General features: G+C 45.2%; 102 protein-coding genes, 6 tRNA genes, 3 rRNA genes, 1 pseudogene and 1 riboswitch (2 of these 113 only partly in view). Of the genes and pseudogenes, 64 read left to right on the forward strand and 48 right to left on the reverse strand.

Annotated elements, in window-relative coordinates:
• Positions 1-199 carry the final stretch of an acetaldehyde dehydrogenase ExaC gene (exaC, locus tag OCU90_RS25295; RefSeq protein ID WP_016785531.1) on the forward strand. It extends 1,322 nt beyond the left edge of the window, so 199 of the gene's 1,521 nt are visible here — the last part of the coding sequence; its start codon lies off the left edge, out of view; its stop codon occupies positions 197-199.
• Between the two features lie 142 nt (positions 200-341).
• Here the strand turns inward: exaC and OCU90_RS25300 are convergent, their stop codons facing one another.
• The 5 genes from OCU90_RS25300 to OCU90_RS25320 form a co-directional block, all read right to left on the reverse strand.
• The gene (locus OCU90_RS25300; RefSeq protein WP_061021391.1) at positions 342-1,079 is read right to left on the reverse strand and encodes an NUDIX domain-containing protein; all 738 of its coding nucleotides are present in this window, start codon (positions 1,077-1,079) and stop codon (positions 342-344) included.
• Between the two features lie 261 nt (positions 1,080-1,340).
• On the reverse strand, positions 1,341-1,742 hold the full coding sequence (locus tag OCU90_RS25305; protein ID WP_017083094.1) for a hypothetical protein: 402 nt from the start codon (positions 1,740-1,742) through the stop codon (positions 1,341-1,343).
• 145 nt (positions 1,743-1,887) lie between these two features.
• Positions 1,888-2,220: a DMT family transporter gene (locus tag OCU90_RS25310; RefSeq protein WP_009846216.1), complete on the reverse strand. Its 333-nt coding sequence runs from the start codon at positions 2,218-2,220 to the stop codon at positions 1,888-1,890.
• Positions 2,221-2,378: 158 nt separating this feature from the next.
• Positions 2,379-3,218, reverse strand: a complete 840-nt coding sequence (gene fghA, locus OCU90_RS25315; protein ID WP_017083095.1) for an S-formylglutathione hydrolase — start codon at positions 3,216-3,218, stop codon at positions 2,379-2,381.
• Positions 3,219-3,375: 157 nt separating this feature from the next.
• A complete protein-coding gene (locus OCU90_RS25320; protein ID WP_012601124.1) occupies positions 3,376-4,524 on the reverse strand; it encodes an S-(hydroxymethyl)glutathione dehydrogenase/class III alcohol dehydrogenase in 1,149 nt (382 codons plus the stop codon).
• Positions 4,525-4,846: 322 nt separating this feature from the next.
• Here OCU90_RS25320 and OCU90_RS25325 point away from each other — a divergent pair, with 322 nt between their 5' ends.
• The 3 genes from OCU90_RS25325 (at position 4,847) to OCU90_RS26150 (ending at position 8,473) form a co-directional block, all read left to right on the forward strand.
• Entirely contained in the window at positions 4,847-5,191 is a 345-nt protein-coding gene (locus OCU90_RS25325) for a DMT family transporter (RefSeq protein ID WP_061021497.1), read from the forward strand.
• Between the two features lie 454 nt (positions 5,192-5,645).
• Entirely contained in the window at positions 5,646-6,434 is a 789-nt protein-coding gene (locus tag OCU90_RS26145; protein ID WP_276307594.1) for a tetratricopeptide repeat protein, read from the forward strand.
• A 5-nt stretch (positions 6,435-6,439) separates the two neighbouring features.
• A complete protein-coding gene (locus OCU90_RS26150) occupies positions 6,440-8,473 on the forward strand; it encodes an SEL1-like repeat protein (RefSeq protein ID WP_276307595.1) in 2,034 nt (677 codons plus the stop codon).
• 339 nt (positions 8,474-8,812) lie between these two features.
• Here the strand turns inward: OCU90_RS26150 and mpaA are convergent, their stop codons facing one another.
• Positions 8,813-9,520, reverse strand: coding sequence for a murein tripeptide amidase MpaA (gene mpaA / locus OCU90_RS25360; protein ID WP_081089943.1), 708 nt, complete (start codon positions 9,518-9,520; stop codon positions 8,813-8,815).
• A 174-nt stretch (positions 9,521-9,694) separates the two neighbouring features.
• Between mpaA and OCU90_RS25365 the strand changes: the two genes are divergently transcribed.
• The 11 genes from OCU90_RS25365 (at position 9,695) to OCU90_RS25415 (ending at position 21,914) form a co-directional block, all read left to right on the forward strand.
• Complete coding sequence (locus OCU90_RS25365) at positions 9,695-11,320, forward strand: ABC transporter substrate-binding protein (RefSeq protein ID WP_061021394.1); 1,626 nt, start codon at positions 9,695-9,697, stop codon at positions 11,318-11,320.
• 431 nt (positions 11,321-11,751) lie between these two features.
• Positions 11,752-12,801 carry an ethylbenzene dehydrogenase-related protein gene (locus OCU90_RS25370; protein WP_061021397.1) on the forward strand — a complete coding sequence of 350 codons (1,050 nt, stop codon included), beginning with the start codon at positions 11,752-11,754 and terminating at the stop codon, positions 12,799-12,801.
• A 238-nt stretch (positions 12,802-13,039) separates the two neighbouring features.
• The gene (locus OCU90_RS25375; RefSeq protein WP_240513372.1) at positions 13,040-13,480 is read left to right on the forward strand and encodes a cytochrome C; all 441 of its coding nucleotides are present in this window, start codon (positions 13,040-13,042) and stop codon (positions 13,478-13,480) included.
• A 15-nt stretch (positions 13,481-13,495) separates the two neighbouring features.
• Complete coding sequence (locus tag OCU90_RS25380; RefSeq protein ID WP_061021401.1) at positions 13,496-13,906, forward strand: cytochrome c3 family protein; 411 nt, start codon at positions 13,496-13,498, stop codon at positions 13,904-13,906.
• 344 nt (positions 13,907-14,250) lie between these two features.
• The gene (locus tag OCU90_RS25385) at positions 14,251-15,135 is read left to right on the forward strand and encodes a LysR substrate-binding domain-containing protein (RefSeq protein WP_061021402.1); all 885 of its coding nucleotides are present in this window, start codon (positions 14,251-14,253) and stop codon (positions 15,133-15,135) included.
• Between the two features lie 102 nt (positions 15,136-15,237).
• Positions 15,238-16,122: a carbohydrate ABC transporter permease gene (locus OCU90_RS25390; protein ID WP_017074494.1), complete on the forward strand. Its 885-nt coding sequence runs from the start codon at positions 15,238-15,240 to the stop codon at positions 16,120-16,122.
• Between the two features lie 23 nt (positions 16,123-16,145).
• Positions 16,146-17,093 carry a carbohydrate ABC transporter permease gene (locus tag OCU90_RS25395; protein ID WP_061021404.1) on the forward strand — a complete coding sequence of 316 codons (948 nt, stop codon included), beginning with the start codon at positions 16,146-16,148 and terminating at the stop codon, positions 17,091-17,093.
• 6 nt (positions 17,094-17,099) lie between these two features.
• A complete protein-coding gene (locus OCU90_RS25400; RefSeq protein ID WP_061021407.1) occupies positions 17,100-18,380 on the forward strand; it encodes an extracellular solute-binding protein in 1,281 nt (426 codons plus the stop codon).
• A 104-nt stretch (positions 18,381-18,484) separates the two neighbouring features.
• Entirely contained in the window at positions 18,485-19,996 is a 1,512-nt protein-coding gene (locus OCU90_RS25405; RefSeq protein WP_061021416.1) for a CehA/McbA family metallohydrolase, read from the forward strand.
• Positions 19,986-20,720, forward strand: a complete 735-nt coding sequence (locus OCU90_RS25410; RefSeq protein WP_061021419.1) for an HAD family hydrolase — start codon at positions 19,986-19,988, stop codon at positions 20,718-20,720. The genes OCU90_RS25405 and OCU90_RS25410 overlap by 11 nt, the downstream gene beginning before the upstream one ends.
• 57 nt (positions 20,721-20,777) lie before the next feature.
• A complete protein-coding gene (locus OCU90_RS25415; RefSeq protein ID WP_061021421.1) occupies positions 20,778-21,914 on the forward strand; it encodes an ABC transporter ATP-binding protein in 1,137 nt (378 codons plus the stop codon).
• Between the two features lie 131 nt (positions 21,915-22,045).
• Here OCU90_RS25415 and OCU90_RS25420 read toward each other — a convergent pair whose 3' ends face one another.
• From OCU90_RS25420 to OCU90_RS25435, 4 genes are all read right to left on the reverse strand, one after another.
• A complete protein-coding gene (locus tag OCU90_RS25420) occupies positions 22,046-23,458 on the reverse strand; it encodes a fructose-specific PTS transporter subunit EIIC (RefSeq protein ID WP_061021423.1) in 1,413 nt (470 codons plus the stop codon).
• Between the two features lie 12 nt (positions 23,459-23,470).
• Positions 23,471-23,911, reverse strand: a complete 441-nt coding sequence (locus OCU90_RS25425) for a PTS sugar transporter subunit IIA (RefSeq protein ID WP_061021424.1) — start codon at positions 23,909-23,911, stop codon at positions 23,471-23,473.
• 283 nt (positions 23,912-24,194) lie between these two features.
• A complete protein-coding gene (gene manA / locus OCU90_RS25430; protein WP_061021429.1) occupies positions 24,195-25,412 on the reverse strand; it encodes a mannose-6-phosphate isomerase, class I in 1,218 nt (405 codons plus the stop codon).
• A 90-nt stretch (positions 25,413-25,502) separates the two neighbouring features.
• A complete protein-coding gene (locus OCU90_RS25435; RefSeq protein ID WP_061021432.1) occupies positions 25,503-27,407 on the reverse strand; it encodes a PTS fructose transporter subunit IIABC in 1,905 nt (634 codons plus the stop codon).
• Positions 27,408-27,785: 378 nt separating this feature from the next.
• Between OCU90_RS25435 and OCU90_RS25440 the strand changes: the two genes are divergently transcribed.
• Entirely contained in the window at positions 27,786-28,625 is an 840-nt protein-coding gene (locus OCU90_RS25440) for a helix-turn-helix transcriptional regulator (protein WP_061021433.1), read from the forward strand.
• A 64-nt stretch (positions 28,626-28,689) separates the two neighbouring features.
• On the opposite strand, the gene OCU90_RS25445 is transcribed toward OCU90_RS25440, so the two are convergent.
• On the reverse strand, positions 28,690-29,463 hold the full coding sequence (locus OCU90_RS25445) for a PTS sugar transporter subunit IIA (RefSeq protein WP_054541501.1): 774 nt from the start codon (positions 29,461-29,463) through the stop codon (positions 28,690-28,692).
• A 7-nt stretch (positions 29,464-29,470) separates the two neighbouring features.
• Positions 29,471-29,773, reverse strand: coding sequence for a PTS fructose transporter subunit IIB (locus OCU90_RS25450; protein WP_017069788.1), 303 nt, complete (start codon positions 29,771-29,773; stop codon positions 29,471-29,473).
• A gap of 328 nt (positions 29,774-30,101) precedes the next feature.
• Here OCU90_RS25450 and OCU90_RS25455 point away from each other — a divergent pair, with 328 nt between their 5' ends.
• Positions 30,102-31,967, forward strand: a complete 1,866-nt coding sequence (locus OCU90_RS25455; RefSeq protein ID WP_061021436.1) for a fructose-specific PTS transporter subunit EIIC — start codon at positions 30,102-30,104, stop codon at positions 31,965-31,967.
• Positions 31,968-32,093: 126 nt separating this feature from the next.
• Here OCU90_RS25455 and OCU90_RS25460 read toward each other — a convergent pair whose 3' ends face one another.
• Positions 32,094-32,678 carry a TetR/AcrR family transcriptional regulator gene (locus OCU90_RS25460; RefSeq protein WP_061021437.1) on the reverse strand — a complete coding sequence of 195 codons (585 nt, stop codon included), beginning with the start codon at positions 32,676-32,678 and terminating at the stop codon, positions 32,094-32,096.
• A gap of 154 nt (positions 32,679-32,832) precedes the next feature.
• Positions 32,833-33,006: a hypothetical protein gene (locus tag OCU90_RS25465; RefSeq protein WP_099426118.1), complete on the reverse strand. Its 174-nt coding sequence runs from the start codon at positions 33,004-33,006 to the stop codon at positions 32,833-32,835.
• Positions 33,007-33,526: 520 nt separating this feature from the next.
• Here OCU90_RS25465 and OCU90_RS25470 point away from each other — a divergent pair.
• The gene (locus OCU90_RS25470; protein WP_054541504.1) at positions 33,527-35,506 is read left to right on the forward strand and encodes a methyl-accepting chemotaxis protein; all 1,980 of its coding nucleotides are present in this window, start codon (positions 33,527-33,529) and stop codon (positions 35,504-35,506) included.
• A gap of 92 nt (positions 35,507-35,598) precedes the next feature.
• On the opposite strand, the gene OCU90_RS25475 is transcribed toward OCU90_RS25470, so the two are convergent.
• The 4 genes from OCU90_RS25475 to OCU90_RS25490 all read right to left on the reverse strand — a co-directional run bounded on the left by OCU90_RS25475 (position 35,599) and on the right by OCU90_RS25490 (position 38,936).
• On the reverse strand, positions 35,599-36,378 hold the full coding sequence (locus tag OCU90_RS25475) for a 2OG-Fe(II) oxygenase family protein (RefSeq protein WP_081089944.1): 780 nt from the start codon (positions 36,376-36,378) through the stop codon (positions 35,599-35,601).
• 15 nt (positions 36,379-36,393) lie between these two features.
• Positions 36,394-37,734: an aldehyde dehydrogenase family protein gene (locus OCU90_RS25480; RefSeq protein WP_061021500.1), complete on the reverse strand. Its 1,341-nt coding sequence runs from the start codon at positions 37,732-37,734 to the stop codon at positions 36,394-36,396.
• Between the two features lie 185 nt (positions 37,735-37,919).
• Positions 37,920-38,228 (reverse strand): ArsR/SmtB family transcription factor, encoded by a 309-nt coding sequence (locus OCU90_RS25485; RefSeq protein ID WP_004732945.1) that lies wholly within the window; start codon positions 38,226-38,228, stop codon positions 37,920-37,922.
• A gap of 285 nt (positions 38,229-38,513) precedes the next feature.
• Positions 38,514-38,936: an organic hydroperoxide resistance protein gene (locus OCU90_RS25490; RefSeq protein ID WP_012601111.1), complete on the reverse strand. Its 423-nt coding sequence runs from the start codon at positions 38,934-38,936 to the stop codon at positions 38,514-38,516.
• A 128-nt stretch (positions 38,937-39,064) separates the two neighbouring features.
• Here OCU90_RS25490 and OCU90_RS25495 point away from each other — a divergent pair, with 128 nt between their 5' ends.
• Positions 39,065-39,502 (forward strand): MarR family winged helix-turn-helix transcriptional regulator, encoded by a 438-nt coding sequence (locus OCU90_RS25495; RefSeq protein WP_017087077.1) that lies wholly within the window; start codon positions 39,065-39,067, stop codon positions 39,500-39,502.
• Between the two features lie 193 nt (positions 39,503-39,695).
• Here OCU90_RS25495 and OCU90_RS25500 read toward each other — a convergent pair whose 3' ends face one another.
• From OCU90_RS25500 to OCU90_RS25530, 7 genes and pseudogenes are all read right to left on the reverse strand, one after another.
• Complete coding sequence (locus tag OCU90_RS25500) at positions 39,696-40,439, reverse strand: GntR family transcriptional regulator (protein ID WP_017103508.1); 744 nt, start codon at positions 40,437-40,439, stop codon at positions 39,696-39,698.
• 120 nt (positions 40,440-40,559) lie between these two features.
• A pseudogene (locus OCU90_RS25505) lies at positions 40,560-41,848 on the reverse strand (L-lactate MFS transporter).
• A gap of 91 nt (positions 41,849-41,939) precedes the next feature.
• On the reverse strand, positions 41,940-42,893 hold the full coding sequence (locus tag OCU90_RS25510) for a PfkB family carbohydrate kinase (RefSeq protein ID WP_061021441.1): 954 nt from the start codon (positions 42,891-42,893) through the stop codon (positions 41,940-41,942).
• A complete protein-coding gene (locus tag OCU90_RS25515) occupies positions 42,883-43,905 on the reverse strand; it encodes an ADP-ribosylglycohydrolase family protein (RefSeq protein WP_061021443.1) in 1,023 nt (340 codons plus the stop codon). Before OCU90_RS25515 ends, OCU90_RS25510 begins: the two co-directional genes overlap by 11 nt.
• Before the next feature lie 87 nt (positions 43,906-43,992).
• A complete protein-coding gene (locus tag OCU90_RS25520) occupies positions 43,993-45,291 on the reverse strand; it encodes a nucleoside permease (protein WP_054541512.1) in 1,299 nt (432 codons plus the stop codon).
• Between the two features lie 341 nt (positions 45,292-45,632).
• The gene (locus OCU90_RS25525) at positions 45,633-46,796 is read right to left on the reverse strand and encodes an amino acid permease (protein WP_061021445.1); all 1,164 of its coding nucleotides are present in this window, start codon (positions 46,794-46,796) and stop codon (positions 45,633-45,635) included.
• A 365-nt stretch (positions 46,797-47,161) separates the two neighbouring features.
• Entirely contained in the window at positions 47,162-48,127 is a 966-nt protein-coding gene (locus tag OCU90_RS25530) for a LysR substrate-binding domain-containing protein (protein ID WP_081089945.1), read from the reverse strand.
• Positions 48,128-48,151: 24 nt separating this feature from the next.
• Here OCU90_RS25530 and OCU90_RS25535 point away from each other — a divergent pair, with 24 nt between their 5' ends.
• The 4 genes from OCU90_RS25535 (at position 48,152) to OCU90_RS25550 (ending at position 52,018) form a co-directional block, all read left to right on the forward strand.
• Complete coding sequence (locus tag OCU90_RS25535) at positions 48,152-49,279, forward strand: MFS transporter (RefSeq protein WP_240513373.1); 1,128 nt, start codon at positions 48,152-48,154, stop codon at positions 49,277-49,279.
• Positions 49,280-49,426: 147 nt separating this feature from the next.
• Positions 49,427-50,662: a MerR family transcriptional regulator gene (locus tag OCU90_RS25540; protein WP_061021450.1), complete on the forward strand. Its 1,236-nt coding sequence runs from the start codon at positions 49,427-49,429 to the stop codon at positions 50,660-50,662.
• Entirely contained in the window at positions 50,663-51,232 is a 570-nt protein-coding gene (locus OCU90_RS25545) for a GNAT family N-acetyltransferase (protein WP_061021452.1), read from the forward strand. It abuts the gene before it with no gap.
• Between the two features lie 237 nt (positions 51,233-51,469).
• On the forward strand, positions 51,470-52,018 hold the full coding sequence (locus tag OCU90_RS25550) for a carboxymuconolactone decarboxylase family protein (protein WP_061021455.1): 549 nt from the start codon (positions 51,470-51,472) through the stop codon (positions 52,016-52,018).
• Between the two features lie 94 nt (positions 52,019-52,112).
• Here OCU90_RS25550 and OCU90_RS25555 read toward each other — a convergent pair whose 3' ends face one another.
• The 4 genes from OCU90_RS25555 to OCU90_RS25570 all read right to left on the reverse strand — a co-directional run bounded on the left by OCU90_RS25555 (position 52,113) and on the right by OCU90_RS25570 (position 57,478).
• Entirely contained in the window at positions 52,113-53,288 is a 1,176-nt protein-coding gene (locus OCU90_RS25555; RefSeq protein WP_061021458.1) for a MalY/PatB family protein, read from the reverse strand.
• A 12-nt stretch (positions 53,289-53,300) separates the two neighbouring features.
• Positions 53,301-54,782 carry a Na+/H+ antiporter NhaC gene (gene nhaC / locus OCU90_RS25560; protein ID WP_061021460.1) on the reverse strand — a complete coding sequence of 494 codons (1,482 nt, stop codon included), beginning with the start codon at positions 54,780-54,782 and terminating at the stop codon, positions 53,301-53,303.
• A 145-nt stretch (positions 54,783-54,927) separates the two neighbouring features.
• Entirely contained in the window at positions 54,928-55,932 is a 1,005-nt protein-coding gene (locus tag OCU90_RS25565) for a LacI family DNA-binding transcriptional regulator (RefSeq protein ID WP_054541520.1), read from the reverse strand.
• 118 nt (positions 55,933-56,050) lie between these two features.
• Positions 56,051-57,478 carry an aminotransferase-like domain-containing protein gene (locus OCU90_RS25570; protein ID WP_061021461.1) on the reverse strand — a complete coding sequence of 476 codons (1,428 nt, stop codon included), beginning with the start codon at positions 57,476-57,478 and terminating at the stop codon, positions 56,051-56,053.
• A 124-nt stretch (positions 57,479-57,602) separates the two neighbouring features.
• On the opposite strand from OCU90_RS25570, the gene OCU90_RS25575 reads away from it, so the two are divergent.
• Positions 57,603-58,502: a DMT family transporter gene (locus tag OCU90_RS25575; protein WP_061021463.1), complete on the forward strand. Its 900-nt coding sequence runs from the start codon at positions 57,603-57,605 to the stop codon at positions 58,500-58,502.
• Positions 58,503-58,608: 106 nt separating this feature from the next.
• Here the strand turns inward: OCU90_RS25575 and OCU90_RS25580 are convergent, their stop codons facing one another.
• A complete protein-coding gene (locus OCU90_RS25580; RefSeq protein WP_010432976.1) occupies positions 58,609-59,034 on the reverse strand; it encodes a DUF3010 family protein in 426 nt (141 codons plus the stop codon).
• Between the two features lie 261 nt (positions 59,035-59,295).
• Here OCU90_RS25580 and OCU90_RS25585 point away from each other — a divergent pair, with 261 nt between their 5' ends.
• Positions 59,296-60,933: a methyl-accepting chemotaxis protein gene (locus OCU90_RS25585; protein WP_061021467.1), complete on the forward strand. Its 1,638-nt coding sequence runs from the start codon at positions 59,296-59,298 to the stop codon at positions 60,931-60,933.
• Positions 60,934-61,109: 176 nt separating this feature from the next.
• Here OCU90_RS25585 and OCU90_RS25590 read toward each other — a convergent pair whose 3' ends face one another.
• Positions 61,110-61,457: a DUF3316 domain-containing protein gene (locus OCU90_RS25590; protein ID WP_017076504.1), complete on the reverse strand. Its 348-nt coding sequence runs from the start codon at positions 61,455-61,457 to the stop codon at positions 61,110-61,112.
• Between the two features lie 262 nt (positions 61,458-61,719).
• Between OCU90_RS25590 and OCU90_RS25595 the strand changes: the two genes are divergently transcribed.
• Together OCU90_RS25595 and OCU90_RS25600 are read left to right on the forward strand one after the other, a co-directional pair.
• Positions 61,720-62,589 carry a LysR family transcriptional regulator gene (locus OCU90_RS25595; RefSeq protein ID WP_017076903.1) on the forward strand — a complete coding sequence of 290 codons (870 nt, stop codon included), beginning with the start codon at positions 61,720-61,722 and terminating at the stop codon, positions 62,587-62,589.
• A gap of 4 nt (positions 62,590-62,593) precedes the next feature.
• Positions 62,594-63,271, forward strand: a complete 678-nt coding sequence (locus tag OCU90_RS25600; RefSeq protein ID WP_061021469.1) for an endonuclease III domain-containing protein — start codon at positions 62,594-62,596, stop codon at positions 63,269-63,271.
• A gap of 194 nt (positions 63,272-63,465) precedes the next feature.
• Here the strand turns inward: OCU90_RS25600 and OCU90_RS25605 are convergent, their stop codons facing one another.
• Positions 63,466-65,127, reverse strand: coding sequence for a methyl-accepting chemotaxis protein (locus OCU90_RS25605; RefSeq protein ID WP_017088291.1), 1,662 nt, complete (start codon positions 65,125-65,127; stop codon positions 63,466-63,468).
• 275 nt (positions 65,128-65,402) lie between these two features.
• Between OCU90_RS25605 and OCU90_RS25610 the strand changes: the two genes are divergently transcribed.
• The 12 genes from OCU90_RS25610 to phnE (OCU90_RS25665) all read left to right on the forward strand — a co-directional run bounded on the left by OCU90_RS25610 (position 65,403) and on the right by phnE (OCU90_RS25665) (position 79,065).
• Positions 65,403-65,915 carry an RNA methyltransferase gene (locus OCU90_RS25610; protein WP_017076901.1) on the forward strand — a complete coding sequence of 171 codons (513 nt, stop codon included), beginning with the start codon at positions 65,403-65,405 and terminating at the stop codon, positions 65,913-65,915.
• A gap of 110 nt (positions 65,916-66,025) precedes the next feature.
• The gene (locus tag OCU90_RS25615) at positions 66,026-66,862 is read left to right on the forward strand and encodes an SGNH/GDSL hydrolase family protein (protein ID WP_099426119.1); all 837 of its coding nucleotides are present in this window, start codon (positions 66,026-66,028) and stop codon (positions 66,860-66,862) included.
• A 55-nt stretch (positions 66,863-66,917) separates the two neighbouring features.
• Entirely contained in the window at positions 66,918-67,823 is a 906-nt protein-coding gene (locus OCU90_RS25620) for a LysR family transcriptional regulator (RefSeq protein ID WP_061021473.1), read from the forward strand.
• Positions 67,824-67,914: 91 nt separating this feature from the next.
• Positions 67,915-68,922, forward strand: a complete 1,008-nt coding sequence (dgcN, locus tag OCU90_RS25625; RefSeq protein ID WP_061021475.1) for an N-acetyltransferase DgcN — start codon at positions 67,915-67,917, stop codon at positions 68,920-68,922.
• A gap of 57 nt (positions 68,923-68,979) precedes the next feature.
• The gene (gene dgcA, locus OCU90_RS25630) at positions 68,980-69,966 is read left to right on the forward strand and encodes an N-acetyl-D-Glu racemase DgcA (protein WP_061021478.1); all 987 of its coding nucleotides are present in this window, start codon (positions 68,980-68,982) and stop codon (positions 69,964-69,966) included.
• 381 nt (positions 69,967-70,347) lie between these two features.
• Positions 70,348-72,321, forward strand: coding sequence for an ATP-binding protein (locus OCU90_RS25635; RefSeq protein ID WP_061021479.1), 1,974 nt, complete (start codon positions 70,348-70,350; stop codon positions 72,319-72,321).
• Complete coding sequence (locus OCU90_RS25640) at positions 72,318-73,670, forward strand: sigma-54-dependent transcriptional regulator (protein WP_004732986.1); 1,353 nt, start codon at positions 72,318-72,320, stop codon at positions 73,668-73,670. The genes OCU90_RS25635 and OCU90_RS25640 overlap by 4 nt, the downstream gene beginning before the upstream one ends.
• A gap of 318 nt (positions 73,671-73,988) precedes the next feature.
• Entirely contained in the window at positions 73,989-75,209 is a 1,221-nt protein-coding gene (locus OCU90_RS25645) for a glycerophosphodiester phosphodiesterase family protein (protein ID WP_061021481.1), read from the forward strand.
• 300 nt (positions 75,210-75,509) lie between these two features.
• The gene (gene phnD, locus OCU90_RS25650; RefSeq protein WP_004732989.1) at positions 75,510-76,550 is read left to right on the forward strand and encodes a phosphate/phosphite/phosphonate ABC transporter substrate-binding protein; all 1,041 of its coding nucleotides are present in this window, start codon (positions 75,510-75,512) and stop codon (positions 76,548-76,550) included.
• Between the two features lie 129 nt (positions 76,551-76,679).
• Positions 76,680-77,450, forward strand: a complete 771-nt coding sequence (gene phnC, locus OCU90_RS25655; RefSeq protein WP_004732991.1) for a phosphonate ABC transporter ATP-binding protein — start codon at positions 76,680-76,682, stop codon at positions 77,448-77,450.
• Entirely contained in the window at positions 77,438-78,262 is an 825-nt protein-coding gene (gene phnE / locus OCU90_RS25660) for a phosphonate ABC transporter, permease protein PhnE (RefSeq protein ID WP_054541529.1), read from the forward strand. Before phnC ends, phnE (OCU90_RS25660) begins: the two co-directional genes overlap by 13 nt.
• Positions 78,262-79,065, forward strand: a complete 804-nt coding sequence (phnE, locus tag OCU90_RS25665; protein WP_004732994.1) for a phosphonate ABC transporter, permease protein PhnE — start codon at positions 78,262-78,264, stop codon at positions 79,063-79,065. Before phnE (OCU90_RS25660) ends, phnE (OCU90_RS25665) begins: the two co-directional genes overlap by 1 nt.
• Before the next feature lie 183 nt (positions 79,066-79,248).
• Here the strand turns inward: phnE (OCU90_RS25665) and OCU90_RS25670 are convergent, their stop codons facing one another.
• From OCU90_RS25670 to hpf, 3 genes are all read right to left on the reverse strand, one after another.
• Entirely contained in the window at positions 79,249-80,028 is a 780-nt protein-coding gene (locus tag OCU90_RS25670) for an HAD-IIB family hydrolase (protein ID WP_061021483.1), read from the reverse strand.
• Between the two features lie 109 nt (positions 80,029-80,137).
• Positions 80,138-80,293, reverse strand: a complete 156-nt coding sequence (locus tag OCU90_RS25675) for a DUF3012 domain-containing protein (RefSeq protein ID WP_017076890.1) — start codon at positions 80,291-80,293, stop codon at positions 80,138-80,140.
• Between the two features lie 278 nt (positions 80,294-80,571).
• On the reverse strand, positions 80,572-80,928 hold the full coding sequence (gene hpf / locus OCU90_RS25680; RefSeq protein WP_004733000.1) for a ribosome hibernation-promoting factor, HPF/YfiA family: 357 nt from the start codon (positions 80,926-80,928) through the stop codon (positions 80,572-80,574).
• Between the two features lie 420 nt (positions 80,929-81,348).
• On the opposite strand from hpf, the gene OCU90_RS25685 reads away from it, so the two are divergent.
• From OCU90_RS25685 to OCU90_RS25695, 3 genes are all read left to right on the forward strand, one after another.
• Positions 81,349-81,933 carry a hypothetical protein gene (locus OCU90_RS25685; protein ID WP_004733002.1) on the forward strand — a complete coding sequence of 195 codons (585 nt, stop codon included), beginning with the start codon at positions 81,349-81,351 and terminating at the stop codon, positions 81,931-81,933.
• A gap of 411 nt (positions 81,934-82,344) precedes the next feature.
• Positions 82,345-83,775: a YfcC family protein gene (locus OCU90_RS25690; protein ID WP_004733003.1), complete on the forward strand. Its 1,431-nt coding sequence runs from the start codon at positions 82,345-82,347 to the stop codon at positions 83,773-83,775.
• 221 nt (positions 83,776-83,996) lie between these two features.
• Positions 83,997-85,237, forward strand: a protein-coding gene (locus OCU90_RS25695; protein ID WP_372114074.1) for an IS3 family transposase whose coding sequence is annotated in 2 segments (ribosomal slippage) — positions 83,997-84,369 and positions 84,369-85,237 — 1,242 coding nt in all. Because the reading frame shifts where the segments join, the coding sequence is not laid out codon by codon here.
• 5 nt (positions 85,238-85,242) lie between these two features.
• On the opposite strand, the gene glgC is transcribed toward OCU90_RS25695, so the two are convergent.
• A complete protein-coding gene (gene glgC, locus OCU90_RS25700; protein WP_061025927.1) occupies positions 85,243-86,430 on the reverse strand; it encodes a glucose-1-phosphate adenylyltransferase in 1,188 nt (395 codons plus the stop codon).
• Between the two features lie 399 nt (positions 86,431-86,829).
• On the opposite strand from glgC, the gene ompW reads away from it, so the two are divergent.
• Positions 86,830-87,471: an outer membrane protein OmpW gene (ompW, locus tag OCU90_RS25705; protein WP_061025929.1), complete on the forward strand. Its 642-nt coding sequence runs from the start codon at positions 86,830-86,832 to the stop codon at positions 87,469-87,471.
• A 202-nt stretch (positions 87,472-87,673) separates the two neighbouring features.
• Positions 87,674-89,491 carry a choice-of-anchor I family protein gene (locus tag OCU90_RS25710; protein ID WP_061025931.1) on the forward strand — a complete coding sequence of 606 codons (1,818 nt, stop codon included), beginning with the start codon at positions 87,674-87,676 and terminating at the stop codon, positions 89,489-89,491.
• A gap of 106 nt (positions 89,492-89,597) precedes the next feature.
• Here OCU90_RS25710 and OCU90_RS25715 read toward each other — a convergent pair whose 3' ends face one another.
• On the reverse strand, positions 89,598-90,317 hold the full coding sequence (locus OCU90_RS25715) for an SDR family oxidoreductase (protein WP_008216572.1): 720 nt from the start codon (positions 90,315-90,317) through the stop codon (positions 89,598-89,600).
• A gap of 210 nt (positions 90,318-90,527) precedes the next feature.
• Here OCU90_RS25715 and OCU90_RS25720 point away from each other — a divergent pair, with 210 nt between their 5' ends.
• On the forward strand, positions 90,528-91,433 hold the full coding sequence (locus tag OCU90_RS25720; RefSeq protein WP_061025933.1) for a LysR family transcriptional regulator: 906 nt from the start codon (positions 90,528-90,530) through the stop codon (positions 91,431-91,433).
• Between the two features lie 69 nt (positions 91,434-91,502).
• Here the strand turns inward: OCU90_RS25720 and OCU90_RS25725 are convergent, their stop codons facing one another.
• Complete coding sequence (locus OCU90_RS25725) at positions 91,503-91,841, reverse strand: winged helix-turn-helix transcriptional regulator (RefSeq protein ID WP_004733017.1); 339 nt, start codon at positions 91,839-91,841, stop codon at positions 91,503-91,505.
• A gap of 105 nt (positions 91,842-91,946) precedes the next feature.
• Between OCU90_RS25725 and OCU90_RS25730 the strand changes: the two genes are divergently transcribed.
• Both OCU90_RS25730 and OCU90_RS25735 read left to right on the forward strand, forming a co-directional pair.
• Entirely contained in the window at positions 91,947-92,714 is a 768-nt protein-coding gene (locus OCU90_RS25730; RefSeq protein WP_061025935.1) for an SDR family NAD(P)-dependent oxidoreductase, read from the forward strand.
• Between the two features lie 134 nt (positions 92,715-92,848).
• Positions 92,849-93,502: a cupin domain-containing protein gene (locus OCU90_RS25735; protein ID WP_061025938.1), complete on the forward strand. Its 654-nt coding sequence runs from the start codon at positions 92,849-92,851 to the stop codon at positions 93,500-93,502.
• A 77-nt stretch (positions 93,503-93,579) separates the two neighbouring features.
• Here the strand turns inward: OCU90_RS25735 and OCU90_RS25740 are convergent, their stop codons facing one another.
• Complete coding sequence (locus tag OCU90_RS25740; RefSeq protein WP_061025939.1) at positions 93,580-94,218, reverse strand: NAD(P)-dependent oxidoreductase; 639 nt, start codon at positions 94,216-94,218, stop codon at positions 93,580-93,582.
• Positions 94,219-94,372: 154 nt separating this feature from the next.
• Between OCU90_RS25740 and OCU90_RS25745 the strand changes: the two genes are divergently transcribed.
• Positions 94,373-95,269, forward strand: a complete 897-nt coding sequence (locus tag OCU90_RS25745) for a LysR family transcriptional regulator (protein WP_061025942.1) — start codon at positions 94,373-94,375, stop codon at positions 95,267-95,269.
• 146 nt (positions 95,270-95,415) lie between these two features.
• Here the strand turns inward: OCU90_RS25745 and OCU90_RS25750 are convergent, their stop codons facing one another.
• Together OCU90_RS25750 and ribB are read right to left on the reverse strand one after the other, a co-directional pair.
• Entirely contained in the window at positions 95,416-96,264 is an 849-nt protein-coding gene (locus tag OCU90_RS25750; protein ID WP_061025943.1) for a hypothetical protein, read from the reverse strand.
• A 380-nt stretch (positions 96,265-96,644) separates the two neighbouring features.
• A complete protein-coding gene (ribB, locus tag OCU90_RS25755) occupies positions 96,645-97,301 on the reverse strand; it encodes a 3,4-dihydroxy-2-butanone-4-phosphate synthase (protein ID WP_004733029.1) in 657 nt (218 codons plus the stop codon).
• A 349-nt stretch (positions 97,302-97,650) separates the two neighbouring features.
• Positions 97,651-97,801, reverse strand: a riboswitch (FMN riboswitch).
• 386 nt (positions 97,802-98,187) lie between these two features.
• Between ribB and OCU90_RS25760 the strand changes: the two genes are divergently transcribed.
• The gene (locus OCU90_RS25760; RefSeq protein ID WP_017064917.1) at positions 98,188-98,934 is read left to right on the forward strand and encodes a phosphatase PAP2 family protein; all 747 of its coding nucleotides are present in this window, start codon (positions 98,188-98,190) and stop codon (positions 98,932-98,934) included.
• 53 nt (positions 98,935-98,987) lie between these two features.
• On the opposite strand, the gene OCU90_RS25765 is transcribed toward OCU90_RS25760, so the two are convergent.
• The 4 genes from OCU90_RS25765 to OCU90_RS25780 all read right to left on the reverse strand — a co-directional run bounded on the left by OCU90_RS25765 (position 98,988) and on the right by OCU90_RS25780 (position 101,827).
• Positions 98,988-99,350 (reverse strand): MmcQ/YjbR family DNA-binding protein, encoded by a 363-nt coding sequence (locus OCU90_RS25765; protein WP_050620040.1) that lies wholly within the window; start codon positions 99,348-99,350, stop codon positions 98,988-98,990.
• Between the two features lie 78 nt (positions 99,351-99,428).
• Complete coding sequence (locus tag OCU90_RS25770) at positions 99,429-100,154, reverse strand: sulfite exporter TauE/SafE family protein (protein ID WP_017076877.1); 726 nt, start codon at positions 100,152-100,154, stop codon at positions 99,429-99,431.
• Between the two features lie 224 nt (positions 100,155-100,378).
• Positions 100,379-101,584 carry an MFS transporter gene (locus tag OCU90_RS25775; protein ID WP_061025945.1) on the reverse strand — a complete coding sequence of 402 codons (1,206 nt, stop codon included), beginning with the start codon at positions 101,582-101,584 and terminating at the stop codon, positions 100,379-100,381.
• A gap of 15 nt (positions 101,585-101,599) precedes the next feature.
• On the reverse strand, positions 101,600-101,827 hold the full coding sequence (locus OCU90_RS25780; RefSeq protein WP_081090032.1) for a hypothetical protein: 228 nt from the start codon (positions 101,825-101,827) through the stop codon (positions 101,600-101,602).
• 396 nt (positions 101,828-102,223) lie between these two features.
• On the opposite strand from OCU90_RS25780, the gene OCU90_RS25785 reads away from it, so the two are divergent.
• Entirely contained in the window at positions 102,224-102,838 is a 615-nt protein-coding gene (locus OCU90_RS25785) for a YitT family protein (RefSeq protein ID WP_029222369.1), read from the forward strand.
• 137 nt (positions 102,839-102,975) lie between these two features.
• On the opposite strand, the gene sigZ is transcribed toward OCU90_RS25785, so the two are convergent.
• Together sigZ and OCU90_RS25795 are read right to left on the reverse strand one after the other, a co-directional pair.
• Complete coding sequence (sigZ, locus tag OCU90_RS25790; RefSeq protein ID WP_061025946.1) at positions 102,976-103,590, reverse strand: RNA polymerase sigma factor SigZ; 615 nt, start codon at positions 103,588-103,590, stop codon at positions 102,976-102,978.
• The gene (locus tag OCU90_RS25795; RefSeq protein WP_004733042.1) at positions 103,574-103,870 is read right to left on the reverse strand and encodes an ArsR/SmtB family transcription factor; all 297 of its coding nucleotides are present in this window, start codon (positions 103,868-103,870) and stop codon (positions 103,574-103,576) included. Before OCU90_RS25795 ends, sigZ begins: the two co-directional genes overlap by 17 nt.
• Before the next feature lie 233 nt (positions 103,871-104,103).
• Here OCU90_RS25795 and OCU90_RS25800 point away from each other — a divergent pair, with 233 nt between their 5' ends.
• Positions 104,104-105,204, forward strand: a complete 1,101-nt coding sequence (locus OCU90_RS25800) for a permease (protein ID WP_029224480.1) — start codon at positions 104,104-104,106, stop codon at positions 105,202-105,204.
• Positions 105,205-105,306: 102 nt separating this feature from the next.
• Here the strand turns inward: OCU90_RS25800 and trmY are convergent, their stop codons facing one another.
• On the reverse strand, positions 105,307-105,906 hold the full coding sequence (trmY, locus tag OCU90_RS25805) for a tRNA (pseudouridine(54)-N(1))-methyltransferase TrmY (protein ID WP_054541542.1): 600 nt from the start codon (positions 105,904-105,906) through the stop codon (positions 105,307-105,309).
• Between the two features lie 255 nt (positions 105,907-106,161).
• Here trmY and OCU90_RS25810 point away from each other — a divergent pair, with 255 nt between their 5' ends.
• The 13 genes from OCU90_RS25810 to OCU90_RS25870 all read left to right on the forward strand — a co-directional run.
• Positions 106,162-106,686: a DUF3087 family protein gene (locus OCU90_RS25810; RefSeq protein ID WP_061025949.1), complete on the forward strand. Its 525-nt coding sequence runs from the start codon at positions 106,162-106,164 to the stop codon at positions 106,684-106,686.
• A 593-nt stretch (positions 106,687-107,279) separates the two neighbouring features.
• Positions 107,280-108,834 (forward strand): 16S ribosomal RNA (locus OCU90_RS25815).
• A gap of 122 nt (positions 108,835-108,956) precedes the next feature.
• Positions 108,957-109,032, forward strand: a tRNA-Glu gene (locus tag OCU90_RS25820).
• 20 nt (positions 109,033-109,052) lie between these two features.
• Positions 109,053-109,128: transfer RNA gene (locus tag OCU90_RS25825), tRNA-Lys, on the forward strand.
• Positions 109,129-109,153: 25 nt separating this feature from the next.
• A tRNA-Val gene (locus tag OCU90_RS25830) sits at positions 109,154-109,229 on the forward strand.
• Between the two features lie 25 nt (positions 109,230-109,254).
• Positions 109,255-109,330 (forward strand) — tRNA-Ala (locus OCU90_RS25835).
• A 66-nt stretch (positions 109,331-109,396) separates the two neighbouring features.
• Positions 109,397-109,472, forward strand: a tRNA-Val gene (locus OCU90_RS25840).
• A 460-nt stretch (positions 109,473-109,932) separates the two neighbouring features.
• A 23S ribosomal RNA gene (locus OCU90_RS25845) occupies positions 109,933-112,826 on the forward strand.
• Positions 112,827-112,924: 98 nt separating this feature from the next.
• Positions 112,925-113,040 (forward strand): 5S ribosomal RNA (gene rrf, locus OCU90_RS25850).
• Together the 16S, 23S and 5S rRNA genes with 6 tRNA genes alongside form the textbook arrangement of a ribosomal RNA operon.
• Positions 113,041-113,145: 105 nt before the next feature.
• Positions 113,146-113,236, forward strand: a tRNA-Ser gene (locus OCU90_RS25855).
• An 87-nt stretch (positions 113,237-113,323) separates the two neighbouring features.
• The gene (locus OCU90_RS25860; protein WP_061026120.1) at positions 113,324-113,584 is read left to right on the forward strand and encodes a DUF6538 domain-containing protein; all 261 of its coding nucleotides are present in this window, start codon (positions 113,324-113,326) and stop codon (positions 113,582-113,584) included.
• Between the two features lie 36 nt (positions 113,585-113,620).
• Positions 113,621-114,644 (forward strand): IS630 family transposase gene (locus OCU90_RS25865; RefSeq protein ID WP_099426184.1). Its coding sequence is split into 2 segments (ribosomal slippage): positions 113,621-114,067 and positions 114,069-114,644, totalling 1,023 coding nucleotides; the frame shifts between segments, so codons are not numbered across the junction.
• Between the two features lie 3 nt (positions 114,645-114,647).
• A protein-coding gene (locus OCU90_RS25870) for a site-specific integrase (protein WP_240513427.1) crosses the window boundary here: on the forward strand, positions 114,648-115,343 show its 5' portion. Its footprint extends 342 nt past the window's final position; 696 of the gene's 1,038 nt are visible here — the first part of the coding sequence; the start codon lies at positions 114,648-114,650; its stop codon lies off the right edge, out of view.

Here is a 115,343-nt window from a genome sequence, read left to right on the forward strand (position 1 = left end):
AGCGTATCGCATGGGGCGCAACATCGAAGCGGGGCGTATTTGGGTGAACTGTTACCACGCTTATCCAGCACATGCCGCGTTCGGTGGTTATAAGAAATCAGGCATTGGTCGTGAGACACATAAAATGATGCTCGATCACTACCAAAACACCAAGAACCTGTTGATCAGCTACGATACTAATCCGTTGGGTTTCTTCTAATACTGGTTCTTTCTAAAAGTATGAGAATGAATCATAGGTACAAAGAATAACTAACAACGCAGTTGGCTTAATTAAGAAAAATAAAAAGTGAAAGCAAAACGCCCAATTCAATTGAGTTGGGCGTTTTTATGTTTGAATTGGTCTAGCTTTTCGAAAAGAAGATCTCGGGCTTGTGGACTGGGCCATAGTTGCCTTCTAGCTGAGTAAGCTCTAATCCTTGCTTTCCTATCAGAGAGCCGACCAATTGGCGGTTAAACGGGTAGCTGTCGGGGTTGTTAATATACTCTTCAACATCTATCCATTTAGCTTCTGCAATTTCATCAGTGTCTTGAATCGCGATATCTTGAGTTTGAGCGATAAGGTGACAAATAAAGTAGAGGTTTGATTTGCCAAACTGATACGGGTGTCTTGTCGCCATGCCAACCACCGAAACGAATGTGGCTTCGATACCTGTCTCTTCCAAGGTTTCTCGAACAACCGATTCCTCAATACCTTCACCCAACTCAATATGGCCGCCAGGTAACTTGTAGCCAGTCATACCGTACTCTTTAATCATCAGCACTTGGTTGTGTTCGTTGGTGATCAACGCGCCAGCACCCAAGGTGTGGGTAGGGATGAAAGGCACAAACTCTACAATCTCGGATTTATGGATCAGCGTAATTTCGTCTTCCAAACAATTGTGAAACACAAAGCCAAGCTCAGTCGCCACCGGAATAAGGTGCGAGAGTGAAATAGGTAAACTAATCCAAATGATGCCTTTGTTATTCTGCTTTGAAAATTCGGTGATCTGGCTAAGTTCGGCATTGAATGAGTCAGCATCGTGAGGGGCTGTTGCTGGGTCAATGATGATGCCGTTAAATTTGTCGAGCGTAAATTCCACGAGTGATCCTTTATTATTTTTGATTTATTGGGAGTCGAGCATAGGTGGAGCTTATAACATCTTAAGGGCTGATAACACCTGCACTGCTTGTGATATTTAGATTGTCTGTATCACCTTGAGAGAAAGGACAGTCGCGGGTGAAAGTGGAAAAGGTAGGAGAGTGCATAGCGGGCGGCTTGGAACAAAAATTGCGCTAGAAACAAAAAACTGCGCTTGGAAGCCAAAGCGCAGTCTTGAAATAGGGTCTATGGCAGCTCGATCTTAGCGAACATAGTTAGCGTCAACACTTACGTACCAGTGTTGCAGTTTGCCGTCGGCCTTTTTGATCCACAAATCGTTGGTGTAGCTCTCGATCTTACCGTTAACTGTTAAGTTGAATGTGTTCTCGTCGAATTCACCAAGCTTCACGAACTGGTCTGTGGTAACTAGGAACGGGTCCATGTCGTCCACGCCAACCACATCTGAAATCACATAGTAGTGGTAAGTCAGTGGCTTGCTCGCATCATTCGGGTTGCTGCGGTACGCCACAAGCTTGAATGGTTCCGTTAATGGAACGTCGAGCGTTTGCTTGTCCATGGTCGCTGGAATCGGGATAAACAGCCAAGCGGTAAACAGACCGCTCAATAAAACCATCAGGAAGAAAAGAGTCTTAATTGCTTTCATAGCAACCTTCAAAATAGGTGATGTTGAAGGCGCTATGGTAACAGGTTTGATTTGTTGATTGTAAGAGTATGAATAAGTGAAGGTGACACCTGTCTGTTAGGAAATTTGAACGAATTGACACACTGTTCATAAGTCATTATCTACACTAGTGCGAGTGACCTTGCGACAGGTTTATCATCACAACACCAGCCGCAACGAATAACATGCCGATCCACACCATGGTATCGAGGTGCTGGCGGTAAACGAACGTAGAAATCAGACTCACTGTCACGATAGCTAAACCTGCCCACAAAGAGTGAACCACACCAACTGGCATCCCTTTCATAGCTTGGCTCAAAAATAGAAATGCCGCCAAGTGTCCTGAAATCACCAATAAAGCAGGGATAGGTTTAGATAAGCTGAAACCGTCGGTTGCTTTAAGTGCTACGTGAGAAAGTGCTTCTGCCATCACGCCCATCATTAAGAAAAACCAGCTCATAGTCGTACCTTTAGTTGTATTGTTTTGTTGGTATAGCGGGATGTTTGAAAGAGTGAATCGTTGTTGCTGCTATTGAGTTACAGCGGACTAGCCCAAATAGCAGGCACAAAAAAGCCCGCACCTCACGCTTTTGCAAGGTGCGGGCTAAATTCATCTGGCTACTTGTTTAAGTAAGCTGCGTGGAACTCAATGTGTTCATCAATAAAGCTAGAGATGAAGTAGTAGCTGTGGTCGTAACCTGGCTGCATACGTAGCTCTAAATCGGCATTAGTTACCTTAGCCGCTTCGACTAATTGCTCAGGTTTAAGCTGCTCAATTAGGAAGTTGTCCGCTTCGCCTTGGTCAACCAACATTGGCAGCTTAGTGCCATTGGTTTTGAGAAGCTCAGAGGCATCGTAGTGTTTCCACTCTTCAATATCTAAGCCTAGATATTGGTTGAATGCTTTCTGTCCCCAAGGGCATTGCATTGGGTTGGTGATTGGGCTGAATGCCGAGATAGAACGGTAGCTATCTTCGTTCTTGATGCCAATCGTTAGGGCACCGTGTCCGCCCATGCTGTGACCAGAAATCGATTTCACAGATGTTACTGGGAAGAAAGATTCAATCAGCGCTGGGAGCTCTGTTACCACGTAATCGTACATGTGGTAATGGCTGTCCCATGGTGCTTGAGTGGCATTCACATAGAAGCCTGCACCTTGGCCGAGATCGTAGCTTTCATTGTCGGCAACGCCTTCGCCACGTGGGCTTGTATCGGGTGCAACAATAGCGATGCCTTGCTCAGCCGCAGCTTTGAACGCGCCGGCTTTTTGCATGAAGTTTTCATCGGTACAGGTCAAGCCTGATAACCAATACAAAACAGGAACTGGGTTTTCTTTGCTTGCGTTAGGCGGCAAGAAAATCGCAAAACGCATGTTGCAGTCAAGCGTTGCAGAAAAGTGGGTGTATTGTTTGTGCCAACCACCAGCAACCTTTGCTTGGCTAATGTTTTCGATTGTCATCTATTGTGCTCCGTTAGGTTGATGGTTTTGGGGAATAACATGTCTATATCATTTAAAGTTTCACCACCCACCGGGCAGGAGGTGGTGAAGACAGTTTCGCTCTGATGTTTAAGTCAGAACTGTGGTCTCGACACCTAAGTGCCGAGACCAAGGAGAATTACTTATCCATATGTAGAACAGTACGGATAGATTCACCTTTGTGCATTAGGTCGAATGCTTCGTTTACGTCTTGCAGACCCATTGTGTGAGTGATGAACTCTTGCAGACCAAACTCACCTGCCATGTAACGGTTAACGATTTCTGGAAGCTCAGAGCGGCCTTTAACACCACCGAAAGCAGAACCACGCCATACACGACCAGTCACTAGTTGGAATGGACGAGTTGAGATCTCTTGACCTGCACCTGCAACACCAATGATTACTGATTCGCCCCAACCTTTGTGACAGCACTCAAGTGCTTGACGCATTACGTTTACGTTACCGATACACTCGAAAGAGTACTCAACACCGCCGTCTGTCATCTCAACGATAACGTCTTGGATTGGCTTGTCGAATTTAGTTGGGTTGATGCAGTCAGTTGCGCCAAGCTGTTTTGCTAGCTCGAATTTGCTCTCGTTGATATCTACACCGATGATGCGGTCAGCACCAGCCATGCGAGCACCAATGATTGCAGAAAGACCGATACCACCTAGGCCGAATACAGCAACGTTGTCGCCTTTTTCAACTTTAGCTGTGTTCAGTACCGCGCCCATACCCGTTGTTACACCACAACCTAGAAGACAAACTTCTTCAAGTGGTGCTTCTTTGCTTACTTTCGCTAGTGAGATTTCTGGAAGTACTGTGTACTCAGAGAAAGTCGAGCAGCCCATGTAATGGAAAATCGTTTCGCCATTAATAGAAAAGCGGCTTGTACCGTCTGGCATTAGGCCTTTACCTTGCGTTTCACGAACGGCTTGGCACAGGTTAGTTTTACCAGATTTACAGAATTTACATTCGCCACATTCAGCGGTGTAAAGTGGGATAACGTGGTCGCCAATCTCAACACTTGTAACGCCTTCGCCGATCATCTCAACGATACCGCCACCTTCGTGACCAAGAATTGAAGGGAAGATACCTTCTGGATCGTCACCTGATAATGTGAATGCGTCAGTGTGACAAACACCAGTAGCAACGATGCGAACTAGAACCTCACCAGCTTTAGGAAGTTGTACATCAACTTCTTCCATTTTTAGTGGCTCGCCAGCTGCCCATGCAACCATTGCTTTTGATTTGATATGAGTTTGACCAGGTTTAATTTCGATTGTCATTGGATGTTTCCTATATATGTCAGTACAGCGGATAACCGTGCAATTAAATTCAACCCGTTAAGCGTAGTTGAGCTTAATTGTTTCCGCTCTCTCGTTTTGTTGGAGCTAGTATAGGTGTGAGTGCATGCTTTGATAATCCCCTTAAATAGAAAATGATTATTACGTATTTGTAATAATGGGTGTATTAAGAAGAATTCTGAAAGGAGGGTTAGTTACTCAGAAAATCTAAGGACACTGTAAACAGGAACTATGTAGGTAAGACATTTATTAGAAACAAATGGGACGTAAGCTTTCCGCCTATTTTCTCGTTGTAGACTCAAACATGCTTTTATCTCTCCCACCTCCAGTGATGCTTTCACTCGCTATTATGCTTGAAGTTGTCGCCACTTCTCTATTACCTAAAACGCAGCAGTTTACTTCTCTACCTGCCACTGCCGCGGTATTGGCTAGCTACGGCTGTGCCTTTTATCTGTTGTCTCTCACAGTGCAAACCATGTCTTTAGGTGTGGCGTATGCGATTTGGTGTGGGGCAGGGATAGTGCTAGTCGCAGCTTTGTCTTGGTTAGTCTACGGGCAAAAACTGGATATCTTCGCGATCATCGGTATCGCTTTGATTCTGGCAGGTGTGGTGATTATCAATTTGTTTTCGAGTTCTGTGAGTCATTAGAGGAGCTAGTTGTGTTATGCGTGAGGGGGCACAACTTTGTGACTCGTTATGTACGCAACACAGGAGTTTCAGCTACTGAACTTGTTAAGTTTAACCCTCGAGAACTTATTCCTAGTTAACTTCTCAATAGTCGAGTCGGTTGATTCTCGACTGACACATCCCTGCTCGTATATTTGACAGATTGAATACTCTACACAATTTAGCGACGAGCCTTTCCCGACTAGAATTCACTCAAACACAGTAAATATTCAACATATGCAACAATAAGCAATTCACTCGATTGACTTTCTTCTAACTTATTGATTTTATAAAAAGTCACAAAGAGAAGATCGCATTATCTTATTACTTGCTATTTAAAGGCCGCTATAGCGACTTTGCTACTACTTGTCATAGATTTTGTGGAGATTACAAGTTACACACATAAATAATTATTACTTATACAACAGAGTCAGAGATGCGAATTTTAATTTTCTTAATAGTTTCTATTAGCTTGGCTGGGTGCACTCAAGATCGACATCAAGAAGATATTGAAGCAAAAAAAGCTGCATACTTTCAACAGGCAGAGCAAGGGGACGCTCATGGTCAATTTAATCTAGGCGTTATATATGAAGAAGGAAAAGGTGTATCTCAGGACGATACACAAGCAGTGTCTTGGTATAGAAAGGCCGCGGAGCAGGGATATGCAAGAGCTCAAACCAATTTAGGACGGATGTTCAAAAAAGGCCGAGGTGTCTCTCAAGATGACAAAGAAGCGGTGTCTTGGTATAGAAAGGCCGCTGAGCAGGGGGATGCGAGCGCTCAAACTAACTTAGGATGGATGTATAAAGAAGGCCGAGGTGTTTCTCAAGATGATAAAGAGGCGGTGTCTTGGTATAGAAAGGCCGCTGAGCAGGGGTACGCGAGAGCTCAAACTAACTTAGGATGGATGTATAAAGAAGGCCGAGGTATTTCTCAAGATGATAAAGAGGCGGTGTCTTGGTATAAAAAGGCAGCTGAGCAGGGGGAGGCGAGCGCTGAAAACAATTTAGGATGGATGTACGACGAAGGCCGAGGTGTCTCTCAAGATGATAAAGAGGCGGTGTCTTGGTATAGAAAGGCCGCTGAGCAGGGGTACGCTAGAGCTCAAAACAATTTAGGATGGATGTACGAAAATGGCCGAGGTGTCTCTCAAGATGACAAAGAGGCGGTGTCTTGGTATAGAAAGGCCGCTGAACAGGAGTATGTAAGAGCTCAACTAACTTAGGATGGATGTACGAAAAAGGCATCGGTGTTTCCTTAGATAACAAAGAAGCGGTGTCTTGGTATAGACAGGCCGCTGAGCAAGGACATGCGAGAGCTCAAAACAATCTAGGCGTTATGTACGAAGAAGGCCGAGGTGTTTCTCAGGACTATAAAGAAGCGGTGTCTTGGTATAGAAAGGCCGCTGAGCAGGGGAACGCGACAGCTCAAAACAATCTTGGCGTTATGTACGAAAAAGGCCGAGGTGTATCTCAAAATGACAAAGAGGCGGTGTCTTGGTATAGAAAGGCCGCTGAGCAGGGGCATGCAAGAGCTCAAACTAACTTAGGGTGGATGTACGACGAAGGCAGAGGTGTTTCCCAAGATGATAAAGAGGCGGTGTCTTGGTATAGACAGGCCGCAGAGCAGGGGTATGCGAGAGCCCAAAACAATCTAGGCATTATGTACGACGAAGGCACAGGCGTTTCTCAAGGTGATAAAGAGGCGGTGTCTTGGTATAGACAGGCCGCAGAGCAAGGGTATGCGAGAGCTCAAACCAATTTAGGATGGATGTACGCCGATGGCACAGGTGTTTCTCAAGATTATAAAGAGGCGGTGTCTTGGTATAGACAGGCCGCAGAGCAAGGGTATGCAAGAGCTCAAACCAAGTTAGGATGGATGTACGTCGAGGGCACAGGTGTTTCTCAAGATGATAAAGAGGCGGTGTTGTGGTTTAGAAAGGCCGCTGAGCAAGGGGATGCGCTAGCTCAAAACAATCTAGGTGCTATGTACGCAGAAGGCCGAGGTGTTTCTCAAAATTATGAAGAAGCGGTGTATTGGTATAGAAAGGCCGCAGAGCGAGGACACGCGCTAGCTCAAAACAATCTAGGCACCATGTACGCAGAAGGCCGAGGTGTTTCTCAAAATTATGAAGAAGCGGTGTCTTGGTATAGAAAAGCCATTGAGCAGGGTGCTATGGATGCTCAATATAATCTTGGATTGTCTTACGAACGAGGTGTGGGTGTAATTCAAGATTATGAAGAAGCGGTGTTGTGGTTTAGAAAGGCCGCTGAGCAAGGGCATGCGCTAGCTCAAAACAATCTAGGCAGCATGTACGTAGAAGGTCGAGGTATCTCTCAAAATTATGAAGAAGCAGTATCTTGGTATAGAAAAGCCACTGAGCAAGGACTTGCGCTAGCTCAAAACAATCTAGGCGTTATGCACGAAAAAGGCCTAGGTGTTTCTCAGGACTATAAAGAAGCGGTGTCTTGGTATAAAAAGGCTGTCGAGCAAGGACATGCGCTAGCTCAAAACAATCTAGGCGTTATGTACGGAGAAGGCCGAGGTGTTTCCCGAGATGATAAAGAAGCGGTGTTTTGGTATAAAAAGGCCGCTGAGCAGGGGGTTGTAGATGCTCAACATAACCTTGGAATGTCTTACGAGCAAGGTGCGGGTGTTTCTCAAGACGATAAAGAAGCGGTGTATTGGTATGAAAAGGCTGCAGAGCAGGGGCATGCGAGATCTCAAAACCATTTAGGGTGGATGTACGATGAAGGCATCGGTGTTTCTCAAGATGATAAAGAGGCGGTGTCTTGGTACGGAAAGGCCGCTAAGCAAGGACTTGCGACAGCTCAAAACAATCTAGGCGTTATGTACGCAGAAGGTCGAGGTGTTTCTCAGGACTATAAAGAGGCGGTGTCTTGGTATAGAAAGGCCATGGAGCAGGGTGATGTAGATGCTCAAAACAATCTAGGTGTTATGTACGCAAAGGGCACCGGTGTTTCTCGAGATGAAAAAAAAGCGGTGTCTTTGTACACAAAGGCAGCTGAGCAAGGACTTGCGACAGCTCAATACAATCTTGGGTCAATGTACGCAGAAGGTAAAGGTGTGACTAAAAACGATAAAACATCTTACATGTGGTTAAAATTAGCTCAATATAATGGCAAGGAAGGGATGCAAAACGACTTTGATATAATGACTAAAAGAATGACATTAATCGATGTCAATGAGGCGAAAAAAAGAGCTAAAATATGTTTGGAATCTGATTACATTCGATGTAATTAAATACAACCTTCATGCAACGTCAATAGTTGATTGAACTTAACTGCACTTAATCCGCACCGAGATTTAGACATATGACAGGCTCCCGATAGGGAGCCGTTTTTACACTACAAAGTCAATTCGAAGGGTGAATTTCTACTAGCTCCCCCGCTAAAGGCTTTTTACTCAATAATAGTGGTTTGAGCGGAACCGCATTTAGTCGGCATCTAAACCAACCTTTTATTAGTGCGATTTTACGCATCGCGCTCGCTCTCCAATACTCACTTATTCATACCTTTAGTTATCCACGAATTGCTAATTTAGAGTAAGTCCTGAGACACTTTTGTCCAAAAATGAGCAGGGCTACCCTTCCTCACACCCCAACACTGTCACAAACGCATCCAAATATTTCTCGATAGTCAGATCCGCAGAAACGGGCGGCAGTTCTACGGTAATACACGGTAGGTTTCTTTCTTGGCACCATGTTCCGAATGAGCCTGGGGTTTCGTAATCCACGTCTTCGACGAGCGGTAGGTTGAATTGCTTGCCTAGCCAAGAGGCGAGTTCAGATTGGGTTGGGTCGTCGACCATAGCGAGTGGTTCGTGGAAAGAGATGACGAATTTAGGTTTGCGCTGTTCAATTAGGTTGATGAGCGATTGCACTTCGGGTTCGAGCTGATCGGCTTGGCCGGTTTTCACTTTTACATCTCTGACCGGAGTGTGAGAACTCCAGCGGTAGACAGTGCCGTGTGCTGTCCAGTTTTGCGTTGGGAAGGCGCGGTTCAGATCGACTTGGTTAGCGTTAGCGCGAGTGCCTAACTGATTGCCATCTGGGTTCATCGACAGAATCACATCGTGTCGTAAATTGGCGGCTGGCAAGCTTCTCAGGGCGCAAGACAAACCTGCGATAGAAGCGGTTTCATCACCGTGTGTGCCTGCTAAAATTAGCCCGCGAGATTCGCTTTCTATTTGCGCGGGGAAATAGAGTAAAGGAGCACCCAACACCGATTTTCCATATGACAGCGGCTTTATTGAAAACGCAGCTCTTTCCGTTCTTGGAATTAAACTCACCTTAATCTCCTGATTGATCAAGTACTATCAAGTATTCACTATTGGCTATATTACTCATTAACTAAGTCCATTAGATGAACCCATTTAAATAAACCATAGCGTCAAAACTCGTCAACCGTCGCATTGTTAATTTTATTACTTTGCTTCAAAGATAGGCTAGGAGAGCAAAAAAACATGGATTTTAAGAAACATTCAACGGCTTTACTCATTTCATCTTTATTGACCCCTTTTATATCAGTGACTGCCGTTGCTGAAACCTTACCTGCTGGTGTTTCACTGGCAAAAGACCAACACTTAGTTCGTGCTAACGATGCAGAGGCGGCGACGCTTGACCCTGCAAAAGCAGAAGGCTTGCCGGAAATGCACATTCTACGCGACCTATTTGAGGGTTTAGTGATTCAAGATCGCGATGGCAATATTACTCCAGGTGTCGCGGAATCTTGGGAAACCGAAGACAACCAGACGTTTGTATTCCACCTGCGTAAAGATGCGAAATGGTCGAATGGCGATCCGGTGACGGCCTATGATTTCGTGTACGCGATAAGACGCGCGGTCGACCCGAAACTGGCTTCGCCAAACGTGTGGTATCTCAAGCTCACCAGAATCAACAATATTGCTGACGTGGCAGAAGGTAAGAAGCCCGTTGAATATCTCGGTATCTCAGCCGTTGATAAACACACGGTGAAGTTCGAACTTGATAGTAAAGTGCCTTACTTTGTGGCGATGACGGGCCACACCTCAATGATGCCAGTTCATAAGGCAACGCTAGAAAACAGCGATAAGCCGTGGAGTGACCCTAAGCAGTTTGTGGGTAATGGTGCGTTTGTATTGGACGAGTGGGTGATTAACGAACGCATTGAACTGAAGAAGAATTCTAACTATTGGGCTAGTTCAGATACCAATCTAACCCAAGTGACTTACATCCCGTTCGAAAACCAAAACGCTTCGATTAATCGTTATGCGGTGGGCGAGGTGGATATCACGTCTGATGTACCGACACATATGGCGCAGCAGCTTAAAACCAAATACCAAGATGCGTTTACCGCGGTGCCTCTGCTGTGTACTTACTACTACGCATTCAACACTACACGTCCTCCATTCGATGACGCGCGAGTACGTAAAGCGGTGTCTTATTCGATGATGCGTGATGTCATCACCAATGGCGTCACTCAGGTGGGGAACCTACCGGCCTATACCTTTGCTCATGAATATACGGCTGGTTTTGATGCGACTCAGCCTGAATACAGCACATGGACTCAAAAGGAGCGTGACCAAAAGGCGAAAGAGCTGTTGAAAGAAGCGGGCTACGATGCGGCTAACCCATTGGACTTCAAATTGCTCTACAACACCAGTGAGTCGAATAAATCGATTGCTGTGGCTATCGCTTCCATGCTCAAAGGCAACCTAGGCGCGCAAGTTGAGCTAGAAAACCAAGAGTGGAAGTCTTACCTAGTATCACGTCGCCAAGGTGATTTTGATGTGATGCGCGCTTCTTGGTGTGGTGACTACAATGAAGCGTCGACCTTCTTGAGCTTATTGCGCTCTGAGTCTTCGGGTAACTTTGCCCGTTACAACAACGACAAGTACGACTCTGCAATGGACAGCGCACTGTCAGCAACCAACGAGCAAGATCGCCAAGGCTTCTATGATCAAGCGGAGCAGTTACTGGCTGAAGATATGCCTATCGCACCCATCTATTACTACATGCAGGCCCGTCTAGTACGACCAAGTGTGGGTGGCTTTGCAAAGAACAACGTGGAAGGGCGTATCTATTCTAAGGACCTCTACATCAAAGAATAGGTAGATTGACTGTGAGACCTGATATAGAGGTTTGAAGACATGAAGGATCTAAGAAATAGCGCATAAAGATCAAAAATAGAAGAAGAGGGACGTTGAACATAAATATATGATTAACGTCCCTTTATTATATCTCTATTTTAGATAAGGCTATTTATAGAGAATTTTAGCTGCCTATAAATGAACGTAGAAGCTCGAAGTCGATACTAACCATTATTATTTGTGAATTAGTTACGGATAGCTACCACAAAGCTATTGATATTTATAATATTTGAGGTTTTTTTCAAAAAATTATTCTCTATTTATTGAGTTCTAAATATCTACTTTTATATTTTGTCTATTTGTATTTAAGTTGATATCGATCAATTGAAAAAGCCTAATTCATTCCTACGCTTAATTATATAAATAGAGCAATGGGATTTAGGAGGGTAATAATGAAGTACTCAATGATGACACTATCAGCCGTGGCTGTACTTATGATCATTCCAGCCACTGCTGTTCAAGCAAAAGATAAGATACTAGAGAGCAGTAAGCTTGCCTCAAATATAGTTATCGATGGCAGCGTTGATGCCGTTTGGGATCAAGCTAAACCGCTGACTCAGAAGGTGAATAAATTACCGTATAAGCCAAATAATGGCTATGAGGGTATTAAAAAAACCAGCGTGGAAATGAAATCAATGTATGACGATGAATACATTTATTTCTTGTTTAGTTATGCCGATCCGACCAAAAGTATTGACCGTTTTCCTTGGATTAAGCAAGAGAATGGTTCATGGAAACAGTTAAAAAATAAAGATGACACCGGACATGACAATACCTACTACGAAGACAAATTTGCGGTCTATTGGAATATCAATGCTGAAGGCTTTTCTGAAAAGGGGTGTAATGCTGCGTGTCACAGAGCTAAAAAGGGAAAAAACGCAGGGCGTGATGACAAGAACCCTGCACGGAAATACACCAATCGTGAAGGTGAGTTTATTGATATGTGGCACTGGAAAGGTGTGAGAACTGCGGTTCATAATCAGCTCGATGACCAATACGTCGATAGCAATACTGATCCAGAACAAAACAAAGGTTGGGGACGTAAAGGTGACAGCAAAACAGGTGGTGGGTACGTTAATAACGTAAAAGACGGCCAGCCAGCCTATGTATCAGATAACTTGACCAATGAAACATTACTGATTTTAGATTCAGGGAAGAAACCATTTACACCTGACTACAATCAGTTGGAACGAATCCCTGGTTTAACGGGTAAGCCATTTACCGGTTCTCGTGGTGATATCGAAGTCGGTGCCGTTTGGAAAGAGGGTATTTGGACTCTTGAAATGAAGCGTAAGCTTGTCACTACTGGTGAAAATTCAGAAACGCAAGATGTGCAATTTAACGATTTGAGCCAATTATATCCATTTGGTGTTGCGGTTTTTGATAACTCTCAAATTAATCACATATACCATCGTGGTGTGTTAAATCTTGAGTTTAAATAAGTATAACACTCGTCACTAACTGAAATGATTTGTGTCGAAATAATCGGCTCAAATCATTTCTTCACAGAAGAGTACTATTATGGTCAAAACAGTTACTCAATATGTTTCTTATTTATTTGTGTTGACCACGTTGAGTATATTCTTTATTCCGTTATCGCTCTCTTCTGAGTCAACAGTTCAGGATTCCGTTGTCCATAATGTAAAACCGTTTTCTAGCCAAATTACCAATGAAGCGGGAATGCATACTTTAATAAAGGAAAATAAGCGTTGTATACGGTGCCATCAAAAAAAGCGTCTGCTTAAAAATATTGATGCCATCGCTTCTGTAGGCGCACATGCCAGTACCGAGTTTTACAACAACTGCACGGCTTGTCATGGCAGAAAAGGTTCTCACCCCAAAGATTCTGATCTAGTGAGTGTGATTCCATTCGATGATCATATCGACTTACCAATTTTCGAACAAAACCAAAAGTGTATCGCCTGTCATTCTCCAGAAAGCTTGAGGGCCAGTGAGTGGACCCACGATGTACACGCCACCAAATTAACATGTTCCAACTGCCACAATTTACATCGAGATTCAGACCCGATTATCGGTATCAGTAAGAAGTTCCGTATTGGGCTATGTGCAACCTGCCATGAAGCTATTCTGCGTGAGAAAGCGCTTAAGTCACACCGGTAAGAAGGAGCCAGTTTTATGAGTACGACTAAATATTTAATTGGTGTGTTACTTGTTGGAGTATGCGCACTGGTGGTTGCAGAAGATTTACCTAATCCAGATGAGCATAATCTTGCGAATATTCACCTAAAAGATGAAACATGTGCGGGGCAGTGCCATCTAGACGAAGAGCCTTCTGACGATCTTGAGTTTGAATATAACAGCTGCGTGGAGTGTCATGATGATTTTGGTCACCTCGAAGGGCGCCAGCATAATCTAAAGCACAAAGAGAGCGAAGAGATGGAATGCGTCGAGTGTCATCTTCCCCATGAAGAATTCGATCCTAAGGATAGCTGTATAGATTGCCACGATGAAGAAGACGAGGAATTATCAGACTTTTATTCAGTTAGGCTAGAGCGCTATTTAAATACGTTCAGCCTTAATTTCTAGAAACTCATCATATTGAAGGAGTAGAGCGAGCACTCTTACTTTAGATGTGATGGGTTTACTCTCTTCAACGTCTTTAAGCGGTGCGTGCTTCGCAAATATCTGCATTTTCTAGAGCTGCGTTATTCCAAAGATCGCTACATCAAAGAATAGATAAGCCTGATGCGAGCTCTGATATGACGGGGTGAAGGCATTACGTATAAAAATAGAAATAAGAAATAGAAGAAAAGGGACGTTGATCATAAATATCGGATCAACGTCCCTTCGTCATTAATCTGTAACGGTAAGCGCAAAAAACTGAAACCTGATTGAAGTATTTTTCACTTTTATTTCAATCAGGTGAAGCCATGTTACCCCCTCTACGCGCCCTTGTTGCGTTCGAAGCTGTTGCTCGTCTCGGTTCCATTGGCGCGGCTGCTCGAGAGCTTTGCGTTACGCAAGCGGCGGTTAGCCAACAGCTCAAAAGTTTAGAAACCTTCCTCGATACCACCTTGTTTGAACGCAGCTCTAAAGGCGTAAAGCTGATGTCAGCTGCTCAGCATTATCAACCGATTGTGGCAGGTTCACTTGCTCACCTTAAATTGCAGACTCAGATCTTGTTCGGTGAAAAAGAAACCGACGTGTTGAGCCTGCGCGTAAACCACACCTTTTGTCATAACTGGCTGTTACCTCGCCTGCCATCCTTCTATAAGAAATACCCTTTTATCAGGCTCGATATTCAGCTGGTGGACTGGCCATCAACCAACCCTTGCCAGAATGTCGATATCGAACTGACTAACGGCAAGGTCGAAAGCGAAGACACCCATTGTGAGCGACTGTTTCAAGAACACTGGCAGTTGGTGTGCAGCCCTCAATTCAAATCTGAGCATCAAGAATTACTCAGTAAGCATGACTTTGCTGCTCTGCCGACGGTTCAGGTGAAAGGCTACCGAGAGAACTGGCTGCAATGGCTTGGCCACAACCAATTCGAGATGACATTACCTAAGGTTCTGCTCGAAGTTAGTAACTCTCTGCATGCCTTAGAAGCAGTTAAACATGGCATTGGAATGTTGCTAGTGCGTTCGCTCGCGGTGTCTGAACTACTCAAGAAAGAAGACCTGGTATTGGCAAGCGAATCCTCGATGCCTGCCGAATCTGCTCACTATTTGATTACTAAACACAGTCGCAGCGCCAAGGTGAATTTCTTCTGTGATTGGCTTTATCACCAGATGGAAGACGGTGAACTGGAGTAAAGATTTTCTTATGGATAGACATAAAAAAAATGAAGGGCGCTCTTACTAACCTGTCATAAAAAACACTTAGTTTAACCGCATACAAATAAGGACGAGGTCACCATGAGTGCTTTCTCACAACCAATGAAAAACCGCTTAAAGGTACTGTTATTTACCGCACCGTTGTTGGTGCCACTGTTTACTTTTTGGCTCGTACCATTTGGTTATTCAATTTATATCAGCTTCACCGATTGGGATTACATCTCGCCAGATTATTCGTTCATCGGTTTAGAAAATTACGAGTACATGGTTGAGGACTATGAGTTCATTCAAGCAGTACTCAACACGTTTTGGTTCTCTGTCGGAGTGGTGATTCCAACCATCATTCTTGGGCTTGTGTTTGCGATGTTGTTACACAAAAACTTCAAGGGCAGCCAGTTCTATCGTGCGGTGATCTTCTCTCCTTGGATCACGCCAACGGTCGCGGTGTCGATTGTGTGGTCTTGGGTGTTCGAGACGAAGTCAGGCTTGGCCAACCACTTATTAGAGTCGGCAGGGTTTAGCGCAATTCCATGGTTAGAGAACGGAAACACAGCCTTGATTGCGGTGATTATCGTGACGGTTTGGCAGGCGATTGGTTGGACGATGCTGTTCTACATCAGTGCGCTTAATAAGATCCCTGAGTCTCTGTATGAGGCTTCTTTGATTGATGGTTGCAGCAGCTTAACGCGCTTTTTGAAGATAACGCTGCCACTGATTTCCCCAACCACATTCTTCTTAGTGGTGGTCAACATTATCACGGCAATGCAAGCGTTTGATCAGTTCCAGATCCTAACGCAAGGCGGACCGGGTGGAGAGACACGTACCTTGTTGTACTTGTTCTACCAACAAGCGTTTGAGCGTTACGAAATGGGACCTGCGGCCGCGACATCGTTAGTGATATTCCTGATTACTGGATTGTTGGCACTCATTAATACCTACATCGGCAAGCGCTGGGTGTACTACTAGTCGATTTTTGAAAGGACAGAATTATGACCATGCAAGTATTGGATGCCAACCAAGTCTTAAATCAAAGAGCGGCTGTATCTAAAGTCAAAGCCCAAACCAAAGCGACCAAATCAGAGATTGCGTCAAAGAAAAGTTCAGTGGATCGCCGTTCGTTTATCGCATTGACTAAGCACCTGTTCTTGGCAACCTGCGGAACCATCATGGTATTCCCGTTCTTATGGATGCTGTCTGGTTCGCTGAAAAGCAATGATGAGATCTTTGCTAACCCGCTGGATTTGATTCCAGAGCAGTTTCGCTGGGAGACCTTTGTCGAAACCTTTCACAGCGCGCCGTTTGGCTTGTACATCTTCAACAGTTTTAGCGTGGCTCTATTCACTACCTTGTTGGTGATTGTGAATTCGGCGATGTTTGCATATGCGTTGACTCAGCTGAAGTTTCGCTCGAAGACGGTGCTCTATTTTATCGTGATGGGTTGTTACATGCTGCCGGGCGCAGTGACTTACATTCCGTCTTACATCACCTTGGCAAAACTGGGCTTGTTGGATTCACACATGGGACTAGTGGCGTCGAACGCGGCGTCGGTTTTCGGTGTGTTCTATCTACGCCAAGTGTTTATCAAGGTGCATCCGTCGCTGATTGAAGCGGCACGAATTGATGGTGCAGGTGAGCTCAAAATCTTATGGGCAATCATCTTACCGCAATGCCGAGCAGCAGTCGCAACACTGTTCCTCATCACTTTTATTACCAATTACAACAGCTACATGTGGCCTAGCTTGGTTATCACCACTCAGGATCTTAACCTGATTGCGACCGGGATTCGTCACTACTTTATTGCCGAAGGTAACTATGGATTGAACTGGTCGCAAATCATGGCGGCGAGCACCATTGCAGTATTGCCTTTGTTAATTCTATTCGTCATTTGTCAAAAGACGATTCTTTCAGGTATCGCCGATAACGGCGTAAAAGAGTAAACGGAAATGAAACTAAAAACTCTCGCACTAGTGTGTGCTGGCGCAGCAAGCGCGTCTATGTTCTCTAGCAGTGTTCTTGCCGCAACCGAAGTTAACTTTTGGTATTCCGGTGGTACTAAGCCACAGCAAATGATGACTAAGCTCATCGAAGAGTTCAACGCGAGCCAAGATGAGTATGTGGTGAAGCCAGCATTGCAAGGCAACTACACGGAAACCTACCAGAAGCTGCAAGCAGGTCTAGCGTCTAGAACGGCACCTGAACTTGTGCTGCTAGATTCAGGTCGTGCGGAAGCGATGCACGGACGTGGTTTGAGCCGCGACCTAACGCCGTTCATGAATGAAGAGTTCAACTTCTCTGATTTCATTGGCGCGTTTAAAGACCAAGTGACGGCAGACGATGGCACCATCATCGGCTTGCCTGCTTACGGCACAACTCAAGTGTTCTACTACAACAAGCAGGTATTGGCAGATAACGGCTTTACTGAGCAAGACCTAAACACATGGCAAGGCGTGGCTAAGGTCGCGGAGAAAGTTACCCAACGTGATGACAAAGGCAACGTGACTTTTTACGGATGGGAGCCAATGTGGGGTCAAGACAACATGATTGACGCGGCTTTCTCTAACGGCGCGAAGATCATCAGTGATGATGGCAAAACAGTGCTCATCGACTCGGCTGAATGGATTGAAGTGTGGGACAGCTTCCGTAAGTGGATCCACGATGATCAAATCATGCGTATTCACTACGGCGGTCAAGGTTGGGAATACTGGTACAAAACCATTGATGACGTAATGAAAGACAACGCGTTGGGTTACACCGGTTCATCGGGTGACCAAGGTGATTTGGACTTCACTAAGCTTTCTGCCACTACGCAACCAGGTTGGGGTTCAAACCCTTCTGCGCCACAAGCGGGTGCGCTGGTTTACGTAATGCCAAAAGGCACAGACGAAGCAGCAGCAAAAGGTGCGTTCGAGTTTGTTGAGTTCTACACCAATGCGAAGAACACGGCGGCATGGTCAATGTTCACGGGTTACATCCCTGTACGTAACAGCGTTTCTGAAGTACCAGAATACCAAGCGTTCACTAAAGATAACCCACAAGCTCTGATTCCTTTGAAGCAAGCGAACACAGCGACCAAAGACTTCCTAGATCCTACCAACGGTAAGATCATGGACGCTCTGAAAGTAGCAGCGGATCAGATTCAAATCCAAAACGTGCCTGCTGACCAAGCGCTAAAACAAGCGGCTAAGAAAGCGCAACGTGCACTAGACCGAGCGAATCGTTCTTAATCTGTAAAGTGGTTAACACTATCTTTGCATGCATAAAGGCCCATCTATTCGGGTGGGCCTCTTTTTGACCCAGTCCTTCAATTAGGACGAATTTGGTGAAGACAATGACCCAATTTCAAGGTGAGCTGCCGTTTGGCAGAGTACGTATCCCCTTTGATGTGCCAGCAGGTTCTCACAGCGTAACGATTACCGGCACAACGGTGAAAAAAGGATTCTTGTACGCAGCAGCTTACGATGCTAACCAAGCTTTTCGTGGCAAGGTGTTGTTTGAAAAGGCGGACAAGTCACTCACTATCCAACCGCAAAATTCTGGCCTAGGCGCGATTGATGGCGCGATTCCATCGGGCGAGTGGTTCTTAGAACTTTACAATCTCGAAGGTGAGTTTCGCACCGAACGTGCGATGCAGTATCAAGTCGATGTGCTTTGCACTGATGAGTTAGTTAATCATTTTAATGAGCTAGGTACTGACGGAATTGAGAATGAGCTAGAACTGAACCCAACAGTCACAACGGATCACGATATCGAGTTTGATTACAGCCACATGTTGAGCTCTTATTCTCGCTGGTATCGTGGTGATTTACACGCCCACACTCAGCTTTCTGATGGCCACAATACCTTGGCCGCGGCGAAAGATATTGTTGAATCACAAGGGCTCGATTTCTTCTTTTTCACTGAGCACAACATTTGCCAGCCTAAACTGCCTGTATCAAACCAATGTTTGTTTTTACCCGCGTTAGAAGTGACGACCGATCTCGGGCACTTCAATGTGCATGGGCCGGTTAAGTCTTTGGACCTTAGAGACGTTGAACACAGCAGCCAAGCGATCATGAAAGCGGGATTGTGCTTAGCTAGAAGTGGACACAATGGCGGACACAGTTCCCTTGGCATTAATCACCCTATGATGAAGCCGTGGCATTGGCATTACGATCAAGTGGATCTAAGCCAAGTGTCTACGTTTGAAGTGTGTTGTGATCCAACTTGGTCGACTTCACCGAAAGCGACCGAAGAGGCGTTATTGGTGCTCAATGAAATGTGGAATTGTGGCCAGCGTATTACCGCGATTGGCGGCAGTGATTCACATCTTGAACCGCATGAACGCAATCCAAAATCGGATGAGCCTTCTATTTACGGTGACCCATCCACCTTCGTATACAGCCATGGCTTGAGTGGTGAAGGCATCTTATCTGGACTGCGTAATGGGCAAGTTTACCTAGAGCGACGTTGCGGCTTGAAGTTTGACATCAATTTAGGTGATTTGCTGCCGGGCAACGATTCTCAAGGTCAGCCACTAACATACCGAATAGCAGTCACTGATTCAGAAAACCCTTACTACGCAGAGTGCGTGGTTGATGGCGAGATTGTCGATAGAATCGCTTTGAGTGATGAGCTGCAAAGTATCCATATTGATGAGGGCTACCGTTGGTGCCGTGTCGATATTCGTCGTGGAGATCTTCCATTCTCAACAGGATCGAACAGCACTCAATCTTCATCTATTAATAATGAATTTGAAGGCTGCATCAATGCCGTATTCGACGGCAAACAACCAGAATTTAACCAACCCCTAGTGCGTACTTGGGGAGAACTAATGGAGCGAATGAGCTGTGATGAAGTTTAAGGCGATGTTATTTGATAAAGACGGCACATTGTTAGAGTTCCACAGGATGTGGCTTAACGTTTCTCGTGGTGCTTGTGAGCGTGTGAAATCTTACAGTGACCAGCATCAAGGTAATCAAACTGTCACACCTGCTGAGTTACTCTTGGCCATTGGTGTTGAAGGTGATGTAGTTGATAACTATGGTCTATTAGCCTCAAACCCAGTGGAAGATACCGCGACAGCGTGGTTCAACATGCTGGAACCCAATGTCTCGCTCGCTGAGTTTACTAAGGTGACTAAAGCGGCTTTCAATGACGAAGTGGAAGAGAATCCAAGCTGGATTGAAGCCCTGCCGGGTGTGACTGAAAAACTTGGTTTGTTCAAGCAGCAAGGCATGATTTTAGGCATCGCGACCGCAGATACCAAAGACTCAACCATCTACACGCTAGAGCAATCGGGTTTGAGCGATATGTTTGATTATGTCGGTTACTCTGATGGTGATATCGAACCTAAGCCAGCGCCCGCATTACTTAACGCATTCTGTGAAAAATGCGGCATTGAGCCACACGAAGTGATCATGTTTGGTGACACGGTTTCGGATATGGAATTTGGCCGCAATGCAGGCGCGAGTAATGTCGGTGTGTTGACGGGCACAGCGCAACATTGCGAGTTAGAACCTGTGGCGGATCTGGTCATCGCATCGGTCGCTCACTTTGAGCTCAATCAACTGCAAGAACGTGGCTAAAACGTTTAACGACAGATTCCAAAGATAGTATTTAACGAATTGATTTAAGGACAGGTTATGGCTGAAGTCACACTGAGAGGGGTAGAGAAAACCTACCCAAATGGTTTTAAGGCCGTGCACGGTGTCGATCTGAATATTCGCGAAGGTGAGTTTATGGTGTTTGTTGGGCCGTCTGGCTGCGCAAAATCCACCACACTTCGCATGATCGCAGGCCTTGAAGATATCTCAGAAGGCGATGTCTACATTGGTGATAAGCGTGTGAACGAGCTGCCACCTAAAGATCGCGGCATCTCGATGGTGTTTCAGAACTACGCGCTTTATCCGCACATGTCGGTGTATGAAAATATGGCTTTTGGCCTTAAGCAGCAGAAGCTGCCAAAGCATGAAATCAATGAGCGAATTGAAGATGCAGCCAAGACTCTCGATATCGAACACCTACTGAACAACAAGCCAGGTGAAATGTCCGGCGGTCAAAGGCAACGTGTGGCTCTCGGTCGTGCGATGGTGCGTAAGCCGGATGTATTTCTGTTTGATGAGCCGTTGTCTAACTTAGACGCAAAGCTACGTGTGTCGACTCGTGTCAGCATTGCGCAGCTGCATAATAACCTGAAACAAGAAGGACAGAACGCCACCATGATCTACGTGACACACGATCAGGTGGAAGCGATGACCCTTGGCGATCGTATTTGTGTATTGAATCAAGGTGAGATCATGCAGGTCGATACGCCAATGAATCTTTATCAGTACCCAGAAAATAAGTTTGTCGCGGGCTTTATTGGTTCGCCTGCGATGAATCTTATCAAGGTGAGAGTCGACGAGATTGACGGCGTAATGAACGTGGTATCGGAAAGTGGCGCACGTTGGACGCTACCACAAGACAAGCAAGCTATCGCTCAAGAGAAGATCGGTGAATGGTTGTGGTTTGGCGTTCGTCCTGAGCACATTCAGCTGGCTAATCATGATGCGCCGTTGTCGGAGGTGAATACCCAAACGCACAAGCTTGATGTGGTCGAGTCGATGGGTAACGAGCTGTATCTCTATTTCAAACTCGGCGCAGACAAGCTGGTGGCACGTGTACCTTTCGATGCAGACCGAATTGCAAACAGCGGCGAAGAAACAGTACTTCACTTCAATACGCTACAGTGTCACTTGTTTGATTTGGAAACTGAAGAGACGCTTGTTTCTCAAGGCTGATCAAACTGACGTTACAGAGCTAAAGTGTGTGACCAAATCGTCTAGATAACAAATCCCCATTTGCTGACAAAACGAATGGGGATTTTAGTTACTAGGGGGTAGTAATTTTATCTTCTAACTTGTTTCAGGTTTTAGATAGCCACCATAGTCGCGGCTTTCTTCATTGCTTCCTTGGTTGAACACTCAATCACGTTCGCATTAGCAAAGCGGTGAGCGTCTTTCACTTGAATATCGTGAGCTAAGATAACCAGTCTTGAGTTCGCTACATCTAGGTCGCTGATGCGGTTCTGAATACCGTTTTGACCTTGAGTTTCTACCTTAATCTTAAGGCCTGCGGCTAAGCCTGCTTTCTCTAGTGCTTTCGCTGCCATGAAGGTGTGTGCAACACCAGAAGGGCAACATGTTACTGCGACGATGTCGTACTCGCCTTCGCCTGCTACAGGCGCCGCTTGAGCTTGTGCTGGCGCTTCAACCATGTCTTCTTCGGTTTCTACCGCTACAGGTTTCCAGAAGCCTACGATAACGGCTGTGGTTAGCGAGCCAAGCGCAATACCAACTACGTACATTGGAATGTTGCTTGATACTGGCGCAGTGATTAGGCCGCCCCACGGTGCGTGCAGTAGAACGTCTGTCATGAAGCCGAATACACAGCCCACGATACCACCGGCAACGATTGAAGGAAGTACGCGCATTGGGTCATTTGCTGCGAAAGGGATAGCACCTTCAGAGATACCGATAGAACCCATGATTGCTGCTGCTTTACCTGCTTCTTGCTCTTGTTTAGAGAACTTGTTTTTGAATAGGAAAGTCGCCAGAGCCATACCTAGAGGTGGAGTACAAATCGCGATGCCTACGCCGCCCATTAGCCAAGGTTGCGTGTCTACTTGAGTTTGAGCAAATAGGGTCGCTACTTTGTTGATAGGGCCGCCCATGTCAAACGCTGTCATACCGCCAAGGATTGTGCCCAGAACCATCTTAGATGCGCCAGCCATTGAAGCTAGGAACTCGTTCATTGAAGACATGAACAGTTTGATTGGCTCGCCGATGCCCCACAGTACGATACCTGCAGAGATTAACGTGCCTAGCAGCGGGTAGATAAAGTACGCACCCAGCGCGGTCATGTTTGCAGAAAGTGGGATCTTCTTAAGTTGGAACACCACGCCACCGGCGATAAAGCCTGCCACGATACAGCCAAGGAAACCGCCGCCCATGTCAGCCATGATGCCAGAAGAGATCATTGCAGGTGCTAGTGCTGGTTTATCTGCAATGGAGTAACCAATAAAGCCGCCAAGAATGATTGGGAAAAGAACAAGGCCTTTGATACCGATATTAGAGATGTCTGCCAGCAAGCCGTCTGCAGGTACAGCACCTTTGCCAGATGCCATCACCGCTAACGCCAACAGAACACCACCGGCTACGATGAAAGGCAGCATGTGTGAGGTTCCGAAAAGCAGGTGGCCTTTCATGGTACTAAGGATTTTTTTAAAGTCGCTACTACTGTTTTTATTATTGGTATTCGTAGCTTGAGTTGTTAGGGTGCTCATAATTTCTACGCCTTATGAATTAATTAAAATATTAAGGATCTGTTGTTCGTCTTTTGCGTTATGGATATCTTGAATAAATTCATCGCTGAATTTTCCAAATAGTTCTTGTAGTACATAAATATGATGGTCTGCACCGTTATCGGGTGAGGCAATCATAAAAAATACGGTTGGGTTAATGCCGTCTTCATCGCCATACTCAATGCCTTGACGCTTAACACCGACTGCAATCGCTGGCTCAGTTACCGCCCTACTTTTTGAGTGTGGGTAAGCGATGCCGTCCATTGAGGTAATGCTTTGAGATTCACGAATTTCGATGTCTGCCAAGAAGGCTTCTTTATTACTGATTCGGTTGCTCTCAAATAACATGCTTGCCAATTCTTCAAACAGTTCTTTTTTATTATTCGCTTGAAGGTTGTTATTAATTAAGTTGACGTTAGTTAGCTGTGTGATCATTTATTGACTCATTCACTATTGAAGTTCTTGAATTAAAATTAATGGATTAACCGAATTCGCGAAATAGCAAATAAAAGCCCTTCACTGTACATTTGTACCAAGCAAAATTAAGTGTGATTTGCATCATTCATCCAGTGTGAGATGAGTCATATTTGATGGTGTATTTCGGTGTTGAAATAACTTTCTGTAGGAAGAAAAAAGCTGTAGGAACAAAAATGCCCCGCAAAGCAGGGCATGATCAATGTTTGTATCTACTCGGGAGAGCTAGATTTACTCGATAGAGCTAGCTGTAAGCACGTGCGACACGTCCAACGCAATCCAGTTTGTAACTCTCAGCGTAAGCCGGAATGAACACCGATTGGCCTTTCTCAATTATGCAGGTTTCACCACATTGATGAGTGAGCACCATGGATTCGTCGAGTGGCAGTAGGATCTCGGCACCTTCGGTGGTGATCTTCCTCTGATGTGAGTTTTGCACGATAGAGAACTTAAAATCCTCGACCGGAATTTCGTATTCCATCACATCACCTTGCTCAATCGGGCTGAGCAGCAATCTATCCGCAGGCTTTTCATTGAATTGAGTACAAGAGACTAATTCATTGATATCCATGTACTTAGGCGTCAACCCTGCGCGGAGTACGTTGTCTGAATTCGCCATCACTTCTAAGCCCGTGCCTTTGATGTAAGCGTGGGGTGTCTCGGCATCCAGATACATGGCTTGCCCCGGCTTTAGCGTGATAACGTTCAATAGCAGCGGAGCAAACAGGCCGACATCCCCCGGATACTGTTGTTCCAGCTCTGAAATCAACTGGAACACGGGTGCATCAGAAAGCTTGGCCTTCATCAGCAACATGGTCAGCGCCATGCCTTTTTGTTCACCTTGCAAAGATAATAAGCTCGCGAAGAAGCTGGCTAATCCATTGGGCGTTTGGTCGCCCGCGAGATCGTTAACCATCGAATGAAGCTCTGGAATGTCGAGATAATGGAAGTGCTCAAGGATCTCGTTGATCGACCTAAAGCCATTCATTGCGGTGTAGTCGGTTAATGCATACACCAGTTCTGGCTTGTGATTAGGATCCTTGTAGTTGCGGTTGCCAGCGGTCATCGGAATGCCTTGCTGCTCTTCTAGAGCATATCCAGATTCAGCTTGTTGTTTATTTGGGTGTACTTGCACCGACAGCGCTTTCTCTGCCGCCAACACCTTGAACAGATACGGCAGTTCGCCAAAGCGACTCGCGACTTTCTCGCTTAAAAACAGGTTTAGGTTCTTAGAAATCAAGCTCGATAATGTGGTCTGCTGCCCGTTATCAGTGACCATTGAGCAACCATTCGGGTGAGCACCCATCCATATCTCCGCTTGCGGTTCACCAGACTGGTTATCAATACCAAACAGTTGGCTGAACGAAGAAGGGCTACCCCATGCGTAGTTTTGAATCACGTTGGTCATAGGGTAGAAAAAGCGTTGTACGAACGAGTCGTTCGCTAAAGAAAAATCAGACATCGAAATCACCATGAAGGGAAACATGGCTTGAGCTCTACTCGACCTAGTGAAATGCGAGTAGAAGGGCTCAGCCATTGGAGTTGAAATGGCTTAAGCCGCTGCTGTCGTTAGCTTGGCTTTACGTAGATTTTTAAGCGCGATACATGTAACGGCCGTCACGCCCGCACCAGATGCCATACACAGAAGTGCCAGCATTGGGTAGTTCATAGCACCTAGTAGAGCGACAACTGGGCCACCGTGGGCAACACTGTTGGTGATGCCGAATGAGAACGCCATAACCGCTGCCGTCATTGAACCAAGTACGTTGGCAGGGATAACCGACATTGGATCTTGAGCTGCGAAAGGAATCGCACCTTCTGATATACCCACCAAGCCCATCGCACCTGCTGCTTTGCCTGCTTCAATTTCAGAAGATTCAAACAGGTCGAACTTACGTCCAAGTCTGGTTGCGATAGCCATACCCAGTGGAGCCACAGGAATTGCACACGCCATTGCACCCATGAACTGAGTTTGACCGCTGGCAATCATGCCGACCGAGAATAGGAACGCCACCTTGTTGAATGGACCGCCCATATCGAAACCGGCCATGCCACCCAATACGATGCCAAGCAAAACCACGTTGCCTGTACTCATGCTCGTTAGCAGTGCAGTAAGAGCGTCCATCAGCCCAGCGATAGGTGCACCGATAACAAAGATGAACAGACCCGCGATGAACAAAGAGCCAGTGATCGGAGCGATCATGATAGGCACAAGTGGTTGAACGAATTTGTGGTAGTTAAACGAAGTAATCCATTTAACGAAGTAACCCACTAATAGACCTGCGATGATTGCACCAATGAAGCCTGTACCTGCGTCAGCGCCATAGAAAGAACCGTTGTTAGCAATCCAGCCACCAATCAAGCCAGGGGTTAGGGCAGGGCGGTCGGCAATCGCGTAAGCAATGTAGCCAGCCAAGATTGGGATCATCAGCGTGAACGCAACCACACCGACTTCTAGAATTTGGTTCCACATGCTGCCAGCAGGAATTGCCATGCCAGATTCACTTGGTTCGCCGCCAATCGCCAGTGCAAGGGCAATCAATAGGCCGCCAGTCACCACGAATGGAATCATGTGTGATACGCCATTCATCAAGTAACGATAAAGGTCAGAACGCGCTTGTGATGCTTTCTCTACAACAGATTGGTTGGTTGGCGTTTGTTTAGCTTGGTAGCTAGGTGCATTGAGCGCTTGCTGAATCAAGCCTTGCGCGTCTTTGATTGGCGCTTTTACGTTGGTGCTGATGACGCGTTTTCCGGCAAAGCGAGCCATGTCGACCTGTTTATCACAAGCCACGACAATCGCGTCTGCACGTTCGATCTCTTCTTGAGTCGGGCTGTTTTTAACGCCAATAGAACCGTTGGTTTCGACCTTGATGTCGTAGCCAAGAGCCGCTGCCCCTTTCTCTAGTGCTTCGGCTGCTAAATACGTGTGTGCAACGCCAGCAGGACAGCCAGTCACGCCAATGATGAAACCTTGCTTCTCAATGTTGGTTTCGGTTGCTGAAGGTTCAGGTTTGGTAAGCAGTAGCTCCAATGCTTCTTGTTGAGATTCAGCATTCATGAAGCTTTCGATAAAGCCTTCTTCAATCAGTTTTGAAGAAAGCTCTGCCAATACTTCGATGTGGTGATTGTCGCCGCCATCAGGAGAGGCAATCATGAAAAATAGCTTTGATGGCTGACCATCATCTGCGCCGTACTCGATACCCTGTTGATGGACACCGATAACAACCGCGGGTTTGATCACCGCGCTGCTTTTGGCGTGAGGCAGAGCAATACCTTCTTCAAACCCGGTATTACCTTGTTCTTCACGAGCCTTAATGTCGGCAAGAAACTGTGCTTTGTCTGAGATTCTACCTTGTGCGTAAAGCACGTCTATCAGCTCTTTGAATACGTCTTCTTTTGAATTAGCGCTAAGCGAAAGCTTAATCAAATCTTGATTGATCAATGTCGTGATCATAATGAACCCCTACTCTGTTTTTATTCTGTTAGGGGTATTCTGGAATCTACGGCTTGCCTTCTGTAGTGAAGAAAAAATGCATTTACTGGATGATTGTTGCGTTATAAGTGGAGTGTGATTTTGATCGGTCGAGTGGCCGTTTTTAGGGCGGTGTTGACAGAGTTTAAGATGTGTTGAGGCTTTTATTTATAAGGGCTGTAGCGTATTTGTTTATCAGGTCAGAAACGTGCTAGGTCAGTTTCGTTACTGGAAATTTATTTCCGTGACTGGATTTTTGTAACCTAGATCTCAAATTGTGATTTTGCTCAATAGCGCTATGTTTCAGTTACAGGTATATCTATTCCGGTAGCCTTATTGCTGCTTATAAGAGTTCGAATAATGATATTTCATGACTTAATCTCGTCGGTATTAAACGAGCGAGAACCGTTTCATAACATCTGGTTTGCTGGAGATTTTCATACACCTTCAGCGTGCAGTTATCAGGTGAACTTTCCGCGCTTAGAGTTGGTGGTAGACGGAGAGTATATTAATGAAATGGAGAGTCATGATCGCAAGATCACTAACGTTATTGCCAAAGCCGGAGACGCGATTTTCATCCCACCTAACTGCTGGAATAAACCTAACTGGGATACTGACTGCTCAGTGTTGAGTATGTTGTTTGGTCGTCGTCAGCTTGGCTTGAGTTTGGTGAGTAAGCGCAAAGGGGAAGAGAGCTTTTACGATATCCAAAAGCACAGTATTCAGACTCGCTCTGGGTTTGCGATTGATAACATCTTGGAGGCGCTTAGCTCGTTAGCGAGAGAGAGTAACAAGCAGCCGATGGATGAGTTATTGCTGCAAGCTCTGCTCCAATACAGCAAGACGATGTTAGAAGCGCCTGTCGAGAAATCTCACAGCCGCGTGCAGGATGTGTATCAAGGGATTTGTATCTACATTCAAGAGAATTTCCACCGCCAAATCACCCGAGACAGCATTGCCTCACGCTTTAGCATTTCATCCAATCACTTGTCGCGAATGTTCCGTCAGCAAGGTCACATGACGCTGGCAGAATACATCACCCGTGTTCGAGTCGACCGCGCTAAGTTCATGCTCAAAAAGTACAACTTCAAGCTCAATGAAGTGGCACTACGTTGTGGCTTTAAAGATGTGAACTACTTCTGCCGCGTGTTTAAGAATCGCACAGGAAGAACGCCGACTGAATATCGTGGTTCTAACTAGTTAAGTCGTCTTTTTTAGTTGGGACCGTATTTTTTTGTTGAGCCGTATTTTTGAGTGAGTAGCCTTAAAGCAGGCGAGATGATATGTACATCAACAGGGCTTGCAGGTCGACACTGCTTCGGGTCTTTTGCAGACGTTCATTGACCTGATCGTGAAGCAGGTTTCGAGTTAGGTTGGTCGCCGCCACAATGTGCTCACGCTGTGGCTTGGTTGGCAATACCAAAGCAATGGCTACATGCACTTCGCCAATACGTGATGCCCAGTCAATCGGGTCGTCACTGACAATAACGGCAATTGAGAGATCTTGAGTCGATTCAAACATCACATGCGGCAAGGCGATACCCGGTGACACACACGTAGATGAGCGTTCTTCTCGTTTAATGAATGCCAGAATTAGTTCATCTGGGTCTTCTGGATAAACAAGGTGAGCGAGCCCTTTTAAGCACTCAAATTTGGTCAGTTGGGTTTGCGCCTTAGCGTGGTGCCATTTGATGTCACAAGGCGGACATATTTGTGGCATTCGCTGGATTAAATCTTTAGAGAATTCATGGTTCACTTGTGACCCAACCATGTCGTAATGCTCAGCAATTACATCTTTGAGAACGAAACAGGCCAGCTCCGCATCAATCCCAACCGCGGTTATCTGACACAAATCACCACGAAGTAAACCTACTTGCAGCATCGCAACGGATTTGGAGAGATCAGCGGTTCGATTTTGAGTGATGTTGATAATGCGGATGTTGCTTTTGAACTTCTTCGCTAAGCGAGTCAGCGGCTGCGCGACATGTGAGTTTGCGGCAGGATCGTCAACGAAGAAGGTGATCTGATATTCGTTCATGAAAGGTTTAGGTTCGACAATGCTTAATAAAGACTTTATCGACACTCAACAACACCTCTTCCATGGGAATGAATAAGGTTTTAGCTGGGTCGAAGCGGCTTGGCTGTTCAATGTCGATATCAGAGACGATCAACACCTTGTCTGCGAGGGTAATATCTTGGGCTGTCAGTAAGTTTTCAATACCCATAGCGCCTTGCGTCTCAACCTTGATTGAAACGTTGAACTTAGGGGCTGTTTTATTTAAAGCATCAGCTGCCATATAAGTATGCGCAATGCCTGTAGGGCACGCAGTTACCGCTACAATTCTCATTATTATTCTCGGCTTAATCTCGTCCCTGTTACGTTACAAAAGCTACCTTTCAGAAGCTACCTTGGAAAAGCTATCTTGCATGGGAACTTCAGTATAGAAAGCTCGCATGGCGGAGGGACGATATTGTTATGGGTTCTGTGGATTTTATGGATTGGCGTTTTTTATTCCAAGGTGAAAGTCACACTCTGAGTTCTTGGTTACAATAATCTAGTTAATGCACCTTTCGTCCTATATATTGAGTGCCTTCACACCGTTAATCTTTTCATCTTATTAACCTTATCACTTACGTAATTACTTCAGTCTGAAATCAGGCGAGGCAGAGCAGCATATGGATATCACCAACATTATCGAGCCCGAGATTATCTGTTTGGATTTACAAGCAGACTCAAAACAGGCGGTATTTGAAGAGCTTGTTGAACTGCTCGACCGTGCCGGTAAGCTCTCTAATAAACGTGAATTCCTTGATGATATCTGGAAGCGTGAAGCAATCGGTAATACAGGTTTTGACGATGGTATTGCGATTCCACACGCGAAAAGTACTGCTGTAGCTAAACCTGCTGTGGCGGTAGGTATCAGCCGTTCTGGCATCGATTATGGCGCAGACGGCGGCGAGCTGTCGGATGTGTTCTTTATGCTCGCTTCTCCCGATAACCGCGATGACCACCATATCGAGGTACTAGCTCAGATTTCGACCAGACTTATCGAAGATGGCTTTGTTACAAAATTAAAGGCGGTGGAGTCGGTCGAGGAAGCTCAAGAGCTATTTCTCGAAGCCAATTTAGAATCGTTTGATAGTTACGCCTCTAGCCATCATGAAGTGTATGTCGAGCCACTCAGCCCTTGGGCACAATCTCTTAATCGCCTTAAAGAACACTTGTTATACGGCACCTCACACATGATTCCATTCGTGGTCGCGGGTGGTGTGCTTTTGTCTTTGTCGGTAATGATGTCGGGTCATGGCGCTGTGCCTGAGAGCGGCGTTCTGGCTGACATCGCGCAAATGGGCATCGCGGGGCTAACCCTGTTTACTGCGGTACTCGGTGGTTACATCGCGTATTCAATGGCTGACAAACCGGGTTTAGCGCCCGGAATGATCGGTTCTTGGGTCGCGGTCAATCAATACAACACCGGATTCCTCGGTGCGATTGTGGTCGGCTTCTTCGCGGGCTTTGTGGTTAATCTACTCAAGAAGATCAAACTGCCAGACAGCATGATCTCGCTGAGCTCTATCTTCATCTATCCACTCGTCGGTACCTTTGTCACCTGTGGGGCTGTGATGTGGGTGATTGGTTCTCCTATTGCCCAAGTGATGCTAGAGATGAACCAAATGCTCACTGGCATGGCCGGATCAGGAAAAGTGGTGTTGGGTAGCATTTTGGGTGCGATGACGGCCTTTGATATGGGCGGCCCGATCAATAAGGTCGCAACGCTGTTTGCCCAAACTCAGGTTAATACTCAGCCATGGTTGATGGGTGGCGTCGGTATTGCGATCTGTACGCCACCATTAGGCATGGCTCTGGCGACTTTTATATCGCCGAAGAAGTTTAAACGAGACGAACGCGAAGCCGGAAAAGCCGCAGGCATCATGGGAATGATTGGCATCAGTGAAGGCGCGATTCCTTTTGCAGCCGCCGATCCTGCGCGCGTTCTGCCTGCTGTTGTTGCTGGTGGCGTAGTTGGTAACGTGGTCGGCTTTATGTTCCATGTAGTGAACCATGCACCATGGGGCGGCTGGATTGTGCTGCCGGTGGTGGATGGCAAGATTGGCTATATCGTCGGCACGCTCGCAGGGGCTCTAACGACGGCTCTGATTGTGATACTGCTGAAAAAGAACGTGGTCGAAGGCGAAGCGAATTCTAATCAGTTCACGGGTGGCTCGGTAACGGAAGAGGGGCAAGCGGATGTATTGGCGATCACTTCTTGTCCGTCAGGCGTTGCCCACACATTCTTAGCAGCGAAATCCTTAGAAAAGGCGGCGCATCATCTTGGGGTTCGGATTAAAGTCGAAACGCAGGGTGCCAACGGAATAGGCAATCGTATCACGCAGAAAGATATTGAAAGAGCGAGGCTGGTGATCTTTGCTCACGACGTGGCGATTAAAGAAGTAGAACGCTTTGCGAACGTGAAAACGTTAGATGTCAGTACTAAGGAAGCGATGCTTAATGCTCAGGCGTTGATCATGAGAAAGGTGTAACTCTTTAAACCGCAAAGTTTATCATTTATAAAGTTAACTAGATCAAAACTAAAAAGACTCCGCTCAGGCCGGTTAAGGTGAAAGTGGAGTCTTTTTGTATCGCTTTCCAATGTATAAGTTCAGCCCTTAAAAAGGGTGGTACTTAAATACGTCTTCAACCATAGAATTAAGTAAATCGATATCGTCACAGGTTTTGGCGTAAGTACGCAGGCCTGCGATCTGAACCTGAACATGTCGAGCAAGTTGCGCCGGCTCGCGCTCTTTACTGATCTCACCCAGTTCTTGCGCTTCTGTAATCAACTTGGCGAACTCACCTTCCATGATCTTTAGTGATTTCTTCGCTTCTGCTAATAGCTCTGCGTGTTCATCAGTCAGTTCTGCGACCGTTTTAGCCAGCATACACATGCCATTTGGCGAACTTTGTTTTGATTCGACAACCGCACGTTTTACGAAATTTTCGAGCGCTTTGATTGGAGAATCCGTTTCGCTGCGGAAGCGGTTCAGATTAAGGATGCCAAGTTCGGTATAGCGAGCCAATGTTTCTTTAAACAAGCCTTCTTTGCTGCCAAAAGTCGCGTAGATGCTGCCCGGGCGCATATCAATCACGTCTTGTAGGTTGCGCATAGAAGTCGCGTGAAAGCCTTTTTCCCAATACAGGTTCGTTGCTTTATCTACTACATCTTGTCTATCGAACTTCGCTGTCTTGGCCATAACATCTACTTCATTAATCTGAACATATGTTCAATATTTTATGCTGAACGCCCGTTCTAGTAAAGAAGAGCCAGCAAGAAAGTAAGTAGCTTAGCTTAGTTATTTTCTAAGTATTTGAAATAAAGTGGTCATCTTGTCGCTATAAGGCTGTAATTTACGCGTCGACTACTTCTACGGTTTTATGTTGCGCGCCGTAATAGGTGCCTTCATCGATGGTATACATCAAGGTTTCTTGGCACTCTGGGCAATCGAATTCTTCATTCGGTTCGGTTGCTGCCTCTTCAACCCATTCCCAACCGATTTGCTCTTCGCAAGCGGGACAATTCATAAAATACCTCTCAGTTGTTGGCGCATATTTGCTGCGAGCCTCAATTTAACAAGCTCGGCATTATACATATTTAGTTAGTAAGGAGTAGATAGTTAGTTCGTATAGAGTAGACAGATCGTTAGCAAGGAATAGAAAGCCAGTTAACGCTGAAATAGATACCGTTTTAGCGCTGAACGAACAATTATTGACGAATATGTTGTTAGCCGTGAGCACATAATTGGTGCAAGACTACCCCTTTGGGATTATAAAAAAGATGTCAATTTTCAGACGCTTACGTCAATAAAATGTTGTTGCACGTACTTTTCGCACAGTTAGGTCGCTTAGCTAACAGTTTTATCGATAAATCAATGTACTTTATAAGGTTAAATGTTACTTTCACCGCCTACCGATCTGCGTGGCACGGTAATTGAACTGCATTGATTAAGTTGAATAATTATACGATCACCATTGAGGCGCATTCGCTAGAAATGTGCCTAGTGAGATGACCGAGAAAGATTTGTTAGCTGCTAGGGAAATAAAAATGAATTTAACCGATATGTCTTTTAAGCAAAAAATCATCGCTTTGCTTACTTTACCGATCTTAGGGTTTTTATGGCTTAGTGTTTCTGCGATATCCAAAGGCGTAGAAACCACCAGTGAAATGTCTTCATTGAATCAACTGACACGCTTGTCGGTTGTATACAGTGAATTGGTGCATGAGTTGCAGAAAGAGCGCGGAATGACGGCTGGTTTTATCGGCTCACAGGGTACTAAGTTTGTTAGTGAGCTACGAGCACAAAGAACCAGTGCGGATAACAGACGCAATCAGAGAACCGAATACTGGCAGTCTGCAGAAATCGACTTGCCGCAGATCTCTCGTCTGAATACTGAAATCAGCCAAAGCCTCAATCAAATTACTTCAATTCGTAATCGCGTCGATTCTCAGTCGATCCCGCTTTCTGAAGCTTTGGGTTACTACACCAAACTTAACGCAAAGCTACTTAGCGTATCAGCCTTGATCGCTGAGCTAAGTTCTGACGCCACCATCACGACTGAAACCATCGCTTATTATAACTTCCTTCAAGGTAAAGAGCGTGCGGGTATCGAACGTGCGGTCCTTAACAACACTTTTTCCAAAAATGAATTTGGCCCAGGTATGCTGGTTAAATTCATCTCTTTGGTGACCGAGCAAAATACCTATTTCTCGAACTTTGAAGTACTGGGTAACCCAGACAATGTTCGCTTTTTTGAACAACAATTGAATGACCGCTCGGTCGCGGAAGTCGAGAAGCTTCGTGATGTGGCTGAATCGAAAATGAGCGGATTTGATGTCGACCCTGTGTACTGGTTCGCGCAATCAACGGCGCGCATTGTTCAGCTGAAAAAGACAGAGAACCAACTGGCAGACTCTCTTATTGCATTGACTGATCAGAAAACTCAGCAAGCTCAATCAGCAATGATGGGCAGTATCACGATGTTTGTTGTGATCACCCTGTTTGCGACCTTTATTAGCTTTAAAGCCATTACAGATTTAACAACTCGAGTTAAAGATCTAACGCGTGTACTTTCTAAAGTCCGTCATGACAATGATCTAACCGTTCGTGCGACTTACGAAGGTAACAGCGAATTGGGTCAAATTTCGTCATCGCTTAATGAAACACTAGAGAAGTTCTCTGGGGTTATTGATAGCTTGTCTCAATCTAGCCTAACACTCGCTTCAGCAGCCGAAGAGACAGCGCAAACTTGCCAATATAACTCTAATACTTTGGTTGAGCAGCAAGACCAAATCGGCTTGATTGCAACAGCGACAGAAGAGCTTTCGGCAACGGTGAGCGAAGTTGCGGCTAAAACACAGCAAACAGCAAGTTCAGCTAAACTGGCTGACGAGCAATCACAAGCAGGCTTGAGCACGGTTCAGCACTCTTACCAATCGATTGAGACCTTGGCTTCTGAGATTAACGGCCTCGCTGAAAAAATCACTCATCTACACGAAAGTAGCAATAACATTAACAGCGTGATTGATGTGATTAAGTCGGTTGCTGACCAAACCAACTTACTCGCACTAAACGCGGCGATCGAAGCGGCTCGTGCGGGTGAACAAGGTCGTGGCTTTGCCGTCGTTGCCGATGAAGTTCGTACTCTGGCGCAGCGCACTCAAGAATCCACCTTGGAAATTGAAGGCTTCATTAGCTCTCTCCAATCAGACGTGCAAACCGCGTTTAACGTGATTGATAACAGCAAGAAGATGTCTTCAAGAGCGGTTGAAGATTCACGAGGAGTAGAGCAGACACTGCAAGATATTTCAGGTGCTGTGAGCGAAATATTCAGCATGACAGAGCAGATCGCAACTGCGACCGAAGAGCAAGCGGTCGTCACTCAGGATATCGCTCAGAACGTTGTGGCGGTAGAGCAGAAGTCGACAGAATCTACGACGGGTGCAACGCAAATTGCCGCAACAGCTAAAGAGCAAGCTGAACTGGCAACATCACTGAAAGAGCTTTCGAATACGTTTAAGAGTTAGCAGCTTAGAGCTAGAAGCTTTCTATCTTATATAAAAATGTCCCGCCTAGTGCGGGACATTTTTTTAAGAGTTGAAACGACCAGTAGAGTCGCTTAGAGATCGAATAGTACGTCTGTGCGAATAATGTATTTCGTCCCAGAAAGTATCGGCGCAGAGCCATGAATACAATGGGCGGGGTGCGTACCATGAGGAAAACAAAGCACGCTGCCGCTTGGTGTTCTAACCGATTCTATATTCGCGCTCTCCTGATGATCCCCTTGACGACGAGCAGGCTTACTCGGGTCATTACGGTTAACCATAAATTGAGTTTCGCCGCCAACGAAGTCATCACTCAATAGAATCAAGAATGTGTACATGCTCCAGCGGTCACCAAATGCGTCATCGACTAACTGTTCATTCACCACCTGACTGCCAGGCCATGATCCATCGGTGTGCATCTTAAAGAAATCCCCTTCGTCGTAACGATAAAAGCGGAAACGACCGTTAATGCCTAGAGGTTTTACACCAGCAAAGTGATTGTACTTATCGATGAATTGATCTTGGCAACGCTTCCAAATAACGTCGAGAGTTTCAGTATCGGCGATCAAGTTGAGATTCTGATTGTGGCGAACTTCTCTTGGTAGAGACACGGCAGCATCTTCCGTAAATCCAAGCTTGTTGGCTTCATCCAGTATGCGCTGAACTTCTTCGGGAAGCAGCACATCTCGCAACTGGAAAGCACCGGGAACGTTGTCTACTTCAACGCGTGATACCGCGTTAACGTTCTTATCAAGTGCAAATGGGTTTGCAGATTTTGGTGCCCAAACAGGAAGGTCACTGCGCTGGGTACCTGACTCGCGTCGAACGACATAAAAATTCTCATTGTTATTCATCATCAACCTCTATCTCTATCTTGAAACCACTTTTACTTGTGCAAACTGACGGTGCCCGTCAACCGAGCCGTGGTAACCAAGGCCACTCTGTTTCGCACCAACCCATGGAGCATCACCACTGCCGCCTTGTCCTTGATTAATGCCAACCATGCCAGCATCAAGTTCGTCAGCAACGTCATTGACGCCTTGGTTTCCAAAGACCACAGCACCTAGGCCGTACTCACTGGCGTTGGCTCGCTCAATCGCATCTTCAATGTCGGAATAGCGACTGATCGAGACAACTGGACCGAAAGTCTCTTCTGTTTCCAGTTTCATTTCTGCTGTCATTCCGGTGATTACTGTAGGGCGGATATAACGCTCGGGTTGCTCAGAACCGCCTAAAAGAAAAGTGGCTCCTTTCTGTTTTGCGTCTTTTAGCTGGTCGACAATCTTGCCATGTTGTGTCGCGTTGATGATTGGTCCGACATTGACGTTCGGCATATCCCACGGGCCAATCTGGTACATGTTGGCGATCTCGGTGACACGTTGTTCAAATTTTTCAGCGATACGATCATCAACATAGATACGTTCAATCGAAGTACACATTTGCCCTGAGTTCTCAAAGCTGCCTGCGACGGCAAAGCGAGCGGCCTGTTCTAGGTTGGCATCACGCATCACAATCATTGGGTCTTTGCCACCTAGCTCCATGACCAAGCGTTTTACCTTGCTCGCTGCACGTCGCATGATGTCTTGGCCTGTTGCTTTTGAGCCAGTGAACGCGATCATTTGGATGTCGCCTTCGACTAATGCTTTGCCTGTTTCACCATCACCTTGCATCACTGTCAAGACATTCTCTGGTAAGTACTTTTGCAGTTCACCAAAGAATGCTTCAGCGATGAGAGGGGTCTCTTCTGAAGGTTTTAGAATCACGCTATTGCCGGCGACCAGTGCTGGCACAATGAGGTTGTTTGCCATCATCACCGGGTAGTTCCAAGGAGATATAACTCCGACAACACCTAGTGGACGGTATTGAAGTTCTGTTGAGCCGGATAATTTTCGAGTGTTGAGTGCACGTTGAGCATCTTCTGCATAGTGCTGACCCATGTAGATCGCACCGGTTGCTTCTCCGGTCGCGCGACGAATGTCTTTACCCATTTCACGAGCAAGTAACTGTGAGAGGGACTCTTCGTACTTATCAAGTTGTTGATAGGCTTTGATAATGGTCAGCACTCGCTCGTTCATCGAAAGTTTGCGCCATGCTTTTTGTGCTGCTTTTGCTTTGTGGATGGTTTGAGTTACTTCTTCAGCCGAAGTTTGGTTTACCTCGCCAAGGAGTTCACCATTACTTGGGTCAAAGGATTGAATAGACTTGTTCATGTTTGTCGGCTCCGCTGCATTTTTAGTATCGGCATCATTATTATTGAATAGTGCGATAACTAGATATCTAAAAATCTCGATATGTTGATTTTTAAAAATGATATTCGTCATAAAGGATGGCGTGATTCCATCCAGTTTTCATCTTGCTATCTAACTGCTGTTCTGTTGATTTTTGTTCTTTTCAACTACAGGGAATCAGACAGCGCTTTCAGGAATTTCTCGATGTATTCGTCATTACGCTTGTAGTAAGTCCACGAGCCAATGCGTTTTGATGTCACTAACTTCGCACGCTGCAGGTTCGAGAGGTAAGAAGAAACGGTAGATTGAGATAAGCCACTCTTCTCCTGAATAATGCTAACGCATACCCCCTCAACATCGGTATCAACGAGTTGTTTCTCTAAGTTAAAGTGCTCTTGAGGCGACTTAAGCCAATGAAGAATATCTCTGCGTACAGGGTTGTTGATGGATTTTAAAATTTCGTTCACGTCTGACATGGTGTTTGACTGCTATTTCCGATTTAAGTGAAATATACCCTTGAAACTAGGATATCGCAATATGTCGATATCTATTTTCGGTGTCTGCCAATCTGGCGTTACGGTGTCTGCCAATCCGACGTTGCGGGATCTGAGTATCGATTTGTTTTGGTAAAGCTTGTTCGCTATTAACTAATGAACAATCCCCAAGTTACTCGCTCAAAGCAAAGTAACTTAGGGATAAGGCTCAATTTTAGGCGTCTACTGACATCTCTATAAGCGTATCTTTCTGGTTTAACTTTGAGACTAAAGCGCTTGTCCGTTAACCGACAATTTCACATCAATGTTGCCACGAACCGCGTTTGAGTAAGGGCAAACTTGGTGCGCCGTTTTCACAAGCGTCACAGCTTGTTCTTGCTCTAGATCCAGTTCAATCGATAGAGCAACAGTTAAAGCAAAGCCACCGTTTTCATTTGGTCCGATACCGACTGTTGCAGTGGTTGGCGCCGATGCGATTTTGATTTTCATCTCTTTCGCAACGTGAAGTAGAGCATTTGAGAAACACGCAGAGTAGCCCGCAGCAAACAGTTGCTCAGGGTTTGTCGCTTCACCTGTTCCGCCCATTTCTTTAGGGTAGCTCAATGCCACTGAAAGCAGGTTGTCATCAGTAGAAACTTGGCCGTTACGACCTGCCGTTGCTGTTGCAGAAGTTGTGTAGAGTGTTGTCATTGTTTTAGTCCTTAATTATGATTTTGCGCAATTAAGTTGTGCGCAACTTAATTTTAGAGCTAGCTTAATTGATAAAATTTGAGTGCGCAAGTATATTGTGCACAATTTAATTTATTGGTGAGGCGATCATGAGCGACCAAGATGACTATCTAAAGCTGGATAATCAGGTGTGTTTCGCGCTGTATAGTGCATCGAATGCAATGAGTAGAGCGTATCAACCTTTGCTGAAAGCACTTGATCTTACTTACTTGCAATACATTGTGATGATGGTGCTTTGGGAAGAAAAAGAGATAAATGTCAAAGCGCTAGGCGCAAAAACGCATTTAGATTCAGGCACCTTGACGCCACTACTCAAGCGCTTGGAAGTGAAAGGTTATGTGCTTAGAACTCGCAGTATTGAAGATGAGCGAGTTCGGGTTATTACGTTGACACTTGCAGGGGTAGAGCTAAAAGAGCAAGCGCAGACCGTTCCGGTTGAAATGCTGTGTCTTTCTAAGATGAATGAAGACGAACTTAAATCGCTAAAAGCCCAGTGTGAGCAGTTGCTTGGTAACTTAACCAAGTGAGAAAGCCCTTTTAGCTCTCGGCAATGATAATAAGAAAACGAAAAAGCCCGTTACTCCTACTGTTAATTAGTTACGATTGCTAATTCAAGTAAGACTAACGGGCTTTTTGTATCTGCTGTTATTTTTGATGCTAGATGCTAGATGCTAGAAGCTAGAAGCTAGAAGCTAGAAGCTAGAAGCTAGAAGCTAGAAGCTAGTCTTCGCTCACGAACACATACATATCACCACGGCAGCGGTTGATACTGTATTCAATCGGCACACCTTTTTTATCGTAAGCGGTTTGCTCGATAAGCAGCACTGGCACCGTTTCATCGATGTTGAGTTTCTCTAGAAACTCTTCCGTTGGCATCTTAGCGGACACTCGGCTTTGAGTTTTTGTCGGTGAGATATCTTGGCTGCGGAAGTAGTCGTAAAGCGACAGCTGGATCTCGTCAGGGTCGTGGATAAGATGCGCAGGAACGTAAGACTCTTCAATAGATACCGCTTGCTCGTCGATGTAACGAACGCGCTTCAATAGAAAGACTTGATCGTTCTCGGCTATTTTAAGCATCTTGGCTATTTCAGAAGAGCACGCAATCACGTCTTTCTTAATCCATAACGTGTCGGGTTTTTTGCCTTTCAGAACGACTTGTTGAGAGAAGCCTGTCGCTTCTTTACTGGAGTACTCAACGGTCTCACTGATCATGGTACCCAAACCACGAGAGCGAACAATCACGCCTTCTTTATCTAATATATCCAACGCTTTACGAACGGTGATACGAGACACACCAAGCTTGTCACTGAACTCACGCTCGGTAGGAATGAAGTCTCCACCTTTGAGCATCTGTTGCTCAGTCGCCAGCTTCACTGAATCGGCAATCTTCAGATATAAGGGTGATTTATCTTTCTGTTCGATTCGTTCTTGAATCAGGGTAAGCAGTGGTTGATAAGCGCTCATAAATGTCTGTTTTAGCTTTTATATTTAACTGAAGTATACCCGAAGTCTCAGCCCACACTTAATAGAAATGTGAAATCTGAGGGCGAAACAAAGATTCCACCACTCAGAGGTTTTATCCAGTTAGCTTGAACGTTCTGGTTGGTAATGTGGGGCTAACTCTGTATCGCTACTAGGCTCTGTTGAAATGGGTTTTACTTTGAAGGTTAGGACTGTCGCGATACTCACTAACACAGCACAGATCAAATAGGCTATTGAGTAACTGCCGTACCAATCGACGGAGATTGCTGCAAGGATAGGGCCGATAAAGCCACCAATGCCCCAAGCGGTATAAAGCACTCCGTAGTTGGCGCCAAAGTTTTTCAGGCCGTATAAGTCCGCCATGATTGAAGGGGAAACACTGCTAACAAGGTGCCATATCCAATGCCTGCCAATGCCGCGCCAACCATTAGAGTCGGGCTAGAAACAAACTGGCTGAACAGCAGCATATTGATGGTTTGTAGCCCAAGCGCGATCGCCAACGTTTTTAATGCGCCAATCTTATCGCTCAATAACCCAGAGACTAATCGACCTGCTGAGTTGAATATCGATAAGGTCACAATCAAATAAGCGCCTTCTAAGATATTGGCTTGTTCAGCAGCAATCGAGGTGATGTTGGCGATGATCATCAAGCCAGCGGCAGCACCGAAGGCGTAAGTGAACCACAACAGGTAGAACTGCTTGGTGGCGAGCATCTCTTTCCATATGTAATTTCGAGCGGGAGGCGGTGTCGGCTTTGAGGAATCAGGTTTTTCTGAATTGGCTTTCGGCTCATACCCTGCTGGAGGGTTCTTGATCGAATAAGCCAGTGGGAAAGCAATGACGATGAGCCCAGTCCCAAGTATGCGAAGGCTTTGTTCCAATCCAACGACGGATATTAGGTAGCTAGTAAGCGGGGCCAAGTAGATAGCCGCAAGGCCAAATGCCGTGGCGAGTAACCCATTGACCATGCCTTTCTGAGAAGAATGAAACCACTTCATTGCCGTTGGGTTCAAGCAGGCGTAAGCGAAACCAATTCCCGCACCTGTGACTAAACCAAAGCTCACATTCAGGTTCCATGGCGTCAAAGATAGGCTCGCTAAGATCATTCCTGCGCCCGCCATCAAAGAACCCACCATCAATACTTTTTGTGGGCCTATCTTATCTTGAATACGACCAGCAATAAGCAGTGCTAATGACAGAGTGATGATGGTGATTGTGTAGGGCATAGAGGCTTGAGTGTTGTTCCAACCGAGTTCTAAAAGCGAGTTTTTGAATACACTCCAGGTATAGAGAACACCAATGCACAGGTTGATTCCACAGCTAGCGAGCAGAATTCTTGTTGCTTTGTTATTTGCAATTGAAAAGCGGTTCAAAGCAGAAAAATTAATCATGGGAGAAAGGCCAAAAAGATAGGTAAAAAAGACAGGCGTAACAAAAAGGCCCAGTAATACTGAGCCTAGTGTGTTCATGAGTTAGCAAGGATTAGTATTGGTTAAGGTAGCGAGTAATCTCGTCCACGCTTGGGGCACAGTCGCCACCTACATGGCTCACCACGTAAGATGCCACGGCATTGCCTAACAAGATTGCATCGGGCAGTTCCCAGCCAGAAGCCAAGCCTGCTAAAACGCCTCCTGCATGGGTGTCACCTGCGCCAATAGTATCAACCACTGTAGCTTTAAATGGCGCAACGTTTCCGTAGCCGTCATGAGTGGCGAACAAAGCACCATCACTGTCGATGCGCAAAATCAGCGGGCAGTGATAAGTGTTATGCCATTGCTCAACGAAGGTGTTGATATCTCGCATACCCAGAACTTCAGCTTCTTGGCGATTCAAAGATACCGTTGGTTTCAGTTTGATTAGACGACCAAACAGTGGCTTTGGTATATCACCAATACGAGGGCCAAAATCGATGAACAGCTCAATGCTGTTGGGCAACGTTTCTAGCCAGCTAACGAGCTCTTCACCACAACCCGAAGACAACTGATAACCAGAAAGGTAGATAATCGCATTGTCTTGCAGATCTAACTGATCAAGCGCTTGTTGGTTCCAGTTGTTCTCGACACCGCTCACAGACAAGAAGGTACGTTCACCGTCTGGCTCAACGAGCGCTAAGCACCAGCCATTGTCGCCACTTGGATCTTGTAGGTGACTTGTTAGGCCTTTTTCAGCCATTGCTGTGGTGATGATGTCAGCCCATTTACCTTGACCAATTGGTAAGGCATTGATTGATTCAACGCCCAGCTTTTTCAGAGCAATCGCGATATTTAGAGCGCAACCTCCGACATGAATGCCTTTCTCGGTCAGCTCTACATCGGTGCCACGCTTCGGTAGGGCCGGTGTTTCTGTCACGATATCGACCACAGCCGCACCAATCAGGCACAACTGTCGTTGATTCTTGAGGGTTGGAATCAGTGTAATCAAAGAACTATGAGGCATACACTTGCTCCTTAATCTCTCTTAAACGCAGGAAGGTTGCGGCATAACCTGCAAAGTCGAGTTGGTTTTCGTCATCAAGCTGTTTCTTCAAATCGACATCGATAGCTTGGATACCATTCAATGCACCACAAATAGCGGTCGCCATCGCACCGATCGTGTCGGTATCACCACCTAAGTTAGCACACAGGATCGCACAACGGTTTGGATCGGTTTGCGCCAGTTCAACCATCGCTATGGCTGCTGGTACCGATTCGATTGTGCTCACGCCAGCACCGACCAAGTTGTAGACTTTTTCCATGCGTTCTTCAATGCCGCTGTTTTCTGAAGCAACCATCAAAGCAAGTTCAATACGAGCGCCCATTGAGGCACTGAATGTGGTGATGTTTTTAGTTTGTGCTGCGTTGGCAATCGCCGGTAATTGATCTTTAATTTCGCTCCAGCTATGTCCTTCAATCGCTTTTGATACCGACCAAGCAATCGCAACTGCACCCGCTATTGCGACATCTGATTTGTGTGTTGGGCTTGAAGCCAGTGCGACTTGATCGATGAAGGTGTCTAAGCTGGTGGTAGGAACTAGGCAGCCCATTGGCGATACACGCATCGCAGCACCGTTAGTCACACCGTTGTTTTCAAGCTCATCAATTGAAGTGCCTTCTTTAATTGCACGCATAGCAGCTTTTGAGCTAGGGCCGAAAATGTTTTTGTTGAATGCGTCGAAGCCTTCAGCCCAGCTTAATACGTTGCGAGCAATGATCTCTGGTGAGATCTCACCGTCGCATTCGATGATAGCGTCAGCAAGAGCCAGCGCCATTGAGGTGTCATCCGTGAATTGGCAAGCATCGAAATAACAAGCGGCGTTGTTTTCAGCAGGCCCCGGTAGGAAAGAGTCAATCCAACCAAAGTGTGCTTTTACTCGGCTTCTTGGCCAAAGCTCTGATGGCATTCCCATTGAATCACCCAGTGCTTGACCATAAAAAGTGCCTAAAATTCTGTCTTGTTTTGAAATGTTCATCTTACTTCACCAAAAATAGGTTATTTAAAAACTGCTCAGCCTTTAGCTAAAAAATAAGGCTAGAGAGAAGACTGAGCAGGTATAAAGTTACGCTTGAGCTTTTTCTACTTGAGCCTGCTCTGATGGGTTTCCATCTGATTTGTTGTCGATTTTAATCTCTTTGATTTCGCCGTTTGGTTCACGGAAGAAGTACATGAAGATCACGAGGATGATGGCGATCATGATGGCACCGAAGCCCCACATGCCGGACCAATCAAACGTGAGTCCATTCTGCGGTTCGTCGTAAGCAAACATTTTCTCCATTAATACGCCACCTAAGCGGTAACCCAGCAAGCTGCCGATACCTTGGCAACCCAATGTGATAAGGCCTTGCGCTGCGGTACGCATGTGAGCGGGTGCTTTTTTGTCGACATAGATGTAAGCCGTTACGAAGTAGAAGTCGTAGCTCACGCCGTGCAATAGGATGCCTGCGAACAGCAGTGAGTATAGGTACCAAGTGTCTGCGCTTCCGTAGACGAAGAAACCGTAACGAACTGCTGCTGTAAAGAGACCAAGTAGTAGTACCTTCTTAATACCAAATCGTTTGGTGAAGAAAGGTAATGCCAACATGAAGAAGATTTCAGAGAACTGACCCAGCGTCATCCAACCAGTTGCGTTGCTCATGCCGACTTCGGTTAAGTAGCCGTTTGCGAAGATGTAGTAGAACGCCAATGGCATGCTGAACATGAAAGAACAAACGAAGAATGCGAGGAAGTTTTTGTCTTTCAGCAACACGAGAGCATCAAGGCCAAGCATCACTTTTAGGCTAAGTTTACCGGTACTTTTTGGCGGTGTGTCTGGCAGTGTTAACGCGAAGATCCCCAGAGCTAAAGAAGCTAAAGCAGTCAGGATCAGAGGGATATTGCTTGATGAAATATCGCCGTAACCCAACCAACCTGGTAAGAAACCAATCGCAATACCAGAAGCGATCCAGCCGATGGTGCCCATTACACGGATACGCGGGAAGTCACGTTCTACGTCTTCTACGTTAGAGAAAGCAATGCTGTTGGTCAGTGCAATCGTCGGCATGTAAGTTAACGAGTAAAGCAAAAGGATTGGGAAGAAGGTGGCAAACTCGGTTTGTTGAGCCGCTAAGTACATCAAACCTGCACCCGCTATCAACATCACTGAAAGTACTTTCTGCGCTGCGAAGAAACGGTCGGTGATTGATCCAACTAGGATCGGTGAAATGATCGCTGCGATTGCAGTACATGCATAAGACCATGCGATCTCAGTCGGGGTAAAGCCATTGGTATTGAGTATTTGCCATAAGGGAACAAACCATGCTCCCCAGATAAACCATTCAATGAACATCATTGAAGACAGTTTGAAGTTAGTCGATTTCATTATTATGTCCTTTAGTACTGTAGGGTACGCAATGATGGTATTTTAAATGACAGTACCAATACAATACCATTAAGGTTATTTTGTGATCTAATTATCAGATGTATCAGCAATGGAGTTACTTTATATGATCATAGAACATGGTGTTTTGAGCTGATGCTGAGATCTAGATATGACGAGTTTCTTATCTAAATTATTGTTTCTAAATACGTTCTTTGAAGGTATCAGGCGATGTCTGTCGAGAAGGGGGGAGGAATAACGTGGGTAGGGAAATTAGGCATAAAAAAAGAGCAGCCAACGCTGCTCTTCTTGGTATCTTTTTAGGTCTATGACCGAGTGATGAGTTAACCCATAAACCAAGATACGAAAATCAACGCACCAAAGCCGAATGTTGCCATTAGTGCCGTGTCGCCACCGGCTGCAGTATAGCTGCCTTCGGTTTGTAGGTGAGGGAAGTCAGGTCTACGAACCTTAACCACCATTGCAAGTGGTCCCCAGATAGCTAGGAACACCAATACCATCCCTGCGTAATCCAGCATGCTGACAAACTGGCTAGCGAACAGCTCTGCTAATGCCAAAGGTAAGATGAAGGTCAACGCATAAGCCAACGCTTTGTTGTTGGTGACGGCATCTTTGTTTTGGTCGTAAAGCGCCATCGAGACTCCGAGGAAAGAGGTTACCAATGCCAGTGCTGAGAACAGCGCAATCACCACTTTCAACCAAGCAGATTGGCCGCTGAACGCTGAGATCAACTCAGAGATATTGTGGAACTGACTGATCGCGTCTGTGCCAAGGTTGCCAATAATTGCGAATAACCAAGTTAGGTAGCAAATTAATGGAATCACTGAACCAAGCAGAATCATATTGCGGATCTGTTTTTGAGTCGCTTCTCGGTTGTAGATAACCAGTGACGGGATCACCACCATAGAGGCAAAACTGGTAAAGATAACCGCGCTGTATTGCACCACATCATTAGCGGTGTATTTGCTGGTTTGAGTCAGGTAATCAAGGCGAATGTTGCTAAACAAGGATGCAATAACGATAAACAACATCACGACCATCAAGATGAATAGCCCGCGATTCAGTTTGTCGATATAAGATTTGCCCGAGACGACGATAGCGCCCATCAATAGGCTGAAAATGGTATACGCAACAGATGCCGATACATCGACATCCACATCGAGCAGTAGCTTATGAATGATGTCACCGACACCCAAGATATAAGCGATCAACATGCATACCAGCAGCAGGTAAAAGAGGGCATTGATAAAATGTTTGCCTTTACTGCCAAGCGTCAAGTAAGCAACGCTGCTCATGCCACTATTGTCTTTCGTTTTTGTACACGCCTCGGCTAGCAGAAGAGCAGAGTAGGTGGTGCCAATAAAGATAAGTAGCATCAGCACTGAGCTGATCATGAAGCCAAATTGAGCCAACACCATTGGAATAGCCAACATGCCAGCCCCTAATGCCGTTCCCGAAAGGATTAGGGAACTGCCGAATAATTTCATATTCAAGAAAAACAACCTCAAGCGATCCAATTAATTTTTGTTTGGATTGTAAATAATTGTTTCCAAGACTAACAAAATACTCAGTAAAGTTAGGGGTTAATTTCTAATAAATTTTGAATTTTTCTAAAAAAGTTAAGAAGTGATTTGTGAGGGGTATGCTTGGTTGGGTTATGTATTCACTTGTTGGTTTGTTTTAGCGTTTTGATAACTTTTGTAAATTGATGGTCGCTCAATAATTTTGGGACCTGCGGTCGATTAAGTGGTGATTTAACTTGAACTAAGTAGGGGCCAACCTTGCTTGTTTCATGAATCCTTGCTTGCCCCTAGCTAGATACTCTTGCTGCTCCTAGCTAGTAACCCCAGCTCTATTTGATGAGTCGAAGTTCTTTTACTTTTTCTTGAATTAGGTTTTGAACCAGTTGGGTAAGAAACTGGATACGTGGATGACTGGCGTCGCGTTTTAATGTCACCATATCGACGTTAAAATCTGGGATTTCAATGGGTGGGTCGCATAGTACTAAGTCATCATCTATCAATTCAGAACGGCCTACCATCTCTGCCATCACGGCTAATACATTTCTTCCTGAAAGCATTCTTCGAATGGTCAAAAAACGCGTTGTCCCAAGCACCACATTACGTTTTATACCGATATTTTCTAGCGTGATATCGACTTGGCTCGTCAGTTCTTGGTTAGCCGTGATTATCATTTGCGGTGTCTTTAAATAGGTATCGAGCGGTATTGGGAGTGTAGTCTTCAACACCTTGTTATCAAAGGTACACAGGTGCTTTTCTCTGTAAAGAAAGGTGGTGTCCAAATGGCTTGGTAATTCCTGAAAAACACCAATACAGAGGTCCGTGTTTTGGTCTTCGAGCAATGTCACGCAGTTCGCACTGTCGACCGGCTTGAGCAGGACTTTGCTGAGCGGGGCAAGTTGCTGAAGAGTGTCGAAAATCTCAGGACCAAAAATCTGCTCTGCGTAATCACTGACACCAATGGTGAACTGTCCTGAGTAACTCTCTGGCTCAAATTGTTCTGCCGGTAAAATATCTTGCGTGAAAATCGACAAAATCGTCTGAACCTTAGGGGCGATCTCATGTGCTCTCACCGTCGGTTGCATCTTGTTGCCTTGCCTTTCAAAGAGAGGATCCCCCAATAATTCCCGAAGTCGTTTTAGGTTGTAACTGGTGGCTGGCTGTCCCAAATGCAGCTCTTTTGAAGCTGCCGATACACTCTTTAAGCGAAAAAGCGCGTCAAAAGTGAGTAGTAGGTTGAGGTCTATTCCACGCCAATTAAGATCTTTCACAGCAATATTCGCCTGCTGTCTGCTCAAATCATATCGTTAGTCGGCACTGGCATGAGCTCCATCTGCTTAGCCTTGCTCGCGTATGAGCTGTCGGGTGATGTAGCAGGGATGGTGCTGAGTATTGCATTTGCTTTGAAGATGTTGGCGTACATAGGACTCGCGCCAGTATTTGGTGCAATCGCACATAAGTTGCCGAAACGAAGGACTTTGTTCGCGCTGGATTTGATTAGGGCGCTGTTGTTTGTCTGTTTACCGTTTGTCACCGAAGTGTGGGAAGTCTATGTGTTGATGTTTCTCATCAATGCGTGTTCTGCGGGTTTTACTCCCCTGTTTCAATCAACGCTACCTTTGGTCTTAGTGGATAAAACGCAGTACGCGAAAGCATTGTCGTTCAGCCGAATGGCTTATGATCTCGAACAGATATTTAGCCCAATGCTAACGGCTCTATTGTTGAGCTTGATTGGTTTTAGACAGTTATTCATGCTCGATGCGGCCACTTTTCTGCTGTCTGGTGTGTTGATCTTACTGTGTACATTACCGAATTTGAAACGAGTGACAGAATCAGCGCATAAAACGAAAAAGACCAGCGCGGTGCAAGCGCTACGTAATTACTTGAATAAACCTAATTTGAGAGCTCTGTGGTTTGCGTATCTTGCCGCGGCCAGTGCTTCTGCGATGGTGCTAGTGAATACGGTTATCTACGTACACGAAGTGCTGCACGGTGACGAAACGCAAACCGCATTAGCAATGATGGTCGTTGGTTTGGGTTCCATGCTTATGGCACTGCGGTTACCCAAATGGTTAGAGAGTCACTCGCCGCAACATTTTCATTGGATAGGATTGCTGACGATTTGCGCCTCTTTTGCCGTTGGCAGTTTCACACCCGGTTGGATTGGCTTTGGCGTCATGTGCTTAGCCATGGGCGTTGGAATGTCTTGTATTCAAACTTCCGCAGGTCTTTTGATCACCCAAGCGTGTGAGGGAGAAGACACCGCGCCGTATTTTGCTGCTCATTTCTCTTTAACGCATTTCTGGTGGTTTTTTACTTACTTGATTGCGGGGATAAGCGTGAAGCTGTTTGGTATGAGTGCCGGCTATTTAATTATGGGAGCTCTTTGTGTCATTAGCGGCTTAATGTACGCCTCAATCAAAGATACGTTCAGCGAGAATGATGGCTAGCCATAAACGGAAAGCCTATCGCTAAAAGACATGTCCAAGGAGCTTAATCAGCTTGAAGCTAAACAAGATGAGAAAAATGCCTATTTGAGTGTTGACCTGACTACAACTTCATAGTTTATCTTATAGATAGAAATGAGGGAGAAGTGGATGTATCGCATATCTGAATTAGCGGAGCTCGTTGGCCTGAGCCGTTCAACGCTTTTGTACTATGGAAAGTTGGGTTTGATTGAAGCTCAACGCACCAGTAATGGTTATCGAAGTTATTCCGAACGCGATTTACAGCGCGTGAAGTTGTTGCAGCAGTTACAAGCGGGTGGCCTGACGTTGAAAGAGTGTCAGGCGTGTTTGGATGCTAAGGTTGACCGCTCCTTGTTACAAAACCGACTCGAACAATTGGATGAAGAGATCGCTCAGAAGCAGCGTTCGAGAGATCTTTTATCGGCCCTGTTAGGCGAGAGTGGTTTGCAAGATTGGCATGAGTCGATGGACAAAGTGGCGCCTGATGCGCATCTCGACTGGCTAATTAAGCAAGGCTTTGATGAGAAGCAAGCACTGCGACTGAAATGGCTTTCAAAAGACATGAACGATCATGACCAGTACATGGCGGATTTTGAGGTGATCTTTGAGGGTTTACAGCGTTTAGGGCCAGGAACAGCGGAAGATACTTTGGCGGCACTGGCACACGTTCCAGTTTATCCCAAATGTGTGCTTGAGATCGGTTGCGGTAAAGGTATTGCCACCTATGTGTTAGCGAAAGCCATAGTAGAACATCAAGCGGATGTGCAAATAACGGCGGTAGATAATGATCAGCCGAGTTTAGATATTCTGACTCAGCAAGCACAGGCTCTTGGCTTAGAAAGCAACGTCAAAACCGTATGCGCGAGCATGATGGATCTACCGTTTGAAGCTAAGTCGTTTGACCTAATTTGGTCGGAAGGCAGCGCTTACATCATGGGTGTTGAAAAGGCGCTAAAGCAGTGGCTAAATTTACTCAGTGATGAGGGCATATTGGTCGTCAATGATTTGGTGTGGAATACCGAACAACCTAACGAATCGAGCAAAGCGTTCTGGCAAAAAGAGTACCCAGACATGACGACGGTTTCAGAACGAATTAAACAGGCACAAGCTGCGGGTTATGAAGTTTTGGATCACTTTGCAATGAGCGATGCTGGTTGGCTTGCGTATTACCAGCCCTTTCAAAAGCGAGTAGAAGCGCTTAAAGCAACGATGCCGAACTCAAAAGCGCTGGTAGATTGCGACAATGAAGTTAAACAATTTTTCGATAGCAGCACACAAAAGAGCGGATTGGATCAACAGCCTTCTAAAGTTTCTAATCAACGTGACTTTGATTATCAGTTCTTTGTGCTCAAGAAATTAAAGTAAGTGAGTAACACCATGAAATTTAGACAATATAATTCAAACGAAATCGAAACAATCACTCAAGTTTTCACTCAGACCTTTACGGATTCAAAAGGCGAGAACGAAGGTAAAACCGTGGGTAAGCTTGCCAACGATCTTTTAACGACAACAGCTCCGACAGAGCTACTTTGCTTTATTGCTGAAGATGATTCTAGTGAGTCGGATGCGGATAGTACGATTGTAGGCGCGATTATCTTTACGCCGCTTTCATTTGATGATGAAACGAAGGCATATTTGCTTTCACCAGTCGCGGTGAGCACTCAGGTGCAAAAGCGTGGTATTGGCCAGAAACTGATTAACTTTGGTTTGCAGGTTCTAAAAGAGCAAGGTGTTGAGCTTGCAGTGACGTACGGTGATCCTGACTACTATTCCAAAGTGGGCTTTGGGCGAATTACCGTTGAGCAAGTCCCAGCGCCATTTGAATTGAGTTTCTCTCACGGTTGGTTGGCTCAATCGTTGACTGGTGGTGACATCAAAGTAACAAGTGGCAAGTCGAGTTGTGTTGAAGCTTTGGCTCACCCCGAATATTGGTAGCCGTTTGCAACAAAATTGAGAAAAAGAGAAAGCCCATCAGGTGTTGCCTGTTGGGCTTTCTCGTTATGAACAAAAGATATCCGTCAGGCTTCAACGCACAATTTGAACGATTGTTCAAAATAGTGCTTGAACGATCGTTCTAATTTGATCTATATTGTTTTCACACCAACGGAGAATAGTCATTAATTGCTCCGTGATTGAATAACTTTAGAATCATAGATTGATAGGGATAAAACAATGAGCAACTTCAAAATTCATTCAGTAGAATCAGCGCCAGAGCAAAGCCAACCTATTCTTGAAGGTGCTAAAAAGCAGATGGGCAGAGTACCGGGTCTTTTCGGTGTGTTGGCTGAATCTCCAAATACACTTAAGGCTTACACTCAGCTTCATCAGGCGTTTAGTGACTCATCTTTCGATGCTGAAGAGCTAACGGTTGTTTGGCAAACCATCAACGTTGAACACGAATGCCACTACTGCGTTCCTGCGCACACAGGTATCGCACATTCAATGAAGGTTGATCCTGCAATCACCGAAGCACTTCGTAATCGCACGGCTCTACCCACTGAAAAGCTGCAAGCACTGCATGATTTTACGCTGAGCATGGTACGCAACCGCGGCAATGTACCTGAAAGTGAAATGGTCGCATTCTTCGAAGCGGGATACGGTCAGCAACAGGTGTTAGAAGTGATTCTTGGCTTGTCTCAGAAAGTGATCAGCAACTACGTAAACCACGTTGCCAAAACGCCAGTAGACAAAGTATTTGAACAGTTCGCTTGGCAAGGTTAATTACCATTAAGCAAATCAAAACCTGATAATGATGAAAGCCCCGCTCAGTTGAGTGGGGCTTTGTTGTTTGGAGCGGGTTACGATTTCTAGTTACTTACTTATCTACAACTAATGCTACTTTAAGTCGTACCAAAGCGTCTGCTAATACTTCTGCAGGACATCCTAGATTCAAGCGAATAAACCCTGAACCTTCTTCGCCAAAGGCACAACCCATACTCGGTACAATGCCGGCTGCAATGAGTTTTTGCTCAAGCTCAGTATCACTTAGTTTCATTGCACGGCAATCTAGCCATGCAAGATATGTCGCTTCGGGTTTAGTGAAACGAATATGAGGTAGTTCTGCTTTCAAGAATCCATGCAGCGTTTCGATGTTACCTTGCAAGTATTGCTTTAAGTCCGCTAGCCAAGTATCACACTCTTGGTATGCTGTGGTCGCTGCAGACATGGATAGGCTGTTGAAGCAATCCATGCCATGAGCATCCAAACGGCGAACAAACTGCTCCTTCAACTCCGAATTTGGAATGATGAAGTTTGAGATTCTCAATGATGACAAACCAAATGTTTTACTGGCCGCGGTCGCCACAATAAGTTTGTCGGTTAGCGAACTTGGCAAGCTTAACGTCGAATGGAATACATTAAGTGTTAGCGTTAGGTCGCTCCAAATTTCATCACTGATGAGCCACACATTGTGTTTCTGGCAAAGCTCGGCAATTTGCATGATCTCTTGCTCGTCCCAGGCTCTACCGGTTGGGTTGTGTGGGTTGCAGAAAATCAACGCCTTGGCGCCACTCGCAAAGCAGTCTTCCAAATGTGCAAAATCAAGCTGGTAATGACCTTCTGATTCTATCAACGGGTTGTTCAACACCTTACGATCATTCAGTTCGATGATCTTACGAAATGAACCGTAGCCAGGACTTTGAATAACGATTTGATCGTTCTTTTCCGTGAGCATTTGCAGTGCCATCGCGATACCAGGAAGTACGCCATGTACCGTGGTGATCCACTCTCGTTTGATTTCTGTTCGATGTTGCTTTTTAAACCAATCGATCGCGGCTTGGTAATAGTCATCCTGACGTTCTGAGTAACCAAAAATACCATGCGAGATATCTTGAGCTAAGCGATCTAATACTAGTTGAGGTGCTTGGAAATCATAGTCAGACACCCACATTGGCAGTAAATCGGCGCCTTCTAAGCCAAGCTTCTGCTCCATAAAGTCCCACTTTACCGATCCTGTGTTTCGGCGGTTAATCGTATTGTCGAAAGAATGCATAGGAAGCGAGCCTTATTTTGCGTTGTTAGCGGGTGCAGCATTGTTAATAGTAGAAGTTTGTAGCGTGTCTTCTGCTTGTTCTGGCTTTGCACGTGCGATACCAAATCCAGTGAAACCATAAATCAGAGCGAAAATGACCCCGGTGTAACATTGGATTGCCCAAGGTAGGTAATCTAGCGTTGCAACACCTAGTGTGCTTGCCATGTAAATACCGGCCGCAGTCCAAGGAACCAGTGGTTCGATGATTGTGCCTGCATCTTCGATGGTTCTAGATAGATTTTTAGTGTCGAGTCCCATCTTGCGGTAAGCGTTCTGGAACAGTTCACCAGGGATAAGAAGTGCTAATTTGCCGTCAGAGGTCGTGAATACAACGGTGATGGTTGCAATAACGGTTGATGCGATAAGTTGACCTGTTGAGTGGATAAGGTGCAGGAAACGACCCAGTACCACATTTAACGCGCCCGTCAGGCTTAAGATACCTGCAAAAGAGAAGGCACAGAAAACCAGTAGAATGGTGCTCATCATTGAGAACAGGCCACCACGGTTAAGCAGTTTTGATACGTCTGGGATTAGCGCATCGATCGCTGTTCCTTTTGCTTCGAACAATGAGACATTGAAGCCGTCAACATAAGCTTGGAAGCCTTGTTGTAGTGAGAAACCTTGTAAAACCATACCCAGTACAATCGCTATCGCTGAAGCTCCCAACATCAGTGGTAGAACGGGTTTCTTAGTTAATGCTCCCCAAAGGATCATAACTGGTGGGATGATAAGGAAAATGCTGAAGTTATAAAGGCTATCTAGCCCTGCAAGGATTTGCGTTACTTTCTCTGGCTGACCAATGTTTGCCACATCAGCGCTTTGTCCTGCAAAGAAGAAGACAACTGAAGCAATCACAAAACCAGGCAGCGTAGTGTAAAGCATGTGCTGAATGTGTTCGTACAGTGTGGTGCCTGAAACGACAGGCGCAAAGTTTGTTGAATCAGAAAGAGGCGAGATCTTGTCGCCAAAGTAAGCACCAGAGACAACCGCACCTGCGGCAGCAGCAAGTGACACATCTAAGCCTGCGGCGACACCCATCAATGCAACACCAACTGTACCTGCAGAACCCCATGAAGTACCAGTACATACCGAGACGATAGAAGTTACGAAGAATGCGGCGATCAGGATGTATTCAGCACTGATGACTTTAAGCCCCCAGTAAACCATGTATGGGATGGTTCCGCTGATCATCCAACTGGCAATGAGGCCGCCTACGGAAACTAAAATCAAAATGACGGGCATGGCTTTAGCCAGTTTCTCAACAATGGCGTTGATGATGTCATCCCAGTTATAGCCCATTTTCCAAGCAATGCATGCAGTGAAAGTTGCAGAAATCAGTAGTAGAACTTCAATGCGAAGTCCTAAAACACCGTATCCAATAGCAAGCAGCGCAAACATAACGGCTATAGGCGCTAATGCTAATCCGAACGATGGTAGAGGCTTTGAGTTATTCATATTTGTTGTCCTCAGGTGAATGTAGGGTTTGTTCGGAATGGATAATAAGTGGGCTCTAACAATGAAAGTGCGACTTCAATACTGTTTTCATGTAAGCGGTTACATGAGGTTCGTACATGAGATTTCGGTCACGTTTCGTCTAATTTTAGCGCTTGATTGGCTTAACGGTCTGCCTTTCAACCAAGGTTGTTTCGAATTTATGTTGTGTTGGCGGTACGTATCCCGCTGACTTCAACTTAATTGCGAGGTTGGCTGCGTAGGTCGACATTTCATCGATAGGATTGTGCATTGTGGTCAATCGAGGATAAAGGTAGCGAGCGAGTAAGACGTCATCAAAGCCGATTACCGAAATATCGTTGGGCACAGAGATACCTTGGTCTTGCAGGCTTGTCATTAAGCCTGCGGCCATCACATCATTAAAGGTGACAGCTGCGGTAACCTCAGGACATTGACTCGCCAAGATGTCGCCAGCCGCTTCACCGCCTGACTCACTAAAGTTTTGGCTGATGATCCAGTTGGGTTGTATTTCGATATTGGCCGCTTTCATGGCCTCTCGGTAGCCCTCTAAACGATCGGTTCGATCTTGAATGGGTAAATCACTTGAGACATAGGCGATTTTTCGGTGTCCGAGTTCAATCAAATGTTGCACCGATACTTGAGTACCTAGTCTATTGTCTACCCATACCGAGCGGTTCGATACTTGGGCGATGGTGCGGTTGAGCAATACCATTGCGGGTAACTGAGCGGTGTAGCGCAATAGTGTCGCGTCATCGAGCATTTTTGAGTGAATGACCATCGCCTCGCAGCCTTGGCTGATAAGAAAGTCGAGACCTTCTTTTTCTCGCTGAGCATTGTGCCCACCGCTAACCACAACCAGTTGATATCCGTTTGTTCTTGCGACCTCTTCAACACTCTTGGCGACAAGTGCAAAGAAAGGGTCAGCTAAATTACCGGTTAATAAACCTAAGGTGTTGCTGCTTCGACTCGCCAGAGCGGTTGCTCGTGCATCACGATGGTAATTGAGTTCTTTGACTGCGCGTTCTACGCGTTCCAACGTGATCGGCTCGACATAGCAGGTGCGGTTCATTACTCGTGAAACGGTTGCTGTCGAAACTCCGGCAAGTGCCGCTACATCTTTGATTGTTGCCACGTAGAGGTTCCTAGATTTAGAAAGGCTGCGAGTGTAACGAATCTTTGCTGTTGAAAATGTTAATAAGGTCAAACCTTATCAATGATTATCACGGTATATAGGGCCGGCCTGACACTATCTAAGGTGTATGCTTAGCGATTATCTTCGCTAATGTCACAACCCCTTCTTTCCACTCTTTGCTCTCTTCAATATTGGCGACAGTGAAGCGCAAGCAGTGTTTATATTGGTCATTCGTCCCAAACACAGTACCGGGTAAAATCCCTAACTTGTGCTTTAAACAATCTTGGTAGACGGCATAACTATCGACCGACTCAGGCAATGTTATCCAGTTTAAAAAAGATCCTTCTGGCTTCGATAAATGATAATGCCCTCCAAGATGAGGATAGCTGTCCAATGCTTGTATTAACAAGCTTTGAAACTGCTTTTGATTGGTTTGGTAGAGTCGTTTCATTTTGGATAAGTGACTGCGGTATTTGCCTGTGGTGAGGAATTGACCCACCGCGGATTGCATCAGGTTTGAACTGCCCATGTTGTCGCATAAAAGGTATTTTTCGACCAAAGGTTGGTAGCGACCCGACAGTAACCAACCGATTCGTAAGCGTGAATCTAAGGTTTTAGACAGTGAGTTGACGTATATCACTCTATCTTGATCATCAAGTTCTTTGAGACTAGCGATTGGTGTATCGAATGCCAAGCTACCGAACACATCGTCTTCGATAATTGGCAAAGATCCCGTGATCTCCAGTAATGCTTTTCGATTAGCCAGAGGCATTCTTGAACCTGTCGGGTTGGTAAAGTTTGGCGTTAGCAGTAAGGTTTTTACTTCCCATTTGTCCAACGCGCTCTGTAGTGATGGAATGTCAATGCCATGGCTAACACTGCTCGGGATTTCTAAAGCTTGCAAGCCAAGTGATTCGAGCAACAATAAATTACCGAAGTAACAAGGCGACTCTACGGCCACGATGTCACCCGGTTTGGTGAGCGCACGTAGTGCCAAACTGATCGCCTGTTGAGCACCATGAGTAATCGCAATCTCTTTGGATCCCGCAGGTACACCTAGATCATGGGTGATCTTTAACAATTGCTTTACTAATTGCTCGTCGCCGGGAGGTAATTGGTAATACCCAGGCAATTGAGTTTGTAATCGACTGTGGCGACCAATCTCGGCATACAAGCTACGAATCGCAGGGTTGTTTATGTTCGGGTGCGCAGAACCTGCCAACAGTTTCAGGCGGCCTTTCGGGCGAGAGAGTACCGATTTGGTGACAGATAAGAGGTCCACTTTTTGAGGTTGGCTTGGTGTATCCCAGCTGGTGGTGTTCGGTGTCTTTACGCGATAGCCAGATTTAGGTACCGAGTAAACCCAACCCGTTGCTTCGAGTTCTTGATAGGCGCGAATTACGGTATTTTTGCTTACGCCAAGCTGTTCGCTTAACTGGCGGATCGAGGGAAGACGATCATCTGGGTGAAAGAGCCCTTTATCAATTTGAGCCTTAATATGTTGTTCGGTAGCAAGATATTTATTGCCGCTGAGTTCTGCTTCCACGTTTTTCTCCCTCGTTGCTCACTTTTAATCTGTAACCATTTAAAGTGTTATATCTGTGTCTTTATTAGTTATCTGTACCCAACTAAGGTAACAGCATTGATGAAGAGTTGACCAGAGGTTTGTAATGCTGATTAAAATGATTCCGTTTGTGTTTGTAATATTGTGGTCGTCAGGCTTTGTTGGCGCACGTCTTGGTGTTGAATATGCCGAACCCGCAACGTTACTCTCACTGAGGATGGTGGCCAACGTAGCGCTGTTCTTGGTTTTGATTGCAATCCTTAAGCGTCGTATCCCTCGTGGTCGCGCATTCTTCCATGCTTGTGTGGTCGGCATCTTGATTCATGGTTTCTACCTTGGTGGCACCTATCTGGCGATTGATATGGGTATGCCCGCTGGGTTAAGTTCTCTACTGGTTGGCTTACAACCGATTCTGACTGCCTTGATTATGATCAGCTGTACTTCACAGCGGTTTAACTTCGCACAATGGCTAGGATTAGCGCTCGGCTTTGCGGGTATCAGTTTGGTGTTGATGGGCAATATTGAATGGCAGTCAGACGACCAAAAAGGCCTGGCAACGTTATTGTGTTTGGTTTCTTTGGTTGGTATTACCTGCGGCACTCTGTATCAGAAGCGTTTCTGTCAGGGGACAGATATGGTCGGCGGCGCGATGGTGCAATACTTGGCTTCTGCTGCGCTGTTTCTACCGTTCGCAATGCGTTACGAAACGATGCAAGTGAACTGGACTGTAGAATTCACGTTGACTCTAACCTGGCTGGTGGTGGTTCTGTCTTGTGTTGCCATCCTTTTGCTGCTTTATATGGTAGAGCACGGTGCATCTTCAAGTGTGGCGTCGGTGTTTTACTTGGTGCCACCGACGACAGCAATTCAAGCCTGGCTTATCTTTGGTGAGTCGTTCGACATCTATGGTGCAATGGGCTTCGCCTTGTCTGCTGCCGCGGTTTATTTGGTGGTGAAAAAGCCGGAATGGATTAAGGCTCGCAGGCGAACAGCGTTAGAGCGGTAAGCGCATTTCATCAAAATTAACTGGGTTTAAAGCCGAGTGATAGAAACAAAAAAGAGCCTGAATATTCAGGCTCTTTCTGTATCAAATATTGGCTAGCGATTATTGATTAGCGCTGCATTAAACAAGCGTAAGCCGTTGTAAACGGTGCTTCTTGGTATTGCTTAAGGCCAGTTTCTTTGAACTTCATCATAAGAGGGTTGCGCTTAAGGCTCTCCTTGATGTCAGCAGGTGACACAACGGTTACGTCTAGGCCGTCGATCAGTTGAATTGCTGCTTCTAGTTTGAAACCAAAGCCACCGCCAGCAAATTTGCCTTTAGTTTGGCGTTGACGAATCACAACTTTGTCTACTTGGTAATCTTCCATTAACTTTGCAAAAGAGAATTGAAAGTCTTTCATATTCTGCGTGTCGTTTGCGTCGCTAATCGCAACCTTTGAAACTCGGCAATCAGGGATATTAAATACACCATCTGACAGAGAAAGAAGACAGATGACAGCATCGTTACCTTTGATTTCAACACCACAAATTTTCATGTTCATACCTATTTACTTTTGAGCCGTACATTATGGTGCTATTTCCATTACTTCTCCAGTATTTGAGCATGTCTGTGGTAAATAAGTGTAAAAACGTCTTTGGCTCTACTTTTTAAAGTTGACCTTTGGTTGAATAATAGACAGTCGATTCAAGGGTAACGTTTGCTATGAGACTAGGTTCACAAACTTTTAGCTAGCTTTTATATTGATACTGTATATTATGCGCGCGTCCCTATTTACTGTGTGGTTATTAACCCCCTTATGAGTATCAACAACCTATCTATTAAGAGTAAAATTGCGATTCCACTAATGGTGATCGTGATTGTTTTCTCGACTGTTACTGTGCTTAATGTCATTAGATCTAATGCTCAGGCTGCGATCAACCATGAGCTGAATAATGTGGTTCAGCCCGTGTTAGACAATTTGGAAGATGGGTATCGTGACATTTACCAAGTTATCGCTTCTGCTCAAGGTCTGCTACTCGCGAAAGACCAAGCGGCGATTGAGTACCAAAAATTTGAGTTTAAAGACAATGCTTACAAAGCGGTTCCTCGTTTTGAAAGTGTGGAAACTTTGTATACAGCGGGCGTGTTGGATCCTTCTTCTCGCGGTGAGTTGTCAAAGCTTGTGAACGCGATGAGCAAGTGGGTGGCGCTGCATGAACCAATGTTTGCAGATCCTGCTAGCGCATACCAATACAACATCAATTACTCGCCAGCATTAGACGCTGAGTTTGCAATCATTCGTGTTCAGCTTCGTGATATCAGAACCCTGATTGAACAGAAGCAGAAAGAGCTTCGTCAGCAAGCTGCTGACTCTATCGAATCAAGTAAGTTGATCATTGAAGTGGGTATGGCGGTCGCTGTTTTCGCTGCGCTTTTTGCGATGTGGTTATCTAACCGTTTTATCGTCCAACCAATCCAGAACGTAGAGAAAGCGATGAATGAGATCGCATCGGGCGACGGTAACTTGTCTCAACGCATGAAGGTTGAAGGTAACGACGAAATTGCTCGCTTAAGTTCTGCTTTCAACCAGTTTGTTGGCAAGATCCATGTAACCGTGGAACAAGTTATTCTCACATCGAACGCAGTACGTGGCGAGATGGAAAACATTAAATCACTCACGCAAAGTGTTGCTGAGTTCTCTTCAAATCAGCAGCGAGAAAGTGAAGTGGTAGCTGCGGCGGTTCATGAAATGCAAGCAACTAGCGAAGTGGTCAGTGGTAATGCACTGGATGCCGCAACTGCAAGTAACGTTGCCAATCATGAAGTGGAATCGGCTGATACGACGCTGGGTTTAACCGTGACTTCTATTGAACGCCTTGCGCAAGATATCGAGAACGCGGGTGGCGTGGTTCAAGAGTTGGATACCGATGTGAAGAACATTGCTTCAATTCTTGGCGTGATCAAAGGCATTGCAGAGCAAACCAACCTGCTTGCATTGAATGCGGCAATTGAAGCCGCTCGTGCCGGTGAGCAAGGCCGTGGTTTTGCCGTAGTCGCAGATGAAGTAAGAGCGTTGGCGAGTAAAACCCAAGACAGCACTGGCGAAATCCAATCAATGATTGAACGCTTAGAAGTAGGTGCTAAACACGCGGTTGGTGTGATGACTGAAAGCAAAGTGAGTGGCGAGAAAACCATTGTTCAGGCAGGAACGGCGGCGTCTTCACTGAGTGAGATTCGTAACTCAATCGGCAAGATGAATGACATGAACACACAAATCGCGACGGCAGCTTCTCAGCAGTCTCAAGTGTCTGAAGAAGTGAACAAGAATGTTCAACGCATCGCAGAAAGCACCCTGCAAATGGTTGAAATGGCGAGCAGCGCTGAGAATGCTTGCATGGCATTGGCCGAACAGTGTGAAGCGCTTGATAGCCTTGTGTCTCAGTTTGAAGTGTAATCTTCAAAATTAGCCAGACGAATATGAGCTGATAATGGTTGCTCGTTTTGAATTCCATTAATCATAGCTGAACGACAAAAAAGCCCGCATTCTATGAGTGCGGGCTTTCTTTTTGACTAGATGATCAGTTTTTTTGAATACGTGATCAGTTTTTAGCCCTGATCAATCATTCGGTGTTAGCTACTGCGACCGTCTTTGTATGTGTAACGGTAGTCAACTTTTACGTTCGCTTGGTAATGAATGTCACCGCTCATGTTAGTGATTTTCTTCACTTCCATATTCGCGTCATCAATCTTGAACGAATCGTATTTGGTTGTCTGCTGGAACTGTGGCAGTTCTCTTGAAAGCTCAAAAGGTGTTTTTGCGCTTAACTCATCCATAAGGTTTGTGCCTGCATCGTATGCTTCCGCTTCAGTAACAAATGTATCAGACTTTAGCGTTGTTTCTTGAATCGTTGTTTTAGTTGCTGCAAACGCTGTGGTGCTGAGAACAAGAGTTGATGCAAGTATGATTAATTTTTTCATAGGATTACCTTACTTTGTTGGAATACCTGTGTTCCGGTACAGAACCAACATACCAATGAAGTGGTAAGATGAGTGTCAGGATAAAAGCCGATTTTGTTAGTATTAGGTAAGGAATATGGAGAAATGTCAGGTGTTGGTTGTATTGATTTTGAACGATTGTAGATGCAGACCATTTATGAACAGCGCATATCAAGCAAGGTGACACTGATACCTATCTTCAATACACTGTCTGGGTAACCATCGTTCAGCATAAGGTAAAAACATGGCCAATTGGGAAGGGGTAAGTGAGTTTGTTGCAGTGGCAGAGCGTGAAAGCTTTACCGGTGCGGCGCAGAAGCTCGCTACGTCGGTGGCTCAAATCAGTCGTAGAGTAGCAAATCTCGAAGAACGACTCGCGGTGAAACTGCTCAATCGAACGACGCGTAAGGTGTCTCTAACAGAGGCCGGGCAACTCTATTATCAACAGTGTAAGTTGCTGGTTGAAGGCTTAGAAATTGCTGAGCTTGCGGTCACGCAGATGCAATCCACACCAAAAGGCTTACTGAAAGTCACTGCGCCTGTGACTTATGGTGAACGCCAACTCGCTCCAATACTTCATCAATTTTTAAAGCTTCACCCACAAGTAGAACTTGAGCTGATGCTGACCAATCAAAAGCTCGATCTTATCGATTCTGGTGTTGATGTGGCGATTCGTCTTGGCCGCTTAGAAGATTCAAGCTTGGTCGCAAAGAAGTTATCGCAGCGACAGCTTTATGTATGTGCAAGCCCTGAATACATTGAACGCTATGGTGAGCCGCATACGCTCTCTGAATTGAGTCACCATCAATGTTTGGTCGGTGGCTTTGAACATTGGCGCTTCAAAGAGAATAAACGCCCTCGCTCGGTTCGTGTTAATGGACGAATTAGGTGTAACAGTGGCTTAGCCTTATTGGATGCCGCTAAACAGAGCATTGGCTTGGTTCAACTGCCAGAATATTACGTGAGTGAAGATCTAGAGTCGGGAGAGTTAGTCGAAGTGCTATCCGATTATCGAGACGACAAAGAAGGGATATGGGCGCTTTATCCTCAGAACCGTAACCTGTCTTCAAAGGTTCGCTTGCTAGTGGACTTCCTGTCTGAGCAATTGGATTAGTTCTATGACCCAAAGCCACAACAATTCAAAGGGTCAAGCAGAGCTGATCCTTAGCGTGTTCGATACCCTTGAGCAGCACTATGGCTATTTTGATTGGTGGCAAAGGGAAGACCCTTACGAGATAGTTTTGGGCGCTATTCTGGTTCAAAATACCAACTGGAAGAACGCAGAGAAAGCGCTCACCAACTTAGGCGATAAGTGCGATCCAAGCTCAGTAGCCGGTATGGATCTTGATGACCTTGCCCAAAAGATTCGTTCGAGTGGCTACTACAATCAAAAAGCCATTAAGTTGAAGGCCGTGACTGAGTGGTTTTTGAAGTATCAATACGATATGTCTGTGGTGCGAGAACAGGACAAAGATAAGCTGCGAAATGAGCTATTGGAAGTCAAAGGAATCGGTGGTGAAACGGCTGACGCGATTCTGGTGTATGCGATAGGTAAACCATCTTTTGTGATTGATGCGTACGCAAGAAGGATCTTCACTCGCAATGGGCTCGATGTGCCTAAATCGTATGAAAAATTTCGAACCTTGATGGAAAGCGTGATCCCTCTAGATACTAAAAAGTACGGCCACTATCATGGTTTGCTGGTCGAACATGGTCAGCAGTTTTGTAACCCTAAGCCCAAGTGTGAACATTGTCCTCTGAATCAAAGTTGTGTTGAGGCTGAATTTGGGTCTTAGAGCCGTGCAATATGCACCCTTACATCAATACCCCATTTAATTAAAAACGGGCTTCAGAGTAGAGATTCTGAAGCCCGTTCTTATTTAGTGTGAAAAGTCTTAACGTTAAGTAGCGCTTACTTGTTATTTATAAGCAGCGTTTACTTGTTATTTATAAGCAGCGTTTACTTACTATTTAATAGACCGTAAATGTCCTAGACCGTGAAGCGATCAACCAAGTGGTACAGCTCATTTGCGCGGCTGTTGAGGTTTTGGCTCCCCGCACGGTTTTGATTCGCTAATGATGCCGATTGTGAGCTTTGATCGGAAATCACCACAATGCGTTGAGATATCTCTTGGCCAACAATGTTTTGCTGCTCTGTCGCGGTAGCAATCAATGAGTTCATGTCCATGATCGTATCAATCGACTCTTGGATTTTCGCCAGTGCTGCGGCTGCGGCATTTGCTTCTTCCACCGTTTGAGCACTTTTATTTTGGCTCGAATCCATCGCTTTCACGGCAGCATCTGAGGCGGCTTTTAGCTGCTGAATCATTTTATGAATGTCACCAGTGCTTTCTTGAGTTCGGCTTGCCAGTTTACGAACCTCGTCCGCAACCACTGCAAATCCTCGCCCTTGCTCACCTGCACGAGCGGCTTCAATTGCTGCATTCAGTGCTAATAAGTTTGTTTGTTCGGCAATATCTTGAATGACCGTCAGTGACGACGAAATGTTTTGTACATCACCCTCTAATCTAGATACCACAGTGTTGGCTTCGGATACTTCGCTAGCAAGACCAGCAACAGAGTTGGCAGCAGCATTCACTATTTGTTGAGCTTCTTTGGCATTACCCTCTGCAAGCTTCGCTGAGTCAGCTGCCTGACTTGCGTTACTGGAGATCTCTTGTGCTGTTGTTGTCATTTCGGTCATTGCTGTTGCAACTTGTTCAGTCTCTTCACGCTGACCAGTGGCAATTTCATCAACCTGAGCGGCGCGAGAAGACATACTGCTGGTTTCAGCGACGACTTGCTGGCCAACATCACTCACGCTGCGGATGATGGTTTGTAGGCTAGCAACGAAGGCGTTGAAGTTCTCGCTGAGCTTAGTGAACTCAGGGGCTTTGAATTTTTCCATTCGAGCGGTTAAATCGGCCTCGCCACTTGCAAAGGCACTAATTGAACGGTCGAACTGCTCAAGAGGTTGCATGATGGTGCGGTTCACTGCAACAGCGAAAACGGCTACCACTAGGGCAATCAATCCGCAGAAAATCGCGATAGCAGTCAGGGAACTTTGTAGCGCGACATTCGAACTTTCTTTCATCTCGGCAATAACAGCGTCGATGTCATCGGTGTAGAATCCAGTACCAAGCATTAAGTCCCATTGCGGAACAAATACTGAGTAGCTAAGTTTTGGTAACGCGACAGATTGGCCCGGTTTCGGGAAATAGTAAGTCGTAAATTCACCCAGTTTTGAGTTCTTGATCAGGTCTCGGATTAGGTAATTACCTTGCTTGTCTTGAAGGTCATAGTAGTTTTTACCAATACCATCGTTACTTTGCCCAACCACAACTCGGACACCTTTAGAGTCGTAACCAAAAATATAGCCCGATTCGCCATATTCTAGGGTTTTCAATGTTGGTAAAGCCTCTTCTAGTGTTGCCCCTTTATCTAAAAATGGGCTGATCGAAGAGTAGGCCATTTGCAGGTACGCTTTGAGTTCCTTTTCTTTCATCGCCATCATATTGCTACGCGTCGATTCTACTTGCTGTGCGGTTAGCTCGGTGCTCTTCATATACGTCACGCTCATCATGCCAATTGCCATTAGTAGCAAAGGAATGAAAGAGAGAATATAAAGGCGGTTTTTGATGGTTAGGGTCATTTCACGCTTCCTGTGTGATTTTCTCATACAATTTTCAACACATTATTAATGTGGTTTCAAAATGTAAATGGGCTTGTTGTCTAATTGTTACACTAGAATATTTTTGTTTGATAAACATGATGGCGGTTAAGTTTTTAATGTGAGAAGCCTTGCAATTAAAGGCTTAAGAGCGAAAAAGCGAGTTTGTATCGATGCTTTTGAATTCGACGTTGTTTTGGTAGAATGCGGCCCTTTGTAGCACCTTGCTATGTTTATTCGTTAAGTGAGAAATATTCATGAACAAAAGCCATGTGATTATTGGTTTAACTAACCCAAAGAGCCCGACGAATGTTGGCGCTGTTATGCGTGCGGCTGGTTGTTACCAAGTCGACGAAGTTAAATACACAGGGCAACGCTACGAAAAAGCCGCTAAATTCCATACTGATACGAAGAGCGCAGCGCGCACGATCCCGCTTACAGCCGCTGAGTCATTTTTAGATAATCTTGACGCGGAAACTCAGATTGTGTGTGTAGAACTAGCAGAAGGTGCGACACCACTGCCTCGTTTTAAACACCCTGAAAATGCTATCTATATCTTTGGTCCTGAAGATGGCTCAATTTCTCAAGATGTTGCGGATAGAGCTGATCACGTTGTGTATGTACCAACGGTTGGTTGCATGAACTTGGCTGCGACGGTTAACGTGCTGCTTTATGACCGCCTTGCAAAGTCAGATGAAATGGATGAGAGCAACGAGCTGATTAAAAAGAGCCGCGATAACCGTAATCATCTATTAATCAAAGAAAAGTAACTATTTACTTCTAGTAAAAGTAACGATCTGCTTCTAGTGTTATCTATCCCGTAAGCAATCGGATATTATCTTTGGTTCATCATTAGATAATTGAAGGGTTAGATAACACCATGGAAGACAAGCAATTACTTGCCGCGCTGCAACAACACCCTGTCCTCGATCTGTATCAGTTATTCCAAGAAGTTGGTCAAAATAGCTCTCTATACGCACTATTAGAGAGGTTATCTTCCCTTAAAGAACACCACCAACTGAGTACTCGTCTTAGCCCTTTTAAGCCACACATCGAAGGGTTACTGGCTCAATTTGATGGCACTACGCTGGATAGTGATATCCTCAAGGCAGTTGCTCTTCAGTCTGAGATTCAACAACGAGGCCACAGCATGAGCCGTTACATCATGACATCAGATAATCACCGCCATTTTTCCCCAAATGCAGACCTAGTGATGTTTGGTGATTCGATCACCGAGTGGGCCCCGTGGGCGGATATTTTCCGCGATGTCTCGATGGTCAATCGTGGCCTAGCAGGCGATACCACATTAGGTATGTTGCGCCGCATTGATACCACGTTGAATGTGAAACCAAAGCTTGTATGTTTTATGGCAGGGATAAACGATTTAGCTCAGGGTTATGATGTCGAACATATCTACCAGAACTACATTGATATGCTTAAGGTGTGGCAAGAAAACGATATTCGCATATTGGTGCAATCAACGCTTTATGTCGGTTCTAAACTGCAAGGTTTGAACCCTTTAGTGGAACTGCTCAATAGCAAGATAAGCGAGTACTGTTCTCTGCAAGGCATTGCATTCTTAGATGTGAATTCTATATTGTCACCTAATCAGCTTTTGTCGAATGAGTACTCATGTGATGATTTGCATTTGAATGCCAAGGCTTATCAAGTTTGGGCAGAGGTACTTCAACCTACGGTAGCTGAGCTACTAAAATAGACTCACGCAAAAAGCCAAACCCTAGATTTGTTTCGCGAACCATAAGGACATCAATGTGAACCTAAGACAGTTGGAAGTCTTTTACGCCATCATGCAAACCGGAACCGTATCTGGAGCCGCACGCAATCTGCATGTGTCGCAACCTAATGTGACCCGTATTCTGGCGCACACAGAGCAACAACTTGGGTTTGGTTTATTCGAACGTGTTAAAGGGCGATTAGTGCCAACGGTAGAGGCCAAAACCTTACTGCCAGAAGCAGAAAAGGTGTATCAGCAATTGGGTCAATTTCGATCTCTGACCAACAAAGTGAAGCAAGGACATCAGCATTTACGCATTGGCGCGCCGCCGATTCTGGCGACCAAGTTGCTGACTCCGGTGATCGCCCAAATGTCTCGCGAACAATATTCCAGTAAACAAGAGCTCTCTTTTGAGTTGCTGACTGCAAACCGTGATGAACTTTGTGCTGGGCTATTAAAGCATGAGCTTGATATTGCTATCGCGTTTGGGGACGAAACACCGCCTGCCATATTAAGTGAAACGCTCTTAACTGAATCCCTCAAGGCTCTGGTTCCATCCCACACTGTTGAACAGTTACCGGCAGAATTAACGCTAGATGATCTTATCAATTATCCGTTGCCAATCATCGGGCTTGATAGCCGCGATCCATTAGGCCTGCTGTTACATCAAAGCCTTATTGCACGCGATGAGCATTATCACCATCCGATATCGGTACGTGGATACAGCGCTGCGGCGGAACTGGTGAAGCACCAAGCAGGGTTTGCGATCGTTGACCCGTGGACGGCAGAGCAGTATCAAAATGACGATGCGGTCTGTGTGTTGCCACTTCAACCAGATATCCAATTCTCGGTATCGATGCTTTGCGCAGAGCACACCCCTCAGTCGATTTCCGTGAAGCAATTTATCGCTTCATTGAAGAGCCATACTCACCCTATAACTTAAGGTTATAGGCTCGCCATAAATAGGTATTCGGCAGCTTTTAAGTTCTTAATTAAAGTAAATCCATACAAGGATTTATTAATTAGGAATACTCATGTCTATCGCTCAACCTTACCTTCTTTTTCTTGGGGATGTTACCGACCCACTTGCCGCAAAAACCGCTCGTGGTATTCATCAATGGCGACCAGAAATCTGCCTAGGTCAGCTTCGTTTAACAGACGATACCGTTTCACTTGGCTTAACGGATATGACCTTACAAGAGGCGCAAGCACAGGGCGCGAAAACGCTAGTGATTGGCACAGCAAACCCAGGTGGTGTTATTCCTGACTCTTGGCAGCCAACCATAATGGAAGCTGCAGAAATGGGATTTGAGATTGCATCTGGCATGCACCAACGACTGAGTGAATTTTCACCGCTTGCTGACATGCAACAACAAGGATTGACTAAGCTTCATGATGTACGCCATTTTGATGGTTCTCTAAAGGTTGGTAACGGCAAACCACGACAAGGTAAACGCCTTCTCACAGTCGGAACAGATTGCTCAGTAGGAAAAATGTTTTCGGCATTGGCGATTGAAAAATCGCTTAAACAAGCCGGAATAGCAGCTCAGTTTAAAGCGACAGGGCAGACCGGTATTTTGATTGAAGGCTGCGGCATTTCGATTGATGCCGTGGTTGCGGATTTCATTTCTGGCGCGGTTGAAGCGATTAGCCCAGATTTTACCGACCACGAGTGGGACATAATTGAAGGCCAAGGCTCTTTGTTTAATCCGTCTTTTGCCGGAGTGAGTTTGGGGTTGTTACATGGCGCACAAGCCGACGCTTTGGTGTTGTGTCATGAAGTAGGGCGACCACATATTCGCAATCTTCCACATGCCAAAGTACCAACGATTGAACAGACCATTGAAGCTAATTTGCAAGCGGCGCGACTGACGAATCCAGAGGTGAAGTTGGTGGGTATCTGTTTGAACACGTCGGCGATTAGCATTGAAGACGCTGAGACATTATGCCAAGAATGGACCACACTCTATCAAGTGCCCGTAACGGATCCAGTGCGTTTTGGTGTACAACACATTACTGATCATTTGCGACATTCACTTTAACGACTTCATCATTTCTACGTTTCCATTTGTTAAAGCGAACATCAACCGAGTGAAATTATGAAGATTACAGCAGAACCCATTACTATCGCGATGCAAACGGCTTTTCGCATCTCTCGTGGCAGCCGAACTGAGTGTCACGTTGTTCGTGTTTATATTGAACATGATGGCAAACAAGCTCAGGGAGAGTGCACCCCTTACCCACGATACGGCGAGTCATCGGAGTCTGTGTTAGCGCAAATCCAACAAGCGTCTAGTGCTCTTGAAGGTATGTTTGAGCGAGGCGTTACCGATCCGGCAGAGCTAAGAGAGCATCTTCAGTCTTTATTGACAGGAGGGGCAGCGCGAAATGCGGTCGATTGTGCGCTTTGGGAGCTTGAAGCCAAACAACATGACCAGGTCTTCCCAAATAGCCTGTTTGAGTTACCGAATCAAATCGTGACAGCAATGACCGTCTCGATTGGCACTCCAGAAGCGATGGCGACTCAGGCTCGAGACTATGTCGCAAATGGAGCGAAACTCTTAAAAGTGAAGCTTGATGGAGAGCAAGTGATAGAGCGTGTTCGCGCGGTACGAGAAGCGGCGGCAGATGTTCAGATTGTACTGGATGCCAATGAAGCGTGGACAGGGCTGAATCTCGAAGAGTTGTTTAATCAACTAACAGAGTTTGATATTGCGATGATCGAACAACCTCTTCCACAGCAGCATGATGCGTCACTGGCACACATCAATCACCCGATCCCATTGTGTGCTGATGAAAGCTGTCATACCACTTCACAGCTCTCATCGCTGTTGGGTAAGTATGAAATGGTCAACATCAAACTCGATAAAACGGGTGGCTTGACTGAGGCATTAGTGATCGCAGAAGAAGCCCAAAGGCTCGGTTTTACTCTGATGTCTGGTTGTATGCTTGGTACATCATTAGCGATGCGTGCAGCGCTGCCTATCGCCGTTCAATCTGAAATTGTCGACCTTGATGGCCCAGTCTTACTTGGCCAAGACGTTTCTCCTGCGCTGACTTATCGCGATGGGATGATTATTCTCTAAGCTCGTTGAGCCTCGGTTAGTCGATGGACATGACATAAATGAAATCGCATGAGTGAAAGCCTGTGCGATTTTTTAGATCTCTTGTCCTTAACTTGTTAAATAATCGAAAGTTTTTACTGCTTGATTGAGCGCGCTATTCGTATAATTTACGGGCGTATTGATAAAGTAATCACGTTTCTGTCGGTGCGGTCACTTTCTATTATCGCAAAACAGACAGCTCAAGCTTTATAAAACAATTGTTATGATATCTTATGTGAAATGTTAATGATTACTCTTCATTTAATAGCTTCACTAAAGCTATTCGATGCAAACCTAAGTAAGGCTCACACCCTAACTGATTGAATCATTGACAGTTCCTGTTGATTATTTGATGAGAAGAAGGTGGGGCGAGTGAGTAGTCATGTCTCCGAGGTTGTAGAAAATAAGGATAGTTTCGAGCGCCCGTTCTCGATCAAAATTCCACGTCGTAAGTGGTTTGGTTGGAAAGGTATTGAGCTGCGCTTGGTACTTGCGTTAGCCATGCTATCGATGACCACTATCTTCCTCTCGGTTGTCTCCAGCTTTACCTTCGATGATTTAAACCAACGTCTTGTTGAGCTAAAGGAGAGTGAAATCCCGGCCTTAGATAATGCCGCACGCCTAAATGATATGGTGCGAGTGATTATCACAACATCTTCTCAGCTCAGTGACGCTGAATCGAATTTAGAGCGTAAACAGGCGATGCTAAAAATCGAAGACGCTATTTCCGTGATGAATAGCGTTATGGTTCAGTTCCCGGACTATCACTCCTATTTTAAAGATCTTATCGCCCAAGTTAATAACAGCCTTAGCTTGTTGTATCAAAGTGAAATTGAGTCAGAACAGCTCAACCAAGAACTTCGTAATTTGCTCGAAGGTTTTTACCCGCTACTGCAACAAGCCAGTGATTCACTTGATAGCCTACCTGAGTCTGCCAAAGATCAAATCCAATACACACAGCTCAAGTCTCTGCTTTATTACCAATTAGGCTTGGTCGAAAAGCTGTATAACGACTCCAGTTTTAATGAACTGGATTACACCAGTTTGCGATTAGAGCAGGTAGGGGAAGAGTGGTGGAAGCTCTGGGTCAGTGGTGATTTAAGAAGTAATTTTCCTCAATTAGATCATCAACTCACGGTGATTTATAACCTTGCCTCAAGCGATAGCAGCTTATATGGGATGAAAAACAAAGCGCTCGATCATCTTTATCAAGAGCAATACTTTCTGCAAAACAGCCGTGAGCATTTGAACCAATTAACCGTGCAGATCGAAAGCAACACCAGCAAGGTGAATAGCAATATTGACCAATCGATTCAGCAGGCGCAGCAATCTTTGCAATCTAACCAGCGTCTTTCTCTCTTCCTTTCTCTATTTAGCGTGTTGGCTGCCGCTGCTATTTCATGGTTCTACGTGCGTAAGAGCATTTTGGAAAGACTTTTACAGCTTAAAGACAACATGTTTGCGATTTCTACCGGCCATTTAGATACCGAAGTGTCCATTCGTGGCAAAGACGAAGTGACGCAAATGGCCAAGTACCTAAAGGTATTCCAAACCACGGCCAAAGTCGTTAAGCAAACCAACCGAAAATTAGAAGCTGAAGTGGAAGAGCGCACCCTAGCCGAAGCTAAGCTGCGAGTGACTCAAGATGAGTTAATCCAAGCCGGAAAATTGGCTGCATTGGGGCAACTCAGTGTCGGGATAACGCACGAGATTAATCAACCTCTGACGGCTGTGAATAGCCACGTTCGAAGTGCTCAGCTTTGGCTCGGTAAAAATAGACCAGACAGAGCACAAGAGAATCTTAAAAAGATCGAAGTCCTGCTAGAAAAGGTTGCTGCGATAACTCGTCACTTAAAAGCCTTCTCACGTAAGAGCGACGGCAAGATTGATAATGTGGAACTAGAGAAGGTGATTGGTGATGCGATTGATCTGTTTGAAACCAGACAGAGCCCAGTATCGATTCAGTATTCGCCCCAAAGCTACCAGATGGTTCGAGCCAACAGCATACGCTTGGAACAAGTACTGGTGAACCTCATCAGTAATGCTCTGGATGCCATTGAGCATAAAGAGCAGCCTCAACTTAGTATTGCTACGCAAGAGCTTTCGAACACCATGCAGATTTTGGTAAAGGACAACGGGCTGGGTATACCTGAAGAAGATATCTCGTATTTGTTTGACCCATTTTATTCCAGCAAAACAACAGGTAAGGGGCTTGGGCTCGGTTTGTCTATCGCATACAACATAATAAAAGACTTTGGTGGCTCGATTCACGTGGAATCGGTTGAACATCAAGGCACCACCTTTATCGTCACTCTACCAAAAGGCACAGGTTCATGATTTCAGAAAAACACATAGTTCTTATCGACGATGAAATAGATGTCGTCGAAGCTGTGAGCGAAATGTTAGAGCTAGAAGGGTTTAGTGTCACCACCTTTACTGATCCCAACCTTGGCTTAAAGTCGCTTAAAGCGAACAGTCAGTCGGTTGTGTTGTGTGACGTGCGCATGCCGAAAGTGGACGGTTTGACGTTGTTGAGCTCAATCCAACACCGTGCCCCGAATGTGCCCGTTTTATTAATGAGTGGCCATGGCGATATCCCAATGGCGATCGAAGCGATGAAGTTGGGCGCTTTTGACTTTCTGGAAAAACCGCTTAATTCGAGTGAGTTGGTGGAGAAGCTTGATTTGGCGATTACCCAATGTCAGCACAATTGCCCGTCAACCTCGGATGGCGATGAGCAAGAGGAGCTACCGATTGAATCTGTGGTTATTGGTCAATCAAAAGCGATGGATACGATACGTAAGCAAGTGCTCGCTTTGGCACATACCGGCGTCGATACCATCATCAATGGAGAAACGGGAACGGGCAAAGAGGTGATAGCTCAAGCTCTGCATCAATTCAGTCGTCGTAAGACTAAGCCATTTGTTGCGATTAACTGTGGTGGCATGACTGAGAGCATTATCGAAAGTGAGTTGTTTGGCCATGAAGCGGGTTCGTTTACTAGCGCGAACAAGAAGCGTATTGGCAAAATAGAACAAGCCAATGGCGGCACTCTGTTTCTCGATGAAATTGAGAGCATGCCGATTGCGGTACAAATAAAACTGCTGCGCGTGATTCAAGAGCGAATGATTGAGCGTGTTGGTGGTAATGAGTTGATACCTGTCGACATCGTCGTGGTCGCAGCCAGTAAAGCCGATCTCGTGAGCTTGAGTGAGTCTGGGGAATTCAGAGCCGATCTCTTCTATCGATTGAACATTGCGAGCTTAAACCTTCCGGCACTGCGCCAACGAAAAGAAGACATTCAGGTGCTGTTTCGCCATTTTGTGATTCAAGCGAGCCACAAATATAAGACGCGCCCATCAACGATTTACCCTGAGCAGATACAGCAGCTATGTCGGCATGAATGGCCGGGTAACGTTCGTGAACTACGTAATGTCGCTGATCGATTTGTGTTGGGTATCGTCGGCGATGGCTTCGATCTTCAATCGCCAATTTGTGAAGCGTCCGGAGAAGATTTCGCTTTTGAAAAGCAGATGGAGCAGTACGAAAGGAATGTACTGACGGAGGCGCTAATAGAAAGCGCAGGTAACATTAACGAGGTATCAAGTAAGCTGAATTTACCGCGTAAAACCCTTTATCGAAAAATGAAGAAACACCAATTAGATAAAGAGAGTTTCAAAGCCTAATTCGTTCAGGTGTTTGTTAAATGGAAACCAAAGCCAAAAGCAAAACCAAAAGCAAAGCCAAAAGAAAAAGCATAAGACAACAATGACCCATTTGGTTTTTAGTCGAATGGCTAACTGTTTCAAGTGATTGTAATAAAAGAGCTTTAACATCTGGCATAAAGCGTGCAATCCCTACATTGTGGCGTCAGCCCACATGAGGTTATTCGATGTTGAGTCAAAAAACATATGACGGCTATCTATATATGACAGCTATCCAACACCGAATGATCGAATAAAGGACATTAGAAAAATAATTGCTTGTTGCAAGGAGATACAAACATGAAGCAAATACTGAAAGGTTCGATTGCTCTGATATTAGGCATGAGTTCAATAACGGCATGGGCCGCTGCAGAACCAGCAAACTTAGGACCTCGTCCCCTCTTTTTAGTCAACAATATGGATGAGAGCCCTTTGAAAACTAAGCTGTTGAGTTGCAGCGAAGGACCTTTTCATCGTAGTGATTTTTCTATTGGGCATCGCGGAGCTGCGATGCAGTTTCCTGAGCACACTAAGGAATCCTATTTAGCGGCGATTCAAATGGGCGCAGGCGTCGTGGAATGTGATGTGACTTTCACCAAAGATAAGGCGTTGGTATGTCGTCACTCTCAAAGTGATCTGCACACCACAACCGATGTTTTGGCGCATCCAGATCTCGCTAAGAAGTGTTCAACACCGTTCACGCCAGCCAACCCGGCGACAGGCGAAGATGCGCAGGTTGAGTGCCGTACTTCTGATTTCACGCTGGCTGAGTTTAAGACGCTCAAAGGTAAAATGGATGGTGCGAACCCAAAAGCTACCACGGTTGAAGAGTACATGAACGGGACTCCAGGTTGGAGAACCGATCTTTACAGCCAAAGTGGAACATTGATGACGCACGCAGAAAGTGCAGTACTCTTTAAAGAGCACGGCGTGAAGGTCACTCCTGAATTGAAATCAGCAGCGGTAGATATGCCTTTCAATGGATTTAGCCAAGAGATGTATGCGCAGAAGTTGGTGGATGAACTGAAAGAAGCGGGTTTCAAGCCTTCTGAGACTTACCTACAGTCATTCAACTTGGATGATGTGAAGTATTGGATCAATGAAACGCCGAAGTTCGGCAAACAAGCGGTTTATCTTGATGACCGTGTTTATGAGCAAACGGACTTTGTCGCGTCTGTTGAAAACATGAAAGAGCTACACGATGCGGGCGTGAATATCATCGCACCACCTCTGTTTGCTTTGGTTGAACTTGATAAGAACAACGAATTAGTGGCGTCTAACTACGCGAAACTGGCTAAGGATGCAGACCTCGACATTATCGCATGGACACTGGAACGTTCTGGCCCGCTAGCGCAAGGCGGTGGTTGGTATTACAAGAGCGTGAAAGATGGCATCAACAATGATGGCGATATGATGAAAATGCTTGATGTGTTGGCACAAGATGTTGGTGTGATGGGCGTATTCAGCGATTGGCCTGCAACGGTAACTTATTACGCTAACTGCATGGACAGCGACGCATAGGCGATTCTGAGAGCGCTGTTACGTCGCAAATTATAGCGTTTGTATAGAGAGCGCTTAGCCAAAGAATAATAAGAGAAAAAGCAGTGAACCAAAGAGCCTTCGGGCTCTTTTTTTACCACTGAAATCGGCGGGACAGAAATGACCCAAATGATTGGTTTTGAGTTGGACACGAATGACTCAAAAGATCTTGGTTAGTTTGAGGTTGTTTGTAAGCTGTTGAAATTTAGTAAATAAAAATATGGCACGAAGGCTGCAGTAGCTAAGGTGACTTTCAAAAATAAGTAAAAGTAAGGTTTGAATATGAAAATCAGTGTTAAAGGACTGTTAATCGCTAGCTCATTACTGCTTCCTTCAATGGCTATGGCAAGCGACTGCTCTAGCCGTGGTGTGTTAGACGATCGATACTGTGATGAAAACCAAGATTTGGTGGCCGACTCACCAAAGAACCCAGATGAGTGGAATGACCCAAGTACGCTTGTGTTTACTTACACGCCAGTAGAAGACCCTGCGCTGTACAAAGATGCGTTTGCGGATTTCCAAGCTCACCTAAGTAAAATCACGGGTAAGCGAGTGATTTACTACACAGTTCACTCGAACTCTGCGCAAGTAGAAGCGATGCGTTCTGGTCGACTGCACGTTGCTGGTTTCTCTACGGGTCCAACAGGCTACGCAGTTAACTTAGCAGGTTACGTTCCAATTGCGGTGAAGGGCGATGAGTCTGGCTTCCAAGGCTACAACCTAATCACGATTGTGCGTAAAGACAGCGGCATTAACAAAATGTCTGATCTGAAAGGCAAAAAGGTTGCACACACTTCTGCATCTTCCAACTCTGGCAACCTAGCTCCACGTGCGTTATTCCCAGCGAAAGGTTTAGTGCCAGATGAAGATTACAAAGTGCTTTACTCAGGTAAGCATGACCAATCGATTCTAGGTGTCTTCAATGGAGATTATGACGCAGCACCTGTGGCATCGGACGTGTACGATCGTATGGTAGCAGCAGGTCGTGTTGACGATTCTGAACTGAAGATCATCTACCGTAGCCCACGTTTCCCAACGTCTGCGTTTGGCTATGCTTACAACCTAAAACCAGAGCTAGTTGAGAAGATCAACGAGGCTTTCTTTAGTTACCGCTTTACACCAGAAATGAGCGCATCGTTTAAAGGTGCTGATCGTTTCTCTCCTATCAGCTACAAAGAAGAGTGGGATGTGATTCGTGATATCGCCCACGCGACAGGTACGGCTTACACCAAAACTGGCCTGAAGAAGTTAGCTGAAAAAGATGCGGCTAAACGCGCAAAGAAAAAAGCCGCTGAGTTAGCAAAACAAGCAAACAACGGCTAGTTCTTAGCTCTGTTGGAAGGCTAAGTTTTAGAAAGACTTAGCCCTTTAAAAACACCTACTTCAACTAAATATCTATGCCCTCGCGGGTAGGGCATAGATCATTCGAAAATTCGCACAAGGAAATGCAGTATGGCCGTAGCAAGCTATGAAGGAATAAAGATAAACAACCTTTTCCACGAATACGTGGCAGGCAAGCCAATCCTTAAAGGCATTAATATTGATATCGATGAGCCAGGTATCATCGCGATTATCGGCCCATCCGGTACAGGCAAAAGTACACTTCTGCGCTGTATCAACCGACTCAACGATCCAAGCCAAGGTGAGATCATCTTTGATGGCGCAGACCTGACTCAACTAAAAGGGCAAGCGCTACGCAAACAGCGCCGACATATCGGCATGGTGTTTCAAGAATATAACCTTGTCGAACGTTTAACGGTTATCGAGAACGTGTTGAGTGGCCGTTTGGGTTACATGACCGCTTGGAATGCATGGCGTCGTAACTACTCTGCGCAAGACCTAGCCAAAGCGTTTGAGTTACTTGAATTTGTTGGCCTGCAAGACTTTGCTAACCAACGTGCCGACAGTTTATCGGGCGGCCAAAGACAGCGTGTCGGTATCGCTCGCGCAGTAATGCAAGACCCATATATCTTATTGGCGGATGAACCGACTTCATCACTCGACCCGAAAACCGCGGTTGAGATCATGGAGTTGATGGAGACATTCGCAGAACAGAAAAACATTCCCGTGTTGGTTAACATCCACGATGTGAACTTAGCCAAGCGTTATGCCAAGCGCATCATTGGTATGTGTAATGGCAAAGTGCATTACGATGGCAGCCCTGAAGGTATTTCAGAAGAAGACCTAAAAATCATTTACGGGGGTGAGTCATGGCTGGATTAACCCCAAGTTCATCGCCAAGCGTACCGTCAAACCAGTCGCCAGCGAAGCATGAAAACCCGTTCAAAACCTCATGGACTAACCGAGCAATCATCGCTGCGATAGTTGCTTATCTGTTTTACAGTTTCTCGACGTTAGGACTGACTTTTGATCGTTTGGTGATCGGTTTTGGTGAAAGTGAGCGGTTACTATCAAGAATGTTTCCGCCTGATTTTTCGCGTACTAGCTTACTGCTGAGTGGATTAGCGGAAAGCTTACAAATTGCGATTATCTCGAGCTTCTTTGGCATCGTTATTTCATTGTTTCTGGGCTTGTTAGCTGCGAGAAATATGATGCCTTCAATCGTATCGACGCCAATACGTTGTTTCATCGCACTATGTCGCTCTTTTCACCCGGTGATCATCGCAATCCTATTTGTGAAAGCGGTGGGCTTCGGTGCCCTTGCTGGGATCCTGACTTTGGTCTTCGCATCGATTGGTTTTATTGCCAAGCTTTTTGCAGAAGCGATTGAAGAGATCTCTTTTAAACCGGTTGAAGCGATTAAAGCAACCGGTGCCAGTTTTATCAGCGTCATTTTGTATGCGGTAATGCCTCAAGTATTTACTCGTTTTATTGGCTTTGCTAGCTACCAGTTGGATTCAAATCTACGTAACTCAACCATGGTTGGCATTGTGGGTGCAGGCGGCCTTGGCGGCACGTTATTTTCGGCATTCCAACGCTTTGACTACGACTTTGTCGCCGCTATTTTGATCACCATTATCGCATTGATTCTTGTGGGTGAATTTCTTTCCAACATTGTTAGGAGAATCTTCTAATGACAACTGCATCTATCGATAAAGAGTGGCAGCGTTTTACACCCAACGAACGTGTGGCTCGATTTGCCGTTTACCTGAGCTTAGTGTGTGCGATTGTTTGGTCTTGGCAGACGGTTGAAGTGATTCCTGAGTTCCTATACGACGCGCCAGCGCAGTTTGCTGACATGTTCGAGCGTATGGTGCCAGTGGACTACGCTTTCTATCCTGAATCAATCCACGCAGCGATGATTGAAACACTGCACATTGCGACGTTAGGTACCTTGTTTACCTTGATATTTGCGATTCCATTGGCGTTGTTGAACGCGCCAAATATCACACCTAATAAAGCGCTGAACTGGGTGGCTCAATTCTTTCTGGTGTCTTCACGTTCTGTGAACTCATTGGTTTGGGCTTTGTTGTTTATCGCACTATTTGGCCCCGGTGTTCTCGCAGGCATTATGGCAATTGCCATTCGCAGTATCGGCTTTGTAGGGAAGCTGTTAGCGGAAGCGATTGCCGAAGTGAACATGGGGCCTATCGAAGCTCTGCGCGCAACCGGCGCTTCTTGGATGAGCATCTTGCTTAAAGGGTATTGGCCACAAGTGATGCCCGCATTCTATTCCATCGTATTGTTCCGTTGGGACATCAATGTGCGTGAATCTGCGGTATTGGGGTTAGTGGGCGCTGGTGGTATTGGCGTGGTGCTAAACGATGCGCAGAACCTTTTTGAGTGGCAAAAAGTTTCGATGGTATTAGTGAGTATCTTCGCAGTGGTTATCGTTGCAGAAGCAGTGGTGATCCACATCCGTAACAAACTCATATAAACATATGGTGCAATGCAGCGTGTTTTGTGTTTTGTGTGATGTGTCAAAGTTAAGAGCTTATCTAGCATTTTGAAGCTCAAACGACCCTAGGTACTTCGGTCTACCTAGCGGTCGTTTTTTTATGTCTATTGAGTGACCTAAGACCTTGTTAGAAGTAGAAGGGCGTGATTCGTTTTTAAGTGTCTAGCTTTTAACTGCCAGCAGCGCATCCACAAATTCTGCAAACCCATAGCCACCCGGCTGCGACATTACCTTACTTGGATGATGATCTAACTTATCCCAATAATGCTTAATGTTTGCCACGCCAACGGTGAGTGGTAGTGATTCGAACATCTGTTGATCGTTCATTGAATCGCCGACATAGCAGGCTTGATTGTGGATTTGCTCAAGCGATAAGCCTTTATTAGTAAGGAAACGGTGCACAGCGTTTTTCTTTGAGTGTTCGCCATACCAAGCATTGATATGAATCGAACTTGCCGTCGCGTGTGCGCCTAAAGCGTGTATTCTTTCGAGTACCGCTTGAACAGTTTCAGGATCAACAGGCTTACGGTTTTGGCCGATATCAATCGCGACCTCACACAAGCGGTAAGATTGATCCAAAGTTAGCGATAGGTCGGGGTAACTCAACAAGATCGCTTCAACTTCTTGTTTTAGCTTAGCTTGGTTCTTACGCACTTGTTCTAGCGGTGTTTCAGATGAGAGTTGTAATGCACCATCTTGCTTCTCTAGTAAGAAGGCGCCGTTCTCTCCAAGCACGGCATCGACAGGCCAAAGCTGCGCAATATGGTCACACCAACCAGCACAGGCTCCCGTTACAGCGACCACTTTGATTCCATTGTCTCTCAGCTTTTGTAACGCAATCAGGGTTTCTGGAGGGAGTGAGCCTTGCCAAGTGAGCGTGTCATCGACGTCGGTTAATACCCAGTTGATGTGTTGCCAGTCATTACCTAGTTGGTGTTCCATCCTCAAACTCACTTATTCGGGTTTATTGTGTTGCGTGGAGTGCTCTGTTCGTCGTTAAACGTTTTTCACTCAGTGCTACTAAGTGTCGTTAATTAACGCTTAACCGTGTTTAGAAAACACAATGTTTAGCAAAATCACCGGCTTCATTGGCAGTCCAGTCGCCTTTCGGCTTTTCTTTCATATCTGTACACCAAGCTTCACTGCCCACTTCTGTACAAGCCATCAGTTGAGTCGATAGAAATAGAATTAGCGCGATTTTTTTCATAATAAACATTCCTTTATTCTCTAAATTTCTGCTTATAACTGTACCAAATACGACTAGAGATTGTTATAGCAGCCAGTGACATAAGTTTGCTAAAAACGATATAGAGTTGGACTTGGTTCGAAGATGAGAAGTGAAGGGGTTAGGCCATCGCGATAGTCAAAATCAAAGTAATAGATTGATAAAGAGATTGAGGGGGGATCGAAAAAGCCAGCAACATGTGCTGGCTTTGAAATTCTTGTGCGCTTCTATTCGTTAGTTCGCTTTAACTACTTATCGAGTTATACCAGTTTCATCTCTTGGATGATGTCCGAAGCGATTTCTGGCTTCGTGCTCGTTGGTTTCTCGTGTAGGTCTGCTTTCAATTGTCCCTTACGGTTACTTAGGCCTGCTTCAAGTTTCTTGAGTGCTGCAGCGATAGCTGGGTACATAACATCGTCTGTAGATTTTGCTGTTACTCGTACACCTTCGTAGTTGGTGAATACTTCTACCTGATGTTGACCGTGTTCTTTAGTAATGATGATGTCGCAACTGATCAGTGATGGGAAATGGTTCGATATCTTCTCGAATTTACTTTCGATGTCTTTGCGTGACTCGTCGTTAATTGATACGTGATGTGTTTGAACATTTATTTTCATAAATCATACCTTTCCAATGACTGTGTCATTTAAACGTAGCAAACATCGGTGAGTTTAACCAACTGCGAAATAGCACATGTGTGATTCACTTCAGTGTTATCAAATAATCTCCCATTACTCCCTTGAAAGTCCGATGAACTGGTCGCATATTATGTTTCGTGAATTTCAAACGTGTTTAAAAATCCCTCACCTTTGAAGTATTACTCCAATTCACTCTTTCAACTTAGTTTTTATCGCCCTAATCACGCATCACTCCAAATACTTATTCTAGTCTGCTTTTATAAATCCACATCCATTTTAGTGAACAAAACGTACTTGCTCTGTCGATATCACAATTACTGATATAAAGAACAATGAGATATTGAGATGAGTTTTAGTACGGGATACTCTAACAGCTATCTTCTATTTGGATCCGTTATCATGAAAATGCCTGTTAAATTCGCTGCATTTGCAGCTTCCCTTTCTTTCGCTTTCAATGCCTTTGCTGCCCCTGTTGAATTTCAGAAGATCCCTGAGATCATGCAGCAGTTTGAAACTGCAGAACTGTACGTTAAGAAGTCGGTCACTCTAGGCCGTTTGCCAGCAAAGTCTGAAATTGGCATTGATTTCCCTACCTATGTTTCAGACGGTGAGGGCGGTTACAGCATCGAGACAAATAACGTAATGACAGATTCTGTTGTTATCGCAAGCATGCCGAAAGCGATTGTGGATGATGTTTTCAACCAATGGCTAGTTCCTAAAGAGACATGGATCAGCAGCTACGGATCTTTGCCAACCTCGACCACTGAATTTAAGCCCTTTAAGCGTATTAAAACCATTAAAGCGATTAAGATCGATGCTGAAATGCTTGAGCTGTTAGGCAGTGAAGATGGCAACACGGCGATGATCAAAGTGAGCTGGGATGAGAAGGGAATGAAGGTCTATAAGGATGGTTACTTAGCGGACTATGAGTACGGGATTGCCCCTCATGAGATGCAAGAAAACTATGAGCTAGCGCCTAAGTAATTCAGTCAATGTAAGAAAAACGCCCAGTTTTTGCTAGGCGCTTTTTTTAAGTCCACCAAAACATGACGAAACTCACACTTTTCTGACAATTTACCGCTCGTTGTGTTAGCATGCGCGGCTTGTCTTTGTAATTGATAAAAAACATATTACTCAGCGGATTTCTTTGTTTATCTGCCCGTAATGACCTCATTCAGTTTGGCCTGACTTGGCTGAACATCTGCATTTTGCTCGGACGCAAAGAGAGTAGTACTCACTACTTCACTATGTACATTTGAGAGCACCATCTATCAAAGGCCTTTTTGAAACAGCCTAAATTAGCGCGAGCTTAGTTCTGCGTGAAGGGTTTCGTTTTTCCAAAAATCCCTCTCGGCAGCTAAGTACTCCTTAGTTGCTGACAAGTAAGGAGTCTATATGACGACTACGGTATCTACGTCCGTACCTACATCTCAAGCTGGTAACACAGCTCCGATAGAGAAAGAAGTAAACCACCCGTTTCTCTCTTTGGTTATCATGGTGATTGTTGCTGCAATCGCAACTTACTTCATCCCAGCTGGTGAGTTTGAACGAGTGGTTATGAATGGCCGCACGGTTATCGACCCAGACAGTTACACACTATTAGCCAGTAACCCAACAACATTAGCCTCTTTTTTCGAATCATTTTTTAAAGGCTTCAAATCCGCTTCTGGTGTGATGGGTGTTGTGGTATTTGTGGGTGGTGCTTTCGGCATTATCAAACACATGGGTTTGTTAGACGCATCCGTCGTTGCGCTAACCACTAAGCTAAAGAAGCAAGGCTTGTACGTGATTGCACCTGTGATCATGACTGCGATCTTCTTCAACGTCACCTTCACCGGTATGCGTGAGCTTGATGTGATTTTTATCTCTTTGATGATCCCTATCTGTATCAAACTTGGCTATGACGCGATAACGGCACTTGGTGTTGTTTTACTGGCAAGTTGTGCTGGTTTTGCAGCTGCGCTAGCTAACCCATTCTTCACAGGTATCGCACACACTATTGCTGAACTGCCTATGTATTCAGGCATGTGGTACCGCTTTATTGTGGGCATGTTCATGTTGTTAACGGGTGCTTGGTATGTACTTAACTACGCGCGTAAAGTTAAGCAGGATCCAACCAAAGGTTTGTTGCATGGTACGGGTTACCACTACGAATCTAGCGTTGAAGCGAAAACACTGACTACTCGTGAAAAGCTTGCGGGCATCGCGTTCTTGGGCGTATTCGCATACATGATTTTCGGCACGTTGACGATGGGGTTCGGCTTTACCGAGATTGCGGGTGCATTTGTGGCGATGGCGATCATTCCGGGTTTGGTTGCCGGTTTATCTCCGAACAAGATTTGTGAATATTGGACCAAAGGTGTCAGCGATGTATTGGTTGCTGTGCTGATCATCTTTTTCGCTCGCTCAGTGTTGACCATTATGGAAGACGCGAAGATTGTTGATTCTATTATCTTCTATCTTGCACAGATCATTTCTGGTAGCTCTAAACTTGTGGCAGCAGCAGGGATCTACTTCTCGCAGGCTGCGATCAACCTGTTCATTCCGTCTGGCAGTGGCCAAGCTGTGATCACAATGCCAATCATCATTCCATTGGCAGATATTGGTCAAGTGACTCGCCAAGTAGCAGCTCTGGCCTCTCAATTGGGTGATGGTATTTCTAATTATATTTACCCAACCAACGGTGGCTTGTTAGCGGTATTGGCTATTGCAAAAGTACCTTACACCAAGTGGGTTCGTTTCTTCTTACCGCTGTTCTTGTTCTGGTCAGTGGGCGCTTTGATTTCCGTTGTGATTGCTCAAATGATTGAGCTAGGGCCTTTCTAAGGATTTCTGTTTAATCGAATGCATGGACAGTTAGGGTTTAACTGAGGACGTGTGAATGAATAAGAAGGCAGCGAATTCGCTGCCTTTTTTCGTTTAAAGAAAAGCTATTACAATGACCAAGATTACTCTTCAAATTGGTAAGAAGAGGGCACCACAATGACGCCTTTTTTCGATATATGAATGTCCCGTCCTGAAATGTGTTTACACATTGAGGACTAATGATGACCATTCCAAATAAACACTACGTTAAGCGCACTCAGCGTGATTACACACTAGGCTTTAAATTGCAGGTTGTAGACGCCATCGAAAAAGGCGACATGACCTATAAACAAGCCCAATCAATTTACGGCATACAAGGTCGTTCGACTGTTCTTACTTGGTTAAGAAAGCATGGCAAAATGGATTGGACTACCAACCCAAGGAAGAACACGATGCCTAAATCACCGAGAGCGAATGAAACGCCTGCCCAAAAAATAAAACGACTTGAACAAGAGCTCGAAGATGAACGTCTCAGATGCCTTCTTCTCAATAGGGTTGTTGATATTCTTGATGCTGAGCACGGGATGTCGCTAAGAAAAAAGTATATAGCGAAGGAGCAAGAAGCCTTCAAAAAGAGAAGAAAGTAAGCTTAAGTAAAGCTTGTTCATTGCTCAATATATCTCGTCAGTGTGTCTATCAGAGAGAAAAGCGTGAGACCACTCGTCAGGCTGAGCTTGCTCCTGTGAAAGGGATGGTGCTTGAGCTAAGACGATTCATGCCTCGGCTGGGAGCTCGTAAGCTCTATTTCTTACTGAAGCCGAAGTTGATAGCTAAGGGAATAAAACTTGGCCGTGATGCTTTGTTTAATTACCTCAGAGAAGAGCGCTTACTCGTTAAGCCGAAACGAAGTTACACCAAAACAACGAACAGCAGACACTGGATGAAAAAACATCCGAACTTGCTAAAAGAAGTCGTTCCGTCAAAACCAGAAGAAGTTCTGGTGAGCGACATCACTTATGTTCAGTCAAACGAGGGCGTTCACTACTTGTCATTGGTTACCGATGCCTTCAGCCGTAAAATCATGGGGTATGAAGTTAGCAATGAAATGAAAGCGAGCGATGTTGTGAAGGCTTTAGATATGACGGTAAAAACTCGATGTTATTGTCATGCGACAATCCATCACTCAGATAGAGGGCTTCAGTATTGCTCAAACCTCTATCAAGAGAAACTTAAAAAGCATGGTATAACTCCATCAATGACGGATGGTTATGACTGTTACCAAAACGCGTTAGCTGAGCGGGTCAATGGTATCCTCAAGCAAGAGTTCTTGCTTACTCAGTGCAAAGATCTTCGCGAGTTGAAAACACTTGTTGAAGAGTCAATATATACGTACAACGAAATGAGGCCACATCTCAGCCTAGGTATGAATACGCCAAATAAGATGCATGAAAAAAGCCAGCAACTTGCGTTACTGGCTAACTAAAATCGTCAACGTATTTTAGGACGAGACAGAAAGCGTTTAGCGTCGGCAAGCCTATCAATGCCGATTTGGGTTCCATCTGGCACTTTTACGTTTTTATCGATGATGCAGTTCTGAATGTGGCAGTTTCGCCCAATCTCGACGTCTTCAAACAGAATACTATCAATCACAATCGCGGCATTGCTGACTTTGACCTTAGGGAAGAAGATAGAGTTTTGCGCTGAACCCCCTTCAATCACCACTCCATTCGCGATCATCGAGTTGATGAATATCCCTTGGTTTCCTTCTACAGAAGCAATGGTTCGCGCAGGTGGAAGTTGCGGATCATAGGTGCGAATCGCCCAATCTGGTTGGTATAAATCGATAGGCGAGGCCGGTTTCAACAGATCCATATTGGATTGGTAGTAAGAATCGATAGTACCAACATCTCTCCAGTACGCATCTTGGGTTACACGACCTTCCTCATCCCCAAATTTATATGCGTAAACACGGTTGTTGCCGACCAACTTAGGAATGATGTCTTTACCAAAATCGTGGCTTGAGTTCGGGTCTTCGGCATCCGCCAGTAGCGCTTGTGTTAACACCTCTTTATCAAAAACGTAAATACCCATTGAAGCCATGCTTCGAGTCGGCCTACCGGGTACACATGCTGGGTAACGTGGCTTTTCGGTAAAGTTATTGATCTCGAGAGATTCGTCTATCTCCATCACACCAAACTCTTTGGCTTCATCAATTGAAACTTCCATGCACGCCACGGTTAAGTCGGCCTCGTTCGTTTTGTGCTGCTTGAGCATTGGCGCGTAATCCATGCGATAGATATGGTCGCCTGATAACACCACCACATGCTTAGCTTCACTACGAGAAAGTAGATACAAGTTTTGATAAATCGCATCGGCAGTACCGCTGTACCAGCTATCACCCGTTCGCATTTGTGGGGGAACATTGGTGATGTATTCGCCGAGCTCGGGGTTAAGTACCGACCAACCATCCCTTAAATGTTTTTGCAAAGAGTGAGACTTGTACTGAGTCAGTACCAGAATTTGGCGAAGCCCAGAATGCAGGCAGTTCGCGAGAGTGAAATCGATGATTCGATATTTGCCACCAAAGGGCACCGCAGGTTTTGCACGGTTATCGGTGAGGGGAGAAAGCCGAGAGCCAACACCGCCGGCCAGAACGATTGTTAGAGTGTCTTGCATGGTCAGAACCTCAATGTATTTATGATTATGAACATAGACTTGCAAGCACTAAGCCAAATGTAACTCATTGAATATTAAACGAGGTGAGGCTGATTCTTGTAGACCTGCACCAAATTGATGCGTACGAGATGTTGGCTTGCTCTATTTTGATCCGAAGAGATCTGGGCAAAGTGAGGGGGTGAATTAACAAGATGACGCACGGGAAAGTTGCATTACAAAACTGTCAATAAAATGAAGGAATAAAGTGATCGGGTCGATATAAATTTACATAAATAATCACAACTTTTCACAAATTGATTTCCATCAATAAAGTGGGGTTATTATATGCTACCTTGCACGCAAAATAAGAAATGATTACTCATTCACCAATAAAAATTAAGCCCTCAAAAGGAAATTATAATGAAAAAAACAGTATGTGGTATTGCGGTTATTGCGGCTCTTATGTCAACCAATGTTCTTGCTCATAAAGAAGGTGATTTCATCATCCGTGCAGGTGCAGCAACGGTATCTCCAAACGACAGCAGCGGCGCAGTGCTTAACAATCCAGACCTAGAGTTTTCAGTAGATTCAGATACTCAACTAGGCCTTACTTTCGGCTACATGTTCACTGACAACATCAGCTTTGAAGTACTAGCGGCGAGCCCTTTCTCTCACAGTATTTCTGTTAATGGCCTAGGTAAAGTTGCTGACACCAAGCACCTTCCACCAACGTTTATGGTTCAGTACTACTTCGGTCAAGCGAACAGCGACTTCCGTCCTTACGTAGGCGCTGGTATTAACTACACGGTATTTTTCGATGAAGAACTTAATGGCACTGGTAAAGATGCTGGCTTGAGCGACTTGTCTCTTGATGACTCTTGGGGTCTAGCTGCAAACATTGGTATGGATTACATGATCAATGAAGATTGGTTCTTAAATGCATCGGTTTGGTACGCAGATATCGGAACAACAGCAACATACAAGACTGCGACAGATACATTCAAAACTGACGTTGATATCGACCCATGGGTATTCATGATCGGTGGTGGTTACAACTTCTAATCTCCCTATTCAGTTTACTAAAGGCGCTCAAGCATCAGCCAGCTTGGGCGCTTTTTTTTTGCTTATTTGTTAATAAGGTGCTCACCTTAGCTTCTGTTGTTATGAGTAAAAGAAACCTATTGTCGTCATTTATTGTTAATAAAAGAGAAAGATAACTGTCATAACAGCCCTCTATGATCGCGATTCAAATTATGGAGGATATATGAATCGTAAATTTAATAAGCTGACATTATTACTGCCTATCGCGGTAAGTTCTGCTCTAGTAGGCTGTTCTCAATCAACGTCAACATCACCAACGGTTGCTACGCCATCTCAAACGTCACTTGATGCTTTTAGCCTTCAATGTAAATCCATCGAGCAGCCAAGCGCTTCCAATGCTGAGGTAACCGGAATCAGTCTGGTTGGTCGTGCTATTGCCGATGCCCCGTTTGATACCTCAGCAGCCGAAATCGTCAGCTACGATTCATGTACCGACAAGCTTTATGTTGTGAACGCTCAAGCTCAGAAGGTTGATGTGTTATCAATGAACTCGGCTAGCGAACCAACATCTTCGGGTTCGATTAATCTTCAATCAGCGTCTGCAGCTGCTGGTATTGATATTGGTGCAGCGAATAGTGTGTCTACTCATCAAGGATTAGTTGCTGTCGCGATTGAAAATGCTGACAAGCAACAAAACGGCATCATTGCACTTTATCGTTCAGACACGTTAGAGCTGATCACTACTTATACGGCTGGTGCATTACCGGACATGGTGAGCTTCTCGAAAGATGGTCGCTATATTGCCTCTGCAAATGAAGGTGAGCCGAATGCGGATTACAGCATTGACCCTGAAGGTTCAGTAACGCTGGTGGATTTAACCAATGGCCCTTTGCAAGCAAAAGTCACGCAGATCGATTTCAAGGCGTTCAATCAAGGTCAGCCTCGCCATGCAGAGCTGACTGACAAGGTTCGAATCTCTGCGCCGAATGCAACCGTTGCTCAAGATATTGAACCGGAATATCTAACGTTTGCGGATAACGGAAAACTCTACGTTGCCCTTCAAGAGAATAACGCATTGGCAGCCATTGATGTGGCGAGTGCACAAGTGGATGCGATTCTTGGGCTAGGCGGGAAACCTTGGGATAACGCTAAGTTAGATGCGTCAAACAAAGACAAAAACATCGGTAATCTCCAAAGCTACGCAATGTTAGAAGGCCTTTACATGCCAGACAGCATCACTAGCTACAGCGTTGATGGTAATACCTACATTGTGACTGCGAATGAAGGTGATGGTCGTGAGTATGGCATCAAAACCACGCAAGAAATGTGTGACGAGAAAGGTTTTGAGTGGGATGGTGATGACTATAAAGGCACCGAAAACTACACAACAGAAAAAGACTTTTGTATCGCTTATGTCGATGAAGTGCGTGGCAAGAAGTTAGACGTTGATGCTAACCACCCATTGGCTGGTGCATTGAAAGACAATAATCAATTGGCTCGCCTTAAGGTGATTAAGCCACAAGGGACACTTGCCGCCGACCAAAAGGTTCAAGCATTCGGTAGCCGCTCATTCTCTATCTGGGATGAGTCGGGTGAGTTAGTGTTTGATAGTGGCGATGATTTTGCTCGAATCGTACTTGAGCAAGATCCTGCAAACTTCAACAGCACCAATGATAACAACCAAAGTGGTGACGATCGCAGTGATGATAAAGGGATTGAACCTGAAGCCATCGAAGTGGCTGAGATCAACGGCAAGCACTATGCCTTTATTGGACTTGAGCGCCAAGGTGGCATCATGGTTTACGACGTAACGCAGCCTAAGAGTACAAGTTTCATCAGCTATCTAAACAACCGCGACTTTACTCAGCTAGTGTGCACCAAGGTTGATGAAGACGGTGATTGCGACAACGATACTTACAACTCGAAAGCGGGTGACTTAGGTCCAGAGTCAATCAAGTATTTCACTCGCTCTGGTAACCACTTTATCGCGGTCGGCAATGAAGTGAGCGGCAGCACATCAGTTTACCGCGTTGAGTTTTAATCACGGTTACTGCTTGTAGCTAGACTTAATAAAAACAAAAGCGCCACTACTGAATAAGTAGTGGCGCTTTTTAGTTCATCGCTTGTTTAGTAACGATAGCAAAGGCCTATGGCTGTTGCTTAGTTGGTGCTAGAGCAATCTCACGGATACATACGTTCTGTGGTTGTTGGTAAGCGAATGATACTGCGCGAGCAATATCGTCAGCTGCCAATACGCCGCCCATGTCTTCTTTCCAAGAATCGTAACCGTCTTTGATCTCTTGAGATGTTGTGTGAGACAGAAGTTCAGTCTCTACAGCACCCGGTGCGATAGTGGTAACACGAACATTTGAAGCAGCAACTTCTTCACGAACGTTCTCAGAAATAGCGTGTACTGCGAATTTAGTACCACAGTAAGCAGCATGGCTTGGGAAAGTTTTCTTACCCGCGATAGAGCTGATGTTGATGATAGTGCCTGTATTGCGTTCCATCATCGGAGCAAGTACAGATTGCATGCCGTTTAGAAGACCAATTACGTTCACGTCGAACATTGTCTTCCACTCTTGTGCGTCTTGAGTATCGATTTGACCAAGAAGCATCGCGCCAGCGTTGTTGATAAGTGCATCGACAGGACCAAACTTCTCTTCACCTTGTGCGATAGCTGCATCAAAAGATGCTTTGTCTGTTACGTCTACTTTCACAGATAGAGAGTTTGGTAGATTCAGCGCTTCAAGACGATCAATACGACGAGCTAAAAGTAGCAGAGGGTGACCTTCATCGCTTAGACGACGAGCGATTGCTTCACCAATACCAGAGCTTGCACCTGTAATTACGATTAGCTTTTTCATTTTATTTCCTCTGTATTTTTATTGCGTCGGTTGGCTACGACGTGTTGTTTAAGTGCATTCGAATCAAGTGCTTGTTGCCTTGCTTCGTTGCGATGGAGGTATATTAAGGAAAATAGCATTGTTGATATATAGCGCTTTACTTGAAACACTGTTGCTGTGGTGCAACAATAAAGGCGTCTATCTCATAACTTCATTAGTAAGCTGGCGACTATGCTCAATCAAATTAACCTGTCTGATATTCGCTCTTTCGTGCTTATCGCTCGTTTAGGTAATTTCACCAAAGCGGCTGAGGAGTTGGATGTGTCTCGTTCCCACGTATCACGCCAAGTGAGTAGCCTAGAAAAGCAGATGGGTGTGACACTGTTTATCCGCACCACTCGAACCTTGAGGCTGACTCACGCGGGGCAAGATCTGTACGCGAGATGTGAGCAAGCCCTCGATAACATAGACCAAGCGCTGATTGCTGCGGTTGATGATGTCGAAGAAGTACGTGGCGACATAAAAGTAAACTGTGTTGGCGGTTATCTGGGCGAGGTGATCATCGCGGATCTGGTCAATGAGTTCATGCAACTCTACCCAGACATCAGCATCAGTCTTGATTTCAGTAGTAACCGAGTCGACTTGATTGAAGACGCGTTTGATATCGCTTTTCGTATGGGGAGTCTTGAAGATGCGGGCTTTATCGCTAGAAAGCTATTGGATATTGAAATGGGAACACTCGCGAGCCCTGAGTATTTCGCTCGTAAAGGAAAGCCAAGTCATCCTAAAGATCTGATCCATCATGACTGCTTAACGGGATCGGTGCGTAAGTGGAGCTTTCAAGCGCTAGACGACACTAAGAAAACGGTCGATGTGCATGTGACGGGCAGACTGCAATGTAAAAATGGGCGAGTGTTGGTGCAGGGCGCGAAGTCGGGCAACGGAATTATTCGTGTTCCAACCATCTATTGCTTACAAGAACTGAACGACGGGCAATTGCTGCAAGTGTTTGAAGAATGGGTGGTGCCTAAGGTCGACTTTTCAGCGATCTACCATCGAGACCGCTATCAACCAAGCCGAATTCGAACCTTCATTGAATTTGTAAAAGGTCGCTTTGAGCAAATGCCAGTGAGCTAAGTGTGTTTGCTGTCTCCCGTCTCCTTCTTTTGTCTTCCGTTTTTTGACAATAGTTGGACTGGCTTGAACTTACATCTCGTCGATTTCGTTTTGTAGGTTTTCCAGCTGGTCTAGAATCAACAAAAACTTCTCGCCGAACGGAGTCACTTGGTATTCAACTCTTGGTGGCAGTTCGTTGAACATTTGCTTATCTAAAATCCCAAATTCTACATTTCGCTTCAAACATTCATTCAATACCTTGGTCGATAACCCTTCGACCGAGCGCACCATTTCACCAGGGCGATTAATGCCATTTGCGAGCAATTGGTAGACCGTTAGCGACCATTTACAGCCGTAGATGGTTTCTACCATGCGAGCTGAGCGCTCTGGTGCTGATTTTCTTGAAAAAAAGTTTTCCTGATTTTTCATAAAGATGTACCAATAAGTACCTACCTAACCGATTTGTACTTACTATTCATAGTGTTAGTTCAAGGCCTAAGATTACCACGTTCACATGACTTAGGAGATAACAAAATGAACTTCACTAAAAATGGTATTGCAGTAGTAATCGGTGGCACGAGCGGTATGGGCTTTGAAACAGCGAAGCAGTTAGTCGCTCAAAACATCCATGTGTTGGTTGTCGGCAATAACCCAACTAAGTTAGATAAAGCGGTGTCAGAACTTCAATCACTAGGCCACGCTTCTGGTTGGCAAGCTAACCTTTATGATGATGCGAGTGTGTCTCGCCTTATTGCGCATTTAGAGTCGCTCGAAGAAGGTATTGGTTACCTTGTTAATGCTGCAGGTTACTTCAACCCTAAAGCGTTTATTGAGCACCAAGAATCTGATTACGAGCAATACATGCAGCTTAATAAAGCAACCTTCTTCATCACTCAAGCGATAAGTAAATTGATGATCAAGAACGGCGGTGGCAGTGTGGTTAACGTTGGTTCTATGTGGGGTAAGCAAGCAATCAAAGCGACGCCATCTTCTGCCTATTCAATGGCTAAAGCTGGCCTGCACGCATTAACACAACACATGGCAATGGAACTGGCTGAGCATAACATTCGTGTGAATGCGGTTTCCCCGGCTGTGGTTAAAACACCGATTTACGAATCTTTCATCAAACCTGAAGATGTGGATCAAGCGTTAGAAGGTTTCAACGCATTCCATCCGATTGGTCGAGTTGGTTTGCCGAAAGACATCGCCAATAGCATCTCTTTCTTACTGTCAGACAGTGCTGATTGGGTCACGGGTGCAATCTGGGATGTTGATGGCGGTGTGATCGCTGGCCGCAATTAATTAGGCTTCTTTTCAGGAGGCTGTCGCGTAGGCAAATAGCAGCGAGATGGCCTCCTTGATGAGTATTCGCGTAGAATAGAAACGAGAAAGACAACAATAATAATTAAAACGATAACAAGAGTAAGGTCGCCATTATGTTCAACATGGACTTTTCAAAGAGACTGGTTATAGAAACCGAGACATTAGATTGGATCGCGAGCCCTGCCAAAGGGGTATGGCGTAAGCCGCTAGAAAGAGAAGATAAAGAGTCGGGCCACACAACCAGTGTTGTGAAGTACGATCCTGAATCTTCGTTTTCTGAGCACCCGCACCCACAAGGCGAAGAAATCTTCGTGTTAGACGGTGTGTTCTCAGATGAAACTGGAGATTTCCCTGCCGGTACTTATATCCGTAATCCCCCGGGCAGTGCGCATTCTCCATCAAGCAAAAATGGCTGCATGATCTTGGTGAAGCTCAACCAGTTTGATGCGAGAGACTTAACTCAAGTGCGCATTAATACTCTAGAAACGGAATGGCTTCCGGGCATCGGTGGCTTACAAGTGATGCCGCTGCATGGTTTTGAGCACGAAAATGTGGCCTTGGTGAAATGGCCCGTTGGTGAGCGCTTTCAGCCACACCGTCATTTTGGTGGTGAAGAGATCTTTGTGTTGTCAGGCACTTTTAAAGATGAACATGGCGTGTATCCAAAACACACATGGATGCGCAGCCCGCATATGAGCGAGCATTTCCCTTATGTGGAAGAAGAGACGGTTATCCTAGTGAAAACGGGGCACCTGCCATTGGATTAAAGGAATGCTCAATATAAAGATGAGAAAGCCGCATTGTTTTGAACAAGCGGCTTTTTTAGTTTTTATATATGAGCTGACTAGTACGCGACACCAATACGTTGGCGTGGGAACTTGCCAGCTTCTAGTTCATCAATCATCGCGATAGCGTAGTCGCTGACGGATATTTTGCTGTTGCCATCTTCGTCAGTGAGCAGTTGATCACCACCTGTGCGGTAGGTTGATAGCTTATCGCCCGGGAAGATTTCCGCAGCAGGGCTAACGAATGTCCAGTTAACCTTGTCATTAGATTGTTTGAACACTTCAAGCGCTTCACCCTGTGCTAGCGCTTCGTTTTTGTAGTCCGCAGGGAAGTCAGGAACGGTAACTAACGGTACGTTTGGCGCCACTTCTAATGAGCCTGCACCTCCTACCCAAAGTAGACGTTCGATGCCAATGCTTGGCAATGTATCAAGCAGCTTAGCAGCTGTGTTTTTTACGATGTCGTGATTGCCTAGAGCACGTCCACCAATCGAAGCAATTACCGCATCAACGCCGGAGAAAGCGGTCGCTAGACTTGCCGCTTCATCTTGTAAATCAAATGAACGAACTTCAACATCGTTGATTTCTACGCGGCTTGCATCTCTTACGACAGCAACAATTTCGTGTCCGCGAGATTGAGCTTCTTGAGCGATGTGACTACCAATCCAACCTGATGCGCCTAATACTGCAATTTTCATAATGTCTCTCCAATTATCTAATTTATTGAGTCTGTTTCTCGACAGCCATTGCAGTCTAATAGCTCACTAGGTTGCGATAAATATCGTAAAATGATGTAGATTGTATCTATACAGTTATCTAATAAGCTTGGTTAAGTCGGTAAGGGAGAGTGTGATGGACAGGTTGACGGCGATGCGTAGCTTTGTTGAAGTCGCAAATTGCGCCAGTTTTACTCAAGCAGCAGAGCATTTGGACATGAGCCGTTTACAGGTTTCACGGCATGTTCAAGAGATCGAAGGGTGGTTAAAACAAAGGCTATTACACAGAACGACTCGTAAGGTAAGTTTGACGACAGCAGGGGAGATTGCGCTACAACGTTGTGAGAAAATACTCCATGAAACGGCGGAGCTAGAAGTCACTGCACTTAATCAAACCGATGCTCTTTCAGGTGTGATTCGCATAGCTGCACCCATTGGTTTGACTCAGCACATGTTGTTGGATGTGGTTGAACAATTCACGGAGCTTCATCCTAATATCACGGTAGAGCTATTTGCTTCTGACCATTTTGCTCAGCTGGTGGATGATAGAATCGATATTGCGTTGCGCTATACCGATCAACCTGACGATAGTTTGATTGCTCGAAAGCTAATGGAAATCGATTCGGTGGTGTGTGCCTCACAAGGCTACCTAGACAAACACGGTGAACCTGAAACGGTTGAAGCGCTTAGACAACACAATTGTTTTCGTCATTTGAGTGTCTCTAAGTGGGATTTTGTTAAGGATAACCAACATTATTCGGTTGAGGTGTCGGGGACTATTAAGGCCAACGATGTTGGGGTGTTAGCTCGCGCCGCACAGCATGGCAAAGGGGTTGTTCGATTACCTTGTGATTTAGCGAATCCGTTGATTGCAGAAGGGAAGTTGAAACGAATTTTGGATGATTTCGTTTCACCGAGTAGTGTGCTTTGGGCGGTGTATTTGTCTCGCAGTTATCAGCTGCCTGTTGTTCGTCAGTTCATTGATTTTGCAGCAGAAGCTTGGTCTAGCGATATCAAATCTGGAGACGTTTAAGCTTACATCGCTCATAACTTGTCTCGTCCTAAAATAAAACCAAATAAATTTAAAAGCCCATAAATACAAAAATCCGATATCAAAGGTGATATCGGATTTGAACTCAATAATTCAGAGTTCCAGCACGCTCTCCTCTCACGAAGTCTTTACATGTAATGATGTACGGATAATCGGGTGTTTATCGCCTTATCGTTGATGCTAGGTAAAGGCTGATACAAGCTTTTGGTAATGTCTGATAATACTTGGTCGTAGACTTGCGATACCACAGTAGAGATATCACTGGTTAACTCGTACATGCTATCTGCTGGTTGGGTCGCTTCAGTGCTTGATGCGATCTCGGTAAGTGCATGCATCGCACGTGTACAAATGGGTGACCCACTGCTGATAGGGCAGATAATCGATAATTGGTTGAGTTTGCGGTGTGTCTGAGATGCGTAGAATTTGAATCTCGCATACTCCTCAGGCTTCTCCATATCAGGTATGCACATTCTCAGCTTGGTCAAGATCTCCATGCAGTCTAAGATCTGTTGCCAATTCATGTGGTATTCACTACTCATGTCTTCTCGCTCAGACTGGATCAGCCAGGTGATCATCACTTCATCCATCAAGAACATGCTGTGGCGAATTGTTTTGCCATGAATCGATTGGTTACGCACCAAGCTGCGGTTTTGCCAGTCGCTGTGCATGGCAATGAGCTTAAGGTGATAGATGCGATACATAGGGCGACTATCAAACGACACATGGGATTGAAGCAATTCAGACACCTCAAGTATGTTGTCGTAAATCTTATTCACTTTACGAATCGAGTCGCTAGACAATTTATACGCCAGAGCGTAATGCGTTGCAGCGCGATGTTTACGTGATAACAACAATAGTTCTCTGAGTAGAACTAAGGTTTCAAACCTATGTGATAGCGCCGTTTGTCTCTTTTTGGAAAAATGAAATAGGGCAGCAAGTACTGCTATGGATAAACCAACTGAAATAATTACAAACATATTTAACTCCTAATATGTGCATACCTACTTAGTGGTAGTGCAGACACCGTGCCAAAATATATAATTGTTATTTTTCAGTAGTTTATGTTTTTCTCTATTTATGGGTGTTCAATAATGGTGCATGACTTCACCATTCGAGTGAATTTTTCTCATATTTTGCAGGATTTTTTGAGAGGTTACGCTTTTCTTGTGATTAGGCTGGGGAGGTTTCGATAGGTAGGGACACTTCGGCGATCAATCTCTAGCTCGTCTCAAAATACGGAAATTAAAAAGGCCTAATTCTTTAATGCTATTAACTAGAAACAGCATTAAAGAATTAGGCCTTTCAATATTTATTAGCGATCCAATTATCGCCAGCGCTGGACACTGACGATTAAGCGTTATGCAAGCTTAAGGTCGAACTCAGTGCGGTACATAACCATATCTTCAATGGTCAGTACTGGCATGTTGTGCATTTTACCGAAAGCAACGATCTCTGGCGCTTTTGCCATCGTGCCATCTGGGTTTGTTACTTCACACAGTACACCGGCAGATTGAAGACCAGCCATTTGCATAAGATCCACTGTACCTTCTGTGTGGCCGCGACGAGCAAGTACACCACCTTTACGAGCACGCAATGGGAATACGTGGCCAGGGCGAGCAAGGTCAGTAGGCTTAGCTGTTGGATTTGCAGCTGTCTTGATCGTTGTTACACGGTCAGCGGCAGAAACACCTGTTGTTACACCAACTTTCGCTTCGATAGTTACGGTAAACGCAGTTTGGTTTGCGCTGTTGTTATCAACAACCATAGGTGGAAGTTCAAGTTGGTTCGCTTGCTCGTCAGTTAGACACAGACACACAATGCCGCTGCATTCGCGGATCATAAGCGCCATTTGAGCATTCGTCAGGTGTTCTACTGAGTAGATGATGTCGCCTTCGTTCTCACGATCTTCATCGTCAAGTAGAAGTACGCCACGACCTTCGCGTAGAGCTTGCAGTGCGTTTTCAACGCGAGTGATTGGTTCGCCAAATTCGGCAAGTAGTGAAGACTGATTCATGGTTAAACTCCTAAAATATCACCAGAATCAGGGCTGTATGAGGGATCTCAACCGAGCACAACAAAGCCTACTCATTACAAGTAACTTGTACCAATCGTAGTAAACAACTGGTCATTCTAGCTAGTTAAAACCCTTGATAACGGCGTTAGAATTTTTGACTGTAGAATAACTACTTATCGAAAAATTTTGCCTTGTTCTCAAGCGTTTTTCCTGCGCTATCTCTGATCATTTATTTACTGTGATTGGTATTAGCTCATTATGGTTTTATCCAAAACGAAATGCACCCGCCTAAGTTGGAGGTACGAACCCAACTGACGCGGGTACGCTTTTCCAACTTAAACGAGTGTGTTTTCATTCTCTCTCATCCGGACTATGACCGTCGGCTCTGGCATCTCACCAGATCTGCTGACCTCGACGAATCGAGCGCTCGCGGGCTTATCTTTAGATTTTGCTAAGGACATACCGCCGGTGGGGAATTTCGCCCCGCCCTGAGAATAAAAATTAATAATCTGTTTTGCTTTTGAAAGCAGACCAGATGGTAATCCTTTCAATAGTGGATTTAAAGGACTGACAGCAAAGTTTTTAAGATTCTGGCCTTATAATCCGGTAAGTGTTCACTTTATCAGCAGAACGCGTCCGGTAGTCTATTAGTGGGATGATGCCTTTGTCTCGTCTGGTTTCAGTGATTTTTGCTATCTCTATGAACATAAATGGATGTTGAACATTATTGGTGCTGGCGTGGCTGTTCACCGAATCAATACTCAAGAGGTCCATTAATCGAATATTGTTACACCATGACGGCTGACTGACCGTTTTGACATAAAATTGATATTGACGATGCTAAGCTGCGATAGCATCCGACCACTTTATCTAAAAGATCTTAGCCATGACTTCTCTGTTCTCTAACAAATCCAAAGGCTTATTACTGCTCGTTCTAAGTTTGTATTCCCTCATACCCTTTTTGATCTTTGGATCTGACTTCGACCTTGGAAGTGCTGTTTTGCCTTTCTATGGAGCCTTCATAACGTTTGTGACTTACTCTGCGGGCAATCAAGGATTCTTGGTAACGCTAGCGATTTTGTCTTTAGTATTGTTCACGATGAAGTTTTCCAAAGCTAAGTTAGTCAGTCTTTGTCTGCAGCTCGGCTTGTTGTTGGTGCTTAGCTTTGCAGCGAAAACCTTCTTAAAGCATTCCACTGAGAGCCCTCGTCCTTATTCTGAGTATTTGGTGACGCAGGAAGTGGTTGATATGCCGGAAGTGTTTTACGAATTACCATTGGTTGAAAAGAATGCTGCGATTGAGTCTGTACAAGATAAGGTGAGCGAGTGGCGAACGCGTCACTGGTTGGGTGAAACTGACTACTCTTTCCCATCTGGACATATGATTTTCGTCGGTGTGTGTTTGGCGTTCTTTGGTGGTCTTCTCCTAGAGGCGAAACGCTTTTATCTAGTCGGCGGTTTACTGGTTTGGGCTGGTGGTGTCGCCTATAGCCGTGTTTGGCTTGGCATGCATCGACCAGAAGACTTAGCCGGATCTATTGCCTTTGCGGGTTTGATCTATTTATTGGTGCCGCTTATCTCAGAGCAAAAAATAGAACGCTATTTACCTGCATTTTTGAAACAGACTTCTTAGGGATCCGTCCTCACTGCAAAAGAAGGGCTCAGATTAGCAGTACGTAATAAACGCTACTGATTGAGCCCTAGCTCTGCTTGCTTCTTTTTGGTTAGACCTAAGGACACAATTCGGTGTGACTCAGTGAGGTAGTATCTCAGCTCCTCATCCCTTTCTGATGTGCTTTCAAAAAGCTGAATCCATTTCATACCACGCGAAGCAAAGTAAGGAGCAGGTTTATAACCGGGTTCCTCTTTCAGAAAGTCGAAGTTCTGATCGGACGCCTTGAAGATAAACGCAGGCTCATCTTTCGGTCCCCAACCACCAATCGCAAACACCTTGCCACCCACTTTCCAAACGTGCGAGTTATTCCACTGCATCACATAACTGGTTGCAGGCAGCGACTCGCAGAATGCATTGAATTCGTCGTAGGTCATAGAGCGTCCTTTTATCTATTGGGTGTTTGATCTGTGTTGGTTTTCTAAGATGTCTTTTCCGGTCTTTATCGCCAATAACTAGCCAGCTAAACCCTGCCAGATTGCCGTAAAGCCACTGAGAGAACATAGCAGTAATGAACCAATGCGTATCTTCTCTTTAGGAATGCTTTGTGTCGTCATTAACGCCACTTTGTAACCCAACCAAGCAGCAGGCAGCAAAGGTATAGTGATGATCAAATGGTGCATCGTGAAGAAGCCAATTGGGATCTGTACAACCAATGAAATGATCGAACTAAACACGAAAAACGCAGAAAGGTTACCACGAAGCTGATTGGCATCTTGGTGTTGGAGTAGCAGTGCCATCGGTGGACCACCAATACCAGAACTGGTGCCAAAGAACCCAGAGAAGAACCCTGCAATACCCATCTTGATTGGGGTTGGTTCGAGTCTGAATGGCAGTAGGCTAACAATCACGGCAAATACCACCAATAAGCCTAACCATAATGACAACACGCTCGTTGAAACCATCACCAACAATGCTCCGCCTGCCAGTGAGCCCGGAATGCGGCCCAGCAATGCGATTTTTAACCCGCCAATAGAAATGTTTGCACGGTGTTTAAAGGCGTTGAATAAAGAGATAAACAGGCCAACCAAGCAGATAGGCGCAGGTACATAGTCTGGTGAGACCAAAAACAGCAGTGGGGCTGCAACAATGGCCAAACCAAAGCCGATTGCGGTTTGCACAAATGAGCCAGCAAAAATGAGTGCCATTGCGATAAGGACAGTCTGATCTATGTATTCCATAAGCCTGCGGATTAGTTTTAAAGGAGCGAGTGGATACTATAAATTAAAACGAAAAGGATAGTCTTATTATTCAGTGAGGTTTATGCAAATATCGACCGTTTTAATTGGTGAAATAGTGACTAACAAAAAAGCGAGTGAGTATATCAGGATGCTTCCTTTCAATACTCACTCGCTTTATTGGAACGACTTGTTGTTTACGCTAGTGGGGGAGTCAGCGTTAAACGTTAAGCCATTGCCAATTTCAGTCGCTCAATCGGCTTGTCATTGATTGGTAAATGGATAAGCGCTGCCGCAAATGCAAGTACTACGGTTGACCACCAGATTGGCTCGTAAGAACCGTAGTAATCGTAAATACGACCGCCAACCCAAGCGCCTAAGAAGCTACCCACTTGGTGAGTAAAGAACACCAAACCGTACAACGTCGACAGGTAACGAGCACCAAAGATCTGGCGAACTAAACCAGACGTTAGCGGAACTGTACCTAACCAGCAGAAACCAATCGCCGCACCGAAGATAGCCGCGGTTGACTCAGTCACAGGCAAAGTGACAAAAGCTCCGATAACCACGGTACGCACTAAGTACAGTGCCGACATTACATGACGCTTGCTGAACTTATCGCCCATCACACCCCAGAAGTAAGATCCGAAGATGTTGAAGATGCCAACGTAAGCCAGTGCCATTGCTGCGCTGCTCGCGGGTAGGTTTTTGTCGGCTAAGTAACTCGGTAAGTGCGTCGCAATGAACATCACGTGGAAGCCACACACGAAGAAGCCCGCGTGAATTAACCAGTAACTTTTGTTCGCAAACGCCTCAGACAGCGCTTCTTTTAGTGTCTGGTTGTCTTCTACTTGTTTATTGGCTGTCGATCTCGGCGCTCGCATAAACAGCGCAAAAGAGATCATGAAACAACAAAGTACGCCAAAGACTTGCATCGCACTCTGCCAGTCAAATTCGTTCAACATGTATTGCGCGCCCGGAATTACCGCGAACATACCAAATGAACCTGCTGCTGTGGTTAAACCAAATGCCTTAGCTGCGTGCTCTGCAGGTACTACTTTTGCTACGGCACCTAATACGATCACATAGCTCGTCGCACTTAATCCAAGGCCAACGAGCGCGCCTAGTGAAACGTAAAGCATGCTTGATTCGGTAGAAATAGAGGTAAGAAGTAAACCCAAACCGTAAGCACATGCGCCAGCGATAATGATGCGCCTTGCTCCCCATTTGTCAGCAGCCATACCAACAAAAGGTTGGAACACGCCAAACAATAGGTTTTGTAGCGCAATCGCAAAGCTGAAAAACTCGCGACCTGTACCGAAATGTTCTGAAATTGGCATCATGAAAATGCCGAATGATTGTCTGATCCCTAGACTGATAATAAGTGTGCCTATCCCAAGCCATACCAGTAAAGGAAAACGGAAAATGCTCATTCTAATACTCTTAAATTAATGGTGGTGATGTGAGTGGTCTTGCGCTGACATGTGTTGGTCAGTCATCTCATGGTGATGTTCGTGCTCAGAATGATCATGCGCTGATTGCTGGTGGCAGCCACTGCTCACGGCATGCTGAGCCAAGAGATCAATCAATGGCTGACTGTGATGCACAATAACCAAACTAATGACGAGAAATAGCGTCATTCTGGCCAGTTGGGCAAAAAGAGATTGTGAAAACATAAGGTGTTTACATGCGCTCAATGTTGTAAGAAGTCGCGCATCATAATGACGAGTGAGGTATGTATCAAATGACCATTTGTGATTAAGTCTATGCGTTTTATGCATAGATTTATGCGTCGTTAGAATTAGGGCAAAACGTGACCAATAAATAGGAAAACTCGAAGTTTGCTGGTTAATAGATAGAAGTATGTAATTAAGAATGAAAGTTCAAATGCAAGATTGTAACTGTCTGTTTAATTGAAGATTTCACAAAACTGTAAAAACTAATATACAAACTAATCACTAATCAACATTGGCCATTCACTCGACTTATCTGTCAAACATCGTAAATTTGGGCATAAATCGTTTCAAAACTACTGAAATGCGATGTTAAAAGATTCAGGGAGAGTCATTCACATGGATAAAGATCATAACCTTCGCGAAAATTTACTGGCACTGCTCTTAGGTAGCGCACTGGTTTCACTCGGCGTTATCTTTTTCAACCAAGTCGGTTTGCTCACCGGAGGCACGGCTGGTCTAGCGATCTTCATTACCAAAGTAACAGACTTAAGCTTTGGCCAAGTGTTCTTCGCACTTAACTTACCTTTCTATATTTTGTCGGTTGCTCGTATGGGCTGGCGCTTCACCATCAATACCTTTATCGCTGTTTCGATTGTTTCGTTCGCTGTGGATCACTTGTATCACGTGATTCAGATTGCCGAAATACATGCATTGTATGCAGCGTTAATTGGTGGTGGCTTGATTGGTACCGGCATGTTGGTGATTTTCCGTCATAAGATGAGCTTAGGTGGCTTCAACATTCTGGCGTTGTTCTTACAAGAACGTTTTGGGATTCGAGCAGGTAAGGTTCAGATGGCACTAGACTGCACGATTGTTGTGCTTTCTCTGTTCATTGTTGATGTGTCATTGGTTCTCCTGTCTGTGCTTGGTGCGATAGTCACCAACTTGATTCTAGCAATGAATCATAAACCTGGGCGCTATCAACCTGTGGTAAAAGCGGAAGCAGCATAGTTCGGTTCGCTCAAGCACTAGATTCGCTTAAGCACTCGATTCGCATAAACAAAGCGTGATTTGCAGATTATGAAAACAACAAAGCCAGCATCAATTGCTGGCTTTGTTCTATTGAAATAACGGATTCGATGTAACGATTAACACTTGCCGCAGCTGGCGTTCGGCTTAAGCTCGCAATCAATCACATTGCCTTGTTGATCAAGGGACAGGTTACAGCACTCTTCAAACAAGTTCTTAAGATCCCCGCGGCTTTTCTGAACACGAGACTTAACGGTTGAGTAGCTGATGTTTTGAGTTTCTGCGATCTCTTTCTGGCTTTGGCCTTTAATATCGACCGCAAGCAGTAGCGATGAACTTTGTTCTGGCAGTGCTTGAATAAAAGGTTCAATACACAACGAGAGCTTCTGCTTAAATTCAGAGTCGTGGTCTAAATCGGTAAACCACAGATCTTCAGCATCAATTTGGCTATCACGTTGTTGGCGTGCATGTTTACGGTAGAAGTCGATAATGGTGTTGTTGGCTAACTGGAACAGCCAAGCCTTAACACTGCTCGCATCTTGTACCTTGTCTAAGTTCTGATAGGTCTTAATCAAGATATCTTGGAGCAAGTCGTCTACATCCGCAGAATTGTTGACCTTTGAATGCAGGAATGACTTTAATGCTTGCTGATACTCGGCCCAGACTTGTTCGAGCTTCAAAGGTGCCTTATTCAAAGGTGCACCGTTCAAAGGTGCATCAGTTGCACTGTTCATTTACGCAACACTCGTCTTGTAAGAAATCAATCACACCTTCTAGGCACTCATATTCCGCCACGCAGAATAGAGTTCTTCCTTCTCGTCTTTGGCTGATTAGGCCCGCAGACGCCAAGCTTGATATGTGGTGAGACAAGGTAGAACCGGGAATGCCTAGTTCTTCTTGTAGGCCGCCAACTGCAATGCCTTGGTAGCCAGCTTTAACGACACTCTTATAAATGGTTAGGCGAATAGGGTGCCCCAACTCTTTAAGTGCTTTCGCAACGACTTCTAAGTTCATATTAACTCCTCAAGATTTAATTTCGATGTTAGTCGAAATGTATGTCGAATTCAAATTTAAAAACGGTGGCTGTGTAAGTCATTGAAAAAGTGTGTTTTAGAAGGTCATTTCGATTTTTATCGAAATAAAGCTTGATCTGGAGCTTTTTATTTCTATAATTCGAGAATATTCGAAATTAAGGGTTGGTTACTTTTCTCATAGAGCCCGACCTTCAATCCAGTTTGGAGTTAATTATGAGCAATGAAATGTTAACAATGCTAAAAGACGCACTTGATATGTTCGCTTTTTTAGCAGTAGAGCTAATTATCCTTTTCTTAGCGATCAGCTACATTGTTGGGATTCTTCAAGAGTTCCTTACACCAGAAAAGATTCAATCTATCCTGAGCTCACGTAATGGTAAGGGTTATGTGGTTGCAGCACTATTGGGTGCAATTACACCTTTCTGTTCATGTTCGACCATTCCTTTCTTAAAAGGATTGCTGCGTGCAAGAGCGGGTTTCGGTCCAATGATGGTGTTCCTATTCGGTAGCCCACTATTGAACCCGGTTATCATTGGTTTGTTCGTGATTACCTTCGGCTGGCAAGTTGCTGTGTTCTACTTCCTTGTAGCAATGACGGTGTCTGTAGTGGCTGGTTACGCACTTGAGAAGCTTGGCTTTGAGCGTTACGTAAAACCTGAAGCGTATGAATCAACAGGTTCAGCTTCAAGCTGTGGCACTAGCTGTGGTGACTCTGCTCCTGAGAAAGCAGCACCGGCTAAAGCGGAATCTTCATGTGGTACAAGTGTATGTGGCGAACCTGCACCAGTAATGACTAAGGAGACATCTTGCTGCGATTCGAAAAAAGAAGAGCCACAAGTCACTGTTTCATGCTGTTCAGCGGATGGAAGCGTAACAGCTGAAATCGTAGAGAAGAAAGAACCTAGCCGTTGGATGAGAATTTGGTTCTCAACTTGGAAAGACTTCAAACAAGTTTTCCCTTACCTGATGATGGGTATCGCGATTGGTTCATTCATCTACGGCTTCATTCCTACAGACCTAATTGCACAGTACGCTGGTGAAGGTATGTGGTATGCGATTCCTGTAGCGGCTGTGATTGGTATTCCACTGTACATTCGTGCTGAAGCGGTAATCCCACTAAGTGCTGCTCTAGTTCAGAAAGGTATGGCGTTGGGTTCAGTAATGGCATTGATTATCGGTAGTGCAGGTGCAAGTTTGACAGAAGTTATCCTACTTAAATCAATCTTCAAGAACCAAATGATTGCAGCATTCCTATTCGTTATCCTAAGCATGGCGATGGGTGCAGGCTTCCTATACAGCTTCATCTTTGGTTAATCAGGCTTGATTCTGAGATAACACCACAGATACCAAGAGATAGACAATTAAAAGAGCTCACTTAGTTGAGCTCTTTTTTTGTTTAGACTATTAGTTCGGAGATTAGAACCCTCTAATGTCCAGCTCATTGTTGATCAACACAACACACTGAGAAGCAAACAGCATGTTTGGACCTAAGCTGATTTTCTCCGTCCCTAAACGCTTCAAGCTGTTGTAGCTTTTCTTCGGCATAGGGATATGGTCAGTTAGAAGGAAACATGGGTTTTCGGCAATCTCTGCATCACGGATAAAGTCGCCTTTCTTATCCATCATGTACAGCTGGTGGTCTTCAGCCTGTTCTTTAACCAACTTTTCAAAGCTCATGGTACGGACAGTGATGCCCGGCTCTACCTGACGTGTCTGTTCTTTTGTCATGCCTTGAGAAGCGTCAACCGCTCTTACTACCGCAGATAACAGTGCAGATTCATGAAAGCCACCAATGTTAGTTATTTCGTTGGAATCGAATGTAATTGTTCGTGAAAAGTCTTTAGTACTCTCTAGCACAAGGTGCACGGTGACATTCTCACGGTGAGATTGAGCAACGAAGATCGTGTTCATCAGAGTATGAGCCAGAATCTCAGTATGAGCATCTTGCCCAACACCCTCTAAGATAAGTTTGCTCTCTGTAGGGGCTGCGCGAGCGCGTAATACAAATGAACGCATGGAATGTACCTTGTCAGTATGTGATAAAGCGAAACAGACTTTATCAACATGAATTGATGAATAACCAAAATTATGGCGGTATGTAACTCTTTTCTATTAATGAAGTCAAATGGAGTTATGTATAGTACTGACCAGAAGAACTATACGTATTAAATAGAGAGTGACCACATTACAAGATGGTAAAGGTTGAAGCGAACCAAGGTTTACATAGATAGTATGCGCAAATTATTAGTGACTTACATAAGGAAGTAGTCGATGAAGTTACAGAAGATAAATAAAGAAGAATATAGAAAGAAGATGAACCTACTGTTGGTTTCATTGGTTGGGTCGCTCGCCTTGTTTGCCATCGTATTCGGTAGCATTCTGATTGAACTTTTTGGTTCAGTTGGATCCGTTACTGGGGAAGCGACAGGTAATTTCCATTTGAATGTACTTGGCGTGATTTTATCAGTCGCACTGAATGCCTTTATAGCGAGCCGTGTGAAAGGGCATGATTACTTTAAGGAAGCGCTTTATGTGTGGAACCTTAAACAAATTCACAATCAAATCTATCGTAAGCTCAAGCGTATTCAACCGAAAGCTGAGCAAGGTGATCGAGAAGCATTAACTATCCTTTACTTCTATTACACTACGCAAAAACAGGTATACGACCTAGATAACAATACATTGACGATAAAAACGGTTCAGCAATCGCTAGATAACATAGTTGAGCTAAGTGAAAAGTGGAGTATCGAACTGGATATAGAGGCATTTTCGAAAGATCTAGTCGCAAAATTCTAAGTTATATGCTCTTGATTGTATGAGCTTTAACCTGTGAAAGAGGGTTTTGACGTAAAAGTAGCCGCTTAAGCAACTTTTTTGAATTTTTATTAAAATAGGGGTTGCCATGTTTTCGATGATCTCTATAATGCCGCCTCACTGACACGGCAGACGCTACAAGGCTTCAGCGGTAATCAGTAAGACGGAAAGTTCGAAAGAAATTAATTTTAAAAAGTGTTTGACACTTAAGATTAAATCGCTAGAATTCACGTCCGCTTTCAAAGGTTTCTTTGTAAAAAGAAAGTTTCGATAAGCAAAGCTCTTTAACAATTTAAACCTATCAATCTGTGTGGGCACTCGTTGATGAATATCAAAACGTTTTATCTTTCCTTTTTATAAAGAGAAGTAAAACAGATTCCTCGGAATCAACTTTGGTTTCAATGAACTGAGTGACCAATTCAATTTGGTACAGCCTTGAGCTGTTTGATTTCACTTTTTAAAGTGAAAGCCAAAAAGAGCACAGTCAATTCATTATCTTTCTGTTGGAAAGATAATAGCTTTAGAATTACTTTTTGTAGTTTTGAAGTCAGTATTCATTGAGCCGACAAAATCTTAAATTGAAGAGTTTGATCATGGCTCAGATTGAACGCTGGCGGCAGGCCTAACACATGCAAGTCGAGCGGAAACGACACTAACAATCCTTCGGGTGCGTTAATGGGCGTCGAGCGGCGGACGGGTGAGTAATGCCTAGGAAATTGCCTTGATGTGGGGGATAACCATTGGAAACGATGGCTAATACCGCATAATGCCTACGGGCCAAAGAGGGGGATCTTCGGACCTCTCGCGTCAAGATATGCCTAGGTGGGATTAGCTAGTTGGTGAGGTAATGGCTCACCAAGGCGACGATCCCTAGCTGGTCTGAGAGGATGATCAGCCACACTGGAACTGAGACACGGTCCAGACTCCTACGGGAGGCAGCAGTGGGGAATATTGCACAATGGGCGAAAGCCTGATGCAGCCATGCCGCGTGTATGAAGAAGGCCTTCGGGTTGTAAAGTACTTTCAGTTGTGAGGAAGGGGGTAACGTTAATAGCGTTATCTCTTGACGTTAGCAACAGAAGAAGCACCGGCTAACTCCGTGCCAGCAGCCGCGGTAATACGGAGGGTGCGAGCGTTAATCGGAATTACTGGGCGTAAAGCGCATGCAGGTGGTTCATTAAGTCAGATGTGAAAGCCCGGGGCTCAACCTCGGAACTGCATTTGAAACTGGTGAACTAGAGTGCTGTAGAGGGGGGTAGAATTTCAGGTGTAGCGGTGAAATGCGTAGAGATCTGAAGGAATACCAGTGGCGAAGGCGGCCCCCTGGACAGACACTGACACTCAGATGCGAAAGCGTGGGGAGCAAACAGGATTAGATACCCTGGTAGTCCACGCCGTAAACGATGTCTACTTGGAGGTTGTGGCCTTGAGCCGTGGCTTTCGGAGCTAACGCGTTAAGTAGACCGCCTGGGGAGTACGGTCGCAAGATTAAAACTCAAATGAATTGACGGGGGCCCGCACAAGCGGTGGAGCATGTGGTTTAATTCGATGCAACGCGAAGAACCTTACCTACTCTTGACATCCAGAGAAGCCAGCGGAGACGCAGGTGTGCCTTCGGGAACTCTGAGACAGGTGCTGCATGGCTGTCGTCAGCTCGTGTTGTGAAATGTTGGGTTAAGTCCCGCAACGAGCGCAACCCTTATCCTTGTTTGCCAGCGAGTAATGTCGGGAACTCCAGGGAGACTGCCGGTGATAAACCGGAGGAAGGTGGGGACGACGTCAAGTCATCATGGCCCTTACGAGTAGGGCTACACACGTGCTACAATGGCGCATACAGAGGGCAGCAAGCTAGCGATAGTGAGCGAATCCCAAAAAGTGCGTCGTAGTCCGGATTGGAGTCTGCAACTCGACTCCATGAAGTCGGAATCGCTAGTAATCGTGAATCAGAATGTCACGGTGAATACGTTCCCGGGCCTTGTACACACCGCCCGTCACACCATGGGAGTGGGCTGCAAAAGAAGTGGGTAGTTTAACCTTTCGGGGAGGACGCTCACCACTTTGTGGTTCATGACTGGGGTGAAGTCGTAACAAGGTAGCCCTAGGGGAACCTGGGGCTGGATCACCTCCTTATACGAAGATACTTACGATGAGTGTCCACACAGATTGATTAGGTTTAAAAAGAAAAAGAGATGAAGAACTCCCAAGGTTCTTCAAAGTTTGTTTCTGCTTTTAAAGTAGCGATGAACTGCAGTGTCCCGTTCGTCTAGAGGCCTAGGACACCGCCCTTTCACGGCGGTAACAGGGGTTCGACTCCCCTACGGGATACCACTTCCTTCAAGAAGTAAAAAGGGTCGTTAGCTCAGTTGGTAGAGCAGTTGACTTTTAATCAATTGGTCGCAGGTTCGAATCCTGCACGACCCACCATTTCCTCCCAAGGAAATAAAATTTGGGGCGATTAGCTCAGTTGGGAGAGCACCTGCCTTACAAGCAGGGGGTCACTGGTTCGAGCCCGGTATCGCCCACCATTTCCTCCCAAGGAAATAAAAATATGGGGCTATAGCTCAGCTGGGAGAGCGCCTGCCTTGCACGCAGGAGGTCTGCGGTTCGATCCCGCATAGCTCCACCATTCTTTCTCCATGTAAGAATGGCTTTTATTTTCACTTTTTAAAAAGTGAAGACAAAAGAACATCATGGGCGATTAGCTCAGTTGGGAGAGCACCTGCCTTACAAGCAGGGGGTCACTGGTTCGAGCCCGGTATCGCCCACCATCTTTAAGCACATTTTTCTTAGTAATAGAAAGCTGAGTGTATTTAAAAATGGTTTTGAAAGTTTAATACTTTAAAAACTCTTGCTCTTTAACAATTTGGAAAGCTGACTGATTAGCTTAATTATTTTTACTTTTTAAAAAGTAAAACAAAACGGCCAAGGCTGTGATTAAGTTAATTAAATTTAAAAGTTCTCAATGTTTATCTGCTCTTATTTAATAAGAACGGTATAAACACAACAAACACATTCAAGTGTCTTGTATTCGAATGATCAGAAATGATTGTTCATTTTTTGATTCTACTTTTTATTAAAAAGTGGAAACAAAAAGTAAATTGAGTCCGGCAAACAGTTATCAGGAATTAACCCTTCTTGATGACAACCAAAAACCTTGGTTAGTTGCCATACTAGTTTGTTTTCACTTTTCAAAAGTGAAAGTAAAACAGAGACCCTTTCGGGTTGTATGGTTAAGTGACTAAGCGTACACGGTGGATGCCTTGGCAGTCAGAGGCGATGAAAGGCGTAATAACTTGCGATAAGCCCAGATTAGGTAGTAATAACCTTTTGAGTCTGGGATTCCTGAATGGGGAAACCCACTTGCATAAGCAAGTATCCTGTTGTGAATACATAGCAACAGGAGGCAAACCGGGGGAACTGAAACATCTAAGTACCCCGAGGAAGAGAAATCAACCGAGATTCCGAAAGTAGCGGCGAGCGAAATTGGATTAGCCCTTAAGCTTTTAATGATGCAGGTGAAGAGTCTGGAAAGTCTCGCAATAAAGGGTGATAGCCCCGTAACCGACACATCATAATCAGTGAAAACGAGTAGGGCGGGACACGTGATATCCTGTCTGAATATGGGGGGACCATCCTCCAAGGCTAAATACTACTGACTGACCGATAGTGAACCAGTACCGTGAGGGAAAGGCGAAAAGAACCCCTGTGAGGGGAGTGAAATAGAACCTGAAACCGTGTACGTACAAGCAGTAGGAGCACCTTCGTGGTGTGACTGCGTACCTTTTGTATAATGGGTCAGCGACTTAATTTTAGTAGCAAGGTTAACCGTTTAGGGGAGCCGTAGGGAAACCGAGTCTTAACTGGGCGTACAGTTGCTAGGATTAGACCCGAAACCAGGTGATCTAGCCATGGGCAGGTTGAAGGTTGAGTAACATCAACTGGAGGACCGAACCGACTAATGTTGAAAAATTAGCGGATGACTTGTGGCTAGGGGTGAAAGGCCAATCAAACCTGGAGATAGCTGGTTCTCCCCGAAAGCTATTTAGGTAGCGCCTCGGACGAATACTACTGGGGGTAGAGCACTGTTAAGGCTAGGGGGTCATCCCGACTTACCAACCCTTTGCAAACTCCGAATACCAGTAAGTACTATCCGGGAGACACACGGCGGGTGCTAACGTCCGTCGTGGAGAGGGAAACAACCCAGACCGCCAGCTAAGGTCCCAAAGTATAGCTAAGTGGGAAACGATGTGGGAAGGCTCAGACAGCCAGGATGTTGGCTTAGAAGCAGCCATCATTTAAAGAAAGCGTAATAGCTCACTGGTCGAGTCGGCCTGCGCGGAAGATGTAACGGGGCTAAGCTATACACCGAAGCTGCGGCTACGTACCTTAGGGTATGTGGGGTAGGGGAGCGTTCTGTAAGCCGTTGAAGGTGGTCTGTAAGGGCTGCTGGAGGTATCAGAAGTGCGAATGCTGACATGAGTAACGATAAAGGGAGTGAAAAACTCCCTCGCCGGAAGACCAAGGGTTCCTGTCCAACGTTAATCGGGGCAGGGTAAGTCGACTCCTAAGGCGAGGCCGAAAGGCGTAGTCGATGGGAAACGGGTTAATATTCCCGTACTTCTTACAATTGCGATGGGGGGACGGAGAAGGCTAGGTGGGCCTGGCGACGGTTGTCCAGGTTCAAGTATGTAGGCGGAAAGTTTAGGTAAATCCGGACTTTCATTAACGCTGAGATACGATGTCGAGCTACTACGGTAGTGAAGTCATTGATGCCATGCTTCCAGGAAAAGCCTCTAAGCTTCAGATTGTAAGGAATCGTACCCCAAACCGACACAGGTGGTCGGGTAGAGAATACCAAGGCGCTTGAGAGAACTCGGGTGAAGGAACTAGGCAAAATGGTACCGTAACTTCGGGAGAAGGTACGCTCTTATCAGTGAAGTCCCTTGCGGATGGAGCAGACGAGAGTCGCAGATACCAGGTGGCTGCAACTGTTTATTAAAAACACAGCACTGTGCAAAATCGTAAGATGACGTATACGGTGTGACGCCTGCCCGGTGCCGGAAGGTTAATTGATGGGGTTAGACTTCGGTCGAAGCTCTTGATCGAAGCCCCGGTAAACGGCGGCCGTAACTATAACGGTCCTAAGGTAGCGAAATTCCTTGTCGGGTAAGTTCCGACCTGCACGAATGGCGTAATGATGGCCACGCTGTCTCCACCCGAGACTCAGTGAAATTGAAATCGCTGTGAAGATGCAGTGTACCCGCGGCTAGACGGAAAGACCCCGTGAACCTTTACTACAGCTTGGCACTGAACATTGAACCTACATGTGTAGGATAGGTGGGAGACTATGAAATTGCGTCGCTAGATGTGATGGAGTCGTCCTTGAAATACCACCCTTGTAGTTTTGATGTTCTAACGTTGGTCCCTGAATCGGGATTACGGACAGTGCCTGGTGGGTAGTTTGACTGGGGCGGTCTCCTCCCAAAGAGTAACGGAGGAGCACGAAGGTGGGCTAAACACGGTTGGACATCGTGTGGTTAGTGCAATGGCATAAGCCCGCTTGACTGCGAGAATGACAATTCGAGCAGGTGCGAAAGCAGGTCATAGTGATCCGGTGGTTCTGAATGGAAGGGCCATCGCTCAACGGATAAAAGGTACTCCGGGGATAACAGGCTGATACCGCCCAAGAGTTCATATCGACGGCGGTGTTTGGCACCTCGATGTCGGCTCATCACATCCTGGGGCTGAAGTCGGTCCCAAGGGTATGGCTGTTCGCCATTTAAAGTGGTACGCGAGCTGGGTTTAGAACGTCGTGAGACAGTTCGGTCCCTATCTGCCGTGGGCGTTGGAAAATTGAAAGGGGCTGCTCCTAGTACGAGAGGACCGGAGTGGACGAACCTCTGGTGTTCGGGTTGTCATGCCAATGGCATTGCCCGGTAGCTAAGTTCGGAATCGATAACCGCTGAAAGCATCTAAGCGGGAAGCGAGCCTTGAGATGAGTTTTCCCTGGCACTATAAGTGTCCTAAAGGGTTGTCGTAGACTACGACGTTGATAGGCAGGGTGTGTAAGTGCTGCGAGGCATTGAGCTAACCTGTACTAATTGCCCGTGAGGCTTAACCATACAACACCCAAGGGGTTTTGTGGACTCAGATGTACCAGACCTTGAATGCGTTTGAAGAGAAATAACTTTTAGATAAGCTTTCCGAATTTTAAAATTTGCTTGGCGACCATAGCATTGTGGACCCACCTGATTCCATGCCGAACTCAGAAGTGAAACACAATAGCGCCGATGGTAGTGTGGGGCTTCCCCATGTGAGAGTAGGACATCGCCAGGCTCCTATTTATTTTCACTTTTTAAAAAGTGAAGACAAAAGGTATCGTTACTTGCGTTAGCAATTAACAACATCATTAGTGTACTAATCTATTGATGACAATTTGTTGGAGGGATGGCTGAGTGGTCGAAAGCACCGGTCTTGAAAACCGGCAACCGTTAATAGCGGTTCTAGGGTTCAAATCCCTATCCCTCCACCACTATTCATCAAAAAAAGCCTTTGATTATCAAAGGCTTTTTTTGTATCTGTAAGACTTGAATTTGCTTCGAAACAACGAGGTAAGTCAATGTATATACAAAAATCTCCCCACGGTGTCTACTACGCACGGATCTGTACTCCAGCACAGTTGAAAGCGTTGGGATTCCCATTCGATCTAAAAATCAGCCTTCGAACAAAAGACCCTAAGCTAGCTAAAGTCATTGGCTTAAGCCTTGTCAGTGCTGTCAAAGAGGCCTTTCGTACTACAGACTCTCTGTGCTTTTCAGAGTTTCAGTTGCATCTAAAAGGCATTTTGTCCCACCACCTGAACTTATACCAATTCCATTAAATTCATGATCTAATATAGACTCTGAAAGGAGCCTATATGAACTCAGATTTATCAAAGCTTATCGGCGCAACCTCCAACGCGAGGTTGAGGCTAAGATTACTCGCGGTCTCTCACTTTATCGATGGTAAAAATCGAACTGAAATCGCGTCATTTCTTAAAGTCAGTCGTCTCAGTGTGAATAAATGGATCAAGGCCTATCTTGATTTTGGTGTTGAAGGGTTAGTAGAAAAACCTCATACAGGAAGACCTTCCAGACTCACTATTGAGCAAAAAAAACATCTTAAAGAATACGTCACTTCAAATGCAATAAAACCTGAGGGTGGGCGCTTACAAGGGAGTGACATCACACAATTCATCCTTGATGAATTTGATATATCTTACCAACCATCCGGTGTATACCGCTTACTGCATGAACTTAATTTGAGTTGGATAACGACACGTTCAAAGCACCCAAAACAATCAGAAGAAGCTCAAGAATCTTTTAAAAAAATTCCCAATAGAAACGATCCTTAAGATCCCTGGGCATATCCACTTAAAAGAAGTGCTTGTTTGGTTTCAAGATGAAGCTAGATTTGGTCAACGCAATACCACAACCAAGATTTGGGCAGAAAAAGGAACTCGACCTAGAGCCGTTCAACAGCAACAATTTGAGTACGCTTATTTGTTTGGAGCCGTTTGTATCAATACAGGCGAAGCTGAAGCTATTGTTTCACCGTTAAGCAACATGGAAGCAATGACGAAGCATCTTGAATTAATCTCAACGGCGACCCCTAGAGGTAAACATTCCGTGGTTATTATGGATCAAGCGAGCTGGCATCAAACACATTTAGCCAATCATTTTAAGAACATCACGATAATCCATATCCCGCCATATTCACCAGAATTAAACCCGATAGAACAAGTTTGGCAATGGCTTCGACAATACAAGTTAGCGAATAGGTGTTTTGAAAACTATAACGATATAGTGAACTCAGTATGCAATGCTTGGAACAGTTTTTGTGAAGATAAACGCAGAGTCCAATCCCTCTGCTTTAGAGATTGGACTCGATTGGTAAGTTAATTAATGGAATTGGTATTACAATCACAAAAGCAGGACGATCGCTTACATTTAGGTTGTATACCTTCCATAAGTCATACTTCTAAGCGTTTGAGTGAAGAAAAGCATTGGAGTGAAGCGTTAAAACACTTTCTAGAGTTCAAAGGGGTTCAAGGGGTCAGTGCATTGACTGTCCATCAGTTGAAACAGCGCATTACCTTTTTCTTTGAGAGCACTGCGCCATCTGGTTTATCAACAATAACTGCGATGGTACTGATGGAGTACATTAAGACTCTCAATAGCTCTAGTCTTTCAGCAAAAAGCTGTAAAGATTACTACGCCGCGCTGAGTCAATTTATACGTTGGTGTGCGACCATGTCTTTGATTGAAAGAAACGTGTCTGCAGATATCAAAGCGACTTTCAAGAAGTCTATAAAAGCTGATAAGCAGCGCTCAAGGTGGTCAGAGAGTCAGCTTTCAACACTCTTCTCATCTGAGCAGTTTGAGCAAGTGGATAATGGTTTCTACTGGGTTACTTTATTGCTCACGTACATGGGTATGAGGCCGAATGAAGTGTGTCAGCTACGTACAGAAGACGTGGTCGTTAGCGATCCAGTCCCTTACTTAAACGTAACAGATAAAGGTCACGGACAGCGGATCAAGAATCGTTATGCTCTGCGACAAGTCCCCATTCATCAGAGTCTAATCAAACATGGCTTTCTT

Origin of the sequence: Vibrio splendidus, from assembly GCF_024347615.1 — a bacterium.
Taxonomy (GTDB): Bacteria; Pseudomonadota; Gammaproteobacteria; order Enterobacterales; family Vibrionaceae; genus Vibrio; species Vibrio splendidus.

What these genes read in the sequence shown, in the direction of transcription:
- OCU90_RS25535 (WP_240513373.1), top strand. Translation starts at nt 48,152, where the DNA reads ATGAGCTCCATCTGCTTAGCCTTGCTCGCGTATGAGCTGTCGGGTGAT.
- OCU90_RS25580 (WP_010432976.1), bottom strand. Translation starts at nt 59,034, where the DNA reads ATGAAAATTTGTGGTGTTGAAATCAAAGGTAACGATGCTGTCATCTGT.
- OCU90_RS25395 (WP_061021404.1), top strand. Translation starts at nt 16,146, where the DNA reads ATGACCATGCAAGTATTGGATGCCAACCAAGTCTTAAATCAAAGAGCG.
- OCU90_RS25435 (WP_061021432.1), bottom strand. Translation starts at nt 27,407, where the DNA reads ATGATCACGACATTGATCAATCAAGATTTGATTAAGCTTTCGCTTAGC.
- OCU90_RS25765 (WP_050620040.1), bottom strand. Translation starts at nt 99,350, where the DNA reads ATGACCTACGACGAATTCAATGCATTCTGCGAGTCGCTGCCTGCAACC.
- OCU90_RS25325 (WP_061021497.1), top strand. Translation starts at nt 4,847, where the DNA reads ATGCTTTTATCTCTCCCACCTCCAGTGATGCTTTCACTCGCTATTATG.
- OCU90_RS25740 (WP_061025939.1), bottom strand. Translation starts at nt 94,218, where the DNA reads ATGAAAATTGCAGTATTAGGCGCATCAGGTTGGATTGGTAGTCACATC.
- OCU90_RS25480 (WP_061021500.1), bottom strand. Translation starts at nt 37,734, where the DNA reads ATGAACAAGTCTATTCAATCCTTTGACCCAAGTAATGGTGAACTCCTT.
- phnC (WP_004732991.1), top strand. Translation starts at nt 76,680, where the DNA reads ATGGCCGTAGCAAGCTATGAAGGAATAAAGATAAACAACCTTTTCCAC.
- OCU90_RS25455 (WP_061021436.1), top strand. Translation starts at nt 30,102, where the DNA reads ATGGATATCACCAACATTATCGAGCCCGAGATTATCTGTTTGGATTTA.
- OCU90_RS25385 (WP_061021402.1), top strand. Translation starts at nt 14,251, where the DNA reads ATGTTACCCCCTCTACGCGCCCTTGTTGCGTTCGAAGCTGTTGCTCGT.
- dgcN (WP_061021475.1), top strand. Translation starts at nt 67,915, where the DNA reads ATGTCTATCGCTCAACCTTACCTTCTTTTTCTTGGGGATGTTACCGAC.
- OCU90_RS25320 (WP_012601124.1), bottom strand. Translation starts at nt 4,524, where the DNA reads ATGACAATCGAAATTAAACCTGGTCAAACTCATATCAAATCAAAAGCA.
- OCU90_RS25615 (WP_099426119.1), top strand. Translation starts at nt 66,026, where the DNA reads ATGGAAGACAAGCAATTACTTGCCGCGCTGCAACAACACCCTGTCCTC.
- OCU90_RS25685 (WP_004733002.1), top strand. Translation starts at nt 81,349, where the DNA reads ATGAAAATGCCTGTTAAATTCGCTGCATTTGCAGCTTCCCTTTCTTTC.
- OCU90_RS25715 (WP_008216572.1), bottom strand. Translation starts at nt 90,317, where the DNA reads ATGAAAAAGCTAATCGTAATTACAGGTGCAAGCTCTGGTATTGGTGAA.
- OCU90_RS25405 (WP_061021416.1), top strand. Translation starts at nt 18,485, where the DNA reads ATGACCCAATTTCAAGGTGAGCTGCCGTTTGGCAGAGTACGTATCCCC.
- OCU90_RS25555 (WP_061021458.1), bottom strand. Translation starts at nt 53,288, where the DNA reads ATGCATTCTTTCGACAATACGATTAACCGCCGAAACACAGGATCGGTA.
- OCU90_RS25365 (WP_061021394.1), top strand. Translation starts at nt 9,695, where the DNA reads ATGGATTTTAAGAAACATTCAACGGCTTTACTCATTTCATCTTTATTG.
- OCU90_RS25720 (WP_061025933.1), top strand. Translation starts at nt 90,528, where the DNA reads ATGCTCAATCAAATTAACCTGTCTGATATTCGCTCTTTCGTGCTTATC.
- OCU90_RS25440 (WP_061021433.1), top strand. Translation starts at nt 27,786, where the DNA reads ATGATATTTCATGACTTAATCTCGTCGGTATTAAACGAGCGAGAACCG.
- OCU90_RS25305 (WP_017083094.1), bottom strand. Translation starts at nt 1,742, where the DNA reads ATGAAAGCAATTAAGACTCTTTTCTTCCTGATGGTTTTATTGAGCGGT.
- phnD (WP_004732989.1), top strand. Translation starts at nt 75,510, where the DNA reads ATGAAAATCAGTGTTAAAGGACTGTTAATCGCTAGCTCATTACTGCTT.
- OCU90_RS25490 (WP_012601111.1), bottom strand. Translation starts at nt 38,936, where the DNA reads ATGACAACACTCTACACAACTTCTGCAACAGCAACGGCAGGTCGTAAC.
- OCU90_RS25690 (WP_004733003.1), top strand. Translation starts at nt 82,345, where the DNA reads ATGACGACTACGGTATCTACGTCCGTACCTACATCTCAAGCTGGTAAC.
- OCU90_RS25550 (WP_061021455.1), top strand. Translation starts at nt 51,470, where the DNA reads ATGAGCAACTTCAAAATTCATTCAGTAGAATCAGCGCCAGAGCAAAGC.
- ompW (WP_061025929.1), top strand. Translation starts at nt 86,830, where the DNA reads ATGAAAAAAACAGTATGTGGTATTGCGGTTATTGCGGCTCTTATGTCA.
- OCU90_RS25585 (WP_061021467.1), top strand. Translation starts at nt 59,296, where the DNA reads ATGAGTATCAACAACCTATCTATTAAGAGTAAAATTGCGATTCCACTA.
- OCU90_RS25450 (WP_017069788.1), bottom strand. Translation starts at nt 29,773, where the DNA reads ATGAGAATTGTAGCGGTAACTGCGTGCCCTACAGGCATTGCGCATACT.
- phnE (WP_054541529.1), top strand. Translation starts at nt 77,438, where the DNA reads ATGGCTGGATTAACCCCAAGTTCATCGCCAAGCGTACCGTCAAACCAG.
- glgC (WP_061025927.1), bottom strand. Translation starts at nt 86,430, where the DNA reads ATGCAAGACACTCTAACAATCGTTCTGGCCGGCGGTGTTGGCTCTCGG.
- OCU90_RS25445 (WP_054541501.1), bottom strand. Translation starts at nt 29,463, where the DNA reads ATGAACGAATATCAGATCACCTTCTTCGTTGACGATCCTGCCGCAAAC.
- OCU90_RS25540 (WP_061021450.1), top strand. Translation starts at nt 49,427, where the DNA reads ATGTATCGCATATCTGAATTAGCGGAGCTCGTTGGCCTGAGCCGTTCA.
- OCU90_RS25420 (WP_061021423.1), bottom strand. Translation starts at nt 23,458, where the DNA reads ATGAGCACCCTAACAACTCAAGCTACGAATACCAATAATAAAAACAGT.
- OCU90_RS25640 (WP_004732986.1), top strand. Translation starts at nt 72,318, where the DNA reads ATGATTTCAGAAAAACACATAGTTCTTATCGACGATGAAATAGATGTC.
- OCU90_RS25595 (WP_017076903.1), top strand. Translation starts at nt 61,720, where the DNA reads ATGGCCAATTGGGAAGGGGTAAGTGAGTTTGTTGCAGTGGCAGAGCGT.
- OCU90_RS25710 (WP_061025931.1), top strand. Translation starts at nt 87,674, where the DNA reads ATGAATCGTAAATTTAATAAGCTGACATTATTACTGCCTATCGCGGTA.
- OCU90_RS25425 (WP_061021424.1), bottom strand. Translation starts at nt 23,911, where the DNA reads ATGATCACACAGCTAACTAACGTCAACTTAATTAATAACAACCTTCAA.
- OCU90_RS25400 (WP_061021407.1), top strand. Translation starts at nt 17,100, where the DNA reads ATGAAACTAAAAACTCTCGCACTAGTGTGTGCTGGCGCAGCAAGCGCG.
- OCU90_RS25500 (WP_017103508.1), bottom strand. Translation starts at nt 40,439, where the DNA reads ATGAGCGCTTATCAACCACTGCTTACCCTGATTCAAGAACGAATCGAA.
- OCU90_RS25795 (WP_004733042.1), bottom strand. Translation starts at nt 103,870, where the DNA reads ATGAACTTAGAAGTCGTTGCGAAAGCACTTAAAGAGTTGGGGCACCCT.
- OCU90_RS25860 (WP_061026120.1), top strand. Translation starts at nt 113,324, where the DNA reads ATGTATATACAAAAATCTCCCCACGGTGTCTACTACGCACGGATCTGT.
- OCU90_RS25475 (WP_081089944.1), bottom strand. Translation starts at nt 36,378, where the DNA reads ATGAATAACAATGAGAATTTTTATGTCGTTCGACGCGAGTCAGGTACC.
- OCU90_RS25785 (WP_029222369.1), top strand. Translation starts at nt 102,224, where the DNA reads ATGGATAAAGATCATAACCTTCGCGAAAATTTACTGGCACTGCTCTTA.
- OCU90_RS25370 (WP_061021397.1), top strand. Translation starts at nt 11,752, where the DNA reads ATGAAGTACTCAATGATGACACTATCAGCCGTGGCTGTACTTATGATC.
- OCU90_RS26150 (WP_276307595.1), top strand. Translation starts at nt 6,440, where the DNA reads ATGTACGAAAAAGGCATCGGTGTTTCCTTAGATAACAAAGAAGCGGTG.
- sigZ (WP_061025946.1), bottom strand. Translation starts at nt 103,590, where the DNA reads ATGAACAGTGCAACTGATGCACCTTTGAACGGTGCACCTTTGAATAAG.
- OCU90_RS25605 (WP_017088291.1), bottom strand. Translation starts at nt 65,127, where the DNA reads ATGACCCTAACCATCAAAAACCGCCTTTATATTCTCTCTTTCATTCCT.
- OCU90_RS25725 (WP_004733017.1), bottom strand. Translation starts at nt 91,841, where the DNA reads ATGAAAAATCAGGAAAACTTTTTTTCAAGAAAATCAGCACCAGAGCGC.
- OCU90_RS25390 (WP_017074494.1), top strand. Translation starts at nt 15,238, where the DNA reads ATGAGTGCTTTCTCACAACCAATGAAAAACCGCTTAAAGGTACTGTTA.
- OCU90_RS25670 (WP_061021483.1), bottom strand. Translation starts at nt 80,028, where the DNA reads ATGGAACACCAACTAGGTAATGACTGGCAACACATCAACTGGGTATTA.
- OCU90_RS25515 (WP_061021443.1), bottom strand. Translation starts at nt 43,905, where the DNA reads ATGAACATTTCAAAACAAGACAGAATTTTAGGCACTTTTTATGGTCAA.
- OCU90_RS25460 (WP_061021437.1), bottom strand. Translation starts at nt 32,678, where the DNA reads ATGGCCAAGACAGCGAAGTTCGATAGACAAGATGTAGTAGATAAAGCA.
- OCU90_RS25415 (WP_061021421.1), top strand. Translation starts at nt 20,778, where the DNA reads ATGGCTGAAGTCACACTGAGAGGGGTAGAGAAAACCTACCCAAATGGT.
- OCU90_RS25800 (WP_029224480.1), top strand. Translation starts at nt 104,104, where the DNA reads ATGAGCAATGAAATGTTAACAATGCTAAAAGACGCACTTGATATGTTC.
- dgcA (WP_061021478.1), top strand. Translation starts at nt 68,980, where the DNA reads ATGAAGATTACAGCAGAACCCATTACTATCGCGATGCAAACGGCTTTT.
- OCU90_RS25745 (WP_061025942.1), top strand. Translation starts at nt 94,373, where the DNA reads ATGGACAGGTTGACGGCGATGCGTAGCTTTGTTGAAGTCGCAAATTGC.
- OCU90_RS25380 (WP_061021401.1), top strand. Translation starts at nt 13,496, where the DNA reads ATGAGTACGACTAAATATTTAATTGGTGTGTTACTTGTTGGAGTATGC.
- OCU90_RS25590 (WP_017076504.1), bottom strand. Translation starts at nt 61,457, where the DNA reads ATGAAAAAATTAATCATACTTGCATCAACTCTTGTTCTCAGCACCACA.
- OCU90_RS26145 (WP_276307594.1), top strand. Translation starts at nt 5,646, where the DNA reads ATGCGAATTTTAATTTTCTTAATAGTTTCTATTAGCTTGGCTGGGTGC.
- OCU90_RS25760 (WP_017064917.1), top strand. Translation starts at nt 98,188, where the DNA reads ATGACTTCTCTGTTCTCTAACAAATCCAAAGGCTTATTACTGCTCGTT.
- OCU90_RS25410 (WP_061021419.1), top strand. Translation starts at nt 19,986, where the DNA reads ATGAAGTTTAAGGCGATGTTATTTGATAAAGACGGCACATTGTTAGAG.
- OCU90_RS25735 (WP_061025938.1), top strand. Translation starts at nt 92,849, where the DNA reads ATGTTCAACATGGACTTTTCAAAGAGACTGGTTATAGAAACCGAGACA.
- OCU90_RS25510 (WP_061021441.1), bottom strand. Translation starts at nt 42,893, where the DNA reads ATGCCTCATAGTTCTTTGATTACACTGATTCCAACCCTCAAGAATCAA.
- nhaC (WP_061021460.1), bottom strand. Translation starts at nt 54,782, where the DNA reads ATGAATAACTCAAAGCCTCTACCATCGTTCGGATTAGCATTAGCGCCT.
- OCU90_RS25610 (WP_017076901.1), top strand. Translation starts at nt 65,403, where the DNA reads ATGAACAAAAGCCATGTGATTATTGGTTTAACTAACCCAAAGAGCCCG.
- OCU90_RS25775 (WP_061025945.1), bottom strand. Translation starts at nt 101,584, where the DNA reads ATGAGCATTTTCCGTTTTCCTTTACTGGTATGGCTTGGGATAGGCACA.
- phnE (WP_004732994.1), top strand. Translation starts at nt 78,262, where the DNA reads ATGACAACTGCATCTATCGATAAAGAGTGGCAGCGTTTTACACCCAAC.
- OCU90_RS25730 (WP_061025935.1), top strand. Translation starts at nt 91,947, where the DNA reads ATGAACTTCACTAAAAATGGTATTGCAGTAGTAATCGGTGGCACGAGC.
- OCU90_RS25750 (WP_061025943.1), bottom strand. Translation starts at nt 96,264, where the DNA reads ATGTTTGTAATTATTTCAGTTGGTTTATCCATAGCAGTACTTGCTGCC.
- OCU90_RS25780 (WP_081090032.1), bottom strand. Translation starts at nt 101,827, where the DNA reads ATGTTTTCACAATCTCTTTTTGCCCAACTGGCCAGAATGACGCTATTT.
- OCU90_RS25520 (WP_054541512.1), bottom strand. Translation starts at nt 45,291, where the DNA reads ATGAAATCGACTAACTTCAAACTGTCTTCAATGATGTTCATTGAATGG.
- OCU90_RS25465 (WP_099426118.1), bottom strand. Translation starts at nt 33,006, where the DNA reads ATGAATTGTCCCGCTTGCGAAGAGCAAATCGGTTGGGAATGGGTTGAA.
- OCU90_RS25375 (WP_240513372.1), top strand. Translation starts at nt 13,040, where the DNA reads ATGCATACTTTAATAAAGGAAAATAAGCGTTGTATACGGTGCCATCAA.
- hpf (WP_004733000.1), bottom strand. Translation starts at nt 80,928, where the DNA reads ATGAAAATAAATGTTCAAACACATCACGTATCAATTAACGACGAGTCA.
- OCU90_RS25645 (WP_061021481.1), top strand. Translation starts at nt 73,989, where the DNA reads ATGAAGCAAATACTGAAAGGTTCGATTGCTCTGATATTAGGCATGAGT.
- OCU90_RS25575 (WP_061021463.1), top strand. Translation starts at nt 57,603, where the DNA reads ATGCTGATTAAAATGATTCCGTTTGTGTTTGTAATATTGTGGTCGTCA.
- fghA (WP_017083095.1), bottom strand. Translation starts at nt 3,218, where the DNA reads ATGACAATCGAAAACATTAGCCAAGCAAAGGTTGCTGGTGGTTGGCAC.
- OCU90_RS25525 (WP_061021445.1), bottom strand. Translation starts at nt 46,796, where the DNA reads ATGAAATTATTCGGCAGTTCCCTAATCCTTTCGGGAACGGCATTAGGG.
- OCU90_RS25810 (WP_061025949.1), top strand. Translation starts at nt 106,162, where the DNA reads ATGAAGTTACAGAAGATAAATAAAGAAGAATATAGAAAGAAGATGAAC.
- manA (WP_061021429.1), bottom strand. Translation starts at nt 25,412, where the DNA reads ATGTCTGATTTTTCTTTAGCGAACGACTCGTTCGTACAACGCTTTTTC.
- OCU90_RS25770 (WP_017076877.1), bottom strand. Translation starts at nt 100,154, where the DNA reads ATGGAATACATAGATCAGACTGTCCTTATCGCAATGGCACTCATTTTT.
- OCU90_RS25675 (WP_017076890.1), bottom strand. Translation starts at nt 80,293, where the DNA reads ATGAAAAAAATCGCGCTAATTCTATTTCTATCGACTCAACTGATGGCT.
- OCU90_RS25470 (WP_054541504.1), top strand. Translation starts at nt 33,527, where the DNA reads ATGAATTTAACCGATATGTCTTTTAAGCAAAAAATCATCGCTTTGCTT.
- OCU90_RS25310 (WP_009846216.1), bottom strand. Translation starts at nt 2,220, where the DNA reads ATGAGCTGGTTTTTCTTAATGATGGGCGTGATGGCAGAAGCACTTTCT.
- OCU90_RS25495 (WP_017087077.1), top strand. Translation starts at nt 39,065, where the DNA reads ATGAGCGACCAAGATGACTATCTAAAGCTGGATAATCAGGTGTGTTTC.
- OCU90_RS25485 (WP_004732945.1), bottom strand. Translation starts at nt 38,228, where the DNA reads ATGTCAGACGTGAACGAAATTTTAAAATCCATCAACAACCCTGTACGC.
- OCU90_RS25600 (WP_061021469.1), top strand. Translation starts at nt 62,594, where the DNA reads ATGACCCAAAGCCACAACAATTCAAAGGGTCAAGCAGAGCTGATCCTT.
- trmY (WP_054541542.1), bottom strand. Translation starts at nt 105,906, where the DNA reads ATGCGTTCATTTGTATTACGCGCTCGCGCAGCCCCTACAGAGAGCAAA.
- ribB (WP_004733029.1), bottom strand. Translation starts at nt 97,301, where the DNA reads ATGAATCAGTCTTCACTACTTGCCGAATTTGGCGAACCAATCACTCGC.